General features: G+C 64.0%; 93 protein-coding genes, 2 tRNA genes, 2 rRNA genes and 4 pseudogenes (2 of these 101 only partly in view). 40 read left to right on the top strand and 61 right to left on the bottom strand.

The features are described 5' to 3' along the window. Nucleotides 1-13, top strand: the end of a protein-coding gene (locus tag ACYU03_RS23250; protein ID WP_461886953.1) for a chaperone modulator CbpM. The gene continues 293 nt to the left of window position 1, outside the view; only the last 13 of its 306 coding nucleotides appear in the window; its start codon lies off the left edge, out of view; it ends in the stop codon at nucleotides 11-13. Between the two features lie 59 nt (nucleotides 14-72). Here the strand turns inward: ACYU03_RS23250 and ACYU03_RS23245 are convergent, their stop codons facing one another. The 17 genes from ACYU03_RS23245 to cbiE form a co-directional block, all read right to left on the bottom strand. Then, nucleotides 73-591: a GNAT family N-acetyltransferase gene (locus ACYU03_RS23245; RefSeq protein WP_461886952.1), complete on the bottom strand. Its 519-nt coding sequence runs from the start codon at nucleotides 589-591 to the stop codon at nucleotides 73-75. A 31-nt stretch (nucleotides 592-622) separates the two neighbouring features. Continuing rightward, complete coding sequence (gene urtE / locus ACYU03_RS23240) at nucleotides 623-1,321, bottom strand: urea ABC transporter ATP-binding subunit UrtE (protein ID WP_461886951.1); 699 nt, start codon at nucleotides 1,319-1,321, stop codon at nucleotides 623-625. A gap of 33 nt (nucleotides 1,322-1,354) precedes the next feature. Then, complete coding sequence (urtD, locus tag ACYU03_RS23235; RefSeq protein ID WP_461886950.1) at nucleotides 1,355-2,227, bottom strand: urea ABC transporter ATP-binding protein UrtD; 873 nt, start codon at nucleotides 2,225-2,227, stop codon at nucleotides 1,355-1,357. After that, on the bottom strand, nucleotides 2,224-3,303 hold the full coding sequence (gene urtC / locus ACYU03_RS23230; protein WP_461886949.1) for an urea ABC transporter permease subunit UrtC: 1,080 nt from the start codon (nucleotides 3,301-3,303) through the stop codon (nucleotides 2,224-2,226). The genes urtD and urtC overlap by 4 nt, the downstream gene beginning before the upstream one ends. Next, entirely contained in the window at nucleotides 3,303-4,802 is a 1,500-nt protein-coding gene (gene urtB / locus ACYU03_RS23225; protein WP_461886948.1) for an urea ABC transporter permease subunit UrtB, read from the bottom strand. The genes urtC and urtB overlap by 1 nt, the downstream gene beginning before the upstream one ends. Nucleotides 4,803-4,939: 137 nt before the next feature. Then, nucleotides 4,940-6,205 carry an urea ABC transporter substrate-binding protein gene (gene urtA / locus ACYU03_RS23220; RefSeq protein ID WP_461886947.1) on the bottom strand — a complete coding sequence of 422 codons (1,266 nt, stop codon included), beginning with the start codon at nucleotides 6,203-6,205 and terminating at the stop codon, nucleotides 4,940-4,942. Nucleotides 6,206-6,384: 179 nt separating this feature from the next. Next, nucleotides 6,385-7,791 carry a D-serine/D-alanine/glycine transporter gene (gene cycA / locus ACYU03_RS23215; protein WP_461886946.1) on the bottom strand — a complete coding sequence of 469 codons (1,407 nt, stop codon included), beginning with the start codon at nucleotides 7,789-7,791 and terminating at the stop codon, nucleotides 6,385-6,387. A gap of 241 nt (nucleotides 7,792-8,032) precedes the next feature. Next, a complete protein-coding gene (locus ACYU03_RS23210) occupies nucleotides 8,033-9,397 on the bottom strand; it encodes a PepSY-associated TM helix domain-containing protein (RefSeq protein ID WP_461886945.1) in 1,365 nt (454 codons plus the stop codon). A 57-nt stretch (nucleotides 9,398-9,454) separates the two neighbouring features. Beyond that, nucleotides 9,455-11,521: a TonB-dependent copper receptor gene (locus tag ACYU03_RS23205; protein WP_461886944.1), complete on the bottom strand. Its 2,067-nt coding sequence runs from the start codon at nucleotides 11,519-11,521 to the stop codon at nucleotides 9,455-9,457. A gap of 65 nt (nucleotides 11,522-11,586) precedes the next feature. After that, nucleotides 11,587-12,012 carry a DUF2946 domain-containing protein gene (locus ACYU03_RS23200; protein WP_461886943.1) on the bottom strand — a complete coding sequence of 142 codons (426 nt, stop codon included), beginning with the start codon at nucleotides 12,010-12,012 and terminating at the stop codon, nucleotides 11,587-11,589. 20 nt (nucleotides 12,013-12,032) lie between these two features. Beyond that, nucleotides 12,033-12,515, bottom strand: coding sequence for a copper chaperone PCu(A)C (locus ACYU03_RS23195; RefSeq protein ID WP_461886942.1), 483 nt, complete (start codon nucleotides 12,513-12,515; stop codon nucleotides 12,033-12,035). A 48-nt stretch (nucleotides 12,516-12,563) separates the two neighbouring features. After that, on the bottom strand, nucleotides 12,564-12,953 hold the full coding sequence (locus ACYU03_RS23190; protein WP_461886941.1) for a DUF2946 domain-containing protein: 390 nt from the start codon (nucleotides 12,951-12,953) through the stop codon (nucleotides 12,564-12,566). Between the two features lie 140 nt (nucleotides 12,954-13,093). Continuing rightward, nucleotides 13,094-13,951 (bottom strand): SPFH domain-containing protein, encoded by an 858-nt coding sequence (locus ACYU03_RS23185; RefSeq protein WP_461886940.1) that lies wholly within the window; start codon nucleotides 13,949-13,951, stop codon nucleotides 13,094-13,096. 23 nt (nucleotides 13,952-13,974) lie between these two features. Beyond that, on the bottom strand, nucleotides 13,975-14,412 hold the full coding sequence (locus tag ACYU03_RS23180; protein ID WP_461886939.1) for an NfeD family protein: 438 nt from the start codon (nucleotides 14,410-14,412) through the stop codon (nucleotides 13,975-13,977). Between the two features lie 185 nt (nucleotides 14,413-14,597). Then, a complete protein-coding gene (locus ACYU03_RS23175; RefSeq protein ID WP_461886938.1) occupies nucleotides 14,598-15,317 on the bottom strand; it encodes a cobalt-precorrin-6A reductase in 720 nt (239 codons plus the stop codon). Beyond that, complete coding sequence (locus ACYU03_RS23170) at nucleotides 15,314-16,408, bottom strand: cobalt-precorrin-5B (C(1))-methyltransferase (RefSeq protein ID WP_461886937.1); 1,095 nt, start codon at nucleotides 16,406-16,408, stop codon at nucleotides 15,314-15,316. The genes ACYU03_RS23175 and ACYU03_RS23170 overlap by 4 nt, the downstream gene beginning before the upstream one ends. Then, nucleotides 16,401-17,612 carry a precorrin-6y C5,15-methyltransferase (decarboxylating) subunit CbiE gene (gene cbiE, locus ACYU03_RS23165; protein WP_461886936.1) on the bottom strand — a complete coding sequence of 404 codons (1,212 nt, stop codon included), beginning with the start codon at nucleotides 17,610-17,612 and terminating at the stop codon, nucleotides 16,401-16,403. Before cbiE ends, ACYU03_RS23170 begins: the two co-directional genes overlap by 8 nt. Before the next feature lie 140 nt (nucleotides 17,613-17,752). Between cbiE and cobG the strand changes: the two genes are divergently transcribed. The 7 genes from cobG (at nucleotide 17,753) to ACYU03_RS23130 (ending at nucleotide 24,306) form a co-directional block, all read left to right on the top strand. Continuing rightward, nucleotides 17,753-19,090, top strand: coding sequence for a precorrin-3B synthase (cobG, locus tag ACYU03_RS23160; protein WP_461886935.1), 1,338 nt, complete (start codon nucleotides 17,753-17,755; stop codon nucleotides 19,088-19,090). Then, nucleotides 19,083-19,709, top strand: a complete 627-nt coding sequence (locus ACYU03_RS23155; RefSeq protein WP_461886934.1) for a precorrin-8X methylmutase — start codon at nucleotides 19,083-19,085, stop codon at nucleotides 19,707-19,709. The genes cobG and ACYU03_RS23155 overlap by 8 nt, the downstream gene beginning before the upstream one ends. After that, the gene (locus ACYU03_RS23150) at nucleotides 19,709-20,440 is read left to right on the top strand and encodes a precorrin-2 C(20)-methyltransferase (RefSeq protein ID WP_461891533.1); all 732 of its coding nucleotides are present in this window, start codon (nucleotides 19,709-19,711) and stop codon (nucleotides 20,438-20,440) included. The genes ACYU03_RS23155 and ACYU03_RS23150 overlap by 1 nt, the downstream gene beginning before the upstream one ends. Beyond that, nucleotides 20,437-22,137, top strand: a complete 1,701-nt coding sequence (cobJ, locus tag ACYU03_RS23145) for a precorrin-3B C(17)-methyltransferase (RefSeq protein ID WP_461886933.1) — start codon at nucleotides 20,437-20,439, stop codon at nucleotides 22,135-22,137. The genes ACYU03_RS23150 and cobJ overlap by 4 nt, the downstream gene beginning before the upstream one ends. Before the next feature lie 101 nt (nucleotides 22,138-22,238). Continuing rightward, entirely contained in the window at nucleotides 22,239-22,928 is a 690-nt protein-coding gene (locus ACYU03_RS23140) for a hypothetical protein (protein ID WP_461886932.1), read from the top strand. Nucleotides 22,929-22,997: 69 nt separating this feature from the next. After that, the gene (locus ACYU03_RS23135; RefSeq protein WP_461886931.1) at nucleotides 22,998-23,690 is read left to right on the top strand and encodes a hypothetical protein; all 693 of its coding nucleotides are present in this window, start codon (nucleotides 22,998-23,000) and stop codon (nucleotides 23,688-23,690) included. Further along, the gene (locus ACYU03_RS23130; protein WP_461886930.1) at nucleotides 23,683-24,306 is read left to right on the top strand and encodes a hypothetical protein; all 624 of its coding nucleotides are present in this window, start codon (nucleotides 23,683-23,685) and stop codon (nucleotides 24,304-24,306) included. The genes ACYU03_RS23135 and ACYU03_RS23130 overlap by 8 nt, the downstream gene beginning before the upstream one ends. Here ACYU03_RS23130 and ACYU03_RS23125 read toward each other — a convergent pair. The 8 genes from ACYU03_RS23125 to prmA all read right to left on the bottom strand — a co-directional run bounded on the left by ACYU03_RS23125 (nucleotide 24,303) and on the right by prmA (nucleotide 34,818). Further along, entirely contained in the window at nucleotides 24,303-24,899 is a 597-nt protein-coding gene (locus ACYU03_RS23125; RefSeq protein ID WP_461886929.1) for a MarC family protein, read from the bottom strand. The genes ACYU03_RS23130 and ACYU03_RS23125 overlap by 4 nt on opposite strands. Before the next feature lie 105 nt (nucleotides 24,900-25,004). Beyond that, on the bottom strand, nucleotides 25,005-27,776 hold the full coding sequence (locus ACYU03_RS23120) for a hybrid sensor histidine kinase/response regulator (RefSeq protein ID WP_461886928.1): 2,772 nt from the start codon (nucleotides 27,774-27,776) through the stop codon (nucleotides 25,005-25,007). A 135-nt stretch (nucleotides 27,777-27,911) separates the two neighbouring features. After that, nucleotides 27,912-29,207, bottom strand: coding sequence for a phosphoribosylamine--glycine ligase (gene purD, locus ACYU03_RS23115; RefSeq protein WP_461886927.1), 1,296 nt, complete (start codon nucleotides 29,205-29,207; stop codon nucleotides 27,912-27,914). Between the two features lie 191 nt (nucleotides 29,208-29,398). Beyond that, entirely contained in the window at nucleotides 29,399-31,006 is a 1,608-nt protein-coding gene (purH, locus tag ACYU03_RS23110; protein ID WP_461886926.1) for a bifunctional phosphoribosylaminoimidazolecarboxamide formyltransferase/IMP cyclohydrolase, read from the bottom strand. 81 nt (nucleotides 31,007-31,087) lie between these two features. Then, a complete protein-coding gene (gene fis, locus ACYU03_RS23105) occupies nucleotides 31,088-31,408 on the bottom strand; it encodes a DNA-binding transcriptional regulator Fis (RefSeq protein ID WP_134692528.1) in 321 nt (106 codons plus the stop codon). Next, the gene (dusB, locus tag ACYU03_RS23100; protein WP_461886925.1) at nucleotides 31,405-32,418 is read right to left on the bottom strand and encodes a tRNA dihydrouridine synthase DusB; all 1,014 of its coding nucleotides are present in this window, start codon (nucleotides 32,416-32,418) and stop codon (nucleotides 31,405-31,407) included. Before dusB ends, fis begins: the two co-directional genes overlap by 4 nt. A 197-nt stretch (nucleotides 32,419-32,615) precedes the next feature. Continuing rightward, nucleotides 32,616-33,896: a DUF3426 domain-containing protein gene (locus ACYU03_RS23095; RefSeq protein WP_461886924.1), complete on the bottom strand. Its 1,281-nt coding sequence runs from the start codon at nucleotides 33,894-33,896 to the stop codon at nucleotides 32,616-32,618. A 28-nt stretch (nucleotides 33,897-33,924) separates the two neighbouring features. Then, nucleotides 33,925-34,818 (bottom strand): 50S ribosomal protein L11 methyltransferase, encoded by an 894-nt coding sequence (prmA, locus tag ACYU03_RS23090; RefSeq protein ID WP_461886923.1) that lies wholly within the window; start codon nucleotides 34,816-34,818, stop codon nucleotides 33,925-33,927. A gap of 142 nt (nucleotides 34,819-34,960) precedes the next feature. Here prmA and ACYU03_RS23085 point away from each other — a divergent pair, with 142 nt between their 5' ends. After that, nucleotides 34,961-38,941 (top strand): type III effector 1, encoded by a 3,981-nt coding sequence (locus tag ACYU03_RS23085; RefSeq protein ID WP_461886922.1) that lies wholly within the window; start codon nucleotides 34,961-34,963, stop codon nucleotides 38,939-38,941. 130 nt (nucleotides 38,942-39,071) lie between these two features. On the opposite strand, the gene ACYU03_RS23080 is transcribed toward ACYU03_RS23085, so the two are convergent. The 4 genes from ACYU03_RS23080 to ACYU03_RS23065 are packed head-to-tail and all read right to left on the bottom strand — an operon-like array spanning nucleotide 39,072 to nucleotide 43,285. Beyond that, nucleotides 39,072-40,178: an acetoin dehydrogenase dihydrolipoyllysine-residue acetyltransferase subunit gene (locus ACYU03_RS23080; RefSeq protein ID WP_461886921.1), complete on the bottom strand. Its 1,107-nt coding sequence runs from the start codon at nucleotides 40,176-40,178 to the stop codon at nucleotides 39,072-39,074. Then, nucleotides 40,175-41,194 carry an alpha-ketoacid dehydrogenase subunit beta gene (locus ACYU03_RS23075; RefSeq protein WP_461886920.1) on the bottom strand — a complete coding sequence of 340 codons (1,020 nt, stop codon included), beginning with the start codon at nucleotides 41,192-41,194 and terminating at the stop codon, nucleotides 40,175-40,177. The genes ACYU03_RS23080 and ACYU03_RS23075 overlap by 4 nt, the downstream gene beginning before the upstream one ends. Before the next feature lie 35 nt (nucleotides 41,195-41,229). Beyond that, nucleotides 41,230-42,207, bottom strand: a complete 978-nt coding sequence (locus tag ACYU03_RS23070) for a thiamine pyrophosphate-dependent dehydrogenase E1 component subunit alpha (protein ID WP_461886919.1) — start codon at nucleotides 42,205-42,207, stop codon at nucleotides 41,230-41,232. Nucleotides 42,208-42,229: 22 nt separating this feature from the next. Beyond that, nucleotides 42,230-43,285, bottom strand: a complete 1,056-nt coding sequence (locus tag ACYU03_RS23065) for an ATP-NAD kinase family protein (protein WP_461886918.1) — start codon at nucleotides 43,283-43,285, stop codon at nucleotides 42,230-42,232. Nucleotides 43,286-43,565: 280 nt separating this feature from the next. On the opposite strand from ACYU03_RS23065, the gene ACYU03_RS23060 reads away from it, so the two are divergent. Then, nucleotides 43,566-45,425, top strand: coding sequence for a sigma-54-dependent Fis family transcriptional regulator (locus tag ACYU03_RS23060; protein WP_461886917.1), 1,860 nt, complete (start codon nucleotides 43,566-43,568; stop codon nucleotides 45,423-45,425). 18 nt (nucleotides 45,426-45,443) lie between these two features. Here ACYU03_RS23060 and ACYU03_RS23055 read toward each other — a convergent pair. Continuing rightward, nucleotides 45,444-45,569, bottom strand: a pseudogene (locus ACYU03_RS23055) (hydrolase); the annotation flags it as partial. Between the two features lie 36 nt (nucleotides 45,570-45,605). Here ACYU03_RS23055 and ACYU03_RS23050 point away from each other — a divergent pair. Then, entirely contained in the window at nucleotides 45,606-46,508 is a 903-nt protein-coding gene (locus ACYU03_RS23050) for a LysR family transcriptional regulator (protein ID WP_461886916.1), read from the top strand. Nucleotides 46,509-46,766: 258 nt separating this feature from the next. Here ACYU03_RS23050 and accC read toward each other — a convergent pair whose 3' ends face one another. From accC to ACYU03_RS23025, 5 genes and pseudogenes are all read right to left on the bottom strand, one after another. Beyond that, nucleotides 46,767-48,122 (bottom strand): acetyl-CoA carboxylase biotin carboxylase subunit, encoded by a 1,356-nt coding sequence (accC, locus tag ACYU03_RS23045; protein WP_461886915.1) that lies wholly within the window; start codon nucleotides 48,120-48,122, stop codon nucleotides 46,767-46,769. Between the two features lie 17 nt (nucleotides 48,123-48,139). Beyond that, nucleotides 48,140-48,601, bottom strand: a complete 462-nt coding sequence (gene accB, locus ACYU03_RS23040) for an acetyl-CoA carboxylase biotin carboxyl carrier protein (protein ID WP_461886914.1) — start codon at nucleotides 48,599-48,601, stop codon at nucleotides 48,140-48,142. Nucleotides 48,602-48,698: 97 nt separating this feature from the next. Further along, nucleotides 48,699-49,151, bottom strand: coding sequence for a type II 3-dehydroquinate dehydratase (gene aroQ, locus ACYU03_RS23035; protein WP_461886913.1), 453 nt, complete (start codon nucleotides 49,149-49,151; stop codon nucleotides 48,699-48,701). Between the two features lie 177 nt (nucleotides 49,152-49,328). Continuing rightward, entirely contained in the window at nucleotides 49,329-51,110 is a 1,782-nt protein-coding gene (locus ACYU03_RS23030; protein WP_461886912.1) for a protein-disulfide reductase DsbD, read from the bottom strand. A 106-nt stretch (nucleotides 51,111-51,216) separates the two neighbouring features. After that, nucleotides 51,217-51,732: pseudogene (locus tag ACYU03_RS23025) on the bottom strand (methyl-accepting chemotaxis protein); the annotation flags it as partial. Nucleotides 51,733-53,558: 1,826 nt separating this feature from the next. Here ACYU03_RS23025 and ACYU03_RS23020 point away from each other — a divergent pair. From ACYU03_RS23020 to speA, 4 genes are all read left to right on the top strand, one after another. After that, nucleotides 53,559-54,629, top strand: a complete 1,071-nt coding sequence (locus ACYU03_RS23020; RefSeq protein ID WP_461886911.1) for a DUF2333 family protein — start codon at nucleotides 53,559-53,561, stop codon at nucleotides 54,627-54,629. Continuing rightward, nucleotides 54,629-55,174, top strand: a complete 546-nt coding sequence (locus ACYU03_RS23015) for an NUDIX hydrolase (protein WP_461886910.1) — start codon at nucleotides 54,629-54,631, stop codon at nucleotides 55,172-55,174. Before ACYU03_RS23020 ends, ACYU03_RS23015 begins: the two co-directional genes overlap by 1 nt. Nucleotides 55,175-55,345: 171 nt before the next feature. Next, nucleotides 55,346-55,717 (top strand): translation initiation factor Sui1, encoded by a 372-nt coding sequence (locus ACYU03_RS23010; protein ID WP_461886909.1) that lies wholly within the window; start codon nucleotides 55,346-55,348, stop codon nucleotides 55,715-55,717. Between the two features lie 152 nt (nucleotides 55,718-55,869). Continuing rightward, nucleotides 55,870-57,783, top strand: coding sequence for an arginine decarboxylase (gene speA / locus ACYU03_RS23005; protein WP_461886908.1), 1,914 nt, complete (start codon nucleotides 55,870-55,872; stop codon nucleotides 57,781-57,783). A gap of 133 nt (nucleotides 57,784-57,916) precedes the next feature. Here the strand turns inward: speA and ACYU03_RS23000 are convergent. Both ACYU03_RS23000 and ACYU03_RS22995 read right to left on the bottom strand, forming a co-directional pair. After that, nucleotides 57,917-58,084 (bottom strand): annotated as a pseudogene (locus tag ACYU03_RS23000) (MATE family efflux transporter); the annotation flags it as partial. An 863-nt stretch (nucleotides 58,085-58,947) separates the two neighbouring features. After that, complete coding sequence (locus tag ACYU03_RS22995; RefSeq protein WP_461886907.1) at nucleotides 58,948-60,285, bottom strand: MATE family efflux transporter; 1,338 nt, start codon at nucleotides 60,283-60,285, stop codon at nucleotides 58,948-58,950. Between the two features lie 149 nt (nucleotides 60,286-60,434). Here ACYU03_RS22995 and ACYU03_RS22990 point away from each other — a divergent pair, with 149 nt between their 5' ends. After that, entirely contained in the window at nucleotides 60,435-65,339 is a 4,905-nt protein-coding gene (locus ACYU03_RS22990) for an alpha-2-macroglobulin family protein (protein WP_461886906.1), read from the top strand. A gap of 72 nt (nucleotides 65,340-65,411) precedes the next feature. Here ACYU03_RS22990 and ACYU03_RS22985 read toward each other — a convergent pair whose 3' ends face one another. Further along, on the bottom strand, nucleotides 65,412-65,705 hold the full coding sequence (locus ACYU03_RS22985) for a hypothetical protein (RefSeq protein ID WP_461886905.1): 294 nt from the start codon (nucleotides 65,703-65,705) through the stop codon (nucleotides 65,412-65,414). A 104-nt stretch (nucleotides 65,706-65,809) separates the two neighbouring features. Between ACYU03_RS22985 and pbpC the strand changes: the two genes are divergently transcribed. Then, nucleotides 65,810-68,164, top strand: a complete 2,355-nt coding sequence (gene pbpC / locus ACYU03_RS22980) for a peptidoglycan glycosyltransferase PbpC (protein ID WP_461886904.1) — start codon at nucleotides 65,810-65,812, stop codon at nucleotides 68,162-68,164. 49 nt (nucleotides 68,165-68,213) lie between these two features. Here pbpC and ACYU03_RS22975 read toward each other — a convergent pair whose 3' ends face one another. Further along, nucleotides 68,214-68,624, bottom strand: a complete 411-nt coding sequence (locus ACYU03_RS22975) for a response regulator (protein WP_461886903.1) — start codon at nucleotides 68,622-68,624, stop codon at nucleotides 68,214-68,216. 39 nt (nucleotides 68,625-68,663) lie between these two features. Then, entirely contained in the window at nucleotides 68,664-68,861 is a 198-nt protein-coding gene (locus ACYU03_RS22970; protein ID WP_461886902.1) for a Flp family type IVb pilin, read from the bottom strand. Between the two features lie 285 nt (nucleotides 68,862-69,146). Between ACYU03_RS22970 and cpaB the strand changes: the two genes are divergently transcribed. From cpaB to ACYU03_RS22930, 8 genes are read left to right on the top strand one after another with little or no spacing between them, the layout of a single operon-like run. Further along, a complete protein-coding gene (cpaB, locus tag ACYU03_RS22965) occupies nucleotides 69,147-70,082 on the top strand; it encodes a Flp pilus assembly protein CpaB (RefSeq protein ID WP_461886901.1) in 936 nt (311 codons plus the stop codon). An 18-nt stretch (nucleotides 70,083-70,100) separates the two neighbouring features. Further along, nucleotides 70,101-71,351, top strand: coding sequence for a type II and III secretion system protein family protein (locus ACYU03_RS22960; protein WP_461886900.1), 1,251 nt, complete (start codon nucleotides 70,101-70,103; stop codon nucleotides 71,349-71,351). Continuing rightward, entirely contained in the window at nucleotides 71,348-72,538 is a 1,191-nt protein-coding gene (locus tag ACYU03_RS22955) for a pilus assembly protein (RefSeq protein WP_461886899.1), read from the top strand. The genes ACYU03_RS22960 and ACYU03_RS22955 overlap by 4 nt, the downstream gene beginning before the upstream one ends. Next, entirely contained in the window at nucleotides 72,535-73,803 is a 1,269-nt protein-coding gene (locus ACYU03_RS22950) for a CpaF family protein (protein WP_461886898.1), read from the top strand. Before ACYU03_RS22955 ends, ACYU03_RS22950 begins: the two co-directional genes overlap by 4 nt. Continuing rightward, nucleotides 73,800-74,681, top strand: coding sequence for a type II secretion system F family protein (locus tag ACYU03_RS22945; RefSeq protein WP_461886897.1), 882 nt, complete (start codon nucleotides 73,800-73,802; stop codon nucleotides 74,679-74,681). The genes ACYU03_RS22950 and ACYU03_RS22945 overlap by 4 nt, the downstream gene beginning before the upstream one ends. Nucleotides 74,682-74,683: 2 nt before the next feature. Beyond that, complete coding sequence (locus ACYU03_RS22940) at nucleotides 74,684-75,571, top strand: type II secretion system F family protein (RefSeq protein WP_461886896.1); 888 nt, start codon at nucleotides 74,684-74,686, stop codon at nucleotides 75,569-75,571. 13 nt (nucleotides 75,572-75,584) lie between these two features. Continuing rightward, a complete protein-coding gene (locus ACYU03_RS22935; protein ID WP_461886895.1) occupies nucleotides 75,585-76,283 on the top strand; it encodes a hypothetical protein in 699 nt (232 codons plus the stop codon). A 13-nt stretch (nucleotides 76,284-76,296) separates the two neighbouring features. Next, nucleotides 76,297-76,557: a DUF3613 domain-containing protein gene (locus ACYU03_RS22930; RefSeq protein ID WP_461886894.1), complete on the top strand. Its 261-nt coding sequence runs from the start codon at nucleotides 76,297-76,299 to the stop codon at nucleotides 76,555-76,557. 15 nt (nucleotides 76,558-76,572) lie between these two features. On the opposite strand, the gene ACYU03_RS22925 is transcribed toward ACYU03_RS22930, so the two are convergent. Together ACYU03_RS22925 and ACYU03_RS22920 are read right to left on the bottom strand one after the other, a co-directional pair. Next, nucleotides 76,573-77,355, bottom strand: coding sequence for a response regulator transcription factor (locus tag ACYU03_RS22925; RefSeq protein WP_461886893.1), 783 nt, complete (start codon nucleotides 77,353-77,355; stop codon nucleotides 76,573-76,575). A 120-nt stretch (nucleotides 77,356-77,475) separates the two neighbouring features. Next, nucleotides 77,476-77,946, bottom strand: a complete 471-nt coding sequence (locus ACYU03_RS22920) for an A24 family peptidase (protein WP_461886892.1) — start codon at nucleotides 77,944-77,946, stop codon at nucleotides 77,476-77,478. A 75-nt stretch (nucleotides 77,947-78,021) separates the two neighbouring features. On the opposite strand from ACYU03_RS22920, the gene ACYU03_RS22915 reads away from it, so the two are divergent. Together ACYU03_RS22915 and ACYU03_RS22910 are read left to right on the top strand one after the other, a co-directional pair. Next, nucleotides 78,022-78,465 (top strand): TadE/TadG family type IV pilus assembly protein, encoded by a 444-nt coding sequence (locus tag ACYU03_RS22915; RefSeq protein WP_461886891.1) that lies wholly within the window; start codon nucleotides 78,022-78,024, stop codon nucleotides 78,463-78,465. Then, nucleotides 78,462-81,119: an ATP-binding protein gene (locus ACYU03_RS22910; RefSeq protein ID WP_461886890.1), complete on the top strand. Its 2,658-nt coding sequence runs from the start codon at nucleotides 78,462-78,464 to the stop codon at nucleotides 81,117-81,119. Before ACYU03_RS22915 ends, ACYU03_RS22910 begins: the two co-directional genes overlap by 4 nt. Here ACYU03_RS22910 and ACYU03_RS22905 read toward each other — a convergent pair. From ACYU03_RS22905 to ACYU03_RS22875, 7 genes are all read right to left on the bottom strand, one after another. Next, entirely contained in the window at nucleotides 81,104-83,032 is a 1,929-nt protein-coding gene (locus ACYU03_RS22905; protein WP_461886889.1) for a pilus assembly protein TadG-related protein, read from the bottom strand. The two genes, ACYU03_RS22910 and ACYU03_RS22905, sit on opposite strands and share 16 nt — an antisense overlap. Before the next feature lie 151 nt (nucleotides 83,033-83,183). Continuing rightward, on the bottom strand, nucleotides 83,184-83,744 hold the full coding sequence (locus ACYU03_RS22900; protein WP_461886888.1) for a DUF4136 domain-containing protein: 561 nt from the start codon (nucleotides 83,742-83,744) through the stop codon (nucleotides 83,184-83,186). 19 nt (nucleotides 83,745-83,763) lie between these two features. Further along, nucleotides 83,764-84,396, bottom strand: coding sequence for a DUF4136 domain-containing protein (locus tag ACYU03_RS22895; RefSeq protein ID WP_461886887.1), 633 nt, complete (start codon nucleotides 84,394-84,396; stop codon nucleotides 83,764-83,766). Nucleotides 84,397-84,417: 21 nt separating this feature from the next. Then, the gene (locus ACYU03_RS22890) at nucleotides 84,418-85,167 is read right to left on the bottom strand and encodes a methyltransferase (protein ID WP_461886886.1); all 750 of its coding nucleotides are present in this window, start codon (nucleotides 85,165-85,167) and stop codon (nucleotides 84,418-84,420) included. Further along, on the bottom strand, nucleotides 85,164-85,469 hold the full coding sequence (locus ACYU03_RS22885) for a MazG-like family protein (RefSeq protein ID WP_461886885.1): 306 nt from the start codon (nucleotides 85,467-85,469) through the stop codon (nucleotides 85,164-85,166). The genes ACYU03_RS22890 and ACYU03_RS22885 overlap by 4 nt, the downstream gene beginning before the upstream one ends. Before the next feature lie 55 nt (nucleotides 85,470-85,524). After that, nucleotides 85,525-86,376 (bottom strand): MaoC family dehydratase, encoded by an 852-nt coding sequence (locus ACYU03_RS22880; protein ID WP_461886884.1) that lies wholly within the window; start codon nucleotides 86,374-86,376, stop codon nucleotides 85,525-85,527. 2 nt (nucleotides 86,377-86,378) lie between these two features. After that, nucleotides 86,379-87,731, bottom strand: coding sequence for a 3-oxoacyl-ACP reductase (locus ACYU03_RS22875; RefSeq protein WP_461886883.1), 1,353 nt, complete (start codon nucleotides 87,729-87,731; stop codon nucleotides 86,379-86,381). Nucleotides 87,732-88,027: 296 nt separating this feature from the next. Here ACYU03_RS22875 and ACYU03_RS22870 point away from each other — a divergent pair, with 296 nt between their 5' ends. Beyond that, a complete protein-coding gene (locus ACYU03_RS22870; RefSeq protein WP_461886882.1) occupies nucleotides 88,028-89,305 on the top strand; it encodes an acetyl-CoA C-acetyltransferase in 1,278 nt (425 codons plus the stop codon). Nucleotides 89,306-89,492: 187 nt separating this feature from the next. Further along, on the top strand, nucleotides 89,493-90,281 hold the full coding sequence (locus ACYU03_RS22865) for an AraC family transcriptional regulator (protein ID WP_461886880.1): 789 nt from the start codon (nucleotides 89,493-89,495) through the stop codon (nucleotides 90,279-90,281). Here the strand turns inward: ACYU03_RS22865 and ACYU03_RS22860 are convergent. The 5 genes and pseudogenes from ACYU03_RS22860 to ACYU03_RS22840 form a co-directional block, all read right to left on the bottom strand. Then, nucleotides 90,278-91,006, bottom strand: a complete 729-nt coding sequence (locus tag ACYU03_RS22860; protein ID WP_461891532.1) for a methyl-accepting chemotaxis protein — start codon at nucleotides 91,004-91,006, stop codon at nucleotides 90,278-90,280. The genes ACYU03_RS22865 and ACYU03_RS22860 overlap by 4 nt on opposite strands. 129 nt (nucleotides 91,007-91,135) lie before the next feature. Then, nucleotides 91,136-92,224 (bottom strand): annotated as a pseudogene (locus ACYU03_RS22855) (HAMP domain-containing protein); the annotation flags it as partial. A 161-nt stretch (nucleotides 92,225-92,385) separates the two neighbouring features. Then, nucleotides 92,386-92,790 carry a Cu(I)-responsive transcriptional regulator gene (gene cueR / locus ACYU03_RS22850; RefSeq protein WP_461886879.1) on the bottom strand — a complete coding sequence of 135 codons (405 nt, stop codon included), beginning with the start codon at nucleotides 92,788-92,790 and terminating at the stop codon, nucleotides 92,386-92,388. Continuing rightward, nucleotides 92,787-95,180, bottom strand: coding sequence for a heavy metal translocating P-type ATPase (locus tag ACYU03_RS22845; protein ID WP_461886878.1), 2,394 nt, complete (start codon nucleotides 95,178-95,180; stop codon nucleotides 92,787-92,789). The genes cueR and ACYU03_RS22845 overlap by 4 nt, the downstream gene beginning before the upstream one ends. A 52-nt stretch (nucleotides 95,181-95,232) precedes the next feature. Continuing rightward, on the bottom strand, nucleotides 95,233-95,619 hold the full coding sequence (locus ACYU03_RS22840) for a hypothetical protein (protein ID WP_461886877.1): 387 nt from the start codon (nucleotides 95,617-95,619) through the stop codon (nucleotides 95,233-95,235). A gap of 144 nt (nucleotides 95,620-95,763) precedes the next feature. Here ACYU03_RS22840 and ACYU03_RS22835 point away from each other — a divergent pair, with 144 nt between their 5' ends. Beyond that, the gene (locus ACYU03_RS22835) at nucleotides 95,764-95,961 is read left to right on the top strand and encodes a heavy-metal-associated domain-containing protein (RefSeq protein ID WP_461886876.1); all 198 of its coding nucleotides are present in this window, start codon (nucleotides 95,764-95,766) and stop codon (nucleotides 95,959-95,961) included. A gap of 157 nt (nucleotides 95,962-96,118) precedes the next feature. Continuing rightward, entirely contained in the window at nucleotides 96,119-97,300 is a 1,182-nt protein-coding gene (locus ACYU03_RS22830) for a multidrug effflux MFS transporter (RefSeq protein WP_461886875.1), read from the top strand. Here ACYU03_RS22830 and ACYU03_RS22825 read toward each other — a convergent pair. Next, on the bottom strand, nucleotides 97,284-97,448 hold the full coding sequence (locus tag ACYU03_RS22825) for a hypothetical protein (protein ID WP_461886874.1): 165 nt from the start codon (nucleotides 97,446-97,448) through the stop codon (nucleotides 97,284-97,286). The two genes, ACYU03_RS22830 and ACYU03_RS22825, sit on opposite strands and share 17 nt — an antisense overlap. Nucleotides 97,449-97,989: 541 nt before the next feature. Here ACYU03_RS22825 and ACYU03_RS22820 point away from each other — a divergent pair. Both ACYU03_RS22820 and ACYU03_RS22815 read left to right on the top strand, forming a co-directional pair. Beyond that, on the top strand, nucleotides 97,990-98,712 hold the full coding sequence (locus ACYU03_RS22820; RefSeq protein ID WP_461886873.1) for a transcriptional regulator: 723 nt from the start codon (nucleotides 97,990-97,992) through the stop codon (nucleotides 98,710-98,712). 94 nt (nucleotides 98,713-98,806) lie between these two features. Next, nucleotides 98,807-100,183 carry an MFS transporter gene (locus ACYU03_RS22815; protein ID WP_461886872.1) on the top strand — a complete coding sequence of 459 codons (1,377 nt, stop codon included), beginning with the start codon at nucleotides 98,807-98,809 and terminating at the stop codon, nucleotides 100,181-100,183. Nucleotides 100,184-100,300: 117 nt separating this feature from the next. Here ACYU03_RS22815 and ACYU03_RS22810 read toward each other — a convergent pair whose 3' ends face one another. Further along, nucleotides 100,301-101,251 (bottom strand): adenosine deaminase, encoded by a 951-nt coding sequence (locus ACYU03_RS22810; RefSeq protein WP_461886871.1) that lies wholly within the window; start codon nucleotides 101,249-101,251, stop codon nucleotides 100,301-100,303. Nucleotides 101,252-101,371: 120 nt separating this feature from the next. Here ACYU03_RS22810 and ACYU03_RS22805 point away from each other — a divergent pair, with 120 nt between their 5' ends. Next, on the top strand, nucleotides 101,372-102,457 hold the full coding sequence (locus ACYU03_RS22805; protein WP_461886870.1) for a calcium:cation antiporter: 1,086 nt from the start codon (nucleotides 101,372-101,374) through the stop codon (nucleotides 102,455-102,457). Nucleotides 102,458-102,461: 4 nt separating this feature from the next. Here the strand turns inward: ACYU03_RS22805 and ACYU03_RS22800 are convergent, their stop codons facing one another. The 5 genes from ACYU03_RS22800 to ACYU03_RS22780 all read right to left on the bottom strand — a co-directional run bounded on the left by ACYU03_RS22800 (nucleotide 102,462) and on the right by ACYU03_RS22780 (nucleotide 107,253). Further along, the gene (locus ACYU03_RS22800) at nucleotides 102,462-103,817 is read right to left on the bottom strand and encodes an 8-oxoguanine deaminase (RefSeq protein WP_461886869.1); all 1,356 of its coding nucleotides are present in this window, start codon (nucleotides 103,815-103,817) and stop codon (nucleotides 102,462-102,464) included. Nucleotides 103,818-103,936: 119 nt separating this feature from the next. Next, the gene (locus ACYU03_RS22795) at nucleotides 103,937-104,620 is read right to left on the bottom strand and encodes an SDR family oxidoreductase (RefSeq protein ID WP_461886868.1); all 684 of its coding nucleotides are present in this window, start codon (nucleotides 104,618-104,620) and stop codon (nucleotides 103,937-103,939) included. 387 nt (nucleotides 104,621-105,007) lie between these two features. Next, nucleotides 105,008-105,592 (bottom strand): IMPACT family protein, encoded by a 585-nt coding sequence (locus ACYU03_RS22790; RefSeq protein WP_461886867.1) that lies wholly within the window; start codon nucleotides 105,590-105,592, stop codon nucleotides 105,008-105,010. Nucleotides 105,593-105,601: 9 nt separating this feature from the next. Next, nucleotides 105,602-106,264 carry a TetR/AcrR family transcriptional regulator gene (locus ACYU03_RS22785; protein WP_461886866.1) on the bottom strand — a complete coding sequence of 221 codons (663 nt, stop codon included), beginning with the start codon at nucleotides 106,262-106,264 and terminating at the stop codon, nucleotides 105,602-105,604. Nucleotides 106,265-106,335: 71 nt separating this feature from the next. Next, entirely contained in the window at nucleotides 106,336-107,253 is a 918-nt protein-coding gene (locus ACYU03_RS22780) for a LysR family transcriptional regulator (protein WP_461886865.1), read from the bottom strand. A gap of 118 nt (nucleotides 107,254-107,371) precedes the next feature. Between ACYU03_RS22780 and aptA the strand changes: the two genes are divergently transcribed. The 6 genes from aptA to ACYU03_RS22750 form a co-directional block, all read left to right on the top strand. Further along, nucleotides 107,372-108,718 carry an omega-aminotransferase AptA gene (gene aptA / locus ACYU03_RS22775; protein ID WP_461886864.1) on the top strand — a complete coding sequence of 449 codons (1,347 nt, stop codon included), beginning with the start codon at nucleotides 107,372-107,374 and terminating at the stop codon, nucleotides 108,716-108,718. 66 nt (nucleotides 108,719-108,784) lie between these two features. Then, nucleotides 108,785-110,278 (top strand): CoA-acylating methylmalonate-semialdehyde dehydrogenase, encoded by a 1,494-nt coding sequence (locus ACYU03_RS22770; protein WP_461886863.1) that lies wholly within the window; start codon nucleotides 108,785-108,787, stop codon nucleotides 110,276-110,278. Nucleotides 110,279-110,839: 561 nt separating this feature from the next. Next, nucleotides 110,840-112,376, top strand: a 16S ribosomal RNA gene (locus tag ACYU03_RS22765). Between the two features lie 86 nt (nucleotides 112,377-112,462). Next, a tRNA-Ile gene (locus tag ACYU03_RS22760) sits at nucleotides 112,463-112,539 on the top strand. A 27-nt stretch (nucleotides 112,540-112,566) separates the two neighbouring features. Continuing rightward, nucleotides 112,567-112,642 (top strand) — tRNA-Ala (locus ACYU03_RS22755). 236 nt (nucleotides 112,643-112,878) lie between these two features. Further along, nucleotides 112,879-113,986, top strand: a 23S ribosomal RNA gene (locus ACYU03_RS22750) (it continues 1,782 nt past the right edge of the window). Together the 16S and 23S rRNA genes with 2 tRNA genes alongside form the textbook arrangement of a ribosomal RNA operon.

Below are 113,986 nucleotides of genomic sequence, written 5' to 3'. Positions count from 1 at the left end.
TACCCAGATGTAAGACTAGCGCCGGACCTGTAGGCGCGCCGAACCGTTGTTCCTACAGGATCTCGCAGGGCTTCAAGCCTTGGGCTCAGCCCCTGGGCTCAATACCAACTGCATGAAGGTCAGGTCCAGCCAGCGGCCGAACTTCACTCCTACCTGCGGCATCTGCCCGGTCACCACGAAGCCTTGGCGCTGGTGCAGACGGATCGATGCGACATTGCCGCTCTCGATGGCCGCGACCATCACATGCTTGCCTGCGGCCCGTGCCCGTTCGATCAGCGCCTGCATCAGCAACGGCCCCAGGCCCTTGCCGCGCTGGTCATTGCGGATGTACACCGAGTGCTCGACGCTGTAGCGGAAGCCCTCGAACGGCCGCCAGTCGCCGAATGAGGCATAGCCCAGCACGCCGCTTTCATCCGCCGCCACCAGGATCGGGTAGCCCTGCTGCTGGCGGGCGTCGAACCAGGCTTGGCGGTTGGCCAGGTCGACCGGTTGTTCGTTCCAGATCGCCGTGGTGTTGAGCACGGCGTCGTTATAGATGTCGAGGATGCCTGGCAGATCCTGGGGCAGGGCATCGCGGATCGAATGACTCATCACAGCTTCTCGCAAGGGGAATGCGTGCAGATTAAATGGTTACCAGGCCGCGCACACCCTCAGCTTGCATGTTTTCACCGCGGCCACGCTGGATGATCTCGCCACGGGCCATCACCAGGTACTGGTCGGCCAATTCGGCGGCGAAGTCATAGAACTGCTCCACCAGCAGGATGGCCATGTCGCCGCGGGCGGCGAGCTGGCGAATCACTGCGCCGATCTCCTTGATCACCGAGGGCTGGATGCCTTCGGTGGGTTCGTCGAGGATCAACAGGCGTGGCCGGCTGGCCAGGGCGCGGCCGATGGCCAATTGTTGCTGCTGGCCGCCGGACAGGTCGCCGCCACGGCGCTGTTTCATCTGCTCCAGCACCGGGAACAACTCGTAGATGAAGGCCGGCACCTCGCGGGCCTCACGGGCGCTGAAGCGCGACAGGCCCATCAGTAGGTTTTCTTCCACGGTCAAGCGCGGGAAGATTTCGCGACCTTGGGGCACGTAGGCGATGCCGGCTTGCACCCGTTGCTGCGGTTTGAGTGTGGTGATGGCCTTGCCTTCCCAGTGCACGCTGCCCTCGCGGGCGGGCAGCAGGCCCATCAGGCAGCGCAGCAGGGTGGTCTTGCCCACGCCGTTGCGGCCGAGCAGGCAGGTGACTTCGCCGACCTTGGCCTCGAAGGACAGGCCGCGCAGGATGTGGCTGCCACCGTAGTACTGGTGCAGGGTGTCGATTTTCAGCATATGAGTATCCGCTCCTACAGTGCGCGCGTCGTTCTAGCGGCCCAGATAAACTTCGATTACCCGCTCGTCTTCCTGCACCTGCTCCAGCGAACCTTCGGCTAGCACGCTGCCTTGGTGCAGCACGGTGACATGGTCGGCAATGCTGCCGACGAAGCCCATGTCGTGCTCGACCACCATCAGCGAGTGCTTGCCGGCCAGGCTCTTGAACAGCTCAGCGGTGAACTCGGTCTCGGCATCGGTCATGCCCGCTACCGGTTCGTCGAGCAACAACAGCTGCGGGTCCTGCATCAGCAGCATACCGATCTCCAGGAACTGCTTCTGGCCATGGGACAGCAAGCCAGCTTGATGCCGGGCCAAGGGTTGCAGGCGCAGGGTTTGCAGCACCTCATCGATGCGCTGGCGCTGTTCGTCGCTGAGCCGAGCGGCCAGGCTGGCCCACACCGACTTGTTGGTCTTCTGCGCCAACTCCAGGTTCTCGTAGACCGTCAGGGCCTCGAACACCGTGGGCTTCTGGAACTTGCGGCCGATTCCGGCCTGGGCGATCTGCACTTCGCTCATGCGGGTCAGGTCGAGGGTGTCGCCGAACCAGGCACTGCCGGTGTCGGGCCGGGTCTTGCCGGTGATGACGTCCATCAGCGTGGTCTTGCCGGCACCGTTGGGGCCGATGATGCAGCGCAGCTCGCCGACGCCGATGTACAGGTTCAGGCTGTTCAGCGCCTTGAAGCCATCGAAGCTGACGCTGATGTCCTCGAGGGTGAGAACCGTGCCGTGACGCACGTTCAGGCCGGGTTCGCGGCGCTGGCCGAGGCCGATCGCATCGCGGCCGGTGCCGTCGATGACGTCCTTGTCGAAGACCGGTTCGAGCATGAACTCAGGATGCACGGGCGGCAGGGGTAGGCATCTCATGCTTGGTTCCTTTTCTTCAGCAGACCCACCACGCCCTTGGGCAGGTACAGGGTCACTAGGATGAACAGCGCGCCGAGGAAGAACAGCCAGAACTCCGGGAACGCCACGGTGAACCAGCTCTTCATGCCATTGACCAGGCCGGCGCCGAGCAGCGGTCCGATCAGCGTGCCGCGCCCGCCGAGGGCGACCCACACGGCGGCTTCGATGGAGTTGGTCGGAGACATTTCGCTTGGGTTGATGATGCCGACCTGGGGCACGTACAGTGCGCCGGCCAGGCCGCACAGCACGGCGCTGAGCACCCAGACCAGCAGCTTGAAGCCGCGCGGGTCGTAGCCACAGAACATCAGGCGGTTCTCGGCATCGCGCAGGGCGGTGAGCACCCGGCCGAACTTGCTGCGGGCAAGGAACCAACCCAGGTAAAGGCTGGCCAGCAACAGCGCCACAGTGAGCAGGAACAGCACCGCGCGGGTGCCCGGCGCAGCGATATCGAAGCCCAGGATGCTGCGGAAGCTGGTGAAGCCGTTGTTGCCGCCGAAGCCCGTCTCGTTGCGGAAGAACAGCAGCATGCCGGCGAAGGTCAGGGCCTGGGTCATGATCGAGAAATACACGCCCTTGATCCGCGAGCGAAAGGCGAACCAGCCGAACACCAGGGCCAACAGTCCCGGCGCCAGGACCACCAGGCACAGGGCCCAGGCGAAGTGCTGGGTGCCGGCCCAGTACCAGGGCAACTCCGTCCATGACAGGAAGGCCATGAAAGCCGGCAGGCCATCGCCTGCGGCCTGGCGCATCAGGTACATGCCCATGGCGTAGCCGCCGAGGGCGAAGAACAGGCCATGGCCAAGAGAGAGCAGCCCGGCGTAGCCCCAGACCAGGTCCAGGGCCAGGGCAACGATGGCGTAGCAGAGGATCTTGCCGACCAGGGTCAGGGTGTAGGCCGAGACGTGCAGGCTGTGCTCGGCGGGCAGCAGTGACAACAGGGGCAGCGCCAGCAGCACCAGGACGACGGCGGCGCCCAAGGCCAGCGACAGGCGTGGCCCGGCTTTTTGCGTGGCAGTGACAAGCAGTGGCTGGTTCATCAGTCGATTACCCGTCCCTTGAGGGCGAACAGGCCTTGCGGACGCTTCTGGATGAACAGGATGATCAGCGCAAGGATGAGGATCTTGCCGAGCACGGCACCGATCTGCGGCTCCAGCAGTTTGTTGGCAATGCCCAGGCCGAAGGCGGCCCAGAGGCTGCCGGCGAGCTGTCCGACACCGCCGAGCACCACCACCAGGAACGAGTCGATGATGTAGCTCTGGCCGAGGTCCGGGCCGACATTGCCGACCTGGCTCAGGGCCACGCCGCCCAGGCCGGCGATGCCGGAGCCAAGGCCGAAGGCGAGCATGTCCACGCGGCCGGTGCTGACCCCGCAGCACGCCGCCATGTTGCGGTTCTGGGTGACGGCACGCACGTTCAGGCCCAGGCGGGTGCGGTTGAGCAGCAGCCAGGTGAGCAGCACCACGGCCAGGGCGAAGACGATGATCACTAGGCGGTTGTAGGGCAGTACCAGGTTAGGTAGCACTTGCACGCCGCCGGACAACCAGGCGGGGTTGCTCACTTCGACGTTCTGCGCGCCGAACAGCAAGCGGATGGCCTGGATCAGGATCAGGCTGATGCCCCAGGTCGCCAGCAGGGTTTCCAGTGGGCGGCCGTAGAGGTGGCGAATGATGGTGCGTTCGAGCAGCATGCCGACCCCGGCGCTGACGGCGAAGGCCACGGGCAGGGCGATCAGCGGGTAGAACTCGATGGCTCCCGGCGCCAGGCGTTGCACCAGCACCTGGACCATGTAGGTGGTGTAGGCGCCGAGCATGAGTATCTCGCCGTGGGCCATGTTGATCACCCCTAGCAAGCCGAAGGTGATTGCCAGGCCCAGCGCCGCTAGCAGCAGGATCGAGCCCAGCGATAGGCCACTGAAGGCCTGGCCGAGCAACTCGCCGACCAGCAGTTTGCGTTTGACCTGGGCGAGGCTGGTTTCGGCGGCGGTGCGCACGGCGGCATCGCTTTCCACTCCGGGTTCGAGCAGGGATTCCAGGCGGGTGCGGGCCAGTGGGTCGCCGGTTTCACCCAGCAGGCGCACAGCGGCCAGGCGTACCGCAGGCTCGCTGGCGGCCAGTTGCAGGTTGGCCAAGGCCAGGGCCAGGGCGGCTTGCACGGCGGCGTCGGATTCTCTGGCGAAGCGCCGGTCGAGGAAGGCCACCTGCGCCGGTTGCGCGCTCTTTTGCAATTGTTTGGCCGCCGCCAGCCGCACCTGGCTGTCATCGCTGAGCAACTGGTGGCTGGCCAGGGCGTTGTCGATCAGGCTGCGCAGGCGGTTGTTCAGGCGGACCTTGCGGGTGTCGTCCGAGGCGATGCGCCCTTGCTTGAGCGACATAAGCAGGGCGAGCCGGGTCGGATCGGGTTGCGCCGCCCAGTCCTGGAGCAGGCGAGCCTGCTCGTTGGGCTTGGCGGCGAGGAAGAATTCGCCTTCGCTAGCCTGGCCTGCCAGGGGCAGCAGCAGGACAAGAGCGAGGAGGAGACGGGAGAGTGCCTTGGGCATATCGGGATCTCGTCGGGGAGTTGAAACGGTGTCGCCTGGGCGGGCCAATCACGGGCAAGCCCGCTCCTACAGGTAAACGCGGTGTCGTTGTAAGAGCGGGCTTGCCCGCGACTGGGCCGCATAGCGGCCCCGCTGCCTCAGTTACCCTTCACTGCATAATCCGGACGCTTGTCGTTGCCCGGGATGAACGGGCTCCACGGCTGTGCCCGCAGCGGTTGCTCGGTCTCCCAGACCACGCTGAACTGGCCGTCGTCCTGGATCTCGCCGATCATCACCGGCTTGTGCAGGTGGTGATTGGTCTTGTCCATGGTCAGGGTGTAGCCCGACGGCGCGTTGAAGCTCTGGCCAGCCAAGGCTTCGCGGACCTTGTCGACATCGGTGGACTGGGCCTTCTCCACGGCCTGGGCCCACAGATGGATGCCGACGTAGGTGGCCTCCATCGGGTCGTTGGTCACGGCCTTGTCGGCGCCCGGCAGGTTCTTGGCCTTGGCGTAGGCTTTCCAGTCGGCGACGAATTGCTGGTTGACCGGGTTGTCCACCGACTCGAAGTAGTTCCACGCCGCCAGGTGGCCAACCAGGGGTTTGGTGTCGATGCCGCGCAGTTCCTCTTCACCCACGGAGAACGCCACTACCGGCACCTCCGTGGCCTTCAGGCCTTGGTTGGCCAGTTCCTTGTAGAAGGGCACGTTGGAGTCGCCATTGACGGTGGAGATGACCGCCGTCTTGCCGCCGGCGGAGAACTTCTTGATGTTGGCGACGATGGTTTGGTAGTCGCTGTGGCCGAACGGCGTGTACACCTCTTCGATGTCCTTGTCGGCCACGCCCTTGCTGTGCAGGAACGCGCGCAGGATTTTGTTGGTGGTGCGTGGGTAGACGTAATCGGTGCCGAGCAGGAAGTAGCGCTTGGCGCCGCCGCCTTCCTCGCTCATCAGGTATTCCACCGCCGGGATGGCCTGCTGGTTAGGCGCCGCACCGGTGTAGAACACATTCGGCGAAAGCTCTTCGCCTTCATATTGCACCGGGTAGAACAGCAGGCCATTGAGTTCTTCGAACACCGGTAGTACCGACTTGCGCGACACCGAGGTCCAGCAGCCGAACACCACCGCGACCTTGTCTTGGGTCAGCAGTTGGCGGCTCTTCTCGGCGAACAGCGGCCAGTTCGACGCTGGGTCCACGACCACCGGCTCCAGTAGCTTGCCATTGACCCCGCCCTTGGCATTGATCTGCTCGATGGTCATCAGCGCCATATCCTTGAGCGAGGTCTCGGAAATCGCCATGGTTCCGGACAGCGAATGCAGGATACCGACCTTGATGGTCTCGGCGGCCTGGATAGTCCAGCTCAGGCCCATGGCGGCCAGGCCTGCGCTGAGGGTAACGGCCTTGATCAGGCTGCGACGCTTCATGTGCTCTCTCCGTTGTTGTTCGAGTGGTGGCGACACGAAGAGAGGCTTGTGCAAGTGATGTGCCGACTTGCAGCACGCTCAAACCCGCGGTTTTGCGAGGTATGCCAAGGGGGCTTGCACCGTGCTGGGGTGGGGGAAGGTGCAGGCTGCGCCGTGTTGGTGCGCAGCCTGCCGCAGGCTCAGTCGGCCTGGGACGACAACGCCTGGTGACGGTTGCGCCGTACGAACTGGTAGGTGACGGCCAGTAGCACGAACCACAGCGGCGTGACGATCAGCGCCTGGCGGGTATCGTCTTCCAGGCTCAGCAGCACCAGGATGAAGGCGAAGAAGGTCAGGCACACATGGCACATGAAACGCCCGCCAGGCATCTTGTACTTAGAGGCCTGGTGCAACGCTGCGCGCTGTTTGCGGTAGTTCAGGTACGACAACAGGATCAGCGACCAGACGAACATGAACAGGATCGCCGAGACGGTGGTCACCAGGGTGAAGGCTTCGACCAGGTCGGGGATCACGTAGATCAATGCGGCGCCCAGTAGCAGGCAGGTGCAGGAGAAGTACAGGCCGTTTGCCGGGACATTGCGCCGCGACAGGGTCTCGAAGCTTTTTGGTGCATCGCCTTGTTGGGCCAGGCCGAACAGCATGCGGCTGGTGGAAAACACGCCGCTGTTGGCCGACGAAGCTGCGGAGGTCAGTACCACGAAGTTGATCACGCTGGCCGCTGCCGGCAGCCCGGCCAAGACGAACAGCTCGACGAACGGGCTCTTGCCGGGCACCACGTCACGCCAGGGAGTGACGGCCATGATGGCGATCAGCGCCAGCACGTAGAACATGATGATGCGGATCGGGATCGAGTTGATGGCCCGTGGCAGGGTGCGCTCGGGGTTCTTCGCCTCGGCGGCGGTGGTGCCTACCAGCTCGATGCCGACAAAGGCGAAGACGGCGATCTGGAAACCGGCGAAAAACCCCATCAGGCCATGGGGGAACATGCCTTCGTCATTCCACAGGTTGGCCAGGCTGGCGGTGCGCCCGGCCGGCGACTCGAAGCCGCTAAAGACCATGTACAGGCCGGTGGCGACCAAGGCGAGGATGGCGACGATCTTGATCATGGCGAACCAGAACTCGATCTCGCCGAACAGCTTCACGGTGATCAGGTTCAGCGACAGCAGTACGCCAACGCAGGCCAGCGCCGGTATCCATTGCGGCAGGTCGGGGAACCAGAACTGCGAATAGGCGGCGATTGCGATCACGTCGGCGATGCCGGTGATGACCCAGCAGAACCAGTAGGTCCAGCCGGTGAAGTAACCCGCCCAAGGACCGAGCAGGTCGGCGGAGAAGTCGATGAACGACTTGTATTCCAGATTCGACAGTAGCAACTCGCCCATGGCGCGCATGACGAAGAACAGCATGAAGCCGATGATCATGTAGACGAAGATGATCGACGGGCCCGCCAGGCTGATAGTCTTGCCCGAGCCCATGAACAGGCCGGTGCCGATGGCGCCACCGATGGCGATCAGTTGAATGTGGCGGTTGGTCAGGTTGCGTTGCAGATGCTGGTCATCTGTCGGTGTGGATGAGGTCCGTGTCATGGGCTTGTATTCCATCGAGGATCGATCTTGTCGTGAGAAAGCGAAGTAGGCTAACACGGGCGTTTCGATCGGGGGGGGCGCGGCCTAGCGACGTTGCTCTGCAATTCGGCGCTGTACCTGCGGCCTTGTGTCGCGACAGGGGCGCGAAGCGGCCCCAAGACTCATGAGGCACCACCTTAGCTGACTGGCATCAGGGCTTGCCCCGCGAACAACGGCGCAGCCCTTGCCAGGCAGCATTGGCTCAAGCCCTGGCGAGCACCTTGTGCCGCACCACCCGGCTATCGATCAACCACATCACCAGCATCGACACTCCGACCAGCGGGAAAGCGACGCCCAGCACCAGCATCACCCCCACGGCGGTCTTCCAGCGTGGCAGGTCATGCCGCAGTGGCGGCACCCCAAGCCCGCCAGTAGGCCGGCGCTTCCACCACATCACCAGGCCGCTGACCGAGCCCAGGAGAATCATCAGGCACACCAGTAGGATGATGATCTGGTTGAGCGGCCCGAACATCTTGCCCTCATGCAGCATCACCCCCAGCTCGGTGGCGCGGGCGACCGGGCTGTAGTCCTGCCAACGCACGTCGGCCAGGACCTTGCCGGTGTACTGGTCGACATGCAGGGTAGCGTCGTTGCGCGGGTCGTCGGCGAACACCGCGATGGTGTAGACGCCTTCGGCGGTGGTGGGCAGGGTGATGCTGTAGCCGGGCTCGACCTGGCGGGTGCTGGCGATGTCTTCGACCTGCTGCAGGCTGACCTGTGGCGCGGCAGGCGCGCTGGACATCATGTGATGCCCGGCATGTTCGGCATGGGCGCCGGACTGCGGCATCGGCGTGTTCTCCATGGCCCAGGGCACGGTCTGGCGGTGCGCGCTGTTGAGTTCTCGGGCCTGCTGGTCGGACTGCGGCACGTCGTTCCACATGGCCGCTGGAAAGCGGTTCCACAGGTCGGCGTACTGCTTGCCCCAGAAACCGGTCCAGGTCATGCCGCTGAGCAGCATCAACAGCAGCAGCGCCGCGCCCCAGAAGCCGCTGACCGCATGCAGGTCGCGCCACAGCAGGCGGCCGCGGGCATTCAGGCGTGGCCACAACACGCCGGCGCTGCTGCGTCCGCGCGGCCACCATAGATACAGGCCGGACACCACTAGGACGACGCCCCAGCCAGCGGCCAGTTCTACCAGGCGGTCGCCCAAGGTGCCGACCATCAACTCGCCGTGCAGGGCCCGGGCAACGGCCTGCAGATTGTACTTGCTGTCCTGCTCGCCCAGCAGTTTGCCGCTGTAGGGGTCGACGAAGACATTCAGCTCACGCCCGCCGTCGTGCACCACGAACTGCGCGCTGCGTCCGGCATCCAGCGGCGGCAGGTACTGGCCGACATGGCCTTGGGGATAGGCCTGGCGCACCTCGGCGAGCAGGACGTCGGCGCCCTGGCGCTGATGGCCGGCCTCGACCACCATCAGGTCGCGGTACAGCAGCGGGTCTAGCTGCGGCTTGAACAGGTAGATGATCCCGGTGACCGCCAGCAGGATCATGAAGGGGGCGACGAATAGCCCGGCGTAGAAATGCCAGCGCCAGGCCAGGTTGTAGAAGGAAATGCGTGGTTCGCTCATGGAACCTCCCATCAGGCAAGGTGTAGGGCGCGGTCATCGCCGCGCCCGTTGTGAGTGTCAGAAGCTGATATCGACCTTGGTCCAGAAGGTCCGGCCTGGCTCGTTCACCGGCTGCGGGTCCGTGGCCGGGTAGCCGAACCCGGCATTCCCGGCCAGGTTCAAGTGTTCGGCGTAGGCTTTGTCGAAGAGGTTGTCGACGCCCGCGCTGAGCTTGAGGTTGTTGTTCACCTTGTAGGCGCCATTGAGCGAGAACACGCCGAATCCGGCGCTCTTCTCGTAGTCCTTGCCCACCACGTTGCCGGAGTCCTGGGCGATGCGGTTTTGCGCCGCCACCACGCGCCACAGCGCACCAGCGCTCCAGTCGTCTTGGCTGTAGGTCAGGCCCAGGCGGCTTTCCAAGGGTGGCATCTGGGGTAGCGCCTTGCCATCACTGCTGTTCTTGCCCCAAGCGTAGGCGAGGGTGGCGTCGGCTTTCCAGTTTTCCGTCAGTTTGTAGGCGGCGCCGAGTTCGCCACCCAGGATCCGCGCATCGATGTTCTGCGCCCGCGAGCTGGGCATGCCCATCATGCCGCTGCGGTAGTCGAACAGGATGTAGTCGCGGATCTGCCCAGCATAGCCGGACGCCCAGGCGTCCAGGCGCTCGCCTTGGTACTGGATGCCGAAGTCGAGCTGGGTGGTCTTCTCCGGCTTGATGCTGTCGAAGGCGTTGACCGAACCGGCTGGGCCGGACTTGGGCGAGAACAGCTCCCAGTAGTCGGGAAAGCGCTGGGCATGGCCCAGGCCGATATAGGTGGTGGCAGGGATGGCCGTGAGGTCGTGCTCGTAACGCACGAAGCCGCTGGGCAAGGTGTCGGCGCGGGTGTTGCCGCTGGTGGCGCTGGCTTGGCGGAAGTCCTTGGCCGAGGCGCGGTCCAGGCGTGCGCCGGTGATCAGGCGATCTTGCTCGGTGCTGTACCAGGTCAATTCGCCGAATACCCCATAGTTGTGGAAGTCCGCGTCCTTGGTCCAGGACTGCCCCTTGTGCGCGTCGACGCCCATGCCGCCGCGCTGGCGGTGTTCGTTGGTCTGTGCGTCGATGCCGCTGACCAGTTGCACGTCGGCCCAGTGCCAGGTGGCCTTGATCCGCGCACCGAGGGTGCGACGATCGACATTGCTGACCATCGGCATGCCCATCATGCCGCTGCCGGAGGGCGTGCGCAGGCTGTAGTTGTCCATCACATGGTCGGCGTAGTTGTAGTAGACCTGGGCCTCGACCTTGTCCAGCACCTCGCCGAGGTTGGACTTCTCGAAGCGCAGGCCCAGGCTTTCACGCTTGAACTGCGAGCCGTCCATACCGCGCCCGGCATAGCGCGCCTCGCCATCGCCCTTGCCGGCGGTGAGCTCGAGCAGGGTGTCGGCGTCCGGCGTCCAGCCGAGGGTGACGTCACCGTTCCACTTGTCCCAGCGTGACGGCACGGTATCGCCGTTGCCGTCCTCATAGTCATCGGAACGCGACTGGTTGCCGACGAAGCGGGCATAGACCTGGCGGTTGCCGGCCGCGGCATCGAGGACCTTGTCGAAGCGGCCGTTGGAGCCAGCCAACAGGCTGGCGTTGACCCGGCTGCCGAGCTCACCGAATTTTTCCGGATCACGTTCGAAGAGGATGGTCCCAGCCGAGCCGCCGGGGCCCCAGACCACGCTTTGTGGACCCTTGATCACGGTCAGGCGGTCATAGGTCTCGGGCGAAATGTACGAGGTCGGGGCGTCCATGCGGTTGGGGCAGGCGCCGAGCATCACGCCGCCGTTGGTGAGGATGTTCAGGCGCGAGCCAAACATGCCACGCAGTACCGGGTCGCCGTTGGTGCCGCCGGAGCGGATCGCGGAAAAGCCGGGAATGGTCTTGAGGTAGTCGGCGCCGTCGCTGGCCGGCACCGGCTGGCGTGGGTCCTTGGGGTTGGTGACGATGGTCAGGGGCGAACTGGGGGCGATGGCGGTGATGACCGTTGGGCTCAGTTCCGCCAGGTCGTGTTCATGGCCTTCATGGCCGGTGTCGACCGCCATGGCCACGGGCGCGAGTAGCGAGCCGCAGAGCAGGGCGATGGTCCCGCGCAGGGACAAATGCAAAACAGGGGTGCAGCCGGACATAGTGATTCCAGTCGATCAGTCATGACGGTGCGCGGGGCTGCGGGCCCCGGGCGTGCAAGATGTGGTCAAGCGCTGATCGAGGCAGGCGGCGCGCGGCTGCGGGCACCGGGGAATACCGCCTGGAGGGCATGTCCCTGGCGGGGCTGGAGTGGGGTGAGGGTGGACGGGCATGCAGCATTCGCACTGAGCGGGCTGACAGCCTGCGGCAGCGCCGGGCAGTTGAACAGCAGACTGCAGTAGCCGCACTTCTCCCACAGGACATGCAATTGCCCATCGTTGCCGGGGGCGCGATGGCCGGACTCGGCATGGTGGTGCCCGGCAGACATGGACATGGACATGTCCATGCCGGCGTGATGCTCCATCGGCATCGACTGGGATACCAGCGGGCCGATGAAGATCATCCACATGGCGAACAGGCTCAGCCAGCCGCCACCGACGCGCCTGCGGGCAGGGCGGGTGGTCCGGGCGAACCGGTTGCGCAAGGTGCTCATGGCGAGCGTCGCTCAGGCGGTTAGTGCGTGTGGCTGTGTTCCTGCTGGTCGGCAGGGGCCTGCTTCTGCACGGCGACTTCGACGGTGATGTCGCCGGCCTTCTCGAAGTGCAGGGTCAGCGGGAAGCGCTTGCCGTCGCTGAGCAGGCTGCGGTCCTTGGGCTGCAGCAGCATCACATGGTAGGCGCTGGGGGCGAAGGTCAGGTCCTGGCCTGCGGGCACCGTCACGCTGGGCACCTGTTGCATTTTCATCAGGCCGGCGTCGGTCTTCACGTGCTCGTGCAATTGCGCGTCGTCAGTAATCGGGCTGTCGACGCTGATCAGGCGGTCATCCTCCTTACCGTTGTTGTGCACCACGAAATAGGCGGCGACGTTCGGTGCGTTCGGTGGTAGTTCCAGCGACCAGGGATGGGCGATGTGCAGGTCGCCCTGAGTGTATTCGTGGGCGTTGGCGAACGCGCCGGGCAACAGCAGGGCTGCCAGGATTAGAGCTTGCTTGAGCATGGGTTGGGTCTCCGATCTGTTCAGGTTCAGGCAGACAGCGTAGTGAACTCAGGCCAGAGGAGAGGCGCGGGGGTTGAGCGCCGGCCATAGTTGGCGTGGCGTCGGTTGGTCGCTGGCTAGCGGGGGCGTGTGGTCGATCGCAAGCAGCGGCGGGCTGTGCAACTGCGGCGCGTGGCCCGGCAAGGCCAGCAACGGCGGGGTGCCGGAGCAGCACCAGCAATGCTGCATGTTGGAGTGGTCATCGCCTTGCTGGCCCAAGTCGATCTTGGCCAGGGCCTGCACATCGACCTTTGCCTTGCCCGCGACGCTGGAACAGAAGGCTCCCCACAGCAACTGATCGGCCGAGCCCTTGGGCGCGGCCGATAACAGCGGCATGGCCAGCAGGTTGAACAGCACTGCCAAGCAGGCTATCCAGGCGATGTGCCGATGTGGGGGCATGGAGAGATCCGGTCAGGAATCAGTGGTGGCTATTGTAACGCCGAGTATAGGAAAAAATGCCGGGGGTGCGGTGAAGTGCCGCACTTCTGTCCTGGCTCCTACCTCAAGACGGCAACACCAGGGAAGCCCTCGCTCGGCAATCAGGCGGGCTTGCCACGTCCCAGCAGGCCCCGCACGGTCTCCTGCAAGTCGGCAGGCAATACGACGACCTTGGCGTTGTCGCTGCCGGCCAGGTTCTCCATGGCGCCGATATAGCGTTCGCCCAGCAGGTACATGGCCGGCGTGGTTTCATTGCCGACCGCTTCCTTGACCAGGGAAATGGCGCGGGCCGAGGCCTCGGCCAGGTTGATCTGCGCCTCGGCGTCCAGCTTGGCTGCCTGCAGGCGCGCCTCGGCTTCGAGGATCGCTGCCTGCTTGGCGCCTTCGGCTCGGGTCACGTCGGCCTTGCGCTCGCGTTCCGCGGCGGCTTGGCGCTCCATGGCGGTCTGCATGTTCTCCGATGGCTTGATGTCCTGGATCTCCACCGAGCGTACGGTCACGCCCCAGTCTTCTGTCTGCTCGGACATGGCCTCGCGCAGGCGCGCCTTGATCTGCTCGCGGCTCGACAGCGCTTCGTCCAGGTCCATGGCGCCAACGATGGCACGTAGCGAGGTCATGGTCAGGCTGGTCACGGCGAAGGAGAAATTCTGCACGCCGTAGGAGGCTTTCTGCGGGTCGACGACCTTGGCGAAGCACAGGGCGTTGGCGACGATCACCGCGTTGTCGCGGGTGATGATTTCCTGTTGTTGCACGTCGAGGATGATGTCTTTGGTCGGCAGGCGGTAGGCGACCACGTCCATGTAAGGGATGACGATGTTCAGGCCGGGCTTGAGGGTGCTGTGGTAGCGGCCCAGGCGTTCGACGATCCACTCCTCGCCCTGGGGCACGATGCGCACCCCCTTGAACAGGGTTATGAGGGCGAATACGGCAAGGGTGCCGGCGACGATGAGGCTGGTCATGAATCAATGCTTCCTTTTGCTGGTCAGGCCCGGGTGACCCGGACGGTATTGCCTTCGATGGCGCTGATGCGCACGCGCTCGCCGGAAGTGATCTCGGCATCGGCGACGCAGACCCACTCCTCGTTGCCGAGGATGGGTTTCTGGAACCGCACACGGCCTTTCTGGAATTCGGAGACCGTGGCGGTGAGCAGGCCGACCTCGCCGATGACGCTGTCGGCGGTCCAGCGGGTATCTGGCTTCTTCTTGCGAAACACCTTGAACCACAGGACCGTAGTGATGGACGAGAACGCCACCCACAGCAGCACCTGCATGTCCAGTTGCAGGCTGGGGGCCAGGTACGCGATGAGCGACACCAGCACGGCACCGATGCCGAACCAGAGAATGAAGAATGTGGGCAGGACAAGTTCAAGCAGGATCAGGCCGAAGCCGAATACCAGCCAGATCCACCATTGCATTTCCATATGAGCGAGGTCTTCCAGGGGAGAAGGTGGCTAGTGTAAGCCAGCGGGATGGCGATGGGCTATCCGAGTGCCTCGGACCCGTCGGTCAGTTATGCGAGAGATATCTCCATCGGTTGTAGGAGCGGTCAGCGGACAAGGCATCCGTACTGTTCCTGCCCTGACGAGTCTCCCTGGGTAGTGTGGCTCTATAACTCAAGTGCCGCGATGAGTTCGGCGGCAGCCAGGAACGTCCTATCGGCGTCTGGCAATTCTGGCCGCTTCAGCACCAGCACCGGCACGCCGCGCTCCCGGGCCACCTCAAGCTTGGGCTCGGTGGCGGTGCTGCCGCTGTTCTTGCTCACCAGCACGTCGATTTGCCGACGTTCGAACAAGACGCGCTCGTCTTCCAAGTGAAACGGTCCGCGGGCGCCAATCACTTCGCAACGCTCGTTGCCTGGGCAAGCCTCCAGGGCGCGCAGGGTCCAGAACTGGTGCGCGGGAATCTCGTGCAGATGTTGCAGGGGCTCGCGGCCCAAGGTGAACAGCGGGCGTTGGAAGGGACGCAGGGCTTCGCTCAGGGCATCCCAGTCCTCGACCTCATGCCAGTCATCCCCAGACTGTGCCTGCCAGGCCGGGCGGTGCAGGGCCCAGTAAGGAATCCCTGCCGCCTGTGCGGCTTGCGCGGCATTGCGGCTGATCTGCGCGGCATAGGGGTGGGTGGCGTCGACCAGCAGGCTGATGCCGGCCTCGCGTAGGAAGGCAGCCAACCCCTCGGCGCCGCCATAGCCGCCGACCCGTACCTGGCAGGCCAGGTCTTGCGGCACACGACCGATGCCGGCCAGGCTGTAGATGTGTTGCGGCTCTAGCCGCCGCGCCACGGCCAGGGCTTCGGTGACGCCGCCGAGTAGCAGGATGCGCTCCGTCATGAAACACCCGCCTGACCAACGATACCGCCCTGACGGTCGATGGCGAACACCTCCACCTGCACCTGTGCCGGCACCACGCTGCGGGCGAAGGCCAAGGCGTGGCTACACACTGCATCACCGAGAGCGATCCCTGCCGCATGAGCCAGGGCCAGCGCTTGCTGGCTGGTGTTGGCCGCGACGATGGCGGCTTGCAGTTCGCTGTCGGCGCCGATGTCCGCTGCCCAGGCGGCCAGTTGTGGCAGGTCGATGCTGGAGCTGCGGCTGTGCAGGTCCATGTGCCCGGCCGCCAGCTTGCTGATCTTGCCGAAGCCACCGCACAGGCTCAGCCGTGCCATTGGGACCTTGCGCAGGTGCTTGAGCACCGCGCCGACGAAGTCGCCCATCTCGATCAGGGCAATCTCGGGCAGGTTGTACACGTGGCGCATGGTGTCTTCACTGGCGTTGCCGGTGCAGGCTGCGATGTGCGTGTAGCCGTTGCTGTGGGCGACGTCGATGCCTTGCTGGATCGAGGCGATGTAGGCCGAGCAGGAGAAGGGCCGGACGATCCCACTGGTGCCGAGGATCGACAACCCGCCGAGGATGCCCAGGCGTGGGTTCATGGTCTTGAGGGCCAGTTGCTCGCCGCCGCGCACATTCACCGTGACTTCGAAGCCCCCCGGGTAGGCGCAGTCGCTGGCGAGCTGGTGCAGGTGCTCGCTGATCATCCGCCGTGGCACCGGGTTGATCGCCGGCTCACCGACCCCCAGCACCAGGCCGGGACGGGTCACGGTGCCGACGCCCTGGCCGGCGACGAAGCGGATGCCGGGCTCGTCGAGCAGGCGCACTTGGCTGTAGAGCAGGGCGCCATGGGTTACGTCCGGATCATCACCGGCATCCTTGAGCGTGCCGGCCTCGGCGCGGTCGCCATCGCGGCGGCAGAATTCCAGGCGCATCTGCACCTGCTTGCCCTTGGGCAAGGTGATTTGCACCGCGTCCTCGCTGTGGCCGGTGAGCAGCAGGCGCGCAGCTGCGAGGCTGGTGGCGGTGGCGCAGCTGCCGGTGGTCAGGCCGCTGCGCAAGGGCGCGGCCTGTTCGCGAGTTTCTTCACGCATCCAGGGGTTTGACCGCTTCGAGCAGGGTGATGGGCAAGGCCTGGCGCCAGGTGTCGAAGGCGCCAAGGGGCTGGGCATGGGCGATATGGATGCGAGTCAGCTCGCCGCCGTGGCGTTCGCGCCATTCGACCAGGGCCAGTTCGCTTTGCAAGGTCACGGCATTGGCTACCAGGCGCCCACCGGGGGGCAGTCGCTCCCAGCACAGGGACAGCACGCCTTCGCGGGTCACGCCGCCGCCGATGAAGACCGCGTCGGGGCGTTCCAGTGCTTGCAGGGCATCCGGGGCCCGTCCGCGAACCAGTTGCAGCCCGGGGACGCCGAGGGCATCGCGGTTGTGCTCGATGAATTGCTGGCGGCCTTCGTCAGACTCGATGGCCAGGGCGCGGCAACTGGGATGGGCGCGCATCCATTCGATGCCGATCGAGCCGCAGCCGGCACCGACATCCCAGAGCAGCTCGCCGGGTTGCGGCGCCAGGCGGGCTAGGGTGATGGCGCGCACATCGCGCTTGGTCAACTGGCCGTCATGCTCGAAGGCGCTGTCGGGCAGGCCGGCCAGCGGCGACAGGCGCGGCGCATCGGGCGCGGCCAGGCATTCGATGGCCACCAGGTTGAGGTCGGCGGTTCGGAGCGTCTCCCAGTTGTTCGCCGTGCCTTCGATGCGGCGTTCGGCCGCGCCGCCGAGGTGCTCGAACACCTGCAGCCGGCTCGGCCCGAAACCACGTTCGCGCAACAGAGCGGCGATCGCGGCCGGGCTGCCGCCATCATTGCTCAGCACCAGCAGGCGCACGCCGCTGTACAGGTGGGCGTTGAGCGCGGCCAGGGGGCGAGCGACGATCGACAGGGTATGCACGTCCTGCAGCGACCAGCCCAGGCGGGCGGCGGCCAGGGCGCAGGAAGAGGGCATGGGCAGGACCTGCATCTCTGTGGCCGGCACCTGCCGCGCCAGGCTTGCACCGACGCCGTAGTACATCGGGTCACCGCTGGCCAGCACGCATACCGGCTCGCCACGCAGGGCCAGCACCGGCGCTAAAGAAAAGGGACTGGGCCAGGCCAGGCGTTCGCCGGCGATGCAGCGAGGCAGCAGCGCCAGCTGGCGCGGGCTGCCGAACACACGCGCAGCACCGAGCAGCGAGCGCCGGGCGTTCTTGCCCAGGCCGCTGAAACCGTCTTCGCCAATACCCACTACTGTCAGCCAGGGTGCCATCCGCTTCCTCATCTACCCTTTGGGGGCGTCGTGCCCGTCGCGGCCCCTGATTCAACATCATCTTCGACCACCGGCTTTTCATGCCGTCGGACAAAGCAGGCATAATACCGCGCCTTCTACACTGAAGTGCTCTTTCACGATTGCCGGATACCCCTTTGAAGCAGGCTTTTACCCCTGATGTTGCGCCTCGCCCCTCGGCTTGCCCGGGGTTGTGGCGTATCGTCGCCGCCCGCGATGGCGGAATCTGCCGTATCAAGCTCCCGGGTGGCCTGCTGACCGCCGACCAGGCCGACGCGGTGGCCGTGGGTGCCGAGCGCTTTGCACGGGGCACCATCGAGGCCACCAACCGTGGCAACCTGCAGATCCGTGGCATCGGCAATGAGCAGCGGGGGCTGGTCGAGCACCTGCTCGCCGCTGGCCTGGGCCCGCGCGACGCGGCCGGCGACGATGTGCGCAACCTGATGCTCAGCCCCCTGGCCGGGCTCGACCGAAGCATGTTGTTCGATGCCTGGCCCCTGGCGCGGCAGATTCTGCGGATGCTCGAAGGCACCCCACGTTTTCATCAGTTGTCGGCCAAGTTCGCCGTGCAGTTGGATGCTGGTGAGTCCCTGGCGATGCTCGAACACCCTCATGACCTGTGGTTGTCGGCCCTGAGCCTGGATCAGCGGACCTGGCTGGCCTTTGGCCTGGCGGGGTGCCCGGCGGATGGCCAGGTGCTCGGCGCGGTGCCGCTGGCCGCGGGCGAGGCACTGGTGCGCGCGGTACTGGAGCGCTTTCTCGATCTGGCTCGCCCGGAGCAGCCGCGTATGCGCCAACTGCTCGAAGACTGTCCACCCGAGCAGTTCGTCGCCGGTCTGGGCCTGGATATCCGCCGCGATGCTGTGGTGACCGGCTGGCGCAGGCCGGCGGCTGCAACTCCTTATCTGGGTATCCTGGCGCAGCGGCAGACGCAGCATTTGGCGATCGGCGCCGCGCCACCCTTGGGCCGCCTGAGCGCCGCCATGTTGCGCGGCATTGCCCGCCTGGCGCGTGAATACGGTGACGGCAGCTTGCGCTTGAGCCCTTGGCAAAGCCTGGTGCTGGCGAACATTGCGCCGGACCAGACCGCCGTGGTGCAGCGATCACTGAGCGAACTGGGGCTGCTCTGCCAGGCCGAGCAGCCGTTGGCCCGGTTGGTTGCCTGTACCGGCTCCGATGGCTGCGCCAAGGCCCAGGCCGAGACCAAGGGTGATGCCTTGCTCCTGGCGCGGTTGTTACACCGAGGCGGCCCCGGCAGCGTCCACCTCAGCGGCTGCCCACGTTCCTGCGCCGTGGCCCATGTTGCCCCGGCCACCCTGCTGGCCCGTGCCCCGGGCCGCTATGACCTGTATCTGCGCGACGCACGCCAGCCCGGCTTCGGCGCCTTGCGCGCGCGCGACCTCACTTTGCAAGAAGCAGGCGCGATGCTCGACCTGCCCACGGAGCACCTTGATGATTGATTACATCCGCGATGGTCAGGAGATCTATCGCAATTCCTTCCGAATCATTCGTGAGGAAGCCCGGCTCGACCGCATTCCCGCAGACCTCGAGAAGCTGGCGGTGCGAGTGATCCACGCTTGCGGCATGGTCGATGCCATCGATGGCCTGCAGTTCTCGCCGGGCGCTGGCACGGCCGGGCGCGAAGCCCTGGCCAAGGGCGCGCCGATCCTCTGCGACGCGCACATGGTCGCCGAAGGCGTGACCCGTGCGCGCCTGCCGGCCAACAACGAAGTGATCTGTACCCTGCGCGACCCCAGCGTGCCCGCCTTGGCCGTAGAGTTGGGCAACACCCGTTCCGCCGTGGCCCTGGAGCTGTGGCGCCCGCACCTGGAAGGCAGCGTGGTGGTGATCGGCAATGCGCCGACGGCGTTGTTCTACCTGCTGGAGATGCTTGACGCCGGCGCGCCGAAACCGGCGCTGATCCTTGGCTTTCCGGTCGGCTTCGTTGGGGCCGCGGAGTCCAAGGCGATGCTCGCCGCCGACAGCCGTGGCGTGCCCTTCGTTATCATGCAGGGCCGCCTGGGTGGCAGCGCCATGGCCGCTGCCGCCGTCAACGCGCTGGCCACGGAGGTGGAATGATGCAGGTACGTGGACGTCTGCTCGGCCTGGGCGTGGGCCCCGGCGACCCGGAGCTGATCACGGTCAAGGCCCTGCGCCTGCTACGCGAAGCGCCGGTGGTGGCGTACTTCGTGGCCAAGGGCAAGCGCGGCAATGCCTTTGGCATCATCGAGGCGCACCTGCAGCCTGAACAGACCCTCTTGCCGCTGGTGTATCCGGTGACGACCGAGGTGCTGCCGGCTCCTTTGTCCTATGAGCAGGTAATCAGCGACTTCTACGATGGCGCCAGCCTGGAAGTGGCCGCGCACCTGGACGCTGGGCGTGACGTGGCGGTGATCTGCGAGGGCGATCCGTTCTTCTACGGTTCCTACATGTACCTGCACGACCGCCTGGCCCAGCGCTTCGATGCCCAGGTGATTCCGGGCGTGTGTTCCATGCTGGGTGGCGCATCGGTGCTGGGCGCGCCGCTGGTCTACCGCAACCAGAGCCTGTCGGTACTCTCCGGCGTGCTGCCCCACGAGGAGCTCAAGCGGCGCCTGGCCGATGCCGACGCGGCGGTGATCATGAAGCTGGGCCGCAACTTCCCCAAGGTGCGCCAGGTCCTGAGCGAACTGGGCCTGGACTCCCGTGCGTTGTACGTGGAGCGGGCGACCATGGCCAACCAGAAGATCGTCGCCCTGGATGAGGTCGACCCGCAGTCCTCACCTTACTTCTCGCTGATCATCGTTCCGGGCGAGAGGTGGCAGGGATGAGTGCGCGCAAGGCACCGGCCATCGTCGTTCTTGGCCCTGGCAGCCTGGCCACGGCCCGGCGGATCCAGCAGTTGTATCCGCAGGCGGTGATCCACGGATTGGCTGGGAGGGTCGATGAGGCCGGCAGCCACTACCAGGACTTCGGCCAAACCCTGCGTGACCTGTATCGGCAAGACACGCCGATCATCGCCCTGTGCGCGGCGGGCATCGTTATCCGCACCCTGGCCAGTCTGCTCACGGAGAAAGGCGCCGAGCCACCGGTGCTGGCGGTGGCCGAGGATGGCAGCGCGGTGGTGCCGCTGCTCGGTGGCCTGGGTGGGGTCAATGTTATCGCCCGGGAAATCGGTGCGGCGCTGGGTGTGGCGGCAGCGATCACCACCAGTGGTGAACTGCGTTTCGGTACCTGCCTGCTCAACCCGCCACCAGGCTACGCGCTGGCGGACCTGGAGCAGGGCAAGCGTTTCGTCTCCGATCTGCTGGCCGGCGAGACGGTGCGCATCGAGGGGGCCGCGCCTTGGCTGGAACAGGCTCAACTGCCCAGCAGCGAAACGGCACAGCGTGCCATTCACGTCGGCTGCGCGGCGCGCCCGGCCAGTCGCGATGAGCTTGTGATCTATTCGCGTTCGGTGCTGGTGGCCGTCAGCGCCCAGCTCCCGGATCTGGCCAGCAGCGTGCGTGGGGCATTGCGCAGTGCAGGCTTGGCCGAACAGTCCCTGGCCTGCCTGCTGGCCAGCGAGGAGGAGATGGCCGAGCCGGCGCTGCTGGTGGCGGCCCAAGCGTTGGGGGTGGCGCTACGTTTCGTGCCAGCGGCCAACGTCGAAGAGATGGCCTCCCTAGCTCTGCCGCAGGCGCAGCGCTCACCTGTAGCGCTGCCGGGACTGGCCATTGCCGTGGCGCCGGGGCCGATCGACCCGCAGCGCTTGGGCCGTGGCCGTGGGCGTCTGGCGGTGATCGGCCTGGGCCCCGGCGCGGCCGAACTGACGGTGCCGGCGGTCAAGGCCGAGCTGGCGCGGGCCGAGGATGTGCTCGGCTACGAGACCTATGTGCGCATGGCAGGGCCGTTCCGGGACGACCAGGTGCTGCATTGCACGGACAACCGTGAAGAAATGCAGCGGGCTCGCCATGCCTTCGAACTGGCCGCGCAAGGGCGTTCGGTCGTGGTGGTCTCGTCTGGTGACCCTGGTGTGTTCGCCATGGCCGCCGCTGTGCTGGAGGCCTTGCACGAATCCAGCGACCCGGCATGGCAGCGGGTCGATCTGGAGATACTGCCGGGCGTCTCCGCCTCGCTGGCGACCGCTGCCCAAGCCGGGGCGCCGCTGGGGCATGACTTCTGTGTGATGTCGCTTTCGGACAACCTCAAGCCTTGGTCGATCATCGAGCGGCGCCTGGACTTGGCGGCCCAGGCCGATCTGGTGTTGGCCTTCTACAACCCGATCTCGAAGGCGCGGCCATGGCAGCTTGGCGAGGCGCTGGACATCGTGCGCCAGCACCGCGACCCGACAACCCCTGTAGTCCTTGGACGTGACATCGGTAGGCCGGGGCAGACTCTGAGGACCGTCACCCTAGGTGAGCTGCTGCCGGAAATGGTCGACATGCGCACCATGGTGCTGGTGGGCTCCTCTACGACCTGTACCTTCCCCCGTGCCGGTGGCGGCGAATGGGTATACACGCCGCGCTGGTATCCGGCGGCAGGTTGACCCCTCAGGGAAGACTTTCGCGCCGGTCACGCCAGCGGCGTTTGGATAGTGTGGCGTCCCCTCCGATCGGCGAGGGGACTTCATGAAAAGGACTATTCAAGATGACCGACGATCAACAGATCCTGAGCAACAACACCGCAGCGGTGGTTGAGCAATCGCTGATGGCTTTTGGTGCGGGGATGTCCGCCAAGAGCCGTACCGATGTGAAGAACTCCTACCAGTTCGCCTCACTGGTCGCCAGCAAGAAGCATGACCAGGAAGGCGAAAGCGAAGCCTGGTTCCAGGAGTTCCTGAAGGTCATGCAGGACTGCGGCTGGGTCATGGCTCGTCGCAGTTATGAACGGGAACATGCCTCGTCTCAATCGCTCACGTTGGGCGCCATTGCCTTCAAGGCCATCAACGGTGTCGGTACCGTCTTCCTCGGTGGTCCGGTGGGTACCGCGCTGAACAAGCTGGCGGGCGATGCCCTAAACAAACTTGGGCTTGTCAACGAGGCCCAGGAGGTGTTCAAGCGCAACGTCAAGAGCAAGAGCAACGCGACGGTAGGGCTGGCCTCTTGCATCGAAACCCGCGAGGGCGAAGTGGTACTGGGCATGAGCGCGATCCACAGCGGCGTCGGGCAAAAGGACCTGGACGTGGTGGTCTTTGAGTGGAAAAGCACTGCTACGAGCTACTACACCGGCACTGCGGCCCTGTCCTTCAACAAAAGCCTCTACGAGCGTGTGCGCGCCACCATCGAGGACAAGCTGGGTGAGCGCAGTATCAGCAACGTGCTGGACTACGACATCTGACCCCATCCCGGGAGGGCTCGTCTGGCGAGTCGTCCCGGCCTTGCAGGTTCAACGGGATGAGGCAGGCTCATGAATAACCATGGTTACACCTTATGGCTCGATGGCGGCATCGCGCTGCTGATGGCCGACACTGTGTCGGCTGACCAGCGCCAAGCGGTGCTGGATACCTTGCTGTATGCGCAACTGCTGGCCGACAAGCGCTCGGCTTCACGTTTCGGGAATTATCAATCTTGGTACCGCGAGTACCGTATGGCCCTGTCCGCGCGCGGCTGGATCATGACCCAGATTTACCACGACACCCAAAGTGCGGGTGACTGCAGTGTGCTGGTTCCCGCGCAGCCGCTGCAGCTTTGGCTCGCCACCCGCCAGGCGGATGCCGACGATAATGTGGCGCGTGCCCTCCATGCCCTGGGGCATGACCTGGTCGCCAGCAAAGCCTTGCGGGATTTCACGTTGCGAGAAGATGAACGGGGCACGTACCTGACTCTTGAGGTTGGGCTGGTGCTGCCAGGGCCTGTCGTTCATCTGTGCAGCATCTCCGCATACACGACAGTGGCGGCTGATCAAGCCGCATTCGACAAGCCCTTGGACGGCAAGAGCCTGCTGGGCGATATTCGCCTCAAGGGGTTGTCCGCAACCTTGGACATGGAACTGTTCACCCCCCATCGCACTGAATTACGAAGGCTGGTCGAGCGCAAGCAACAGGAGCGCTGCTACCTGGTGGATCTTGGCGCTTTGCCGCAAGGAGTTGTCCATGGATAAGCAACAGGCAGCAGTGGTCGGTTACAGCCTGATGTCCTTTTTGCCTGGGCTGACGGCAGAGCAACGCAGTTCGGTGCAGTTGGCGACCCTCATGGCGGAGCGCGTCACGCGGACTAGCTACCAAGAGGGCCTTATCCAGGATTGGTACGCCAGCTACCGGAACCAGTTGAGGTTTCTGGGCTGGGACGCCGTGCCGCCTGAAGAGGCTCACTGGCCGGACGCCGAACGCCCGCAGATCGTCGACAGCGCGTTACGCCGAATTGGGGCGGTCGCAGGCTCGCAGTTCGTGGAGGGTATCGGTGTTGCACTGGCGGGGCTGAAGGGGAACCCAGGCGCGATGATGCAATTCGAGCAGCATTGCAGGTCATATGGGGCCTTTCAGCTGTTGCCCTGTGCTCCGGCACGCGGTGGACAGGTGGACATGGTGCTGTACCACGAGACCGCAGAGCGGTCGGTGTTCAGTTCAGGGTTTCTCTTCCGGGAGCGCCGCCATTCCAGCGTGCGTGCCGAACTGGTGCGTTTCAACACGCGCCTGTTCGATCAACAGCATCGCAGCAAGGTAATGCGCAGCCTGGAAAAGACCGCGCAGCAGGAAATCCTCGGCCTGGACATCTAGGGCACCAGGTAGCCCTTGATACCGGTGAAGATGATCTGTGCGGCCAGGGCGCAGACGAACAGCCCCATCAGGCGGCTGACGATCTGCAGCCCTTGGTCGCCAAGGATGCGTTCGATGCGGTTAGAGAGGTACAGCACCAGGCCTACGGTGAAACTGGCCAAGGCAATGCTGGTGATGGCCAGCAGCTTGTCGTCCCAGTGCGGCTGGCTGACGCCCATCACCAGTAGGGCGCCGATGGTTCCGGGGCCGACGGTCAGGGGGATGGTCAGCGGTACGATGGTCACGTCCTGCTGCACGTTGTCGGCCTGCACCGCCGATTTGCCCTGGGCCATGCCCAGCGCCGAGATGAACAGCACGCTGCCTGCGCCGATCCGGAAGGCGTCGACGGTGATGCCGAACACACCGAAGATCACCCGGCCGAACAGATAGAGCAGGACGCTGGCGATCAGCACCGCGCTGGCCACGCGCCAGGCCAGTTGCTTGCGCTCCTTGCTGGAGTGGCCGCGGGTCAGGCTGATGAAGCAGGACAGCACGAAGAACGGGCTGTAGAGCACGAGCATCTTCAGGTAAACGCTGAACAACTCATGGAGCATGGTCCTGGCCTGCTGCTGGAAAAGGTGGTGGCAAGTGTATCAGCCGCGATGTGGCCTGCCTCGAGAGAGCAAGCCCTGGTAGCCGCGTCTTGCCCAAGGCTGTTGTTATAGCGTGGGCAGTTGATCCGATTGTGCTTGGCGTTGAGTGGCCCAGTACTGGATCAGCTCGCGCAGTTGTGACAGCTCCACCGGCTTGGCCATGTGCCCATCCATCCCGGCCAGGCGCGCGCGTTCCTTGTGTTCGGCGAGGATATGCGCGGTCAGCGCCACCACAGGCGTACGCTGGCGCTGGTTGGCGGTCTCCCAGGCTCGCAGCTGCTGGGTAGCGGAAAACCCATCGAGGATCGGCATCTCGCAGTCCATCAACACCAGGTCGTAGTGTCGGCTTTTCATCGCCTGCAAGGCTTCTTCGCCGTTGCTGGCGGTATCTGGCTCCAGGTTGAGCTTGCCGAGCATACCGCGGATGACCTTGGTCGAAATGCTGTTGTCCTCGGCCACCAGGATGCGGAAGTCGGAGGGGAGGTCCAGCGGTACTGGCGTGCCAACCAACGGCGGCGGAGTGAATTGCCCCTTGCCACGTTGCGCCAGCTCTTCGGCCAGGGTGGTCTTGAGGGTGTAGCCGGCCACTGGTTTGGCCAGGATGCGCTTGACTCCGGCATTGCGTGCGATGACCTTGCTCGGCGCATTGCTGATGCCCGTGAGCATGACCACCAGGATGTCGTGGTTCAGGCTGGGGTCTTCCTTGATCTTGGCGGCCAGTTGCATGCCGGTCATGCCGGGCATGTTCTGGTCGAGCAGCACGGCGTCGAAATAGTCGCGCAGGTGCGCCTTGGTTCGCAGCAGCGCAAGCGCCTCCTTGCCCGATGGCACTGCACTGACGTTCATGCCCCAGGCGCTGCACTGCTGCACCAGGACCTTGCGGCAGGTGTCATTGTCGTCCACCACCAGCACCCGAGCATCGCGCAGCGGGCCATCGAGGTCGGCTGGCGGCTGTTCCAGGCGCTGGGGGTCGAGGGGCAGAGTCAGCCAGAGGGTGTTGCCCATGCTGTGGCTGGTCTTGATACCGAACTCGCCCTGCATCAGGCCGATCAACTGTTTGGCGATGACCAGGCCCAGGTGCCCGCCGAGCTTGTTGCTGGAGAAGAAATGCCGGCTGTGCAGTTCGGCCTGCAGCAGGGCTTCACGCTCGGCAGGTGGCATCGGTTCGCCGCTGTCCTGCACGGCGATGCGCAGGCGCGGAGTGTCGCCGCGCTGGTCCACTGCCACCACCAGCAGGATTTCCCCTTGCTCGGTGTTCTTCAGGGCGTTTTCCAGCAGGCTCGACAAGGCCTGGCGCAGGCGGGTCGGATCGCCACTGACGACGCGCGGCACCTGCGGCTGGGTGAAGCTGATCAATTCGATGTTCTGCTGTTCGGCCTTGGCCCGGAAGATGTTCAGGCAATCCTCGATCAGGGCATTGAGGTCGAACTGCACGTCATCGAGCTCGATCTGTCGGGATTCGAGCTTGGAGATGTCGAGGATCTCGTTGATCAGGGTGAGCAGCTCGTTGCCGGCGCTGTGGATGGTCTGCACATAATCACGCTGCTTGACCGACAGGGGAGTGCCGAGCAACAACTCGGTCATGCCCAGCACACCGTTCATGGGCGTGCGGATCTCGTGGCTGATCTTGGCCAGGAACTCGGCCTTGGCATTGACCTCGGCATCACTGGCCGCCAAGGCCCGGCTGGCGCTGAAGCGTTCCTCGTTGATCCTGCGCAGGCGCTCGCTGACGGCCAGGTTCAGCAACAGGCCGCTGACCACGGTCAGCCCCATCAGTATGCACAGCAACCATGGCGTGGGGGTGCGGGTCAGACCCAGCAAGGCCGGAAGCAGCACCAGGCCGCCGAGGTTGAACACCAGCATGGCGATGGCGAACAGGCGTGCTGGCGCATAGCCCTTGATCCAGTGGTAGCAGGCCACTAGCAGCATGCTCAGGCTGCCGAGGGCGAGCAGGGCATAGGTCATCAGGTTGAGCGGCAGGGTGTCGACGAACAGCAACAGCAAGCCGCTCAGGCCGGCCACCAGCATTTCCGCCTGCAGCAGGCGGTTCAGGCGCGGATGAACGCGGGGGGCGAAGAAGCGCTGGGTGAAGAACAGCCCCGACAGGCCGGCCAGCACCAGGGTCAGGTAGGCAGCCGGCGTCTGGGCAGTGTGCCAGAGGTGCCACCAGGGGCCGCTGAGGTTGAGTAGGATGAGGGCGCTGAGCAGCATCAGGCCGTGATACAGGGCCAGGACCAGGCTGGTGCTAGAGCGCGAGTAGAAGAAGCGGATCAGGTTGTGCAGGATCAGCATCACCAGACCGCCGAACAGCACGCCGAAGAGCAACGGCTGGCGTTGGTCGGCCGCTGCCTGGGCGGCTGGCTCCAGGCTGATGGCCGGGCGCAGTTGGTGTTCGGACACCAGCCGCAGGTAGACATCGACGGGCTGACTGCTATTGGGCAAGGGCAGCAGGTGATCGCTGCTGCGTAGAGTCGGGCTGCTGTTGTTTCTCTGGCGCCCATGGTGCATCTGGCGCAACAACTGGTCGCCGTCCAGGGCATAGAGGTCCAGGCGGGACAGGTCGGGGGCGAAGACGCGCAGCAGTTGTTCCTGCTGCCCGGACTCCAGGCGGTAATGCAGCCACAGCGCCTGGCCAGGCCTGGCAGCGTTGAGTTCGCTCAAGGGTTGGGGGCTGAACTGGTTGCGATAGCGCTCGGAGCGCACGTCACTCAGTTGCAGGTTGGCTTGCTCATCAAGCAATACAGTCCAACCGCTGCCATGGTCGGCCAAGGCCGGGGGTAGGCAGAGCAGAGTCAGCAAGCTGACGGTCAGGGCAATGGCAATCCGAAGCCGACGCACGACGAAATCCTTTCTTAGCTGAGTGCCGAGTGACAACTATGCGCGGCGCGCCAAGGCGAAGGCAAGGCCCCAGAGGGGCCCTGACGACGAGCCGGAAGCCGCACGCACCTGGCGCCACGGCAATCCGGTGCAGCATTACTGCTGGTGTTCACCGCGCTCGCGGGCGATGGCCCGGTAGCCGATGTCGGTACGATAGAAGCTGCCGTCCCAGCTGATCTGCGCGGCCAGGCGGTAGGCTTGCTGCTGGGCCGCCTCGACGGTTTCGCCCAGCGCAGTGGCGCAGAGCACGCGGCCACCGTTGGCGACCACCTGACCATCCTTCAGGGCGGTACCGGCGTGGAACACCTTGCCAGCCAGTTTGGCGGCGGCATCCAGGCCATTGATCGCGGCGCCCTTGCTGTAGTCGCCTGGGTAGCCGCCGGCGGCCAGGACCACGCCCAGGCTCGGTTGCGGGTTCCATTGTGCTTCGACCTTGTCCAGGGCCTTGGCGAATGCCGCTTCGACCAGCAGCACCAGGCTCGACTCCAGGCGCAGCATGACTGGCTGGGTTTCAGGGTCGCCGAAGCGGCAGTTGAACTCGATGACCTTGGGGTTGCCCGCCTTGTCGATCATCAGGCCGGCGTAGAGGAAGCCGGTGTAGACGTTGCCTTCCTCGGCCATGCCGCGTACGGTCGGCCAGATCACCTGGTCCATGACGCGCTGGTGCACTTCGGCGGTGACCACAGGTGCTGGCGAGTAGGCGCCCATGCCGCCGGTGTTCGGGCCGCTGTCGCCATTACCGACACGCTTGTGGTCCTGGCTGGTGGCCATTGGCAGGACGTTCTGGCCATCGACCATGACGATGAAGCTGGCCTCCTCGCCATCGAGGAACTCTTCGATCACCACGCGCGAGCCGGCGTCGCCGAAGGCATTGCCGGCGAGCATGTCACGCACGGCGTCTTCGGCCTCCTGCAGGGTCATGGCAACGATCACGCCCTTGCCCGCGGCCAGGCCATCGGCCTTGATCACGATGGGCGCGCCCTTTTCCTTCAGGTAGGCCAGGGCTGGCTCGATCTCGGTGAAGTTCTGGTAGTCGGCGGTCGGGATCTTGTGCCGTGCCAGGAAGTCTTTGGTGAAGGCCTTGGAGCCTTCCAGCTGGGCTGCGCCCTTGGTCGGGCCGAAGCAGTCCAGGTTGCGACTGCGGAACAGGTCGACGACACCGGCGACCAGCGGTGCTTCCGGGCCGACGATGGTCAGGTCGACGTTCTTTTCGGCGAAGTCGGCCAATTGCTCCAGGGCGGTGACCTGGATGTCGACGTTCTCGCACTTGGCTTCGGTGGCGGTGCCGGCGTTGCCGGGGGCCACGAAGACCTTCTCGACCCGAGGGTCCTGGGCGACTTTCCAGGCCAGGGCGTGCTCACGGCCGCCGTTGCCGATGATCAAAACTTTCATGTCAAAACCTCGATGGTTTTTCGAGCGGGAGGCAAAGCCTCCCGGACTGTATTCGCTGTAAGAGGTCGCAATGAAGCCGGTAGATGCAAGGTGGAGGCGGTTCCGATGAGCGCTGTTGCCTACTGGCAATGAGCATCAGCGAAACCGCCTCCAACGCAGCAGGTGCCTGCTTCAGTACGGCCGGTTGCCGGTCAGTGGCGGAAGTGGCGCATACCGGTGAATACCATGGCAATGCCAGCTTCATCGGCTGCGGCGATGACTTCGGCATCACGCATCGAGCCGCCTGGCTGGATCACTGCGGTGATACCCACTTTAGCCGCATTGTCGATACCGTCGCGGAACGGGAAGAATGCGTCCGAGGCCATGACCGCGCCCTGGACCTGCAAACCGGCGTGCTCGGCCTTGATCGCGGCGATGCGCGCGGAGTTCACGCGGCTCATCTGGCCCGCGCCGACACCGATGGTCTGGCGGTTCTTGGCATAGACGATGGCATTGGATTTGACGAACTTGGCCACTTTCCAGGCGAAGATCAGGTCGTGGATCTCCTGCTCGGTCGGGGCGCGCTTGGTCACCACCTTCAGGTCCTCGGCACTGATCATGCCGTTGTCGCGGCTCTGCACCAGCAAACCGCCGTTGACCCGCTTGTAGTCCCAGGCAGCAGCGCGCTCGCCCGACCACTGGCCACAGGCTAGCAGGCGTACGTTAGCCTTAGCTGCGACCACGGCGCGGGCCTCTTCACTGACGCTTGGGGCGATGATCACTTCGACGAACTGGCGCTCGACGATGGCCTTGGCGGTTTCAGCGTCCAGCTCGCGGTTGAACGCGATGATGCCGCCGAAAGCCGACTCGGTGTCGGTGGCATAGGCGAGGTCGTAGGCCTTGCGGATACCACCCTCGTCATCTGGGGAGACTGCCACGCCGCATGGGTTGGCGTGCTTGACGATGACGCAGGCCGGCTTGACGAAGCTCTTCACGCATTCCAGCGCGGCGTCGGTGTCGGCTACGTTGTTGTACGACAGTTCCTTGCCCTGCAACTGTACGGCGGTGGCGATGCCGGCTTCGGCCGGCTTGGCCTCGACGTAGAACGCCGCGCTCTGGTGCGGGTTCTCGCCGTAGCGCATTTCCTGGGCCTTGACGAACTGGCTGTTGAAGGTGCGCGGAAACCCGCTGCGACCTTCGGTGGTCAGGGTTTCGCTGGCCTGGTCGATAGTGCCCATGTAGTTGGCGATCATGCCGTCGTAGGCGGCGGTATGCTCGAACGCTTTGAGCATCAGGTCGAAGCGCTGGGCGTAGGTCAGGCCACCGGCCTTGAGGTTTTCCAGGACGCCGGCATAGTCGCTGGCGTTGACCACGATGGCTACGTCCTTGTGGTTCTTGGCCGCCGAGCGAACCATGGTCGGGCCGCCGATGTCGATGTTCTCGATGGCGGTCGGCAGGTCGCAGCCCGGTGTGGCGATGGTCGCCTCGAAGGGGTACAGGTTGACGGCGACCAGGTCGATTGGCTTGATGCCGTGCTCGTTCATGATGGCGTCGTCGGTGCCGCGGCGGCCCAGGATGCCACCATGGATCTTCGGATGCAGGGTCTTGACCCGGCCGTCCATCATTTCGGCGAAGCCGGTGTAGTCAGCCACTTCCACCGCGTTGACACCGTTGTCCTTGAGCAGCTTGTAGGTGCCGCCGGTGGACAGGATCTCGACACCGAGCTGCTGCAGCTCACGGGCGAATTCGAGGATCCCGGTCTTGTCGGAGACGCTGATCAGGGCGCGGCGGATCGGCAGGCGGGTAGTCTGGTCGGTCATTTCAGATTCCATAACGCGGTGGAGTCAGCAAAAAAGGCGACCTCATCGAATGGGAGCCGCCTTTTCTGGTTAGGGTTCTGCTTACAACAGGTCGTACTGCTTGAGCTTCTTGCGCAGGGTGCCTCGGTTGAGTCCGAGCATCTCGCTGGCCTTCGTCTGGTTGCCTTTGACGTAGTTCATCACGCTTTCGAGCAGGGGCGCTTCGACTTCCGAGAGCACCAGGTTGTACACGTCCGTGACGGTTGCACCTTCCAGGTGGGCGAAGTAGTTGTGCAGCGCTTTCTCCACGCTCCCGCGCAAGGTCTGGCCCTCTTCGCTCGGCGTATTGAGGTGCTGTTTGAGGTTGACATTGTCGCTCACGGGCGTTGTTCCACTCACTAAAGTCTCGGTCATCATCGTCATGCGGCCACCCCTTGTTCGTCCTCTGTCTCAAGGCTCTGTCGACGCTCGCGAAAGAATTCGCGGACGTTGGCGCACTGCGCTTGTGTATCGTCCAAAGCGTTGAACCGGGAGCGAAATTCCTTGCCGCCCGGTCGTGTTGCCAGGTACCAGCCAACGTGCTTGCGGGCGATACGTACACCCATCACATCGCCATAGAAGGCGTGCAGCGCGGCCAGATGCTCCAGCAGAATGCGTTCTACTTCATCCAGTCCCGGGGCTGGCAACTGCTGGCCAGTCCGCAGGTAATGCTCGACCTCGCGAAAGATCCAGGGCCGCCCCTGGGCGGCGCGGCCGATCAGCAGGCCGTCGGCGCCAGTGGCGTGCAGCACGGCCCGGGCCTTTTGTGGCGAGGTGATGTCGCCATTGGCGAAAACCGGGATCGACACCGCCTGCTTGATCGCCGCGATGGTGTCGTACTCGGCTTCGCCGGTATACAGGTCGGCGCGTGTGCGGCCATGGACCGCTAGCGCCTGGATGCCAGCCTGTTCGGCGATTTTCGCCACGTTCAGGCCGTTCTTGTTCGCCCGGTCCCAGCCGGTGCGGATCTTCAGGGTCACCGGGACCTCCACTGCGCCAACCACGGCATGGAGGATCTCACTGACCAATGCTTCATCTCTCAATAAAGCAGAGCCTGCAGCTTTGTTGCAGACTTTTTTTGCCGGGCAGCCCATGTTGATATCGATGATCTGGGCGCCAGCCTCGACGTTGGCCCGCGCCGCCGCCGCCAGCATCTGCGCATCACCGCCGGCGATCTGTACCGAGCGTGGCTCGGGATCACCTTCGTGGATGCGGCGCAGACGCGACTTGCGGCTGTTCCACAGACTCATGTCGCTGGTCACCATTTCCGAAACCACCATGCCCGCCCCCAGGCGTTGGCACAGCAGTCGGAAAGGTTGGTCCGTGACCCCGGCCATGGGCGCAAGGATCAGGTTGTTCTTCAGCGTGTAAGGGCCGATGCGTACCGCCGACATAGGAGTTCCCTGTTGTGGGGCCGGATCATTGGAGTTCGAAAAAGGGTTGGCATGATACCCGCTCTCGGTGACCGGATAAAGATGGATTTGGATAAAATCTGAACAACTGCGGACGGGAGCTGCACGCTGCAAGCTTCAAGCCGCAAGATGCAGTCAGCCGATGCACGGTCGGCTTTTTCTTGACGCTTGAAGCTGTTCTATTCCGGGGAGCGGAAGCTCAGGCTGTAGTTCACGGCCTTGGGGCCCGGGTCGAGGATGTCCAGGGCGATATGGATCGGGGTCTGGCTGGGCATTTCACCGCGCCCGGCCAGTTCGCCGCTGAGGTACTCGCTGGGCTTGAAGCGGCGGCTGGCGATCAGTTGGCCGTTGAGGTCGGCGAAGCGCAGCTCCAGCAAGGGGAAGGGTTGGGCGAACGGGGCGCGGTTATAGATGATCGCGTCGACGATCAGTGCACCCTTGAAGTCCGGGTGGCTGCGCACCACCAGGTTGCTGCTTCTGATTCGGTCGATGTCGACACGGGACGGTACGGTACAGCCGAGTGTCGGGCAGAACTGCTGGAACCAGGGGCGGAACTGATCCTGGCGGGCCATTTCGTCGAAGTGGTACCAGATGTACTGAACGGCCAGCAGACCGGCGGCCACCAGCACCAGGGCACCCCAGAGCAGGCGTCGGCGCCAGTTGGGCCGGGGCTTCTGCCACCCCAGTTGCAGCGGATCGTCGACCAGGTCGATGAGCGGCTCCTTGCGCGACGGGCGGCTGGCACTGGCTGCCAGGCCCGGCTCCAGGCGTTCTTCCGGCGCATCGATGAGATCGTCATCGTCGTGTGCCGACAGGCGTTCGTTCAGTCCGTTGGCGACTGGCGGTCGGGGTTCGTCCATTGTGCGTTTGGCAGGGCGTACCGGGGGTTCCGAGTCGTCATCCAGGTCCAGATCCAGCGTCGTCAGGGACGGTTCGGTACGCTCGTCCGGCTCGGTGTCGAGGTCCAGGGCCTCCTGCTCGATCAGCGGCGGCGAGGGCTCCAAGGGCTCGCCTGGTTCGGCGTGCTCCTCGGTTGCGGTGCCGAATGGCTCGTGGTCGTCGTGATGATCATCCGCGTCGGGCTCGTCACGCCGGGCGTGCAACTGCTCGTCACGTGGTTCGGCCTGCCGTTCGACAATATCTTCGCGACGTTCGAGGTGGGCCAGTGCCTGGTCCAGGTCAAGGTCATCCAGTTCTTGCTCGGTGACGGCCCACTCCTCCTGGCTGACAGGCGGGTGCTCGATGGCCGGCTCCGGCGCAGACGGCGTCGGCACGGGCTGGATGGCGGGAGTGGCTGGCGCAGCGTTTCCCGTGCTTTGTTCAAGCAATTGCCGGGCGGCATTGAACACCTGCAGGCAGGCGCCGCAGCGCACAACACCCCGGGCCACGCTCAACTGATGATGCGTGACGCGAAAGCTGGTCTGGCAATGCGGGCACTGGGTGACGAAACTGTCGGTCATGCGGCGGTCCGGGGAGCTGGGCAGGAGGTTATTCTAGGCTTGCCTGACGGCGGCGACCACTGATGCGGACCCAACCATCGCGCTCGGCGATAGGATCGAGCTCAAAGTCGGCAGCATAGGCGGCGGCCACTTCCTCGCCTTGTTCGGCGAGGATGCCCGACAGGGCCAGCAAGCCGCCTGGACGCACCAGGCTGGAGAGCTGCGGTGCCAGCGAGACCAGCGGTCCGGCGAGGATGTTGGCGACCAGCACATCGGCCTGCATGGCCGGCATCCGCTCAGGCAGGTAGAGGGCCAGGCGCTCATCGGCGATGCCATTGCGCCCGGCGTTGTCCCGGGAAGCCTCCAAGGCCTGCACATCGATGTCGGTGCCGACTGCCTCACGTGCGCCGAGCAGCAGCGCGGCGATGGCCAGGATGCCCGAGCCGCAGCCGAAGTCCAGCACCTGGGTACCTTCGAGCTGCTGGCCATCGAGCCACTCCAGGCACAGGGCCGTGGTCGGGTGGGTGCCGGTGCCGAAGGCCAGGCCCGGGTCGAGCAGCAGGTTGACCGCCTCGGCATCCGGCGCTTCGTGCCAGCTCGGTACGATCCACAGGCGGCGACCGAAGCGCATCGGCTGGAAGTTGTCCATCCAACTACGTTCCCAGTCCTGGTCCTCGATGACCTCGGCTTGGTGCTCGGGCAACTCGGCACCGGTGAGCAGGCGCAGGTGGGCGAACACCGCCTCGGGTTCGGCGTCGGCTTCGAACAGTGCCAGCAGGTGGGTGTGCGACCACAGTGGCGTGGTGTTGAGGTCCGGCTCGAAGATCGGCTGGTCTTCGGCGTCCATGAAAGTCACGGAAACGGCACCGACTTCGAGCAGAGCGTCTTCGTAGGTTTCGGCTTGTTCCGGGCTGATGGCCAGGCGTACTTGCAGCCAGGGCATGGCGGGCACCTTTGGTAAATCGACAGGGGCAGCCCGAGGCTGCGCGAAGGGCGCAGTTTACGCCAGGTAGGCGGCAAAGTGGACAGATCCCGCTGCCTGGCCTACTGCAAGCAATATGTATGGCTTCGCTGTAGGTGGAGTGTTGCAGGGTGCATCCCCCCTAAACATGAGGAGTGATGCAATGAACGATACTGTTGAACCGGCTTTCGAACCGAACGATGCCCTTGCCAGTGCTGGCTCCGATGCGACGCTATCGGCGACCCTTGAGCGGCTGAGTGAATGGAGTGACGCGTTCCGGGCTCGGCTGGACAAGCAGTCCACCTTCTTCGACGTGCTTGAGGAGCAGATGCTCGTCGAACTGCGAACCCATTACCACGATGATTTCGACCCGCGATTCATCCGGGACATGCTCGATGCTGCGTTGCAGCGGGTCATCAATCAGCAGCCGCTGGTCTATGACACGTTGCAGCACGCACCCTACCGTCCGGAGGGGCTCGTCACCCAGGAGATTCCTGAGACGCGCAGGGACGTCATGGCGCAGTTGGTGGAGAGCCTGGCGACCCGTATGCTCGACTACTACCGGGACTATCTGGACCGCCACTGGCGCGACAGGCCGGCGACATTGAGTGAGGGCGAGCGCTATGACGCGCAGGTACGCCAGCGGATCGAGGAGCACCATGGTGCGCTTGCGGCACTGTTCGCCCCACAGAGCCTCGAGGGCGTAACGGTCGAAACGCTCCGTGCCCGGATCGAAGATCATCAGGCTGCCTGGCATGCTCAGGTAGCCCTGTTCGCCGTCAGTTCAGAGCAGGAGCGCAGGACAGTCGGCAGGTTGGCGCGCACGCATTTACCGGACTGGCTCAAGGGGTTGGACCAGGAGTCCCGTGCGTCGCTCCAGGACAGTCACCTGGCCATGACTCAAGCCCGCCAGGAGCTGGATGCGTTGCTTGGCGATGTGCAATCGCTGCAGTCCTATGCCCGCCGTTGCGCCAAGGACTACCTGCGTGAGCATCTGGACCGCGAGATGGAGCCAGACCTCATTTTTGTTACGCGCCGCTTTCACAGTGACCCGGATGCCGCCCCGGAAAAACTTACCCTGAGCGAACTGGTGGCTGAGGGGCCAGTCGAGGCCGAGTTGCTGTACGCGCTGGTCGAGATCAGTGGTTCCGTGCAGCATTACCAGATGCCTGATGTGGCGATGATCAGCCAGTTGTTGAGGGATGTGGATGCCCCGGGGCGTTATCTGCATGCTCTGATCGACTGTCACCAGACTCCGGATGTCAAACTGGCTATGTTCGATGTCTACGAGGCCAGGCTGCGACACAGCGCTTTGCTGGCCCGCAGTGCCGGCCACCTGGCGCCGCAACGCTATGATTGGGTCCGCGCCCTGTGGGAGAGTGAACCGAGCGATCTCCAGGTCTGTGCCGTAGCTCCCGTCGACATGAGCATTTGCAGTGACATGCTGCTGTTTTACCGTGAAGATGCCGCTGGCACGCCCGAAGACCTGATGCTGTACGCGCCGGACAAGCCAGACGGTCAGGAGTGGATCGAGTTACCGTCGCTGCATGCCGTTAATGCGGAAATAGGGGGCTGGCTGAAAGAGGCATCAGGCCGCCAGTACCTGATACAGCAGTTTGCTGACGAGCGCCGCAAGTCGGCTCTGGAGCTATTTGCCAGGGCAGTGGAAAAACCTACCGAATGGAGCCTGGACCGGGATAGCAGGGGGGCGCTCAGAGGCTATGAAGCCTGCATCGAGCAGGGCGTGACCATGCGCCAGCTCGATCGGCAGGCACAGGTCGAGCAGGACTCTTCGCCGCGCTGGTACAGCCGGATGAGTATTGAAGAGCGACGGGTTCTTTGCCAGGTGACACAGCAGGCGAGAATCCACGAAAAGGCGTTCCAGGTGGCATTGGGGGCCTATGAGCCTTTCGTGGATTTCGCCAAGCGCACGGTCCGTGAAGCGATCACGCCATACCTGCTGGAGAAAGGCATAGAGGCGCCGGTGGACCCCGAGTCGATTCTTATCGAATACAGCCCGTCGCTAAGGGATGGCAGGTTGGAGGTCGTCAATCTGCTGGACCTGGTCTGCTATGGGTATGACGACAATTCTGGTGTCGACCATCCGGACAGGGGCGTCCGGTCCTCTGTCGGCCAGGATCTGAGCCAATTGCGCAGCGCGGACTTGGCGAACTATGCCCGCCGTGCCTATGTGGGCGAGCAATACATCAATGAAATTCGCGCAAGATTCCTTGACAGGGAATCCCCGGAGTACGCAAAGAGGCAAAGGTTGTTCGGCCAGGCGCTGCTGAGCGCCATGGACCGGGATCTGCGCATCGCTGTGGACAGTCAGCAGATCAGCCTCGATGTATACAACAGGCTGACCGATCAGTTGACGAATCTCTACCGCACGCTTGGCCGTGGCAGCGTCGAGTCGGACTCCGAGGCCGTTGCGCAGTGGGACGGTCTGTTCAGGTGCTCCGTCGATGACCAGCTTGTCTTGGGGGTATACGTATTTCGCTACATCGACAATGGCCTTGCGTATGACTGGCTGTATACCCCTCAGGCACCGGATGGTGTCTTGCTGCGCCGGTACGAGGCTCTCAACCAGGTGGCCGCCAGCGTGTTGCACGACTACGTGCTGGACCGCGTCGCGTTGGCTGCACGTGCGAGTGTACGCGAGCGGTTGCTCGCGTTGGCCGATGGCAGCATGCATCGCGATGCCGTTCGAGAGTTCAGGCAAGTCATCACGGTTGCAGGTGAGTTCAACGCTTACATCGGGCGTGTACTGACCGATGTCGACGATGCGACCCAGAGTCGGGTCGAGGTAATCGAGGGGCAGGTGTTCAAGGGCCTCGTCTTTGCGTTGCCGCTCACCTTGATGTATCCACCCTTCGCCTTGCTGCTGGGTAGCTACTTTTTCGTGGTGCCCTTCCGCGAGGCCATCATTGCCCACACCCGGGGAGAGACGGCCAAGGCCTTGCTGCGTTGGCTTGAGGCATCTTGGGGGGCGTTAGGCCTTGTACTCAGCGTGCCTGGGGTGAGCTTCAGGATGCTAAAGCCGCTGTTCGTCAGTTTGCGTGATTCGATTGTTCCAGTACGTGCCAGCGCCCAGCGTGCAACGGCGGCGGTGCGCTCGATGAAATTCAAGAAGGGGTGGGCCGTCAAAGCCCCAGAGAACCTCCAGGAAGTCACTGAAGAAGGCCTATGGAAGGGGACTTTGCGCAATGCGTCTTCTAGCGAGGCACCCGGTGTCGAGCACTTCGTCCGGGACCGTGGCAGGTACTACAAGGTGGTAAGGGATCTGGACCATGGCACCCTGCGCGTAGTGAAAGCGAACCGCCCGCACAGTTATTACCAAGAGCCCATCGCCCGTACCGCGGATGGACGATGGATCCCCAACAAGGTCGGGTTGCGAGGGGGCAATTCAGTGGAGGACCTTGGCCAGGTCACACAGTTGCGTCAGATCACTCGTGGCAGCGGCCAACCGTTGCCAGAGCGAGGAGCCTTCCAGGGCGAGGCGGTGGTGGCACGGTTCAATCCGGAAGGAGCCGACAACTACCTGTACTCGCTCAATGCACAGACCTGTGTAGTGGTCTCCTTGTACAACCCCACAACCAAGGTAGGTGCGGTCATCCATTTCGATCACAACATCAAGTCACTCATCGAACGCTCGGTGCGTGATGTGCTGGCACGTTTGCGCGGTGCCAATACTACTCAGGAGGTTCGTGCGGTCATGGCCGGCGGCGATTGGCTGACGGGTGCCGATATCGGTGGACCGGTCAGGTCGGTGTTACGGCGCAATGGCCTGCAGCCGAGCTGGGAGCATTGGTCATACTCCTCCTGCTTCGGCAATACCTACGGCCTGACCCTGGACCTGGGCACAGGGACCACCAGTGCCTACAAGACTTCGCAGGCGCTGGTGGCGAGGCTTTATGATCCGGTACTGGCCAGCGCTCGGTTCAATGCACCAGGAGTGGCGGGCAGGGCCCATGCCTTCAAGGCGCGGTTCCGGGCAGAAGTGCTGGTGGAGGGGCGCGGCGGTGTCGTGCTCGACTCGCTAGGGCAGCCGGCTGCGATGGCTGAGATCGAGCAACAGGCCATCAGGACCGTGGTCATCGGTTGACCAGAGCCTGCGATATCCCGCCATGCGCGCCGTGACGGGGTATCGCAGGCCAGACGATGATCTTCACAGTCTCCTCTTTGAGTCTCTAAAGGCTCACGAAAGCGCCGCCGACAGGGCGGCGCGGTTGCACTCAGTGACGGCGTAGGAAGGTCAGCCATTGCTGGTTGACCTGCTCCGCTGCCTCCATCTGCACCATGTGTCCCAGCCCCGGCAGCACTTGCACCTCGGCTTCCAGCCCCTCGGCATGGCTGGCCGGGATGATGGCGTCCTCGGCTCCCCAAATCACCAACGCCGGGTGCTGGCTGAGTACGGCGCGCAGATCATGACGCTGCCGGTCGCCATCGGCGAGGGTTGTAGCCAGTTGGCGCAGCGCGGTGTCGACGCCTTCCAGGCGCTTGAACTTGAGCATGTCTTCGAGCATTTGTCGGGTCACCAGCCCGGGGTCGGCGAACAGCTTCATCATCTGCGGCTTGAGGGCGTTGCGGTTGCCGGCTTCGACGAAGCCTTGCAGGTATCCACCGTTGATTTGCTCGCCCAGGCCGGCGCTGGCGATCAGGCTGAGGCTGGCGACTCGCTGCGGGGCCAGGCGGGCAAGGTTCAGCGACACGGCGCCCCCCATTGAATGGCCGGCCAGGTGCGCGCGGGGGATGTCTAGATGATCGAGCAGGGCCAGCACGGTCTCGCTCAGTTCATCCAGGTCGCCCCGCTGCAGGGCCTTGGCCGACTCGCCGTGACCAGGCAGGTCCAGGGCGACGACCCGGCGCTCAGCCGCCAGGGCCGGGTGGTTGAACAGCCAGTTGTTCAGGTCGCCGCCGAAGCCATGTACCAGCACTAGCGGTGTGCCGCCCTCACCCAGCTCGAAGTAGCGCAGCAAGCGGCCATTGACCTCGGCCTTCTGCGGCGTCGGGCCTTGCGCCTGCTCGTTGGCACCTTCGGCGACGAACTCGGCCTGGAAGCGTTGCACCACGGCATCGATCTCGGCTTCTTCGGCTTCGCCTTCCACCACTACGGCGAGCAAGGCACCTACTGGCAGGGTTTCGTCGGGCTGGGCGACCCGGCGGCGCAGCACTCCGCTGAAAGGTGCTTCGACGCTGCTGCTGATCTTGTCGGTCTCGACGTCCAGCACTTCGTCGCCTTTGTTGATCTGCTCGCCTTCTTCCTTAAGCCAGGTGTCGATACGCCCTTCGGTCATCGACAAGCCCCACTTGGGCATGGTCAGGGTATGGATCTGGCTCATGCGGCATCCCTCGCGCTCATCACTTTATGCACGGCAGCCTCGATCTTCGCCGCGTCGGGGATGTACAGGTCTTCCAGAGCGTCGGAGAAGGGCACCGGGGTATGTGGAGCGGTGACCATCTCGATCGGCCCCTTGAGCGCGGCGAAAGCCTTTTGCGCTACCAGCGCGCTGATGTCGGTGGCCATCGAACAGCGCGGGTTGGCTTCGTCGATCACCACCAGGCGACCGGTCTTCTCCACGCTTTCGAGGATGCTGTCCTCGTCCAGCGGGCTGGTGGTGCGCAGGTCCAGCACTTCGCAGTCGACGCCCTGGCGCGCCAGGTTGTTGGCCGCTTCCAGGGCCAGGTGGACCATGCGCCCGTAGGTCACCAGTGTGATGTCGTCGCCGTCGCGCAGGTAGTTGGCTTCGCCGAAAGGCACGGTATAGAGCTCTTCGGGCACTTCGCCCTGCATGCTGTAGAGCAGCTTGTGCTCGCAGAAGATCACAGGGTCGTTGTCACGGATCGCCTGGATCAGCAAGCCCTTGGCATCGTAGGGCGAAGAGGGGCAGACCACCTTGAGGCCGGGGATGTGCGTCCACAATGAAGTGAGCATTTGCGAGTGCTGGGCCGCCGCTCGCAGGCCGGCCCCGACCATGGTGCGCATGACCAGCGGCGTGACCGCCTTGCCGCCGAACATGTAGCGGAACTTGGCCGCCTGGTTGAGGATCTGGTCCAGGCAGCAGCCGGCGAAGTCGACGAACATCAGTTCACAGACCGGGCGCAGGCCCTGGGTGGCCGCGCCGACTGCGGCCCCCACATAGCCGATCTCCGACAGCGGCGCGTCAAGTACGCGGCCGGGAAACTGATGGTACAGGCCCTTGGTCACCCCAAGCACACCGCCCCAGGCATCGTCTTCACCAGGGGCGCCAGCGCCGCCGGCAACATCTTCACCGATGATGAACACGCTGCTGTCGCGGCGCATTTCCTGGGCCAGGGCTTCGTTGATGGCCTGCTGGTAGCTGATCTTTCTCGCCATGATGGTTCTCCACTTGTTCTTGTTGTGAGGGCGGCTCAGGGATAGCTCACGTAAACGTCGCTGAGCAGGTCGGCCGGTTGCGGCTTGGGATCGCTCTTGGCACGGCGCACGGCGTCTTCGATCAGGTCTTCGACGCGGGCATCGATCTGGTCGAGTTGTTCGGTGCTGAGCAGGCCGGCGCGGGTGGTCTGCTGGCGGAAGCGCAACAGACAGTCGCGAGTTTCTCGCAGGTTCTTGACCTCGTCCGGGGCGCGGTAGGTCTGGGCGTCACCTTCGAAGTGGCCGTAGTAGCGGGTCAGCTTGACCTCGATCAGCGACGGGCCCTGGCCGGCCCGGGCACGGGCGATGGCGGCGCCGGCGGCTTCGTGCACGGCGAAGAAATCGAAACCATCGATGGTCACCCCGGGCATGCCGAAACCGGCGGCACGGTCGGCGATATGGTCGCAAGCTACCGACCAGGTCGACGCAGTGGCTTCGGCATAACCGTTGTTTTCGGCGACGAAGATGCAGGGCAGGTTCATGATCGAGGCCAGGTTCATCGCTTCGAACACCGCGCCTTCGTTGGAGCCGCCGTCGCCGAAGAAGACCACGGACACGTCATCGCGCCCCTTGATCTTGGCCGCCAGTGCGGCGCCTGCGACCAGAGGCGCGCCAGCGCCGACGATACCGTTAGCGCCGAGCATGCCTTTTTCAAGATCGGCAATGTGCATCGAACCGCCCTTGCCGCCGCAGACGCCGGTCTTCTTGCCGTAGATCTCGGCCATCATGCCGTAGACATCCACGCCCTTGGCGATGCAGTGGCCGTGGCCACGGTGGTTGGAGGCGATGCAGTCGCTGTCGCGCAGGTGCGCCATGACCCCGGCGGCCGACGCTTCCTCGCCGGCATAGAGGTGGACGAAACCGGGGATCTCGCCCGTGGCGAACTCCACGTGCAGGCGTTCTTCGAAGGCTCGGATAGTGCGCATCACTTCATAGGCATGCAGCAACTGCTCATGGCTCAGGTGAGTGGACATCTTGTTGTTCTCCAGGGTTGTCTCAACACGGGTTTGCAGGGTGCTGCCGGTGGTCCTGGGGGACCGCCAACAGGTGGTGACGGGCGGCGTAGGCCAGCACGGCCTCGACGTCGATGCTCAGGGGGCCGTTGTGATCGAGGGTGATGGTCGGGGTGTCTTGCTCGGCGAAGGCGATCTCGCGTTCGCCGTCCAGGGCCAGGGTGCCGCTGGCCAGGCTCAGCGAGTAGGCGACGCCTGGCGTCAGCGGCCCGGCCGCAGTGATACCGCAACCTTGCAGCAGGCCTGGGGCCAGCGGCGCCAGTAACGCTTGTTCGGCCAGAGGATTGAGGCGAACCCAGGCACCCTCTGGAGCTTGGCGCGACACTGGGCACCACAGCCCGCAGAGGGCCGATAGGCCGATGGCGTGGGGCTCGGCGAAGCAGGCGAAGACTTCGGCCACGTCCTCGCTGTGGCTGATCGCCCGGGCACCGATGAAGCGTTGCGGAGACACCGCGACCTCCACCAGTGCCCATTCGCACAGGCCCTGCTCAGGCACGCGGACCAGCAAGCGCTTGTTGCGGCGCAGGCCAATGCTGGCGGGGATCCGCGCATTGGCGAACAGGCCGCCGGCGAGACCGGCGCTGGTGGCTTCGCGCAATTCCGGAAAGGCATTGTTAGTGCCGGTGGACAGGGTCAGCAGAGGAATGTCGCCAGCCTCGGCGGCTACTGCCTTGTGGGTGCCGTCGCCGCCGAGCACAGCGATCAGCGCCACGCCGCGTTCGACCATGTGCCGGGTCGCCAGGCGGGTGTCGGCGACGGTCTGGGTCAGCGGCAGATCGAGGACTTCCAGTGCGGGCCAGTACTGCTCACGGGCCTGTGGACCCTGGCTGGCCTTGAGGACGGCAGCAGCAATTCCGGTCATGTCGGCGGGTAGCAACACCTGCTCGATGCCGGTGGCGCCGAAGGCGGCGAGCAAACGCTGGATGGCTGAGGCCTTGTCGGTGCTCGAATAGAGGCCGGCGTTGGCAGTCAGTCGGCGCAGGTCGCGGCCGGAAGCCGGGTTGGCGATGATGCCGACGGTCAGGGCAGGTTGCGGCATGACGCACCTCGATTTTTTGTTTTGCCAAGTCTTGAGCAAGCCGGGTGCCAGGTCTGCCGTTATGCTCTGCAAGGCCCGTCCTAGAGGCTTTGGCAGAGGGAGAGGCCAGGTGCTTGCCAGGGCTGGACGAGACGCGCGGTGCCAGCCGTGGCCTTCCCGGGCCGAGACGCTGAGACGCTGCGTCTCACGTTGGCCGGGAGTCACTCAGTGCTTGTCCGGGCTTGTCGATAGGCGCTTAATGGGCCGCATAACGACAAGAACACGAGAACCGGAGGCCCCAATGCTTGCCGCGAACTCCCGAGCCCATGTCGACTGTGTCAGTCGTGTGCTGAAGAACGCCGATCGCCTGCCTCAGGCGCCAGTGCCGCCGCTGATCCTCGACTCCTGGCGCCGCTCCATGGAGTTGCACCGTCTCGACCCTGGTTCCCTCCAGGGGCCGCGCATCCTGTCCCAGAACCTGCTCAACGAATGCCGTGAACATGCCGACCTCTTCCTGCGTATCGCCGGCGACGCGGTGGCGCGCCTGCATGGCCGGGTGCGCGATGCGGACTACTGTGTATTGCTCACCGATGCCCAGGGTCGCACCATCGACTATCGCGTGGAGTCGCTGATCCGCAATGACTGCCGCAAGGCCGGGTTGTACCTGGGAACCTGCTGGTCGGAAGGCGAGGAGGGGACCTGCGGGGTGGCGGCGGTGCTGACCAGCAAAGCGCCGGCTACGGTGCACAAGCGCGATCACTTCCGCGCCGCCTTTATCGGCCTGACCTGCTCGGCGGCGCCAGTGTTCGACCCCCGGGGCGAGTTGCTGGGCGTGGTGGATGTCTCGGCGTTGCAGTCGCCCGACGACCGGCGCAGTCAACTGCTGATCCGGCAGATGGTCGAGCAGACTGCGCGGGAAATCGAGAACGCTTTTTTCATGCACAGTGCCCAAGGGCATTGGGTCATGCGTGCCCACCGCACCCCGGGTTATGTCGAAAGCCAGCCGGACTACCTGTTGGCCTGGGATGCCGACGGCCGCCTGCAGGCGCTCAACAGCCTGGCCCGCCAGCGCTTGCTCGAGCGCCATGGGCGACTGCCCGAGCATATCGGCGAACTGTTCGACCTGGACGCCCTGCGTGCTGCCAGCGATGCCTCGGCCCAGCGCCTGGACGGTTGGGGCGACCTGTATGGTCGCATCAGCGCACCACGCCGGCAGGGTCGCAAGCTGCAAGGCACGCAGGCACCGCTGGATGCCCGCATCAAACAGCACTTGCGCCTGGCCACCCGGGTCAAGGACTGCAACCTGGCGGTGCTGGTGCAGGGCGAGACCGGGGCGGGCAAGGAAGTATTCGCCCGCCAGTTGCATCAGCAGAGCCAGCGCCGTGACGGGCCTTTTGTCACCCTCAACTGTGCGGCTATTCCCGAAAGCCTGATCGAGAGCGAGTTGTTCGGCTATGTGGCCGGCGCCTTTACCGGTGCTTCGGCCAAGGGCATGCGTGGGTTGTTGCAACAGGCCGATGGTGGCACGTTGTTTCTCGATGAGATCGGCGACATGCCGCTGAGCTTGCAGACTCGTCTGCTGCGGGTCCTGTCCGAGGGCGAGGTGGCGCCGTTGGGCGCGGCCCGGCGCGAGCGCGTGGATATCCAGGTGATCTGCGCCACCCACCGCGACTTGGCGGCGATGGTGGCCGCGGGCAGTTTCCGCGAGGACTTGTACTTCCGCCTGGCCAACGCCCGCTTCGAACTGCCACCGCTGCGCGAGCGCGATGACCGCCTGGGGCTGATCAATCAGTTGCTGGCCGAGGAAGCCAGGGCCTGTGCGGTCGACGTTGCTCTGGCGGACGAAGCCCTAGAAGCCTTGTTGGCCTATCCCTGGCCGGGCAACCTGCGGCAGCTGCGCCAAGTGCTGCGCTATGCGTGCGCGGTGTGTGACGGGGGCGCCATCAGACTGGAGGATTTGCCTGGGGATATCCGTGCGAGCCGTGTTCAAGCTGAGCCGCCGGTGATCAGCAGTCCAGCGCGCCAAGCCCTGCTCGATGCACTGATCCGCCACCGCTGGAAGCCGGCCGAGGCGGCCAGGGCCCTGGGCATATCTCGGGCGACCCTGTATCGGCGGGTGCATGAGCACCGGATCGAGATGCCACGGATGAGCAAGCGCTGACAGGCATGGCCTATTGCGGGCATCTTCGCGGTTCCCGCTCTTCTGCACTTCAGAGCAGGCGACGGTATCCATCGGCACTACGCCAGCATGCACGGCCGCGATGCTCGAAAAGGCCATGCAGATGCTGGTGATGGTCGCTAATATCCGCTCTCACAGTCCTATCTGAAGAACGATGAAGCCATGCAGGACCTCAACGACCTCTACTACTACGTGCAGGTGGTGGACCATGGCGGCTTCGCCCCGGCAGGGCGAGCGTTGGGTATGCCCAAGTCCAGGCTCAGCCGGCGTATCGCCTTGCTCGAAGAGCGCCTGGGCACACGGCTGATCCAACGTTCCACGCGCAGTTTTGCTGTCACTGAGCTCGGTCAGACTTATTACGGCCATTGCAAGGCGATGCTGGTGGAGGCCGAGGCCGCCGACGAAGCCATCGCGCTGACCCATGCCGAACCGCGTGGCATCGTGCGCATGACCTGCCCGGTGGCGCTGCTCGATGCGCGCATCGCTGACATGGTGGCGGCCTTCATGGTCGAGTATCCGCGTGTCCAGATTCACCTGGAGGAAACCAACCGGCGTGTCGACGTGGTGGGCGAAGGCATCGATTTGGCCATTCGTGTGCGGCCGCCACCCCTGCAAGACAGCGACCTGGTAATGCGTGTACTCGCCGACCGGGGGCAATGCCTGGTGGCCTGTCCGCACCTGCTCGCCGGAGGTGTCCCGCAGGTGCCGGCCGACTTGTCGAGCCTGCCGAGCATGGACCTGGGTTTGCCGCAGCATGAGCATGCCTGGACGCTGATCGGCCCAGACGGTGAGCAGGCGGTCGTTCGCCATCAGCCGCGCTTGGTCACTCGCGGGATGCTCGCCTTGCGGGCTGCGGCAGTGGCTGGCGTGGGGGTGGTGCAATTGCCGACGATGATGGTGCGCGAGCAGATCGAGCGCGGCCAGCTCACCCATGTGTTGCCCGGTTGGGCGCCACGGCGCGAGATCATCCATGCCGTGTTCGCATCGCGCCGTGGGCTGCTGCCGTCGGTCCGGGCCTTGCTGGACTTCCTGGCGAGCCGCTTCCAGGCACTGGAAGAAGATTGACTGGCGCTTGAACCTGCCGACAGCTTGAAATGAAAAACCCCGGCACAGGGCCTAATGCTGTTCGCTTAAGCTGGAGTGTCTTCAGGTGGGGTGCTACACAGCCCATCGCGACACAAGGCCGCTCCCACAGAGAGCTTGCCTTGTGGGAGCGGCCTTGTGTCGCGATGGGGCGCGCAACGGCCCCGAACCATGCGACAGATGTCTTAAGTAGACAGCATTACGGCGCAGGGCCGGGGTTCTGGTCATCTCACGCCGAGATCACTCCTGGCTGGCCAGTTTGTGCTCGAGGTAGTGGATGTTGACGCCACCTTTGCAGAAACCATCATCACGCACCAGGTCGCGGTGCAGCGGGATGTTGGTCTTGATACCGTCGACGACGATTTCGTCCAGGGCGTTGCGCATGCGCGCCATGGCTTCGTCGCGGTCCTTACCGTAGGTGATCAGTTTGCCGATCAGCGAGTCGTAGTTCGGTGGAACCGCGTAACCGCTGTACAGGTGCGAGTCGACACGCACGCCATTGCCGCCTGGGGCGTGGAAGTGCTTGACGGTACCTGGGCTCGGGATGAACTTCTTCGGGTCTTCGGCGTTGATCCGGCACTCCAGCGAGTGGCCACGGATCACCACGTCTTCCTGGCGGAACGACAGCTTGTTGCCAGCGGCGATGCTGAGCATCTCCTTGACGATGTCGATGCCGGTGACCATCTCGGAAACCGGGTGCTCCACCTGAACACGGGTGTTCATCTCGATGAAGTAGAAACGGCCGTTCTCGTACAGGAACTCGAAGGTGCCGGCGCCACGGTAGCCGATCTCGATGCACGCCTTGACGCAGCGGGCGAAGACTTCCTGGCGGGCCTGTTCGTCGATGTCCGGGGCTGGCGCTTCTTCCAGCACCTTCTGGTGACGGCGCTGCAGCGAGCAGTCACGGTCGCCCAGGTGCACGGCATTGCCCTGGCCATCGGAAAGGACCTGGACTTCCACGTGGCGTGGGTTGGTCAGGAACTTCTCCAGGTAGACCATCGGGTTACCGAAGGCCGCGCCGGCTTCGTTGCGGGTCAGCTTGGCCGAGGCGATCAGGTCCTCTTCCTTGTGTACCACGCGCATGCCGCGACCACCGCCGCCGCCAGCGGCCTTGATGATCACCGGGTAGCCGACTTCACGGCCGATGCGCAGGGCTTCTTCCTCGTCTTCCGGCAGTGGGCCGTCGGAACCCGGCACGGTTGGAACGCCGGCCTTGATCATTGCGTCCTTGGCTGAAACCTTGTCGCCCATCAGGCGAATGGTGTCGGCACGGGGGCCAATGAAGACAAAACCGGACTTTTCGACCTGTTCGGCGAAATCGGCGTTTTCCGCGAGGAAACCGTAGCCTGGGTGAATGGCGGTGGCGCCGGTCACCTCGGCCGCGGCGATGATGGCCGGGATGTGCAGGTAGGACTGGCTGGCCGAAGCAGGACCGATGCAGACCGACTCGTCTGCCAGGCCCAGGTGCATCAGTTCGCGGTCAGCCGTGGAGTGCACGGCGACGGTCTTGATGCCCAGCTCTTTGCAGGCACGCAGGATCCGCAGGGCAATTTCCCCACGGTTGGCGATCAGGACTTTTTCCAGCTTCGCAGACATCGTTGGCTCTCCGCGGTTCAAACGATGGTGAACAGCGGCTGGTCGAACTCAACCGGCTGACCGTCTTCTACCAGGATGGACTCGATCACGCCGCTGGCTTCGGCCTCGATGTGGTTCATCATCTTCATGGCTTCGACGATGCACAGGGTGTCGCCCTTCTTCACGGTCTGACCGACTTCGGCGAAGTTGGCCGAGGTCGGCGAAGGCTTGCGGTAGAAGGTACCGACCATCGGCGATTTCACCACGGTGCCGTTCAGCTTCGGCGCTGCAGCGGCGGCTTCGGCGACGGGGGCAGCGGCCGGGGCTGGCGCGGCGACAGGAGCGGCGGCGACCGGCGCCGGCGCGAAGTACTGTTGGGCAGCCGGGGTCTTGCTGTGACGGCTGATACGTACCGACTCTTCGCCTTCCTTGATCTCCAGTTCGTCGATGCCAGACTCTTCCAGCAGTTCGATCAGTTTCTTGACTTTACGGATATCCATTAATCATCAACTCCCAAGGTTCGGTCAGGGGCGTAATTGAAAACGTATTGAAAAACGTTTCTCGTGAGCCCGGCCATTCAGGGCCGTGGTCTCGTCATCAGGGCTTTGCGTTGGCAGCCAAGTGTTCCAGGGCAGACTCCAGGGCCAGCCGGTAACCGCTGGCGCCCAGGCCGCAAATCACTCCTACAGCGACATCGGAAAAGTAGGAGTGATGACGAAAAGGTTCGCGTTTGTGCACGTTGGACAAATGCACTTCGATGAATGGGATGCTCACAGCCAGCAATGCGTCACGTAATGCGACGCTGGTGTGGGTGAAAGCAGCCGGGTTGATCAGAATGAAGTCGACGCCTTCGTTGCGCGCGGCATGGATGCGGTCGATCAATTCGTACTCGGCGTTGCTCTGCAGATACTGCAGATGGTGGCCAGCGGCGCGTGCGCGCTGCTCCAGGTCCTGGTTGATCTGGGCCAGGGTCACGGCGCCATAGACGCCCGGCTCGCGGGTGCCGAGCAGGTTCAGGTTGGGGCCGTGCAGGACCAGTAGGGTTGCCATCTGCGGTTTCCTTGGATTTGTAGGGCAATACGACATAGCGCGGCGACTATGCCGCAAGCTGTTGCAAGTGTCCAGTTCCCGGCAATAGCCAACACGATGAGCGAGATTCGCGCAAAGTATGTGACCAAATCGTTAAGTTCGGTCACTGTCCTCCGGTATTTGCGTGCCAAGGGAAAGTTATAGACCCAGATCGGCGCGCACGCGTGTGAGATGTTCGGCGAATTCTGCGGTTTTTATCTCTCCAACTACTCGATCAGCGGTCATTTCGCTGCCATTCGCGGCAAAGAACAGGAGGGCGGGAGGGCCGAACAGTTGATAGCGGTCGAGCAGGGCGCGCTGCTCGGCGTTGCTTTCGGTGATGTCGAAGCGCAGCAGCTTGAAGGCGCCGAGCTGCGCTTGAACCTGTGTAGCGTTGAGCACTTCGTGTTCGATCACCTTGCAACTGATGCACCAGTCGGCGTACCAGTCGAGCAGCACCGGCTGGCCGGCGGCCTTGGCTTCGGCCAGGGCCGCGTCGAGGGCGGCCGGGGTGGTGAGGGTCTGCCAAGCATCGGCCTGGGTCGCAGGCGTGGTGGCATTGCTGGCCATCGGTTGGGGAAGCGGGCGCAGTGGGTCGCCCTGGCCAGTCAAGGCGCCGTACCAGCAGGCCAGCGCATAGCTCAGCAAGGCCAGGCCGAGCAGTTGCGCCAGGCGCTGGCGCGGTGTCTTGACGACGAACTCCAGGGCCCCGAGGAACAACGCCACGCCCGCCGCCAGCAGGCCGATCAGCAGCAAAGTGACTGGCCCAGGCAGCACACGGCTGAGCAGACCGATGGCCAAGCCCAGCAGCAGCACACCAATGGCATTCTTCACCGTGGCCAGCCAAGGCCCGCTCTTCGGCAGCCAAGCCGCACCGCCTGTGGCGATCACCAGCAGCGGCGCGCCCATGCCCAAGCCCAGAGCGAAGAGCTTGAGGGCGCCGCCGAGGGCGTCGCCGCTGGCGCTGATATAAAGCAGGGCACCGGCCAATGGCGCTGACACGCAGGGTGAGACCAGCAGGCTGGAGAGCACACCAAGCACTGCCGCGCCGAGCAGCGAGCCACCCTTGGTCTGGCCGGCGACCCGTTCCAGACGGCTGCTCAACGCCTGCGGCAGCTTGAGTTCGAACAGGCCGAACATGGCCAGGGCGAACACTACGAAGAACAACGAGAACGGCACTAGCACCCAGGCCGATTGCAAGCGCGCCTGCAGGTTCAGGCTCGCGCCGAACATGCCCATCAGCGCGCCGAGCAGGGCGAAGCAGGCTGCCATCGGCAGCACATAGGCCAGCGACAGGCTGAAGCCGCGCCATCCCCCTACCTGGCCGCGCAGGACCACCCCCGAAAGGATCGGCAGCATGGGCAGCACGCACGGCGTGAATGTCAGGCCGAGTCCGGCGAGAAAGAACAGCGCCAGGGACTGCCAGCTCCAGCCAGCACTGGTGGCGCCGCCTGCTCCAGCCGCGGCGGCACCTTGGCCGTCGATGCTCAGGCGAGCTGTTTCCGGTGGGTAGCACAGACCCTTGTCGGCGCAGCCCTGGTAGGTCACCAGCAGGGTGAAGGGGCGTTGGTCGGAGGCTTGCCGTGGCACTTCGATGTCGAGGATGCCGTGATACACCTCGACATCACCGAAGAACTCATCGTGCTTGGCCTCGCCGGGAGGAATCTGCGCGGTGCCCAGGGCGATGTCCGCCGGTTCGCTGCGGAACTGGAAGCGGTGGCGGTAGAGGTAGTAGCCGTCGGCGGCGACGAAGCGCAGCTTGATGGTCTGGGCGTCGCCCTGCACCAGGCTGAGTTTGAAGGCTTCGTGCACTGGCAGGAAGTCGGCGCTGTTGTTCAGCGAGGCGGCGCCCAGGGTTGCGCTCGGGCGGTTGTCGAGCAGGCCGGCGGCGAAGGCGGGGCCGGCCATCAGCAGGAACAGCAGGAAAAACAGGCGGCGCATGGCGGTCTCGCGAGGTGAAACGTGGAGGCATGATAACGGACTTGCTACCGTTTGGGGCTGCTGCGCCGCCCATCGCTGGTTGACGCTGTCTCCTGCAGGTTCCGCCTCAAACGCGGAACGCTTGCACCGCCATGTTCAGTTCACCGCCCAGCCTGAGCAACTGCTCGCCCTGCTCACGCCCTTCGCCAATGCGCTGCAGGTTGTCCTCGCCCAGGCCGTGGATCCGCTCGCTGTGGTCGCGGATTTCGCTGACCGCGCCACTCTGCTGCGCGGTGACATCGGCAATGCGCACGGCGGTGTCGGAAATGGTGCGGATGGCGCTGACGATCTCGTCCAGCGCGCCGTCGGCGGCTTGGGCCTGGCTGGCGGTGGCTTCGGCATGTTCGAGCTGGGCGCGCATGCCGTCCACCGATTCCCGGGCGGCCTGTTGCAGGCGATCGATCAGGGCCTGGATCTCGCCGGTCGCGCCAGTGGTGCGCTGGGCCAGCGAGCGCACTTCATCGGCGACCACGGCGAAGCCGCGCCCCATGTCCCCGGCCCGGGCCGCTTCGATGGCGGCGTTGAGCGCCAGCAGGTTGGTCTGCTCGGCAATCGAGCGGATCACCGTGAGCACGCTGCCGATGGTGGCCGACTCCTCGGCCAGTTGTTCGATCATCTGGGCATTGCCCTGTACTTCGTCGACCAGTGCGCGCAGGCCGGACAGGCTCTGGCCGATGACAGCCTGGCCATGTTCCACCGCGCGCCCGGCATCCTGGCTGGCGTTGGCTGCGGAACTGGCATCGCCGGCCACCTGCTGAATGGTCGCTTCCAGTTCGCCAAGGGCATCGCGGATCTGCGCGGTGTCGCCGGCCTGGCGCTCGGCCCCGTCGTGCAGGGCGCTGCTCATGCCGGCCAGGGCATGGCTGCTGCCGGCCACCTGCTCGGCGTTGTGGCGGATGGTGCCGACCAGTTCCACCAGGTACTGGCGCAAACGGTTGAGCGATTCCTGGATGTCATGCAATTCGCGGTTGGTCCTGCCCAGGGCGATGGCCTGGCCGAAGTCTCCCTCGGCCCAACGCGAGAGAGCGGGAGCGAGGCCTGTGAGGGTGCGGGCCAGGCGGCGCTGCAAGGTGTCGATCAGCAGGGCGATGAGCAGGATCAGACCGATCATCAGGCCCTGGATGATCCGCACTTCACCCTGGATGCGCGCATGCTGGCTGCGTACCTCGGGTTCCAGCGCGGCGATGGCCTGTTGTACCGCGTCGAGGTGTTCGCCGGTGGTGGTGGCCAGGGCGGCGCGGCGCTGGATCTGTTCACGGGTGCGCTGCAGTTCGGCGGGGTAGCGGTTGAGCAGGCTCTGCAGTTCACGCTTGAGGCCCACCGCGGTATCTTCGTGGGCCTCGCTGGCCTGGGTTTCCAGGCCCATGAGCGAGGCGAAATCGTCGGCGTTGGATTCGGCGGCGCGGGTCACGCCGAGCAAGGGCAGTTCCTCGATGACCTGGGCTTGGGCCCGGATCAATTGCAGTTCCCGCTGGACCTCATCGGCCAGTTCGGCGCGGCCACTGCTGACCAGCTTGTCACGCGCCAGGGACAGGCGCCCCAGATGCACGGCGGCGTCGAGCAAGGGCGCGGAGTACTGGCCGGCATCGCTGCTGTCGCTGTCGCGGGCATAGGCTGCCAGCTGTTCGAGATTGGCACCCAGCTCCCGCTCGGCCTGTTGCAGCAGTGCCTGAGGGTCGCCGGCCAGCTTGCCGGCGGCCAGCAGCTCATCGCCAGTGAAGGCCTGTAGGTTGTCCAGGCTAGGGCGCAACTGGTTGGATAGGTCTTCTGGCCAGTCGCCGAGAGTCGCTTGCATGGATTCGTTGGCCTCGACTGCCGCCGCATGGCGCAGGGCATCGCCGCTGCCCAGGTACGCCTGGATGTTGCGTGCCGTTTCGTTCTGGAATTGCTGGGACAACCCCAGGTAGCGCTCCATCAATTGGTAGGGGCGCTCCAGGGCGTGTTGCGACCACACCAGGGTTGCGCCCAAGGCGATACACACGGTCACCAGCAACAAGGTGTTGAAATTGGTCAGCAGCTTCAGGCGCATATCCGCGGGCTTCCAGCGGCAAGGGACAAGGTAAGTGCCTGAACTTATTGCGGTTTTGTGACGAGGTTATGACGGAGTGGCCTGTAGGACGAAAAAAGTGGCACTTTGCCGTTATTGCCCGGTCCGTCCCACGTGGTTGGGCTGCGCATGACCAAGAGGGGCGGTGTGGGCGGCTTGCCAAGAACGTCCAGCTTTCCGGGCAATCGAGGGTCTTGTATCAACAGCGCCTTCAGGCCTGTTTATTCGCCTGTTGACCCATTGGTCGCTTATGAGAACGGTCGTCCTTGCTTTATAGTGCTGCGATGCGTGCTTGCCGCGGCACCCTGGCCAACGCCTGCGGTCCAAGCCCTTGAACCGACGTGACTGATAAGGACAATGCCATGCTGGACTGGAAAAACCGTACAGGCAAAGCCGAGGCGCGTGAGCGGGCCGATACCCGTGGTGCGGCCACCCGTAGTTACTTTGGCGGCTTGTTCAGCCGAGCGCTGGGCACATTGATTGGCCTGTACCTGCTGGTGTGCATTGGCCTGGGCTGGTACTGGAGCCAGGAGCCAGACCTATTCCCGGTGCAGCAGAACGCCCAGGCGGCAGCTGAGCGCAATGGTCAGCAGATGGTGGTCGGCTACACCACCATCGAAACCCTCAAGACCGTTGCCGGCACCCTGCTGCACAAGCCAGGTGGCTACATTTCCAACGACCGTTTCCCTCCTGGCCTGTGGCTGGACAACATGCCCAGTTGGGAATATGGCGTGCTGGTCCAGGTCCGCGACCTGAGCCGTGCCCTGCGCAAGGACTTCGCCCGTTCCCAGTCCCAGTCCACCGAAGACGCCGACCTGGCCAAGGCCGAGCCGCGCTTCAATTTCGACAACAAGAGCTGGATCCTGCCGTCGAGCGAATCGGAATTCCAGGAAGGCCTCAACTCCCTGACCCGCTACCAGAACCGCCTGGCGGCTGCCGACCAGCAGGGCGCGCTGTTCTATACCCGTGCCGACAACCTGAACAACTGGCTGGGCGACGTCGCCACTCGCCTGGGCTCGCTCTCCCAGCGGCTGTCGGCCAGTGTCGGCCGGGTCAAGCTCAACAGCACCCTGAAGACCGAGTCGGTGGTCGCCGGCCAGGCGCCGCAGCTTGACGAAGAGGTGGTCGAGACCCCATGGCTGCAGATCGACAACGTGTTCTACGAGGCTCGCGGCCAGGCTTGGGCCCTGTCGCACCTGTTGCGCGCCATCGAGGTGGACTTCGCCGACGTGCTGGCGAAGAAGAACGCCACGGTCAGCGTGCGGCAGATCATCCGTGAGCTGGAAGCCTCGCAGGAGGCTCTGTGGAGCCCAATGGTGCTGAACGGCAGTGGCTTCGGCATGTGGGCTAACCACTCGCTGGTGATGGCCAACTACATTTCCCGCGCCAACGCCGCAGTGATCGACCTGCGCCAATTGCTGTCGCAAGGCTGATGGCGATCAGTCCAGCGGAGGTCGCGCACCGCGCAGCCTCCGACGCCGAGCTGATCGCTTGGGTGGATGCCGGCGACCAACTGCTCGGCGCCTTGCCCCGGGCTGAACTGCGTGACCGTGCATTGATCGGGCGCGGCACCTACATCCTGCTGTTCAACAGCGCCGGCGAGCTGTGCGTGCACCGCCGTACCTTGAGCAAGGCTATCTACCCCGGCTACTGGGATGTCGCTGCCGGTGGCATGGTGGCGGCCGAGGAAAGCTATGCCGAGTCGGCTGCCCGTGAGCTGGAGGAGGAACTGGGTGTCAGCGGCGTCGAGCTGAGCTTCCACGAGAAGTTCTTCTTCGACCAGCCTGGTAACCGGCTCTGGTGCGCGGTGTTCTCGGCCGTCTGGGATGGCCCTTTGCGCCTGCAGCCGGAGGAAGTCAGCGAGGCGCGGTTCATCAGCCTGGAGGAGGCTGTGGCGGACAGCCAGCAACAACCCTATTGCCCGGATTCCCTGGCCGCTTTGCAGCGTTACATCGTGAAGTCGCGAAAGCTTCGATAAATGGCGCATTCCGGTACTTAGCATCCGGCGGATTTATCGTTACACTGCGCGGCCTTTTCGGGCTGTCGCAGGATTTGCGGCAGTAGCGCTGCCCCTGCCAGAGTGGGGCTTCGCGGTCGGCCCCCTCGCCCGAGGCGCCGACCAGTTTTTGTCCTCAACAGAGGATCAAAAGTGGCCAAGAAAGCCTCATCCTTCGCCGCCCTTGGCGGCCTCGTGTACTCCACCGATGCTGGCCGGCATTGCCCGGACTGCAGCAAGCCCGTGGATGCCTGCATCTGCAAGCAGACGCTCATTCCCGAAGGGGATGGCATCGCCCGTGTGCGCCGTGAAAGCAAAGGCCGTGGCGGCAAGACGGTGACCACCATCAGCGGCGTCCCGCTGCCCCCGGACCAACTCAAGGAACTGGCCAGCACGCTCAAGCGCCGCTGCGGCACCGGTGGCGCCTTGAAGGACGGGGTCATCGAGATTCAGGGTGATCATGTCGAGCTGCTGATCGGCGAGCTGATCAAGCAGGGTTTCAAAGCGAAAAAGTCCGGCGGCTGAGGCTGTACCGCGCTTTTTTGCCCATCGCTTTCTAAACTCGTTCCCGTAGGAAGGGTCTACCCCTGACCACGGATGTATCGTCATTTTCAGCTTCTACACTGCGCTTGCACCCAGCAGACCGGTGTTATCGACTTTCTACATAGGGGACTTGAATGTCCGTACGACGCACACGCAAAGACGATGGTAGCCAATGGACCGTGGCCGACAGCCGCAGTGTTTACGGGATCCGCCATTGGGGCGCCGGTTATTTCGCCATTAACGAGGCTGGGCGTGTCGAAGTCCGTCCCAACGGCCCGGACAGCGCGCCGATCGACCTCTTCGAACAGGTCGACGAACTGCGCCAGAGCGGCCTGTCGCTGCCGTTGCTGGTGCGTTTCCCCGATATCCTGCAGCACCGCGTGCGCCAGTTGACCGGTGCCTTCGACGCCAACATCGCGCGTATGGAGTACACGAGCCAGTACACCGCGCTGTATCCGATCAAGGTCAACCAGCAGGAAGCGGTGGTGGAAAACATCATCGCCACCCAGAACGTGTCCATCGGTCTGGAAGCGGGCTCCAAGCCTGAGCTGCTGGCCGTGCTGGCGCTGGCGCCGAAGGGCGGCACCATCGTCTGCAACGGCTACAAGGACCGGGAGTTCATCCGCCTGGCGCTCATGGGCCAGAAGCTCGGCCACAATGTGTTCATCGTCATCGAGAAGGAATCCGAGGTCGCCCTGGTGATCGAGGAGGCCGCCGAGCTCAAGGTCAAGCCACAGGTCGGCCTGCGCGTGCGCCTGTCGTCGCTGGCTTCGAGCAAGTGGGCCGACACCGGAGGCGAGAAGTCGAAGTTCGGCCTGTCCGCCGCCCAGCTGATCTCGGTGGTCCAGCGCTTCCGCGATGCTGGCCTGGACCAGGGCATCCGCCTGCTGCACTTCCACATGGGCTCGCAGATCGCCAACCTGGCTGACTACCAGCATGGCTTCAAGGAAGCCATCCGTTACTACGGCGAGCTGCGCGCTTTAGGCCTACCGGTGGACCACATCGACGTCGGCGGCGGTCTGGGCGTGGACTACGACGGTACCCACTCGCGCAATGCCAGCTCGATCAACTACGACATCGATGACTACGCCGCCGTGGTGGTGGGCATGCTCAAGGAGTTCTGCGACGCCCAGGGCTTGCCGCACCCGCACATCTTCTCGGAGAGTGGCCGCGCCCTGACCGCGCACCACGCCATGCTGGTGGTGCAAGTCACCGACGTGGAGAAGCACAACGACGAAGTACCGCGCATCGAGAACAAGGAAAGCCTGCCGGAGACCGTGCAGTGGCTGGTCGACCTGCTCGGGCCGACCGATATCGAGATGGTCACCGAGACCTACTGGCGTGCCACCCACTACATGGGCGACGTGGCCGCCCAGTATGCCGATGGCAAGGTCAGCCTGGCCGAGAAGGCCCTGGCTGAACAGTGCTACTTCGCTGTGTGCCGGCGCTTGCACAACTCGCTCAAGGCCCGTCAGCGTTCCCACCGCCAGGTGCTGGACGAGCTCAACGACAAGCTCGCCGACAAGTACATCTGCAACTTCTCGGTGTTCCAGAGCCTGCCTGACACTTGGGCCATCGGCCAGGTGCTGCCGATCCTGCCGCTGCACCGCCTCACCGAAGAGCCGCTGCGTCGCGCCGTGCTGCAGGACCTGACCTGCGACTCCGACGGCAAGATCAACCAGTACGTCGATGAGCAGAGCATCGAGACCAGCCTGCCGGTGCACTCGATCAACGAGGGCGAGGACTACCTGCTGGGCATCTTCTTGGTCGGTGCCTACCAGGAGATCCTCGGCGACATGCACAACCTGTTCGGCGACACCGACTCGGTGAACATCTACCAGAACGCCGATGGCCGTGTGTACCACGCCGGTATCGAGACCCACGACACCATCGAGGACATGCTGCGTTATGTGCACCTGTCGCCGGAGGAACTGATGACCCACTACCGCGACAAAGTGGCCAGCGCCAAGATCACTGCCCGTGAGCGGACACAGTTCCTCGATGCGTTGCGTTTGGGCCTGACCCGCTCGTCGTACCTGTCATCCTGAGACTGTCTTGATCGACGCTATCCGGTAGGAGCCAGCATCAGTTGGAGTGGCTCGCCTTCGGCAAGTCTGTGCCTTGCATCGCCAACTGACGCTGGCTCCTACCGGTACTGCGTCGATCATATGAAATGCGGTTTCAGCGTACCCATTCCCTTCGCTGCTGCAACCGCCAGCCCACCCACGCCAGGCTCACTGCCCGCAATCCCATGAACCCCAGGAAGGCCAGCCACAGCCCGTGGTTGCCCAAGGCCCTTGCTGCCCTGGCGAAGGGCAGAGCGATGAGCACGCTCAGAAGCATGGCGTGGGCTGCGGAGGTATGTTTGGGAAATGTGTTACAGGGATAAGGGAAAGTTGGAAGATTCCTGTCTGTGAGCTCGAATTATAGTTAGTCGCGGGCGCTGAGTCCTGTGATTGATATCGGCACTGTCGAGGTCAGTCGAATTGATATCAGGCCCCCGTACAATGCTGGTATGGATAGCAACACTTCCAGAGTTTATTTTGGCTAAATCACGCTTCGAGTTATTGGTCGTGTGACGAAAGAGGTTGGCATGTTTACGCGCTGGGATTGAAGCTTAATAAGCTCAGTCGTCTTTGGTTTATTAATTTCTTAACGTTGAGGTGAGCATGAGCTTGTCATCTTGGATGTGTCGATGTTTAGCACATGTTATGTGCGCGGTTGCAACTATTTTCTTCTTCATTGCGACAGCGGGAGTTATCGAAAATCCGAATGACCCTAATGATGTATCTGGGATTCCCGCTGTTTCGATGTATCTGGTAACGCTTGTTTTTTTGGTGCTTTCGTCATTTTTTTGTTTAGCGGTCGGCTTTGTTGTGGCTAGGTTCTTTGTTCGGGGGGGCAAGCTTTGGAGTCGATTGGGTTTCTGTTTGGAGTTTTTGCCGATTTCCTTTACGAGCATGATCGGTCTTCTAGTGTCGGCGTCTTACAATGGTGGAGAGTGGTCTGGGTGCTTTGCGATGGTGTGTTATGCACTGTCCATTATCCTGCTAATGATAGGAAGGTTACGGTCCGACTCAGGTTCTTGTGCATAACTAGATTCTTGTGTCTGGCGAGTCAAACATAGGGTGGCGCATTATGTTTTTATGCCTTTGATATTTATGCAGTAGATCCTGGAGTGGCCTTGCCGGGGCGTCGGACCGGCCTCTGTATCACTGAATCCACAGCGCTTGTCGCTGCAACCGCCACCCCATCCACGCCAGGCTCACCGCCCGCAATCCCATGAACCCCAGGAAGGCCAGCCACAGCCCGTGGTTGCCCAGGGCGCTTGCTGCCCAGGCGAAGGGCAGGGCGATTACCACGCTCAGAAGCATGGCGTTGCGCATCTCCCGTGCTCGGGTGGCGCCGATGAACAGGCCGTCGAGCAAATAACTCCACACGGCGATCAACGGCAGTACGGCGAGGTACGGCAGGAACGGATAGGCCGCGGCGCGCACGCTTTCGATGTCGGTCTGCAGGTTGATGAACAGGTGCCCGCCCAGCAGGAACAGCACGGCAAAGCCGAGGCTGATCAGCAATGACCAGGCGCAGGCGATTACCAGGGAGCGGCGCAGGGCCTGGCGGTCGCGGGCGCCGATGGCATGGCCGCACAGGGCTTCGACCGCATGGGCCAGGCCGTCGAGGGCGTAGGCGGTGAGCATCAGGCCGTTGAGCAGCAGGGCGTTGGCCGACACTGTCGCCTCGCCCAGGCGCGCGCCCTGGACGGTGACCAGCAGGAACACCAACTGTAGGGCCAGGCTGCGCAGGAAGATGTCACGGTTGACGCTGAGCAGCGGGCGCCAGGACTGCCAGTGCTTGAGCGCGGCCCAGGCGATCTTGCCGGGGTAGGCGTGCAGCGCCGGTCGGGTCAGGGCGAGGCCGAGCAGGGCGCCGCTCCATTCGGCGATCACCGATGCCCGCGCCGAGCCGAGCACGCCCCAGTCCAGTCCAAGGACGAACCACAGGTTCAGGACGATGTTCAGCAGGTTGGTGGCCAGCAGGATGGCCAGGGGCGCACGGGCGTTCTGGGTTCCGAGGAACCAGCCGACCAGGGCATAGCTGGCCAATGCCGCGGGCAGGCCGAGCAGGCGGGTGTGGAAGAAGTCTTCCGTTGATTGCTGCAGCGCCTCGCTAGGCTGCATCACCTGTAGCGCCAGTTGGCTGAAGGGCAGGGCGGTCAGGCCCAGCAGTAGGGCGAAGCCCAGCGCCAGCAGTAGGCTCTGGGCCAGCACCTGGCGTAGCGCCGCCCCGTCGGCACGCCCGGCGGCCTGGGCGGCGAAGCCGGTTGAGCCCATGCGCAGGAAGCCCATCAGGCCGACCGTGAAGGTGAACAGGGTGGCGCCCACGGCCACGGCGCCTAACTGATGGGCGTGGGGTAAATGGCCGATCACCGTGCTGTCGACCAGCGCCACCAGCGGTACGGAAATGTTGGAGAGAATCATCGGTGCGGCCAGGCCCCAAACCTTGCGGTGGGTGGCTCGATCGCTCCAGTCGTCGGACAGTCGGGACATGCGGGCTCCTTGCGAAGCGGGCATTGTAACGGCCCGTGGCACCAAACGGCGCGAACAGAGTCTCACTAGCCGCGCGGCGCAGGTTGTGCGGCGCGCCGTTGCGCTATAGTTGCTCCCCTTACGAACACGCTGCCGAAGAGTTTCCCCCCATGCTCAACAAAGGATTGTTGCTGGCCTGCGCGCTGGCCCTGCTCAGCGCCTGTGATTCTTCCTCGCCGGACAAACCGGCGCCTGCCGAAAAGCCCGTTGCTGAGACGCCTCAGGCTGAAGCCCGTGCGCCGAAGCGCGAAGACCCGGCAGTCCTGGCCGAGCGCTACGCCGACCGTGAACTGAGCGTGCTGGATGTCTCGGAAGTGCAGCTCGATGGCGCCAGTACCCTATCGATCAGCTTTTCCGCACCGCTCGATGCCGAGCAGAACTTCGCTGATAAGGTGCACCTGGTCGATACGGTCAAGGGCAAGGTCGATGGTGCCTGGGAGCTTGCAGGCAACCAGATGGAGCTACGCCTGCGCCACCTGGAGCCGCAGCGCAAGCTGGTGCTGACCATTGACGCCGGCCTGCTGGCAGTCAATGGCAAACGCTTGGCGAACGAGTCGGTCAGTCGCCTGGAGACTCGCGACATGCAGCCCACCGTGGGCTTCGCCAGCCGTGGTTCGCTGTTGCCCACACGGTTGGCCGAAGGCCTGCCGGTGATCGCCCTGAACGTCGACAAGGTCGATGTGGAGTTCTTCCGCGTCAAACCCGAATCCCTCTCGAGCTTTCTCGCCAACTGGGGTCGCAACAGCAGCCTGTATTACTACCAGTCCAAGGAAACCCTGGACATGGCCGAGCTGGTCTACAGTGGCCGCTTCGACCTGAACCCGGCGCGCAACACCCGCGAGACCGTGCTGTTGCCTATTGCCGGAATCAAGCCGCTGCAGGAACCCGGAGTCTACCTGGCGGTGATGCGAGCCTCGGGCACCTACGACTACTCGCAGCCGGCGACCCTGTTCACCCTGAGCGACATCGGCGTTTCGGCGCACCGCTACCGCGACCGGTTGGACGTCTTCGCCCAGGCCCTGGAGGGTGGCAAGGCCCTCAGTGGCGTCGACCTGGAGCTGCATGACGGCCAAGGCAAGCTACTGGCCCAGGCCAAGACCGACGGTGGCGGTCATGCGCAGCTGCCGATGCTGCCCAAGGCCGACGTGCTGATTGCCCACCAAGGCGTGCACACCACCTTGCTGCGCCTGAACACGGCGGCGCTCGACCTGGCCGAGTTCGACATTACCGGCCCCCAGGCCAACCCTCTGCAATTCTTCGTGTTCGGCCCGCGCGACCTGTACCGTCCGGGCGAAACGGTGCTGCTCAACGGCCTGTTGCGCGACCAAGATGGCAACCCGGTCAAGGCCCAGCCGGTAACCGTGGAGGTGCGTCGGCCTGATGAGCAGGTCAGTCGCAAGTTCGTCTGGGAGGCCGATGCCAATGGCCTGTACCAATATCAGCTGCAATTGGCGGGCGAAGCGCCGACCGGACGCTGGCAACTGCTGCTCGACCTGGGCGGTGGACGCAAGCAGATCCATGAATTCCTCGTCGAGGACTTCTTGCCCGAGCGCTTGGCCCTGGAGCTCAAGGGCAGCAACACACCGCTGCGCCCTGAACAGGACGCGCGCATTCAGGTCAATGGCCGCTACCTTTATGGCGCCCCGGCCGCAGGCAATCGTCTCAGTGGCCAGGCATACGTGCGTCCGTTGCGCGAAGCGGTGCCGGCATTGCCGGGATACCAGTTCGGCTCGATCACCGAGACCGAACTGAGCCAGGACCTGGAACTGGACGAAGTCACCCTCGACAATGCCGGCCAGGCCACCCTCGATATCGAGAGCCGCTGGTCCGAGGCCCGTTCGCCATTGCAACTGACCATCCAGGCCAGCTTGCAGGAATCCGGTGGCCGCCCGATCACCCGGCGCCTTGAACAGCCGATCTGGCCCGCTGAGCGTTTGCCGGGCCTACGTGGCCTGTTCGATGGCGAGGAAACCGACAGTGACGGCCCGGTGGAGTTCGAAGTGCTGGTGGCCGACCGCGAAGGTCGCAAGCTGGCCGCCAACGACCTCAAGGTGCGCCTGGTGCGCGAGCGCCGCGACTATTACTGGAACTACTCCCAGAGCGATGGCTGGAGCTACAACTTCAACGAGAAGTTCCTGACCCAGAGCGAAGAGACCGTCAGCGTCAAGGCCGGCTCCACCGCCAAGCTCAACTTCCAGGTCGAATGGGGACCGTACCGGGTCGAAGTGGAAGACCCTGAGACCGGTCTGGTCAGCAGCCAGCGCTTCTGGGCCGGCTATCGGGCTCAGGACAATGCCGAAGGCGGCGCGGTGCGCCCGGACCAGGTCAAGCTGGCGCTGGACAAGCCTTCCTATGCCGACGGCGCCACTGCCAAGGTCACCGTGACGCCACCCGCTGCGGGCAACGGATACCTGATGATCGAATCCAGCGACGGGCCGTTGTGGTGGCAGGAAGTCGACGTGCCCGCCGAGGGCAAGACCTTCGATGTGCAACTGGACAAGAAGTGGGCCCGTCATGACCTGTACATCAGCGCCCTGGTGATCCGCCCGGGCGAACGCAAGGTCAATGCCACGCCCAAGCGCGCCGTGGGCGTGTTGCACCTGCCGCTCGACCGTGCCGAACGCAAGCTGGCCCTGAGCCTGGAGGCGCCCGAGAAGATGCGGCCCAAGCAGCCGTTGACCGTCAGGTTCAAGGCGAGCAACGCCGATGGCAGCGTGCCCAAGCAGGTGCACGTGCTGTTGGCGGCCGTGGATGTGGGGATTCTCAACATCACCGACTTCAAGACCCCGGACCCCTTCGCCAGCCTGTTCGGGCGCAAGGCCTATGGTGCCGACCAGCTGGATATCTACGGCCAACTGATCGAAGCCGGGCAAGGCCGCTTGGCCAGCCTCGCCTTCGGTGGCGACGCAGCCATGGCCAAGGGCGGCAAGCGTCCCAACACCACGGTGACCATCGTCGCCCAGCAGAGCCAGCCCGTGACCCTGAACGAGCAGGGGGAAGGCGAAGCGAGCGTGGACATTCCTGACTTCAACGGTGAGCTGCGCCTGATGGCCCAGGCCTGGACCGATGAGCGCTTTGGCATGGCCGAGGGCAAGACGGTGGTGGCCGCACCGCTGATCGCCGAACTGTCTGCGCCGCGTTTCCTCGCCGGTGGTGACGTCACAGAGCTGGCCCTGGACCTCTCGAACCTGTCCGGCAAGGCCCAGCAACTGACGGTGCAACTGAGCAGCGAAGGCCAACTCAGCCTGGCCCAGGGCACTCAGCAGAACCTCAACCTGGCCGAGGGCCTGCGCACTACCCTGAAGATCCCGGTGCAGGCCGAAGGCGGTTTGGGCCAGGGTAAAGTTCGGGTGCGGGTGACTGGCCTGCAACTGCCGGGCGAGCCGGCGAGCGTATTCGAGCGCGAGTGGACCTTGGGTGTGCGCCCAGCCTACCCGGCAACGCTCAAGCACTACCGCGTGGCCCTCAAGGACCAGATGTGGAGCCTGCCGGAAGGCGACCTGGCGGCTTTCGAGCCGGCGGGCCTGGAGGCCAGCCTGGTGCTGTCGAGCCGTCCGCCGCTGAACCTGGCCGAGCAGATCCGCGCCCTGGAAGCCTACCCTTACGGTTGTCTGGAGCAGACCACCAGTGGCCTTTATCCCTCGCTCTACGCCGATGCCGAGAGCCTCAAGCGCCTGGGCATCAAGGGCGAGCCGGCGGACGTGCGCAAGCGCAAGATCGAGATGGGTATCGAGCATCTGCTGGGCATGCAGCGCTACAACGGCAGCTTTGGCCTGTGGAGTTCGGATGATGAGGAAGAATACTGGCTGACCGCCTATGTCACCGACTTCCTCCTGCGTGCCCGCGACCAGGGTTATGGCGTGCCGGCGGAGGTATTGAAGAAGGCCAGCGAACGTCTGTTGCGCTACTTGCAGGAGCGCAACCTGATCGAAGTGAACTACAGCCAGAACATCGAGCACACCCGCTTCGCCGTGCAGGCCTATGCCGCCCTGGTGCTCGCGCGCAGCCAGCAGGCACCACTGGGTGCCCTGCGCAGCCTGTTCGAACGGCGCAGCGATGCTCGCTCCGGTCTGCCGCTGGTGCAACTGGCGATCGCCCTCGACAAGATGGGCGACAAACCACGTGCCCAGCAGGCCCTGCAGGCTGGCCTGGCGGCGAGCCGCAACGATGGCTGGATGGCCGACTACGGCAGCGCGCTGCGTGACCAGGCGTTGATCCTGGCGTTGCTGCAGGAGAACAACCTGGCCAGTAACCAGGTCGACCAGCGTCTGTTTGCCCTGTCCGACGAGTTGGCCGCCAACCGCTGGCTGTCGACCCAGGAACGCAATGCACTGTTCCTCGCTGGCCGAGGACTGCTTGGCAAGCCAGAAGGTACCTGGCAGGCACGCCTGGACAGTGCTGGCGAAGTGCGAGAGCTGAACAATGCCGAGTCCGGCCTGAAGCTCGAAGGCCCGCTGCTGGCATCACCGCTGACCGTGCAAAACCAGGGCAGCGACACCCTGTACCAGCAACTGACCCTGTCCGGCTATCCACGCCAGGCACCGGTGGCCAGCGGCAATGGTATGGAGATCCGCCGCGAATACCTCGGCATGAACGGCCAGCCGCTGGATCTGCGCAACCTGCGCAGTGGCGACCTGGTATTGGTGCACCTGGCGCTCAAGGCCCAGACACAGGTGCCGGACGCCCTGGTAGTGGATCTGTTGCCGGCCGGCCTTGAGCTTGAAAACCAGAACCTGGCGCAGAGCGCCGCCAGCCTGGAGAACGCCAGCAGTGCGGTGAAGCAGTGGCGCGAGTCGATGCAGAACGCCAACGTGGTGCACCAAGAGTTCCGTGACGATCGCTACGTGGCGGCGCTGAAACTCGACAGCTACGGCACCACCCACCTCTTGTACCTGGCGCGCGCCGTAACGCCGGGCACCTACCGCGTGCCGCCGCCGCAGGTCGAGTCGATGTACAGGCCGAACCTGCAGGCAGTGGGGGATGGGCAAGGGGAGATGGTCGTTCGAGGGCGCTGATGCTCCAGCTGCAAGCTGCAAGGCAAAGCGGATCGGTGTAGATCATGCTTTTTCTTGCAGCTTGCAACTGTCTCAGTGGACCACCCAGCTCAGCACCCACAATCCCAGCAGCAACCAGATGATCCCCATGATGATCGAGGCGCGCATGAAGGCGCGGACCGCCGAGAACAGCAACAGCAATCCCACGATCAGGGCGAGGATGCTGAGTAGCGAGGTGTCCATGCCCAAGGTGCGGGCCAGGCCGTCGATGAAATTGCTGCCGGCGTTGGCCAGCCAGTTGAATACGCCGCCCAGGGCGTCGACGATGAAGCGGATCAATGAACCCAGTGCCTGGCCGAGCCACTCGAAAAAACCTTCTACATGCATAATCGCTTCCTGATGATCGAACCGGCGTTCGTGCCGTTTTCAAGGCTTTGGCCATCGCCTGGCTGGGTCGGTTCCCTGATCCCCGGCGAGCCGCTGGAGGGCCGATGCTCAGCTTAGTTCGTCCGCGCAGCCAACGGGGCAGGATTGTACGCGCCGTGTTGGCCGCCGGTTTGCTGGGTGTAGCCTTGCTGTGGTTGGCGGACCGCTTGTGGCCGCTGCCGATGCCCACCGACGACCTGGCGCGGGTGGTGCTGGCCGAGGATGGTACGCCCTTGTGGCGCTTTGCCGATGCTGATGGCGTGTGGCGTTATCCGGTCAGCCCGGAGCAGGTTTCGCCGCTCTACCTGGAGGCCTTGCTGACCTACGAGGACCGCTGGTTCTACCGCCACCCCGGGGTCAACCCGCTGGCGTTGGCACGCGCCGCCTGGCTGAACCTGCGGGGCGGGCGCGTGCTGTCCGGTGGCAGCACCCTGTCGATGCAGGTGGCGCGCCTGCTCGATCCACACCCGCGGACCTTGCCGGGCAAGCTCCGCCAGCTATGGCGCACGGGGCAACTGGAGTGGCACCTGTCCAAGCGCGAGATCCTCGCGATCTACCTCAACCGTGCGCCCTTCGGTGGCACTCTCCAAGGGGTGGCCGCGGCCAGTTGGGCCTACCTGGGCAAGTCCCCGCAACACCTGACTCCGGCCGAGGCGGCGTTGCTGGCCGTGCTACCTCAGGCCCCCAGCCGGTTGCGCCCGGACCGTCACCCGCAACGTGCCCAGCAGGCCCGCGACAAGGTTCTGCAACGTCTGGCCGAGTATCAGGTGTGGCCTGCGCAACGGGTCACCGAGGCCCGCGAAGAGCCGCTGCTGCTGGCGCCACGCCAGGAGCCGGCGTTGGCGCCCTTGCTGGCCCGCCGGCTGAACCGCTCCAACAGCCCGCCGCTGATCCGCACGACCCTCGACGCCGTCCTGCAACGCCGCCTGGAAGACCTGCTGCTAGGCTGGCGCGCGCGTTTACCGGAGCGCACCTCGGCAGCGATCCTGGTGGTGGAATCGCAGAGCATGGCGGTGCGTGCCTACCTGGGCTCCATCGAACTGGGTGACGAGCGCCGCTTCGGTCATGTCGACATGGTCAACGCCCTGCGCTCGCCCGGCTCGACCCTCAAGCCCTTTCTCTATGGCATGGCCCTGGATGATGGCCTGATCCATTCCGAATCGCTGCTGCAGGATGTGCCACGGCGCTATGGCGACTATCGCCCGGGCAACTTCTCCATGGGCTTCAGTGGCCCGGTGGCGGCCAGTTCGGCCCTGGCCCTGTCGCTGAACTTACCGGCGGTGCAGTTGCTGGAAGCCTACGGCCCCAAACGTTTCGCTGCGCAGATGCGCAGTGGCGGAGTACCGTTGGCCTTGCCGCCACTGGCCGAGCCGAACCTGTCGTTGATCCTTGGTGGCGCTGGCAGCCGCCTCGAGGACCTGGTCGGCGGCTATGCCGCCCTGGCCCGCGACGGTCGTAGCGCCAGGTTGCGCCTGCAGCCTCAGGACCCCTTGGTCGAGCGGCGCCTGCTGTCGCCCGGTGCCGCCTGGATCATCCGGCGCATCCTCAGTGGCCAGGCACGCCCGGACCGTGATCCGCACGCCGAGCTGGTACAGCGGCCGCAACTAGCCTGGAAGACCGGCACCAGCTACGGCTTCCGCGATGCCTGGTCGATTGGTGTTGGGCCGCGTTACTTGATCGGCGTGTGGATCGGCCGCCCCGACGGTACCCCCGTGCCGGGGCAGTTCGGCCTGGCCTCGGCGGCGCCCTTGATGCTGCAGGTGCATGACTTGCTGAGTAACCGAGACCGCCAGCGTGGGATTGCCGCGCCGGTGGCAGCGGTGCCGGCCAGCATCGGGGTGGCCGCGATCTGCTGGCCGTTGGGACAACCCCTGGATCGGCAAGACCCCAACTGCCGTCGCCAGCGTTTCGCCTGGACTCTGGAGGGCACCACACCGCCGACCTTGCAGGCCGCAGACCAACCCTTGGGGCTTGGTCTGCGCGAAACGGTTTGGGTCAACGAGCGTGGCTTGCGGGTCGATAGCGCTTGCCCGGGCGCCAAGGCGCGGACGGTGGCCTTGTGGCCTGCACCGCTGGAGCCCTGGTTGCCACGTTTGGAGCGGCGCGCCACCCGCCTGCCGGCCGTGGACCCGAGCTGCCCGCCCCAGGTACCGGCCACCGCGCCGCCGCTGTCGATTGTCGGCGTGCGTGCGGGTGACCAATTGCGGCGCCCGGCCACCAGTACCGAACCGTTGCAGCTGCACGTCTCGGCGTTGGGCGGGGGCGGTCGGCGTTGGTGGTTCCTCAATGGCCAGCCCTTGGGTGAAACCAATGGCCAGGAAAGCCTGGCGGTGCACTTCGAGCAGGTCGGTCGGATCGAGCTGAGTGCCCTGGACGAGAGCGGCGAGACGGCGCGGGTCGAGTTCCAGGTCAATGATTGACGGCCCCAACTCCGCTCGGCCTAGGTGGCCAAGCACAGGACCAACCCAGTCACTGCCCCGCCGCCTGTATCGATGTCTTGGGAAACAGGTTGTCCAGGGTCTCCAGCAGGCGTGCGTGGTAGATCGGCTTGCGGAACAGATCCAGCACTTGCAGGCGCAGCAGGTCGCTGACGTCGTCCATGTCGGCATGTCCGGAGGTGACGATCACCGGCAGGTGTTGGCGCGCGGTGTGCTCGCGCAAGCGTTTGATCAGCGAGATGCCGCTTTCCTCCGGCATGCGCAGGTCGGTGATGACCAGCGCCACATCCGGGTGCCGGCTCAGCTGTTGTAGCGCCAGCGTCACCGAGGTGGCGGTGTGGCAGCAAAAGCCTTCGTTCTCCAGAAGCTCGGCCAGCTCCTGCAACGCTTCGGCTTCATCGTCCACCAACAGGATCTGCTGACGCGAGGAGTAGGGCGGCATGACCGGCTCCTGGTCCAAAGGATCGATATGGCGCGTTGATCAGCCCTCGCTAGCACCCGTTTGGAGAGCCCCCTGGATGGTCGTCATGATGTCCGAGACGCTCTCCGAGATGCCCCCGACGAACCCGGCCAGGACCACCGCGACCATCGCCGCGATCACCGCGTATTCGATACCGGAAGCGCCGTCTTGGCGTTGGATGAAGTTCTTGCAGTGGATGAGGATCTGTTGCAGCAACATGGCACATCTCCTTGCGCCAATGGCGCGGGTGGTCAAGGGCTAAATGAATGATGCCCCTTTGCCATCATAGGATCGTCAAGTATTCCCAGGCTGCAAATGTAAGAAAGCATTAATCCAAAAGTTATAGGTGCGGATCTCCTGGCTAACGCCTTGTTTTTCAAGGCGGGCGTTTCATGGCTAAAAAAAACCAGCCGGCTGATGGCGATTCGTATTGGCTACGCTAACGTGCAATAACGAGATGGTTGCTTTTTGCCATCATTGCTGCCGAGCAGAAGGAGGGAGGAAATGGGGAGTCGCCTGACTATGATCCTGGCCGGCCTGTTTCTGCTCGCTGCCGTGCTGGCCGGCTACTGGGGGCTGGTGCTGAGCCGACCGCAACCTGTGGTGCCGGCGGCTGTTCCCGCACCGTTCGAGGCGCCGCCAATCGTGGCCGCTGAGGTAGCGCCAGAACCCGTGGGGCCGCTGCGTTCGCCGGTGGTGGTACTGCGCCGTGCGCTGCCTGCCAACACGCCCTTGTCCGCCGAGGACTTGCTGGTGGAACAGCTGCAGGTCGTGCCGCCCGGCAGCTTCCAGCGCATCGAACAGGTTGTCGGGCGCAGCAGCGTACGGCCCCTGGCGGCCGGCAGTTGGCTAGACGAAGAGAGCTTCCAGGCCGGCGGCCCGCTAGCGCGAATGATCCGCCGTCACGAGCGGGCGGTAGCCGTGGCTGTCGATGACGTGATTGGTGCCGCTGGCCATCTGCGGCCAGGGGACTATGTCGATGTGCTGCTGTTCTTGCGTGAAGAGAACAACAACCCGCAATCCTCCGCTCAGGTCGTATTGCCGGCGCTGCGTTTGCTCAGTGTCGGCGAGCAGTTGGGCTTGGCCAACGATGGCCGCCCGGTGCAGGCCGCTCAGGAGCAACTGGCGCGTCGTGAGCAGATGTCGGGCGCTACCCGCACCGTGGTGCTGGCCGTACCCGAGGCCCTGGCCAGCCGGCTGATGCTGGCGGCCCAGGCCGGAACCTTGCGCTTAGCCGTGCGCAGCGCCGACGAACAGTTGCTGGCCCGCTACTGGGCCGGTGCGCAGGGCGCGCCGCAGTTGGACAGCGCCAACCGCGACCTGTATCGCTTCAGCCAGCTGTCCCAGGTACCGCTGGCCAAGGCTGCCCCTTCTGGCCCTGCGCGTGGCATGGAGATCATCCGTGGTGCCCAGCGCAATCAATCATCCAGTACTCCCTGACCAAGCAAGGATGCTCTCATGTGCAGTCGTTCCGAGCGGATCATCAGACAGATAGGCGCTGGGCTCTGTGTGTGGGCCATGGCCCTGGCGCAAGCCGGGGCGGCAGAGAAGGGCTGCGCGGCGTTGGAGCAGTTGCCTTCGGTGATCGAGATGGATCAGGGGCTGCAGCAGGAGCTACGGCTGCCGGTACGCATCACCAAGGTGGCGATCGGCGAGCCGCAGGTCGCTGATGTCCATGCCAGTGGCGAGCGCGCGGTGCTGCTCACCGCTGTCGGGCCGGGCAGCACCAGCCTGACGCTGTGGACCGCCTGTGCCCCGGCGCCTCGCCACGCGATGCTGTTCGTCAAGGGCCGGGCCAGTGGCGATATGGCTGAAACGGCCTTGCCGCCCTCCCAGGTCCCCATGCTGCCGAGCCAGGTCCAGGCTGATATCCGCTTCGTCGAGGTGCGCCGCCACAAGTTGAAAGAGGCCGGGACGCGGCTGTTCTTCAAGGGGTCGAACAACAGCTTGATCGGATCGCCCGGCACGGTGCCCAACACCAGCGTCACACCTGGCGACGTGCCGATCGCTCGGCCGCTGATCCCCTTGAAGGACGAGGCCTTCAACATCGTATGGGGCGGTGGCAGCAGCCGTTTCCTCGCTGCGATCAACGCGCTGGAGAACAGCGGCTTCGCCTATACCCTGGCGCGTCCCAGTCTGACCGTGCTCAGCGGCCTGACCGCCAGTTTCCTGGCTGGCGGCGAGATCCCGATCCCGGTGCCGAGCAGTGGCAGCGACAACGTCTCGATCGAATACAAGGAATTTGGCGTGCGCCTGGCGCTGACACCCACGGTGGTCAGCCGCGACCGCATCATCTTGAAGGTGGCGCCGGAGGTCAGCGAGCTGGACTACAGCAAGGCCGTCAACATCGCCGGGACCCAGGTGCCCGGCCTCAGCGTGCGCCGGACCGACACCAGCATTTCCCTGGCCGACGGCGAGAGTTTCATCATCAGTGGCCTGATCAGCAACAACACGCGCTCGGCGGTGGACAAGTTCCCCGGCCTGGGCGACATCCCGATCCTGGGCGCCTTTTTCAGACAGTCGACCCTGGCTCGTGAAGAAACCGAACTGCTGATGATCGTCACCCCACACCTGGTCCAGCCCCTGGCGGCCAACGCCCGCCTGCCCGAGCTGCCGGGTGAGGGGCTGCGCAACTACGACCCCAGCTGGGGCCGCCTGTTTTTCCTGGAAAACGGCCATTTCGATGGCCGTAGCGGGTTGTCACAATGAGCGAGATCCTGAACCAGACCTTCCTGGCCATCACCCGTAACGACGAAGATCTGCAGTGGCTGCAAGGTGCCCTGACGCCGCAAGGCCAGGTGGTCGGCGCCAGTAGTGGCAGCCTCGACGAGTTGCTGGCGCTGGTCGACGTCACCTTCAGCAATCTGGTGTTCATCGGCCTGGACCGCGATCACCTGGTCAATCAGTGCGCGCTGATCGAAGGCGTGCTGGAAGCCAAGCCAATGCTGGCGGTCGTGGCCCTGGGCGATGGCATGGACAACCAGTTGGTGCTCAATGCCATGCGCGCCGGCGCCCGGGATTTCGTCGCCTATGGCTCGCGTGCCAGTGAAGTGGCGGGGCTGGTGCGGCGCTTGAGCAAGCGCCTGCCTGCGGTGACCAGCAATCCCAGCCTTGGCGGCCTGACCGTGCTCTGCGGCACCCAGAGTGGCGGTGACGGTGCGTTGCTGACGACTCACCTGGCGCGGGTGGTGCAGGAGAGCGGCCAGCAGACATTGCTGCTCGACCTCGGCCTGCCACGGGGCGACAGTCTGGCCCTGCTCGGGCTGGAGGCTTCGTTCTTCTTCGGCGACGCCCTGCGCCACCTGCGCCGGCTGGACACCACTTTGATCGATAGTGCCTTTACCCGCGACAAGTGCGGCTTGCGCCTGCTGGTCTATGCCGAGGGCGACGAGCCCTTGCAGCGCACCAGTGCCGCCGAGCTGTACCGGTTGCTCAACGCCTTGCGCCAGCACTTCCAGCACATCGTCGTGAACCTGACCGGGCACACCGACAGCGAAGCCTTGCGCACCATCGTCAGCCACTGCGAAAAACTGATCTGCTACACCGACCAGAACGTCCTCGATTGTCGGCGTAACCTGGAGATGCTCGCCCAGTGGCGCGACAAGGGCATGAAGCTGGACCACGGGAGCCTGCTGGTCGACCGCTACCTGCGCAATGTCGCGCCGGATGCCGACGCCCTGGCCAGACGCTATGGCCTGCCGTTGCTCAAAGTCATGCCCTACAACCCCGAGCTACGCTTGAGCGCCAAGAATCAGGGGTTGTCGCTGTTCGAGCTGGCCCCGCGTGAAGGCTTGACCCAGGCGCTGCGAAACCTCGGCGAACGCCTGGCGCGCCGCTCGGAGAGCCTCACGCCGGTACCCATCGCCTGGTTCCGACGCCTGTGGGGTAGACCATGAACGGCGACGAACCCTTCGGCGGCCCGCGCCATGTCGCGGGCACCGATGCCCAAGGCCTCAAGCGCGCCTTGCACCGCTTCATCATCGATGCCATCGAGGACAGCGGGCGTAACCTCCTGGACGGTGCCCGCCCGGCCCTGGCCCAGTTCGTCGTCGAACAGGTGGGCGATTATGTGGCGCGCCTGCACTTGGCCTTGTCGCGCTATGAGATGGAGCGACTGGCCGAGGAGGTTGTCGATGAGCTGACCGGGTTCGGCCCGCTGGAGGTGCTGCTGCGTGATGCCAGCGTGACTGAAATCCTAGTCAACGGCCCTTACCGGGTGTTCATCGAACGGGCCGGGATTCTGCAACAAACCGATCTGCGTTTCATCGATGCCCATCATGTGGAGCGGGTCATGCAACGCATCCTGGCGCCGCTCGGGCGGCGTCTGGATGAGTCGTCGCCGATGGTCGACGCGCGCATGCCCGATGGCAGCCGGGTCAACGCGATCATTGCGCCGGTGGCACTGGACGGGCCTTGCCTGTCGATCCGCAAGTTTCGCCAGGACATGCTCAAGAGTGCTGACCTGCTGGCCACCCGGGCAATCGACCAGGCCATCTTTGACTTCTTCGAACTGGCCGTCAGGCGGCGCTGCAACATCCTGGTCAGCGGCGGGACGGGCACCGGCAAGACCACCTTGCTGAACATTCTCAGCCAGATGATCGACCCTCATGAGCGCCTGGTGAGTATCGAGGACGTCGCTGAACTGCAGCTGCACCATCCCCATGTGGTGCGCCTGGAGACGCGCCCACCGAATGCCGAAGGCCATGGCGAGATCAAGGCTGGCGATTTGATCCGCAATGCCCTGCGCATGCGCCCGGACCGCATCCTGCTTGGCGAGATCCGTGGTCCGGAAGTGCTCGATGTGCTCACCGCGATGAACACCGGGCACGATGGCTCGATGAGCACGGTACACGCCAACACCGCGCAGGACGCCTTGTTGCGCCTGGAAACCCTGGTCGGCCTGAGCGGCCGGCAGATCGCTGAGAAAACCCTGCGTCAGATGGTCTGCGCGGCGCTGGACGTGGTGATCCAGTTGACGCGACTGGCCGATGGCAGGCGCTGTGTCAGCGAGGTCCTGGAAGTGGTCGGCGTGCGCGACGACGTGTATGTCACCAACACCTTGTTCCGCCTCGACCGCCGTGGCGACGCAAGCTTCCTGCGCGAGGCACCTAACCCAGCCGGCGACAAACTGCGCCACGAGCGCCTGGAGGCCGCGACATGATCGGGCAGGTGCTTTTGGTGCTGTCCCTGCTGCTCTTGGGCACTGCGCTGGTGCTGTTCCGGCTCGGCCTGCACAAGCGGGGCGAGGAACGTATCTTGCGCCGCCTGGGACAGGCCTACCAGGCTGTGCGTATAGGTGCCTCTCGGCGCGATTGGCTCGATCCCTTGCTGCAGCGCGCAGGCCTGGCCCGCCAAGACCTGCATTTGCAGGCATGGCTGCTGGGGTGGCTGCTATTGGTGGCATGTACGGTCGTGCTGGCGGGAGGGATGGCGGCACTGCTGGTGTTGGTGGGGGCGCCATTGCTATGGCGCTTGTACCTGAGCTGGCGTTATCGGCGGCGCCTGCGGCAGATCATCGAGCAGTTGCCGGGCCTGCTCGACTACAGCGTGCGCGCCCTCAAGGCTGGACGCACCCTCAGCGACGCGGTACTCGGTGGCGTGGACAGCGCCCGCGAGCCGTTGCAGGGCGCCCTGCAGCGGGTGCGGCGCAATGTCCAACTGGGTGTGCCGCTGGAGGATGCGGTGAGCGAAATGGCCGAGCTCTACGATCAGGACGAGTTGCGCCTGTTTGCCCTCGGCTTGCGTATCAACCAGCGTTATGGCGGCAACGCCAGCGAACTGCTGGAGAACCTTATCAAGCTGATCCGCGAGCGTGAGCAAGGGGCGCGGCAGTTGCGCGCGATGACCGGTGAGACGCGGGTCACCGCGTGGATCCTTGGGGCCTTGCCGCTAGCAATGGTCGGTTACTTCCTGCTCAGTAACCCCGGTTACCTGTTGTCCATGTGGCAAGACGCCCATGGCCAGTTGATGCTGATCTTTGCCTTCGCCTTGCAGGCCCTGGGCTGCCTGGTGCTGTGGCGCATGATGCGGAGTCTTTGACCATGGCCTTGTTGCTCAGTGCGCTGTTGCTGTTCGCGGGCTCCGTTCTGCTGATGCTGCAGTTTGCCCGTCAGCGCCGGGCTCAACGCTTGGTCGCCCGGCGCTTGCAGGGCCAACTGGCCGGTGACGAGCGCCTGAGCCATTGCTTGCAGTGGCTCGGTAGCAGCCGGCTGGGCCAACGTATGCTCAGCCTCGACAGCGAAAGCCAGGCGCTGCTTGACCGGGTCGGCTGGCGCCGCAGCCGCCAGCGCTCCTTGTACGCTGCGGTGCAACTGGGTTTGCCGCTGCTGGCCATGGGGGCAGCACTGCTGCTGCAACAAGGGCTGCAGCCAAGCGGGCCGGGACACTGGGCGGTCTTGCCATTGTGCGCCTTCGGTGCAGGTTACCTGTTGCCCAAGCGTTTGCTCGCGGTGGCGGCGGCGCGGCGCCAGCAGCGCATCGCCCAGGAGGTCAGTCTGTTGATTCCATTGTTGCGCATCCTGTTCGAGACCGGTCTGGCGGTGGAGCAGACGTTGCGGGTGCTGAGTGAGGAGGGGCGGGCGCTGTTGCCGCAGATCAGTGAAGAGCTGCGTTTGACGCTGCAACGGGTCGATTCCGGTCTGGCCCTCGGCCCGGAGCTGGAGAAAACGGCGCGCCTGCTGGCGGTGGACGAGTTCAGCGACACCTGTGTGATCCTCGAACAATTGCTGGTTCAGGGCACAGGGGCGATGAAGTCCCTGCAGGCGCTCAAGCAACTGCTCGATGACCGTCGCCTGACGCGCCAGCAGGAAAGGGTGTCGAAGGTCTCGGCGAAGATGTCGGCGGTGATGATGGTGTTCCTGTTTCCGGCCTTGCTCATCGTCCTGGCCGGACCGGGGTTTTCCGCCTTGGCGCGGGCATTGGGGTCTTGAGGGAGGGGAGCGGATGAGGACGTGCTTGTTGATCGCCAGCCTGGTATTGCTGGCAGGCTGTGCCGGCAATACGCCGGCGCCCCTGGCGCAGTTGCTGGGCGGGGAGCGTTGCGGCAAGCCAGACGCTGACCAGCAGTTGGCCCTGGGCATGGCCGACCAGATGTTCAATGAGGGGCGGCCCCATGCCAGCCTTGCCCATCTGGAGCAACTGCCGGCCGACCTGGCCCAGGTCCGGCTGCGCAAGGCCAAGGTCCTGCGTTTGCTCGGTCGCAGCGAGGCCGAGCCGTTGTACCGCAGCCTGCTCGGGGGCTGCCTGGCGGCCGAAGGCGAGCATGGCCTGGGGCAACTGGCGTCGGCGCGCGGCGACGATCGCCAGGCGCAGCATCATCTGCTGCGCGCGGTACGCCTGACACCCACTGACGAGAAGGTGCGCAACGACCTGGGTGTGGTCTACATGAACCTGGGCAACCTGGAGCAGGCTCGTTTCGAGTTCCTCACCGCCATCGAGCTGAAGGACGAAAACTCGCTGCCAGCGGTGAACCTGGTGACACTGCTGTTGATCCAGGACAACTGGCAGCAGGCCGCCGACTTGGTGGCCCGGCTACGGCTCAAGCCCGAGCAGTTCGCCGAGGCGCAGGCCCGTGCGCGACAACGGGCGGCGGCCAGTCGGGAGCGCGTGGGAAGCGACCAGGCCACGGTGGCGCTCAACTGAGCAGGAGATTGCCATGCCCAAGTATTTGTTGTTGCTGACCCTGGCCGGCGTGCCGCTGCTGGCCCTGGCCGAGGAGGCACAGCGCGTGCCCAGGCCGGAAACGGCGACCGAAGCCCTGTTGCGCATGCAGTCCAGCAACCAGCAGGCCTCGAAGACGCCCCAGGCGCAGACGCCCAAGGAGCGCGACCAGTCCATGCAACGCTGGCTGGATGCCTACAAGCATGAGATTCCGGAGTTCTACCACTGGTCCAAGGTCAACTCTTCGAACAACTGAGCCCGGCCACTGCGCTCAGTGGGCGGTGAAGCGCTGGTGCAGCGGTGAATTGCGTGGCGACAGAGCCAGCGCCAGTTGCGTGCGATTGTGCATGTGGGTCAGGCGCAGGATCTGCGACACATAGAGCTTGACGGTGTTCTCGGTGATACCCAGCTCACAGGCGATCTGGTAGTTGGTCTTGCCTTGGCTGACCCGCTGGGCGACTTCCAACTGGCGCGGCGACAGTTTCTCGAAGAGCGCGGGCAACGGCTCGCTGGTGGTGTCGCTTTCGACATCGCCGGCACGCCGGTGGACGCCCTGGCCACGAGCTTTTTCCAGGTCCTGGGAGAGGCATTCGATGGCCTCGGCCAGGTGCTGCAACCGCTGGTTCAGGCTGCCCAGCTCCTGGGCATTCCGGCGCCGCTCGAGCAACGCTGCTTCCTGGCGTTGCACGCCGGCAAGCAGTTCGGCCAGGTCCAGCGGCTTCTGGTAGTAGTCGGCGAAACCTTCGCGCAGGGCGCGGACCACATCCTGTTTTTCGGCATGGCCGGTGAGCATGATGGCTTCGAACAGGCGCTGTTGGCCGGCGATTACCTTGAGTGAGCGTATCAGCTCGATACCATCGCAGCCGGGCATGTGCAGGTCGCAGAGCACCAGGTCGATGGTCGGGTCGGCGCCATAGCGTTCGATGGCGTCGGTAGCGGTATGGGCTGGTACGCAAGGGTAGCCGCTGCTTTCGAGAAACTCGCAGAGCTCCCCGACGATTACGGGCTCGTCATCGACCACCAGTATCTTCACCTCACGGATGACCTGGCTCATTTGCACCTCCTTGTGTTTCTGGCGGCCCTGCTCCCAGGTCCGAATGGGCTGATGGCTGGAAAAGAGTAGCACCGTGCAACCGTGGAGCACGCCTGCACATCCGTTGCGCTGCGGGGGTGCTCAACTGATCCATATGGCTGTCAGCATGAAACCCACCAGGACATAGGGGGCGAAGGGTTGTTTGTTGGTAGTCTCTTCGGCCAGCTTCTCCAGGCGCTTCCTGACCTTCAGGTTGAGCAGCGACCAGAGCCAGCGCTTGCTCAGTAGCCAGGCCAGCACGGCGATGCCGGAGCCGATGAAGGTGCCCAGCACGTAGCGATGGTCGGTGGCCAGGGCCAGGGCACCGAGCAACTTCACGTCTGCGGCGCCGAAGCGACCGAGCATGTAGCCGGGAAGGGTGAGGAGCATGACGATGGCCAGGGCCCAGCCTGCATCGCTGGCTTCGGCGCCAATCCAGCTGTGCCCGGTGGCGAATAGCCAGGCCAGGGCACATGCCGCGGCCCCCAGCGTGAGGGTATTGGCAATCTGACGTTCACGTAGATCTTGTTGGGTGCACAAGGCAAGCCACAGCAGGAGAACAATGCTTTGCATTGGCAAATTGCCATCCCTGTTTGTTGAATGATTCTATGCTGTCAGTCAGGTGTCATAGTCAGGGTAGACGCGATCATGAAAGCAAGCCTGGCAGGACGGCAAAAAGGTGCGGCGGCCATCGAGTTCGTGGCGGTTTTCATGATCTTCTTCGCCGTGTTCTATGGGGTGGTCAGCTATGCCTTGCCCATGCTCATGCTGCAGTCGTTCAACCAGGCCAGCAGCGAGGCGGTGCGCCGTTGCGTGGCCTTGGACCCGGGCAGCGCAACGTACGAGGGCGATGTGCAGGCCTTGGCGGTCCAGGTACTCGACCAGCAGTTGGCCTGGATGCCCGGCGCACTGGGTTTCCAGGCCGCCAGCGATGCCCGCGTTACCCTTGAGGCGGGCAACCTGTTGAGGGTGCGCATCGACTATCCCAAGTCACGCCTGACCAACGTCCTGCCGGTGCTGGTCCTGCCGCTGATCGGCGAGGTGCCGCGCTTGCCCGAGTTCCTGCGGGCCGAAGCGAGCCTGCAGCTATGAGTGGGCTGTTCGACCGTTGGTGGGGCGCGGCGGCGCCTGAGCATGAGCCCCAGGCCCCGCTAGCGCTTGGCTTGCAAGTGTGGCTCGACGACCAGGCCCGGGTGCTGCGCCTGTCAGGGCCTTTGCGCACCTTGCTGGCCTTGCCTGGGCCGGGTAACGGGCGGGTGCATGACTACTTGGAACCACGCAGTTGGATGGTGCTCGAAGGCGAGCCCGGCGACTGGCAGGGGCAACCGCTGGACCTGGATTTCCGGACTGTCATGGGGCACGCCCTGCATACCCGGGGCTGGCTGCTGCGCCATGGCAGTGCTTGGCTGTTGCAACTGTTCGATATCGGTGACCTGCTGCGCGAACAGGACCAGGGCATGGAAAGCGAGTGCCAACAGCGCTTGGCTGCACAATGGGCCCAAGCGCTGCGTGATTGTGGTGAAGAGCGCTTGCCGCAGGTGATGGCCGAGCAGTTGCAATTCCTGGCCGAGCGCTGGCGCGCGCAGTCTGTGGGGTTGTGGCTGCTGGAGCCCCAAGGCTGGCGCAGCTATGCCAGCAGCGAGGCGCAATGGCCCTGGCCGGCTGACGAGCGCTTGCAGCCCTGGCTAGCGAGGCTGGCGCCGGAGGGCCCGATCGACGCCGCCAGCGAACCGGACTTGCTGGCCCTGTGCGGTGGCGTGTCGCTGTACCTGCTGCCCTATAGCCAAGGGCAACGGCCCCAGGCCTGGCTGTTGTGTGCCGGAGCAGAAGCGCTACCGCGTGCAAGCGCGGCCATGGGGTTGCTGCAGGCCCTGGTCGAGCCTCTGCTGAGCCGCCATCGCTATGCACAGTTGGCGCAACAGAACCGGCACCTGGATGAGCTGCAGCAACAGCTGGGCGCCGGCTGGTGGGAGTGGCCCTTGCACGGCCCCCTGCTCCTGGACCCGGCCTTGGCCGCGACCTTGAACCTGCCGCGCACACCCAGCCCGGAGCACTGGTTGGCGCGGCTGCACCCGGCCGACCGCGAACGGGCGCAGATAGCCCTGGAGCAGGCCCGCGAAGGACGAGAGTTGAGCCTGTGCCTGCGCCTGATCGATACCGATCCCCTGGCACCACCGCGCTGGCTCCAGTGGGTGGGGCAACTGCAAGGGCGCCAGGTGCGTGGCTTCATGCTCGACATCAGCGCGCTCAAGGCCCAGGAACAGCAGGCCGGTGCCGCCCGCGCGCGACTGGAGAACCTGATCGCCAGTTCGCCGGCGGTGATCTACATCCAGCGCTATGCCGAGGGGGCGTTGCACAGCGAGTTCTTCAGCGCCAGTCTGGGTCCCATGCTCGGTTGGGAGGCGGACAGCGAGCTGGCGCGGCATCCGGGGCTGGCGGTGCATCCCGATGACCGTGCGCTGTGGTTGGAGCGTACCCGTGGCTTGCTGCGCGATGGGCAGGTGCGCAGCCGTTACCGCCTGCGTGATCATCTGGGGGGCTTCCACTGGGTGCTCGACGAAGCCCGGTTGTTGCGCAATGACCTGGGTCAGCCCGTGGAAGTGGTCGGGCTCTGGCTGGATGTCAGCGAAGCCACCGAGGCCGGCGAACGCATGCGCCAGAGCGAGGAGCGCTACCGGGTGCTGGTCGAGGATTCGCCAGCGATGATCTGCCGCTACCGCCCTGACTTGAGTCTGGTGTTCGGCAACCGCCCGCTGGCGGATTACCTGGAGTGCACGCCGGAGCAACTGGTGGGCGTCAACCTGGGCCAGTGGATGGCCGACGGCCAGCGCGAGAGCTTCATCGAGCGGCTGAACGAGTTGACGCCAGAACAGCCCATGAGCAGCGCCGAGGTCTGCCTGCAGTTGCCCGGGCGCGAGCACGCTTGGTGGGTGTGGTCCGACCGTGGGTTGTTCGATGAGCAAGGACGGCTGCTGGAGGTCCAGGCGGTGGGCCGCGATAACACCCAGGTACGGCGCAGCCAGCAGCAATTGCTGCAGAGCGCCAAGATGGCCACCCTCGGCGAGTTGGCCACGGGATTGGCCCATGAGATCAACCAGCCGCTCAATGTGATGCGCATGGCCGTGGTCAATACGCTCAAGCGCCTGGAGAACGGCACGGCGGAGCCCGCATACCTGGAAGAAAAGCTCAAGCGCATCGATGCTCAGGTCCAGCGCGCTTCGCGGGTGGTCGAGCACATGCGTGTGTTCGGTCGGCGCTCGGAGGTCGAGCGCCAGAGCTTCGGTGCCTGGCAGGCCGTCGAGGGCGCGCTGTCGCTGGTGAGCGAAGGCCTGCAGGGTAAAGGTGTGGCGTTACGGGTCGAGGCGCCAGAGGACAGGCCACAGGTGCATGGTCATCAGGACCAGCTGGAACAGGTGCTGATCAACCTGATGGTCAACGCCCGCGACGCCTTGCTCGAACGGCGCCAGGCCGACCCGGCGCTCAAGCCCTGGATCAGCCTGTGCCAGGAGGTGCGCGCGGGGCAGTTGCGCCTGTTGGTGGAGGACAACGGCGGCGGCATCGAGCCGCGCCTGCTGGGGCGTATCTTCGAGCCCTTCTTCACCACCAAGCCGGCTGGCGTCGGCACCGGCCTGGGACTGTCGCTGAGCTATGGCATCATCGAAGCCATGGGCGGCTGCTTGAGCGTTGACAATGCGGCGCAGGGCGCGCGGTTCTGCATTCAGTTGCCGCTTCACTGCACCAGTTGAGCACGGCCGCCGGAGCAGGTCAGGTTGGCGCCGACTTCGGTATTGATCAAGTCGATGCCCAGGGTCTTGAGCAGGTCGTTGAGCAGTGGGTCTAGGAGCGGGCTCAGGACATGCCGGATCACAGGTTCGAGGATGTTCCTGACCCCGTCGAGCAGCCCGGCCGTCAACACCAGCAGATCACCCAGACCACCGCCGCTGGCGGGTTTGTAGGCTTCCAGATGAAGCCCGGCGACGGTGCTGTTGAGGCTGGCAACGATGTTGCTGGCAGGCGTATTGAGGTAGCTCGGTGACAGGTCGACGTTCGGCGGTGCCGAGTCGCCGGCGAACAGCAGTTGGGTGGTGCCGCTGGCCAGCACGGGGGCATTGACCTTCAAACCGATACCTCCCCCGGCGAACGGTGTGCGGGTGCCACAGGCGGGCGGCAGGATCAGCAGGCGGCTGCAGTAGTTGGTGCCGATGTCGATCAAGGGCAATGGCTTGACGGCGGCCACCCCCTGACTGAAGAAGGTTTCGGGGTTGTCGAACTTGCCAATGGCCAGCTCCACAGCGGCTGTCTCGGTGGCGGCGGTCAGGGTCTTTTCCGGGGTGCAACTGAAGGCGCTTATCCGGCTTCTGGCCTTGGCTACCTGCACGCCGATATCCAGGCTTACCTGCCCGGGCAGGATGATGATATCGCTGACCTTGCAGGGAATGCCGAGGGCGCAGGTCAGGGACTGCACCGTACCGAGCAGGTTGAGGTGGAGCAGGTTATTGAGCACGTTGGTCAGCGGTGCCGCCAGGTCGAGTACTGCGTTGAGCAGGCCGGCAATCCCTGTCAGTAGCGGCAGGTCCAGGGAGACCAGGGCCCGGACCTGGGCGGTGTGGACCTCGATCGTGTCTTTGCCCGGGTCCCCCACGGCGGAAATCTGCTGCGGTTCGATGATCTTCAGGCGGACCCGGCCATTGATGAGGCCAAGTGCGGCAATCGGCAACTCCACGTCTGCCGCATGCTCCTTGGTGGCGAGCTGGATGACGGCTTGCAGCAATTGCAGCAATTGCAAGTTCGCGTCCAGGCCCGCTCGGGTCGTGCCCGTCTGTATATCGAGAATATCTCCCAGGGTAAGCGGAAGCTGAGAAAGGCCAACTGACGCATCGGCGATCTTTCCGACATTTGCCACGACCTCCACAGCCGCTCCGCCGCGCTCCAGCACTTTGGCGGCAGCATGCAACAGTTCGGTCAGGGTGGTTTGGGTCTGTAACAGCTGTTGGTAACCGCCGATATCCGCGCCGACTTCTATGGCCAGTTGATCAAGGTACTGGAGCAGGTTGATCTGCGTAGTCGCAATGCCCTCCCAGCCGACAAGGCCGAGTTCGACACCGATTCCCAGTGCATCGAGCAGCGCATCGAGCAGCTTTGCGTTGACGGTTGTACTGCCTATGCGCAGTACCGCTTGTGGCGATAGGGCCGCCGCAGCCACGGCGCTGGCGCGCAAGGTCGTGGTGCGTGACAGCTCGCCGCGCTCGGCCAGGGCGAAGACGCCGGCGGCCACACTGGTCGTGACATCGTGGCTGACCTGGACCTGGATCGCCTCATGACGTGTGTTGTCGGAGGTGAAGATACGGGTGCTGTTGGTGCCGCTTTGCAGGTAACCGCAGCGGGTGGCCAGGGTTCGCCCAGCGTCGGGCGCAAAGCCGTTGCGCGTGGCGCTGGTGCGCGCCAGGGCGTCGGCCTGAGGGCCATTGCCGCCACACCCGCCCGATTGCCCGGCTGCCTCCAGCGCCGCCATATCGGCCACCCGCTGCAGTTTGCGTTGCTCCAGGTAGAGCCGGCCACTGTCGACCACCAGCAGCAGGAACAGCAGGGCCAAGCCTAGGGTCAGCGCGGCCGTCAGACCGATCGCGCCACGTTGGCGGGCAGCAGAACGAGGAACCACGAGCACTCCTTTGCCGGCCTTTGGCCACGCAGCGCACCGGTAGTGCAAGGAGTGTAGTCAAAATGATGGCTAGTGGCCTTCATGATTGATCCGCTTACTCGAATCGATCAGGCAGGCCAGCGGTTGTCTTGATCGACAACTGGCCAGGAGGTCAGTGTGGTGGGTATTGGGACATGACCTGGGCGACGGTCTTCTGGATAGCGGTGTTGCGTTCCTGCGGGCTGGGTGGGTAGTTGTTCATGATCTGTTCGGCACTGCCGCGCCAGACCAGCTTGCCATCCCGGCCATCGAACAGGTCGACCTGGATGGTCGCCACTTTGTAGTCGACGCTGCGGGTTTCGTTGTACATCGGCCCGCCCCAGTAGCCTCCCCAGTAACCGCCCCAGGCACCGCCGTAGTTGGTGGTGATCTGCTGCTGGCGTTGCTCGACGATCAGGTAGGTACGGACATTCACGTCGGCATGGGCATTGCCCTGCACCGGGCGCAGGCCGCGCTGGTCGAGTTGGTCGGACACGGCCTGGCGGATGCGCTGCTCGGTCAGGTCGCTCTTGATCCGTGGGTCGTCCGGCCGGTATTGCAGCGCCGGCTCCTGCCAGGCCCAACTGCGGTAGCCGGCGAAATCGCGGCTGGCATCGAAGTCCTGGGTGACGTTGTTGCTCTGGCAGGCGGCGAGCAGCAGCGCGAATGAAAGCAGAACGAGACGGCGCAACATGATGGTTCTCCGTTAGTCATCAGCTGGGAGGATAGCCGCTGAGGGCCTTCTGCACGGACTCGCGCAGGGCGCTTTCACGCTCGCGGGGCGAATCCTTGCTGCTGCCGCTTTCGGCGCTGGCGCTCCATACCGGTTGGCCATTGCGCGCGTCGAACAGGTCGATGCGCACCACCATGACCTCGACCTGATAGGTGCGCACGATCGGCACGCTGCCATAGGCACCGTAGCCATGGCGGTAGCGGCCATAGCCGAGGCTGCCGTAAGGGTAGGGGCCGTAGTAAGGGTCGTAGTCGTAATCGCGCACCTGTCGCAGGCGCCGCTCCAGCCTCACGTCGGCGCTGACCAACAGGTCGCCCGTGCCGCCTTTGGCTGGGCGCAGGCCTTGCTGGTCCAGGGCGCTACTGACCGCTTCGGCCAGTTGGGATGGGTCGGCACTGGCGGTACCGCGGGGCAGTTGGCCATTGCGCCAGCTCCAGCTGCGGTAGCGTCCATAATCTCGCGGCGCTGCAGGGTAGGCGCTGGCATCGAAGGTGTCGGCTGCCTGCGCAGGCGCTGGCGGCAGCGGCCGGGAACTGGCGACATAGGGATTGCTGCCCTGGCAACCGGCAAGGGCCAGGACGAACAGCGCCAGGGATAGCATTCGGTACGGCATGTGTTCCTCCCGGCAGGTGAGTCAACGCGGTCGGCAGATCCAGTGCAGGTAACGGCCAAGACCAGCAAAGCTGGGGTGGCGGCGGTGGGCCAGCTCCATTTCCAGCAGGTCGAGCAACTCGGCCTTGGCTTGGAACTCCTTAGGCATGTAGTCGTGGAAAACCCGCACGCCACTTTCACTTTCGACCAGCCACATGGGATCAAGTTGCGCCTTGAGTTCACGGGGATCAAGCGGTTTTTGCGGTGTCAGGCTTTGTCGCTCGCCCGCCAGATTGTTGCTGCGCAGTTTGCGGAAGTGGCCTTTGAGCAGGTTGCGGTAGACCAGTGCGTCGCGGTTGTAGAAGGCCAGCGACAGCCGGCCACCGGGACGGGTCAACTGGTGCAGCACCGGCAGGATGCTCTCCGGTTCTGCCAGCCACTCCAGCACTGCGTGGCACAGGACCAGATCGTAGGGTTCGGTGAGCTGGCCGAGCAACTCCTGCCAGGGGGCCTGGATGAAGGTCGCTTGTTGTCCGGCCTCGGCGAAGCGTGCCCGGGCACCCTCGAGCATGGGCGCGGCAGGCTCGGCCAGGGTCAACTGGTGGCCGCGTTCAGCCAGCCACAGTGACATGTGACCCAGGCCCGCACCGATGTCGAGGATGCGCAATGGCGTATCCGGCAGGGACTCGGCCAGGTCGGCCTGGAGCACGGCGAGGCGGATGGCGCCCTTGGCGCCGCCGTAGATCTTCTCGGCGAAGCGGCTGGCCAGCTCATCGAAGTGACGGTCGCTCATCGGGCAAAGCGCCTTTCGCTGTCGGCCAGTTTGGCCCGCACCACTTCCTCCATGTCCAGGCCTAGCTCGCTGCACAGCAATAGCAGGTACAGCACCACGTCGCCGACTTCCTGGCCGGCATGGGCCAGTTGCTCGGGAGGCAGTTGGCGCGATTGGTCTTCGCTGAGCCACTGGAAGATCTCCACCAACTCGGCCATTTCCACACTGGCGGCCATGGCCAGGTTTTTCGGGCTGTGGAAGCCGCGCCAGTCGTTGTTGTCGCGGATACGGTGCAGGCGTTCGGTCAGTTCTTGCAGGTTCATCGGTACCCTCCTCAAGCGCATAGCTTCAGGGGCGCACCGATGCAACGCAAGTGCTTTACAGCGTTCGCCAACTGCCCAGCATGTGCAGGAGGTCGCCGTGGCCATCCAGACGTAACTGCCCGCTGCTGGCCACTTCGCTGGCGCTGAGGATCACTTCGGCAGGTAAACGCACCGGTTTGTGGAAATCCACCTCGAAGGTGTAGCCGCTGTTTGGCAGGTGGCTGCGTAGGGCGGCCAGGGTCATGGCCTTGGTCCACATGCCATGGGCGATGGCCTGAGGAAAGCCGAACAGGCGGGCGCTGGCGGCGCTCAGGTGGATCGGGTTGTAGTCGCCGCAGACCTTGGCGTACTTGCGGCCGATATCGCTGTCGGCGTACCAGCGGGTCAGCTCTGCCAGCGTGCCAGGCTCGTCCTCCGACGCCTCGTCCGCCGAGCCTTCCAAGCGTAGGCCGCGCACCAGCATGCGGCTGGTTTCGCTCCAGATCAGCCCCAGGCCATCCTCGGCCTCGGTGACCAGGTCGAAGGTGCCGCCCTTGGCATGGGGTTGCAGATTGTCCGCATGGACCGAGAAGCGCAGGCCATCGATGCCGCCCAGTGGCCGCAGGACGCTGATGCTGTTGTGAAGGTGGACCAGGCCCAGCAATGGGAAGGGGAAGCCAGGGGCGGTCAGCAGTTGCAACTGCAGGGCGAAGGCCATGACATGCGGGTAGGTGCCCGGCAAGCGGCCGTCATCGGCGAAGTGGCAGAGCTTGCGATAGGCGGCCAGGTTGCCGGGCTGGACCCGTAGGAGGCAACGCAGGCCGGTATCCGGCAAGGTGTCGCCGCTTATCTTGCGTTTGCCAAGGGCGCGCAGGTAGAGGCTGGCGCGGGCGTCGGGGCTGTGCAGGTCGTGCCATTGCCGGTTCATGTTCAGGCTCCCATCAGCGCCTGGCCACAGATGCGTAGCACCTGGCCGTTGACCGCGCCGGAACCGGGCTGGCCCAGCCAGGCCACGGTCTCGGCGACATCCTGGGGCAGCCCGCCCTGCCCCAGCGAACTCAGGCGCCGGCCTGCTTCGCGCAGGGCCATGGGGATGGCGGCGGTCATGTGGGTTTCGATGAAGCCGGGGGCCACGGCATTGATACTGCCACCGCGTTCGGCAAGTTTCGGCGCCCAGGCCTGGGCTAGGCCAATCAGCCCGGCCTTGCTCGCCGCGTAGTTGGCCTGGCCGCGGTTGCCGCCGATACCGCTGACCGACGAGAGCAGGATGATGCGCGCACCGTCATGCAGCGCGTTGTTGTCGTACAGGGCTTGGGTCAGTACCTGTGGTGCCTTGAGGTTGACTGCCATGACCGCGTCCCAGTATTCCGGCGTCATGTTGGCCAGGGTCTTGTCGCGGGTGATACCGGCGTTGTGCACGACGATATCGATGCCGTCCGGCAGCGCCTCGAGCAACTGTGTTGGAGCGTCGGTGGCGCAGATGTCTAGGGCCAGGCTGCGTCCGCCGAGGCGCGCGGCCAAGGCGTCGAGATCCGACTTGGCCGCTGGCACGTCCAGCAGCACCACCTCGGCGCCGTCCCGCGCCAAGGTCTCGGCGATCGCCGCGCCGATGCCCCGGGCGGCACCGGTGACCAAGGCTCGGCGCCCGGCCAGCGGACGGGTCCAGTCTTCGACCTGGCTGTCACACCCTTCCAGGCGCAGCACCTGACCGGAGATGAAGGCGCTCTTGGGCGACAGGAAGAAGCGCAGCGAACCTTCGAGCTGGTCTTCGGCGACCGGGCTGACATACAGCAACTGGACCGTTGCGCCATTGCGCAGCTCCTTGCCGAGGGAGCGGCTGAAGCCTTCAAGGGCGCGCTGGGCCACGCTGGCCAGCGGGTCCTCGAGTTGTTCCGGGGCGCGCCCGAGGATGACCACATGGGCACTGGGTGCCAGGCTGCGCAGCAGCGGTTGGAAAAACTCGCGCAACTGACTGAGCTGGTCGCTGTCGGACAAGTGACTGGCATCGAATACCACGGCCTTGAGTTTCGGCCCCAGGCCCGCTACCCAAGGAGGGGATTGCAAGTCTTGGCCTGCGAAGCTGTAGAGTTCGTCGGTCAGACGTTGGGCGAAGCCTTCGACCTTGTTCGCCAGCGGACCGCCGCCGAGCAGCAGGGCGCCCTCGATGGGGCGCAGGCGGCCGGCCTGCCAGCGCTCGAGGTGAGCGGGGCGGGGCAGGCCAAGGGCATCGACCAGGCGCCGGCCGAGGTTGGAGTTGGCAAAGCCGATATAGCGGTCGCTCATGTACGGTTCTCCCTGAAGGCAAGCACTCAAGTGTGGACCATCTTTGCCCCAGGGTCGTTCGAATAGGGAAAAAACACCTAGGCTGTACGGTGATGCTGTTCACTTAAGACATCTGTCGTATGGTTTGGGGCCACTGCGCGCCCATCGCGACACAAGGCCGCTCCCACAAGGCAAGCCCTCTGTGGGAGCGGCCTTGTGTCGCGATGGGCTACGTAGCAGCCCCACCCGAAGGCACTCCGGCTTAAGTGAACAGCATTAGGCTATACGGACATCATCTGAATTGGAGGACATTGCGCATGCGTTCAACGCGCCGGGTCGCGATCATAGGCGGCAATCGAATTCCCTTTGCCCGTTCCAATGGCGCTTATGCCAATGCCAGCAACCAGGCGATGCTGACGGCTGCCCTCGAGGGTCTGGTCGAGCGTTACGGCCTGCATGGCCTGCGCCTAGGCGAGGTGGTGGCCGGGGCCGTGCTCAAGCATTCGCGCGACATGAACCTGACCCGCGAATGCGTGCTTGGCTCGCGCCTGTCGCCGCACCCCCCCGCCTACGATATCCAGCAGGCCTGTGGCACCGGTCTGGAGGCAGCACTGCTGGTGGCCAACAAGATCGCCCTAGGCCAGATCGACAGCGGCATCGCGGGTGGTGTGGACACCACCTCCGATGCGCCGATCGCGGTCAACGAAGGCTTGCGCCAACTGTTGCTGCAGGCCAATCGCGGCAAAAGCCTTGGCGAACGCCTCAAGCCCTTCCTCAAGCTGCGCCCGGGCCACCTCAAGCCGGAATTGCCGCGCAATGGCGAGCCGCGCACGGGGCTGTCCATGGGCGAGCACTGCGAACTTATGGCCCAGACTTGGCAGGTCGGCCGCGCCGAGCAGGATGAACTGGCCTTGCTCAGCCACCAGCACCTGGCGGCGGCTTATGCCGAAGGTTGGCAGGACGATTTGCTCACTCCCTACCTGGGACTTACCCGCGACAACAACCTGCGCCCAGACCTGACCCTGGAAAAGCTCGCCAACCTCAAGCCTGCATTCGAACGCAGCGACAAGGGCACCCTGACCCCAGGCAACTCGACCCCTCTGACCGATGGCGCTTCGCTGGTGCTGCTAGGTAGCGAGGACTGGGCGCGCGAGCGGGGCCTGCCGGTGCTGGCTTACCTGGTCGATGGCGAGACCGCCGCAGTGGACTTCGTCAAGGGCCAGGAGGGTTTGCTGATGGCCCCGGCCTATGCGGTGCCACGTCTGTTGGCGCGCAACGGCCTGAGCCTGCAGGACTTCGACTACTACGAGATCCATGAAGCCTTCGCCGCCCAGGTGCTGTGTACCCTCAAGGCTTGGGAAGACCCTGACTACTGTCGGACCCGTCTGGGACTGGACGCGCCGTTGGGCGCCATCGACCGCAGCAAGCTCAACGTCAAGGGCAGTTCGCTGGCGGCAGGGCACCCGTTCGCCGCCACCGGTGGGCGCATCCTGGCCAACCTGGCCAAGTTGTTGGACCGGGCCGGCAAAGGGCGTGGGTTGATCTCGATCTGTGCGGCGGGGGGGCAGGGGGTGACGGCGATTGTCGAGCGCTGAGGTATTGTGGGGGCAGTGCTATCGCTTCGCGGGCAAGCCCGCTCCTACAGGGGGCCTGCAGGCTTGGATTCTTGTGGTCGACGCAGGGTGAGACGGCACACCAGAAATATCTAGCGGCTTTCACAGGTCCTGCACAAGGTCCGCCATAGCGGTTACGCTGGGCCTGTCAGCAACATCAGGCCCAGCCATGCCGAGTAACGGACACCTTCCTGCCCCACGCACCATCCCTGCCTTGAGCTGCCTGCCCAGGCCGCTCTATGCCCGTGCCGAAAGCCTCGGCGCCGGCTCCTGGACACCACGCCACCGCCATGACTGGGTGCAGTTCTCCTACGCCATCAGTGGCGTGCTGGGGGTCTATACCAGTGATGGCAGCTACTTCGCGCCGCCCCAATGGGGGGTATGGATTCCGGCCGGCACCGAGCATGAGGTGGTGACCTCGATGCAGGCCGAGATGCGCAGCCTCTATGTGCGCCGCGACGCCTGCCCCTGGGCGCCGGCGCAGTGCCGGGTGCTGGAGGTCACGCCGCTGGCGCGCGAGTTGATCAAGCAGTTCTGCCTACTGCCTGTGGATTATCCGGAAGAGGACAGCGCCGAGGCGCGCCTGGTCGGTGTGCTGCTCGACCAGTTGCAGGCGCTGCCCGAGGTGGGTTTCTCACTGCCTCTGCCACGTCATCCAGGATTGCTGGCGCTGTGCAACCGCTTGATCGCCGAGCCGGACCAGGCGCAAACCCTGCAACAATGGGCCCAACACCTGGGGCGCTCGGAGAAGACGCTGATGCGCCTGTTCCAGCGTGAAACCGGCCTGAGCTTCCGCAGCTGGCGCCAGCGCATGCGCCTGTTGTCATCGCTGGCTCTGCTGGAGGCGGGGGAGAGTGTGACCGAGGCGGCGCTGGGTTGTGGCTATGACTCCACATCGGCCTATATCGCCGCCTTCAAGCAGCTCTTCGGGTTCACCCCCGGCGAGCTGCGCCTTTAGGTCCGGAAGCGCCGCACCAGAGTATCCAGTTCGTTGGACAGGCCGGCCAGGCTCTCCGAGTCCAGACGCGCGGCGTTGGCCAGTTCGGCCACCAGTTGGGCGTCGCCGTGGATCTGGCTGATGTGGCGGTTGATGTCCTCGGCCACTTGGTGTTGTTCTTCGGCGGCCGTGGCGATCTGGGTGTTCATGTCGCGGATGATGTCCACCGATTCGCGGATCTGACCAAAGCTGTCACGGGCCTGGCCAATGCGGCTGACCGACTGCTGCGAGACCTCCAGGCTGGCATGCATCTGCTCGGCCACTTCAGCGGTGCGTGAGGCCAGGTTGCCGAGCAGGCCGTCGATTTCGGCGGTGGAGTCAGCGGTGCGCTTGGCCAGCGCCCGGACTTCGTCGGCGACCACGGCGAAGCCACGGCCTTGCTCGCCGGCGCGGGCGGCTTCGATGGCGGCGTTGAGGGCCAGCAGGTTGGTCTGCTCGGCGATGGAGCGGATGGTGCCGAGGATCGACTGGATGGCATTGCTGTCACGTTCCAGTTGCTGGATAGACTGGGCCGACTGCTCGATTTCCTGGCTCAGGCGGTCGACGCTCTGCACGGCCGCATCGATCTGCTGCTGACCTTCGTGGGCCTGCTGCTGGCCGCTGTCGGCCGAGTCGGCGGCCTGACTGCAGGAGCGCGCGACTTCATTGGCGGTAGCGACCATTTCATGGAAGGCAGTGGACACCATGTCCACGGCTTCACGCTGGCGCCCGGCGGCTTCGGCCATGTCGCTGGAAACCCGGGTCGAGCTGCTGGAGGTGGCGAGGATCTGGCTGGCGGCCTGGCCGATGTGCTGGATCAGGCTGCGGATGGCGCCAAGGAATTGGTTGAACCAGTTGGCCAGTTGGGCGGTTTCATCACGGCCGCGCACTTCCAGGCTGCGGGTCAGGTCGCCTTCGCCCTGGGCGATGTCTTCCAGGCCGCTGGTGACGCTGTGGATCGGTCGCACGATGAGCTTGGCGAAGGTCGCGCCAACCGTGGCGAAGACCGCGGCCAGGACCAGGGCGATGATGCCGATCAACCAAGTCAGGCGGGTGGTGGTCTGCATGACTTCGTCGTGGCGGATCAGGCCGATGAAGGTCCAGCCCAATTGTTCGTCCGGGTAGATATTGGCCATGTAGCGTTCGCCGGCCAGCTCGACCTCGACCAGGCCCTTGCCGGCCTTGGCCAGCTCTGTATAACCCTTGCCGAGGCTGCCCAACTGCTTGAAGTTATGCGAAGCGTCGCGTGGGTCGACCAGCACGTTGCCATTGTTTTCCATCAGCATCAGGTAGCCGCTTTCGCCCAGCTTGATCTGCTTGACGATCTCGGTCAGACCCTTGAGCGACACGTCGATGTTGACCACGCCGCCGGGGTTGCCCAACTGGTTGGCCACCGCGCGCACGGTGCTGACCAGGACCGCGTCGTCCCCGGCCCAGTAGTAGGCAGCGGTGCGCAGGGTCTTGCCTGGGTTGGCCATGGCGGTCTGATACCAAGGGCGTTGGCGCGGGTCGTAGTTACTCATGTTCGGATCACCCGGCCAGAAGGCATAGCCGCCGTCGCTCAGGCCGTAGGACACGTAGGCGTAGTCCGGGTGGCTCTGGGCCAGGCGGGTGAAGAAGTCGAACAGTTGCTTGTCCTGTTCGCCGGGGGCGACCTGCGCGGCATCGGCGCCCATGTGCTTCTTCACATCGTTGCCACTGTTGGTGACCAGTGGCTGGGCGGCAAGAAAGTCGACGTTCTGGGAGATGCCCTGGAAGAACAGGTTCATCGCATTGCTGACCTGGCGGATTTCCCGGCTGCTGCCGTCGACGAAATCCTCGCGGGCTTCACCGCGCAGGTTGAGGACCACCAGGGTGGCGACGAGGACGATGGGCAGGCCGGCAATGACGGCGAAGGCCCAAGTCAGTTTTTGCTTGATGTTCATCCACGCTCCCAGAATTTTTCTTGTCAGCACAACGAGGCAGGTGAACAAGACATCGGCAGCGTCTGGGATTTTTGTAGGGAAAGTCCCGTATTTATTGGGTGAAACCTTTGGCGGGGGTTATTTGGTCGCAGGATGGCGTGAATGTCTTGTTGGCGCCAGCCTCAATGGCAGCATTCCCCGCCATTGGCCAGGTCCTTGAGAATCGGACAATCCGGCCGGTCGTCGCCCTGGCAGTGGGCGGCCAGTTCGCTCAGGGTGTCGCGCAGGCTGACCAGTTCCTCGATGCGTCGGTTCAGCTCATCGATGTGCTGCATGGCCAGGGCTTTGACATCGGCGCTGGCGCGCTGGCGGTCCTGCCATAGGGTCAGCAGGCGCGCGACTTCTTCCAGGGAGAAGCCCAAGTCGCGCGAACGTTTGATGAACGCGAGACGGTGCAGGTCATCCTGCTGGTACAGGCGGTAGCCACTGTCGCTGCGCTTGGCCGGCTGGAGCAGGCCGATGGACTCGTAGTAGCGGATCATCTTGGCGCTGAGCCCGCTGCGGCGGGCGGCTTGGCCGATGTTCATGGGGCCTCCTCGCGTGTCGGTGTCCAGGTTTTCAGCCAGAGGGCATTGCTCACCACGCTGACGCTGGACAGGGCCATGGCGGCGCCGGCCAGCACCGGGTTGAGCAGGCCGAAGGCAGCCAGGGGAATGCCGATCAGGTTGTAGATGAAGGCCCAGAACAGGTTCTGGCGGATCTTCGCATAGGTCTTGCGGCTGATCTCCAGGGCAGCGGGGACCAGGCGCGGATCACCGCGCATCAGGGTGATACCGGCGGCCTGCATGGCCACGTCGGTGCCACCGCCCATGGCGATGCCGATGTCGGCGGCAGCCAGGGCCGGGGCGTCATTGATGCCGTCGCCGACCATGGCCACCACCCCGGATTGCTTGAGCGCCGCGACCGTGGCGGCTTTGTCGGCGGGCAATACTTCGGCGTACACGTCGTCGATGCCCAGGGCGTCGGCCACTACCTTGGCGCTGCCGCGGTTGTCGCCGGTCAGCAGGTGACTGCTGATGCCCCGGTCGTGCAGTTGCCGCACCGCCTCTTCAGCGCCTGGCTTGAGGCTGTCACCGAAGGCGAACAGGCCAAGCACCTGTGGCTGTGGGCTACGCTCGATCAGCCAGGACAAGGTACGCCCCTCGGCTTCCCAGGCGTGGGCCTTGGCCGCCAGTTCGCCAGGCTGCAGCCCGCAGTCGTCGAGCAGGCGGCGGTTGCCCAGGGCCAGGTCACGTTGTTCCACGTGGCCGGCGATCCCGCGTCCGGTCAGCGATTGGCTGGCACTGACCGGCGGCACATCCAGGCCTTGTTCGGCGCAAGCGTCTAGCACCGCCTTGGCCAAAGGGTGCTCGCTGCCGCGTTGCAGGGCTCCGGCCATTTGCAACAATTGCGAAGGTTCACCGATAGCGACCTGGCTGTGAACGATGCGTGGGCTACCTGAGGTGAGGGTGCCGGTCTTGTCGAAGACCACGCGGTCGACCGCATGGGCGCGCTCCAGGGCTTCGGCGTCCTTGATCAGGATGCCGTGGCGGGCGGCCACGCCGGTGCCGGCCATGATCGCAGTCGGGGTAGCCAGGCCGAGGGCACAGGGGCAGGCGATCACCAGAACGGAGACGGCGTTGATCAGCGCCGTCTCCAGCGGCACGCCGGCCAGCCACCAGCCGATCAGCGTGAGCAGGGCCACGACCAGCACGGCCGGCACGAAGACCTGGCTGACCCGGTCGACCAGCTTCTGGATCGGGGCCTTGGCCGCTTGGGCGTCCTCGACCAGGCGGATGATACGAGCCAGCACGGTTTCCGTGCCCAAGGCCAGGGTGCGTACCACCAGTCGGCCCTCGCCGTTGATGGCGCCACCGGTGACCGTGTCGCCCGGTTGCTTGGGCACGGGCAGGCTTTCGCCACTGATCAGGGCTTCGTCGGCCTGGCTGTTGCCTTCGAGCACTTCGCCGTCTACCGGGAAGCGCTCGCCCGGCTTGACCAGCACCAGGTCGCCCAGGCGCAATTGGCTGATCGCCACGTCTTCTTCACGCCCTTCGATCACCCGCACGGCGCGTTCGGGGCGCAGTGCTTCAAGGGCACGGATGGCGCTGGCGGTCTGGCGCTTGGCGCGGCTCTCGAGGTACTTGCCCAGCAGTACCAGGGCGATCACCACAGCCGAGGCTTCGAAATACAGGTGGGGCTGGGTGTCGGCGCGGGCTACGGCCCATTCGTACAGGCTCAGGCCGTACCCGGCGCTGGTGCCCAAGGCGACTAGCAGGTCCATGTTGCCGGCACCGGCACGTACTGCTTTCCAGGCGGCGACATAAAACCGCGCGCCGAGGATGAACTGCACCGGCGTGGCCAGCAAGAACTGAGCCCAGGCCGGCAGCATCCAGTGCACGCCAAAGGGTTGCAGCAGCATGGGCAGGACCAGCGGCAGGGCCAGCAGCACGGCAGCGGCCACGGCCAGCCGTTCGCGGCGCAGGCGACGGTTCACGTCAGCCTGTTCGTCCACAGCGGCACGGGGCAGGCTGGCGCTGTAGCCGGCCTTTTCAACGGCGGCGATCAGGGCGTTGTCATCGACAGCGCCGAGCACCTCCAGGTGTGCGCGCTCATTGGCCAGGTTGACGCTGACCTGCCGCACTCCCGGTACTTTGCCGAGGGCGCGCTCGACGCGGCCAGCGCAGGAGGCGCAGGTCATGCCGCCGATCTGCAGCTCCAGGCTACGGCTCGGCACGCTGTAGCCGGCCTGTCGCACGGCATCGACCAGTGCCGGAAGGCTGTCGGCCGGGGCCTGGATACGGGCTTGTTCGGTGGCTAGGTTGACACTGACCTGTTCGGCGCCGACAACGGCACGCAGGGCGCGCTCGACCCGGCCAGCGCAGCTGGCGCAGGTCATACCGGCGATCGGCAGATCGAAAGTGGTGGATGCAGGCATGGCTCTCCTCCTTGTGCTGGCCTCCAGCATCAACCTTGCCACGCGGGTAAGGTCAATAGCCCAGGCCGGAGCGCTTCAGCGTGAGGCCAGTGTGATCCATGGCGATGCGGTAGTTGTTGATCTGGCCCGCCTGCAGGTCGAGCCGGGTGTTGTGCTGGTTCTCGATCCCGGCGCTGCACCCCGGCGCTTGCCCCGGCAAGAGGCGCAGGCGTACGTCCACAGGTCCAGGGGGCAGGTTGAAGGAGGCCGACTGCTCCTGGAACAACCGTCCGGCGAGTTGATCGTTCAAGTAGATGCCGATCTCGCAGGGCGTGGCCACTTCCAGGCGCTCGCGGGAAATGACCAGCACGCTGTAATCCGAGTTGCCCTCGGCACTGGCTGGAGGCGCCAGGGCCAGCGTACCCAGCAATCCGACAAGGCCCAATGCTGCCTTGAGCATGAAAAGTCTCCTGCTTGTGAGTCGTCGAAGGCGCAGCTTGGCCGACCCTCGCACGGATTTCCAGCCCGGCCGCTTGTTGAAGAACTTGACCTTGCCCCGGTGGCAAGCTTGAAACTTCTGAAAACCCTGTAGGAGGCAGACCTAATGCAAGTCTTCAATGTACAAGGCATGACCTGTGGCCATTGTGTGAAAGCGGTGACAAGGGCGGTGCAGGAGCAGGATGCGGCAGCGCAGGTCGAGGTGGACCTGGGCAACAAGCAGGTACGCGTGCAGAGCCAGCTGGCGGCGGAGCAGATCCTGACGGCGATCCGAGACGAGGGGTACCAGGCAGAGGCGGTGTAACGCGGTCGTGGGTGCAGGTTTGCGCTAATGCGGGTCAGTGAAGGCGCCATTGGCGCACGCCAGTTCCTCGACACGCTGTAAATGTTGCAAAGGTTTTCCGTTTGATCATGCAGGACAGGTAGACTAACGGGCTTGCTTAGCCTGCTATGGATTCCCGATGAACCTGCGAATGCTCCTGATCCTCGGCGCCTTGAGTGCGTTCGGGCCGTTGGCGATCGACTTCTACCTGCCCGCCTTTCCGGCCATGGCGCAGGCTTTCGCCACTGACGAGAAACATATCCAGACTACCCTGGCGGCCTACTTCCTGGGCCTGTCCATCGGCCAGTTGGCCTATGGCCCGGTCGCTGACCGCTTCGGTCGGCGCATTCCGTTGCTGTTCGGCGTCGTCCTATTCACCCTGGCTTCGCTGGCCTGCGCCTACGCGCCGAATCTGGACACGCTGATCCTGGCGCGTTTTGTCCAGGCCTTGGGTGGTTGCGCCGGTATGGTGCTGTCGCGGGCGATTGTCAGTGACAAGTGCGATGCGGTGGCTTCGGCCAAGGTCTTCTCGCAGTTGATGCTGGTCATGGGGTTGGCGCCGATCCTGGCGCCGATGCTGGGCGGCGTGCTGGTCAACCTGGCGGGTTGGCAGTCGATCTTTCTCGCGCTGAGTTTGTTCAGCGCGCTGTGCGTCCTGGCCGTGGCGCTCGGCCTGCCGGAGAGCCTGCCGCCGCATCAGCCCCGCCAGCCGTTGTCCGGTGCCTTGCGCCAGTATGGGCGGTTGATCGGCGACAAGGTCTATCTCGGCCATGCGCTGACCGGCGGCATCGCCATTGCCGGCATGTTCGCCTACATCGCCGGCTCACCTTTCGTGTTCATCAAGCTCTACGGTGTGCCTGCCGAGCATTACGGCTGGTTGTTCGGCACCAACGCTGCGGGATTCATCCTCATGGCCCAGGTCAATGCGCGCCTGCTGGCCAAGCGCGGACCGGCATTCCTGCTGGTGCGTGCTGTGTGGCTGTACCTGGGCGCGGGGGTGGTCCTGCTGGGCGTGGCGGCACTGCATCCAGCGCAGTTGTGGCCATTGCTGGTGCCGTTGTTCGTTTGCATTGCCAGCCTCGGCTGCATCATTCCAAACGCTTCGGCCTGCGCCATGAACGGGCAGGGCGCTCGGGCCGGGAGTGCTTCGGCATTGCTCGGTTGCCTGCAGTTCAGCGTCGCCGCTGGCGCGGCGGCGCTGGTAAGCGTATTGCACGATGGCAGCGCCGTGCCGATGACGCTGGTGATCTGCCTATGTGGCGCACTGGTGGTCGGAGTGGCACTGCTGACCCGGCGCCTGCAGTTTAGCCAGCCTGCTTGAGCGGGTGCGGCGCCTGCAGTCGGCTCTGCAGCGTGGCGACGAAGCGTCGCGCCTCGGCTTCGCTACGAAAGCTCACCACGTGCTGGTCGAGTTGAACTTGCCAGGAGCTCTTGGGATTAGGGCTCGACGCACTGACGACGATCTTCATCTCGGATACCTCCAGTGGGCGGACGCTGCTGAATTGTAGCGCTGCCCAGGATGCCCGGCACGATCGGCGCCCGTGTTCGGACTGACGGTCATGGCTGGGGCTGTCGAAGAATTATCGTTTTTCCTTGCCTCCTTTTTTCTTACTGGCTGTCGGCACTGTCTGAGCTCTTTTCCCATCAGCCGCTAGCCGAGCTGCTTTGGCTCTTTGCCGGACGGGCATGCAGGAAATGTTGGCGCCTGCCATGCCTGTCGCCATCTTGTTCCTGGCCTGCAGAGGTTGGCCGACCCTTGGACAGCCGTCGTCCAGCCTCGGCCGGAGGCCGGCTTATACTGCCGTCGGCAGCCAGTGCCAGCGAGAGATACTTCCATGCCAGGGATCGGCACATGAGGTCTCTGATACGAGTGCGGCCACAACTCGCCCAGGCTTCGTCCACCGGGCCGGAGACGCGGGGCGGCGGTCCTGGTAGTTGTGCCTCGCCGCATGTGCTGCCGAATACGCTTAGTCAATCGATATCGGACGTGATCTCGCAGGGAGTTGAGATATGAAAGCAGTCAGCAGTATCAGTCAGATCGCCGGCCTGATGGCCGACCCCAAGCGCAGTGCGATGCTCTGGGCCCTGATCGATGGCTCGGCGCGTCCAGCCGACGAACTGGCCGTCATGACCGGCCTTACAACCTCTTCGGCTTGCGCGCACCTCGCCCTGTTGTCGGCCGGGGGGCTACTCAGGCTCGAGGCGCGTGGGCGCAAGCGCTATTTCCGCTTGGCCAACCCAGCGGTCGGCGCGGCCGTGGAGGCCTTGGCCAGCGTGCAGGTGGAGGCACCTGGCCCCAGGCGCAAGGAGAGCGTGGTCACGTCCTTGCAGATCCCCTTGTCGATGCGTCGGGCACGCCTGTGCCGGGACCATCTGGGGGGTGAGGTCGCGGCGGATCTCTATCAACGGATGGTCGAGGCCGGCTGGCTGGAGGGCAGCGAGCGGCAGCAGGTCGTGAGTCTGGAGGGCCGTACGCAGTTGGCTGCCATCGGTCTCTATATCGATGCGCTGGCGCCAGGGCAGCAACGCAGTTGCGTGACCTGCAACTGTTGTTGTGAATGGCGCGATCAGCGGCCGCACCTGGGGGGCAGCCTGGGCAACGCGTTGTTGAAACTGTTCCTGCAGTCGGGATGGTTACGGGAGCAGGAAGGGTCACGTGCGCTGCAGATCACCGCCGCCGGCTTGCACCAGCTCAACCGCATCGCTCAGGTTCCGGTGTCCCAAGCCATTTAGCGTCGCTGCAACCTTCGCCGATGTCGTTGTTGGCACATTGTGGCCAAGGCCCAGCCATGAGACTCGAACCCAATTGCAATTGGGGGAATCATGCATGGCAGCTCAAGACTACAGTGCGGCGCAGCGTTTGGAGCGCCTGCCGCTCAGCGGTTATCACCGGCGAGTGTTCATCATCATCGCCTTGGCGTTTTTCTTCGACTCGATGGACCTGGCGATGATGACCTTCCTGCTCGGCTCGATCAAAGCCGAGTTCGACCTGAGCACGACCCAAGCGGGCTTGCTGGCCAGCGCCAGCTTTTTCGGGATGGTGCTCGGAGCCTCGTTGTCGGGAATGCTGGGTGACCGTTTCGGGCGCAAACCGGTGTTCCAATGGAGCATTGTCCTTTGGGGGCTGGCCAGCTATCTCTGTTCCACTGCTCAGGATGTCCAGAGCCTGACTCTCTACCGGGTGCTGCTGGGGATTGGCATGGGCATGGAGTTTCCCATCGCTCAGTCGATGCTCTCGGAGCTGATTCCGGCCGAGCGGCGAGGGCGCTACATTGCCCTGATGGATGGCTTCTGGCCGTTGGGCTTCGTGGCTGCCGGCGGCCTTTCCTATTTCCTCCTGCCGCTGATCGGTTGGCGTGACATCTTCCTCGTGCTGGCGGTACCGGCAGTGTTCGTCCTGATCATCCGCTTCTTTTTGCCGGAGTCACCGCGCTGGCTGGAACAGTCCGGTCGGCTGGTCGAGGCCGATCGGGTGCTCACGGGCATCGAGGCGCAGGTCATGGCGTCCTTGCGCCTCCAACAACTACCGGTACCCAGGCCGATGGCGCGAACAATGTTCCAGGCGCCGGGGTTCTTCTCGGCCTTCCTCGAACTCTGGACGCCGGCCTATCGACGCCGGACCTTGATGATTTGGAGCCTCTGGTTCTTTGCCCTGCTGGGCTTCTATGGCCTGACCTCCTGGCTCAGCGCCTTGCTGCAGCAGTCAGGCTTCGCCGTGACCCAATCGGTGTACTACACGGTGCTGATCTCCCTGGGCGGGATCCCGGGTTTTCTCGTCGCCGCCTGGCTGGTCGAGCGCTGGGGGCGCAAGCCTACTTGTGTGCTGACCTTGCTGGGCGGTGGGGCCATGGCCTACGTGTACGGGCAGAGCGCTGTGTTTGGTGGCCAGCTGGAGTTGCTGATCGGCAGTGGCCTGCTGATGCAGTTCTTCCTGTTCGGCATGTGGGCTGTGCTCTACACCTATACCCCAGAACTCTATCCCACGTCGGCCCGGGCGACCGGTTCGGGCTTCGCCTCGGCGGTCGGACGCATCGGTTCGTTGCTCGGGCCTACCGTCACTGGCCTGCTGTTCCCGCTGGCCGGCCAGGGTGGCGTGTTCGCGCTGGGGGCGCTGTGCTTTGTCGTTGCGGCGCTGGTGGTGGGAGTGTTTGGCGAGGAGACGCGGGGGCGGACATTGGAGGAGTTGAGCGAGGTGAGGGACTGAGATAGGCGTACTGGCCTTTTCGCTGGCAAGTCGGTTCGGCGCCCCGACTTGCCAGCGAATCGAGGGCGAAGCCCTCGTCTGGGTTGCTACTGGCTCCGGGCCGGCCGAATCCAGGCGCTACTTGACCAAGCGGGCATCCAGGCTGTTCTGCGCCAGGCGGCGGGCCTGGTCTTCGGTCATGCCCAGGTGGGTGTGCAGGGCGTGGAAGTTCTCGGTCACATAGCCACCGAAGTAGGCCGGGTCGTCCGAGTTCACGGTGACCTTCACTCCACGCTCGAGCATGTCGAGGATGTTGTGCTGACCCATATGCTCGAACACGCACAGCTTGGTGTTGGACAGCGGGCAGACGGTCAGTGGGATCTGCTCGTCGATGATGCGCTGCATCAGGCGTTCGTCCTCGATGGCGCGCACGCCATGGTCGATACGTTGGATCTTCAGCAGGTCGATGGCTTCCCAGATGTATTCGGGCGGGCCTTCCTCACCCGCGTGGGCCACGGTCAGGAAGCCTTCGCCCCGAGCGCGGTCGAACACGCGTTGGAACTTGCTTGGTGGGTGCCCCTTTTCCGAGCTGTCCAGGCCAACGGCGATGAAAGCGTCGCGGTATGGCAGGGCCTGGTCCAGAGTCTTGTGCGCTTCGTCTTCGCTCAAGTGGCGCAGGAAGCTGAGGATCAGGCCGCTGCTGATGCCCAGTTGTTCACGGCCATCCTTGAGCGCCTGGCTGATGCCGTTGAGCACCACTTCGAAGGGCACACCGCGGTCGGTATGGGTCTGCGGATCGAAGAAGGGCTCGGTGTGGATGACATTCTGTGCCTTGCAGCGTTGCAGGTAGGCCCAGGTCAGGTCGTAGAAGTCCTGTTCGGTGCGCAGGACATCGGCACCCTGGTAGTAGAGGTCGAGGAACTCCTGCAGGTTATTGAAGGCATAGGCGCCACGCAGGGCTTCGACATCGTCCCAGGGCAGGGCGATCTTGTTGCGCTCGGCCAGGGCGAACAGCAGCTCGGGCTCCAGTGATCCCTCCAGGTGCAGGTGCAGTTCGGCCTTGGGCAAGGCGTTGAGCCAGTCATACATGGTTTGGGAATCTCGATCAGGTACGGTTGCCATCATTCTACAAGAGGTTGTCCGGCCTGCGCGCTGAAACCTGGTGTTGTGGCTATAGTCCCTATCCTGGAGCCAGGAGGACTCGCCTTGATGCTCGAACTGCTGAAACAGGAGAAGTACCTGCTGCTGGCGATTGTCATGGCCACCCTGGCCTGGCCGCTCGAACCGCAGTTGATCGGGCATGGCCATGGCGTTGCGCTGGTCGCCGGCCTGGTGCTGGTCGCCGCCATCATCTGCGCTTCAATGCGGGTGGCGCATCATGCCGAGGTGTTGGCCGAGCAGGTAGGCGACCCGTACGGGACCATGATCCTGACGCTCTCGGCTGTCCTGGTGGAGGTGGTGGTCCTGGCCATCATGATGAGTAACCAGGCGTCGCCGACTCTGGTCCGTGACACCATCTATTCGGCTGTCATGCTCGACATCAACGGCATCCTTGGGCTGGCGGCGCTGATGGGCGGGCTCAAGCATGGCGAGCAATCCTATAACGACGACTCGGCGCGTACCTACAGCGTCATGATCATGACCGCCATGGGCGTGTCGATGGTCGTGCCGGAGTTCATCCCGGAGGACGACTGGAAGCTCTATTCAGCGTTCACCATTGCCGCGATGCTGATGTTCTATGCGGTGTTCCTGCGTATGCAGGTCGGCCCGCACAGCTACTTCTTTAGCTACAGCTACCCAGAGAAGAAACGCCGTGCGCCGGTGAGCGCGGCGCCGCCGGCAAACAAGGCGCGTTCGATTGCAATGCTGGTCTGTGGCGTGGTGGTGATCGGCCTGCTGGCGGAGGTGATGTCGCTGTCTCTCGATTACGGCCTGGAGGGCAGTGGCGCGCCTCCGGTGCTGATGGCGATCGTGGTAGCGGCGATATCCGCCGCTCCCGAGATACTCACCGCCTTGCGAGCGGCGCTGGCCAACCGCATGCAGTCGGTGGTCAACATCGCATTGGGCGCGTCACTGTCGACGGTCATCCTCACCGTTCCGCTGATGGAGGCGATGGCGCTCTACACCGGGCAGCCATTTCAGATGGCAATGACGCCGGTGCAGACGGTGATGGTCTTCATTACCTTGCTCGTCTGCGCCATCAACCTGAACGATGGCGAAACCAACGCCATCGAGGGCATGACCCACTTTGTGTTGTTCGCCACCTTCATCATGCTGGCCATGCTCGGCCTTTGAGGCGTCAGCCGGCGATCAACTGGGCCGCGGCCTGGCGATGGTCGGCAATCAGGGCCTGGACATCCAGCCCTTCGATCTGGCCGTCGATGACCCGCCACTGGCCGCCGACCATGACCCGGTCGGCACGGTCGGCACCGCACAGCAACAGGGCCGACAGCGGATCGTGGCTGCCGGAGAAGCGCAGTTCGTCGAGCTTGAACAGGGCCAGGTCGGCCTGCTTGCCCACCGCCAGTTCACCGATATCGCTGCGACCGAGCAAGCGTGCCGAGCCTCGGGTGGCCCAGCCCAACGCCCGCTCTGGCGTGATCTGTTGCGCCCCGTAGCGCAAGCGTTGCAGATACAGGGCCTGGCGGGCTTCCAGGATCATGTTCGAAGCGTCGTTGGAGGCCGAGCCGTCCACCCCCAGGCCGACTGGCGCGCCCGCTGCTTCCAGTTCAACGGTCGGGCAGATACCTGACGCCAGGCGCATGTTCGAGCTAGGGCAGTGGCAGATGCCGGTGCCCGCGGCGCCCAGGCGGGCTATCTCCTCAGGGTTGAAATGGATGCCGTGGGCCAGCCAGGTACGTGGGCCGAGCCATCCGACGCTGTCCAGGTAATCGACGGTGCGCAGGCCAAAACGCTGCAGGCAGAAATCCTCTTCGTCGAGGGTCTCGGCCAGGTGGGTGTGCAGGCGTACGTCCAGTTCTTCGGCCAGGGCAGCGCTGGCGCGCATGATTTCCGGAGTGACCGAGAAGGGTGAGCAGGGCGCCAGGGCAATCTGGATCCGGGCGCCGTCGCCGCGCTCGTGGTAGCTGTGGATAAGCCGCTGGCTATCGGCCAGGATGACTTCGCCTTGCTGCACCGTCTGCTGGGGAGGCAGGCCACCGTCGGCCTCGCCCAGGCTCATCGAGCCCCGGGTGAGCATGGCGCGCATGCCCAGCTTGCGCACACTCTCGACTTGTACGTCGATAGCGTGGTCGAGCCCCTCGGGAAAAAGGTAGTGATGGTCGGCGGCGGTGGTGCAGCCCGACAGTAACAGTTCGGCCAGGGCGACCTGGCTGGCCAGCTTCAGCTTGGCTGGGGTCAGGCGCGCCCAGACTGGGTAGAGGGTCTTGAGCCAGGGGAACAGGGGTTGGTTGACCACGGGCGCCCAGGCGCGGGTCAGGGTCTGGTAGAAGTGATGGTGGGTGTTGATCAGGCCGGGCAGCAGCACATGCTCGCGGGCGTCGAAGACCTGCCCACAGGGGGCGCTGGGGCTTGCGCCTGGGGCGAGGAGTTCAGTGATGCGGCCATCTTCGATGACCACGCCGCCACGGGCGTCGAGGCTGTTGGCGGTGAAGATGGCGAGAGGGTCTTTCAACCAGATACGGATCGCAGGCATGGTGCCGGCTCCTCTGAAAGTGGGTTCAGGTTAGCCAGCTCAGTGTTGCCCTGTCTGCTGATCCAGGTCCGCCGCGGGGCGAGGCATCGAGTCTACTGCCTCGCCGTGCGGCTTTCAATTCACCAGATCAGGGCTTCGCCTTTGTAGTTGATGAAGCGCAGGCCACCGTTGCCGCTCTGGGCCTTTACCTGCTCGAGCATGCCACGGGTGCTGGTGAGCACATCGATCTCGGCGTTCTCCCCGCCCATGTCGGTCTTCACCCATCCAGGGTGCATGGCCAGTACGCAGAGGTCGGGGCGTTGCAACTGCACCACGAAGCTGTTGATCATCGAGTTCAAGGCCGCCTTGCTGGCCTTGTACAGGCAGATCTCGACGCCATCGGGGATACTCACGCTGCCGAGGATCGAGCTCATGAATGCCAGGACACCACTGCCTTCGCGGACCTGGCCGACCAGGCGCTGGGCGACGCGGATCGGTGCCACGGCGTTGGTCATGAACAGTTCGCCCACGTCCTTGAGCTGGGCGCTTTCGGGGTCCTGCGGCTGGGGGCCCATGACCCCAGCATTGACGAACAGCAGATCGAAAACTTCACCTTGCAGGCTCTTCTGCAGGGCATCGAGTTGGGCGCTGTTGTTCATGTCCAGGGTCTCGATGCGTACACCCGGCTCTTGGCCGAGGGCGCCGGGATTCTGTTTGTCGCGGACCGTGGCGGTGACGTTCCAGCCGTCTTCACGCAGGCGTTGCACCAGGCCGAGGCCCAGTCCGCGGGATGCGCCGATGATCAGGGCATTTTTGGTCGACATGAGGACACTCCTTGAGCAGGTGGATGGCGGGGTGATGAGCATACTGTAGGGGCACAGCCGATACTTGCCTGATTATGTGGCTGGATGAAAAACGTACAAGCCTGCCGAATCCCGCTGCTGTCGGCCTCAGCCGCAAGGGCTCACGGGTTATCCACAAGCTGTTCCACAGTATCTGTGTGAAAGCGTGGAAGGCGGGAAACGCCCGTTGCAAGCGGGTTAAAGCGGCCTAGTCTGGGGATAAGTCGCCGCTATTCAGTCGCTTGACGCGTTGTCATTAAATTGTGATCAAAATATGATCATCAGGCTGGAGGCCAGGCGTTTCAAGGCTTGTGGCGGAATGCCCCAAGCTTATCCACAGGCAGGCCCACAGTAGTTGTGGGCAACGGCTCAGCGAGGTTCCAGGCGGATGCGGCCGCGGCTGAGGTCGGCCAATTGCTGTTGCAGGGTCGGCAAGTGGCTTTCGCCCACGGCCAGCAGGAGGTCCACGCCATTGGCGGTGAACTGCTCGTCCAGCACCAGACCGTCGACTTCGGCCAGCCGCAGCTTGAGCAGCGCCAGTTCACTGAAGGTACAGCTGCAGTTGAATTCACTGCGATTGACCAACAGGCGCTTGGGGGCCTGCTGCAGGCATTTGTTGGCGCCGCCGCCATAGGCCCGGGCCAGGCCGCCGGTGCCCAGCTGGATGCCGCCGTACCAGCGGATCACCAGCACCACGACCTGGTCGCAGTCTTGGGCCTCGATGGCGGCGAGGATCGGTCGCCCGGCCGTGCCGCCTGGTTCGCCGTCGTCGCTGCTGCGGTACTGGGCGCCGAGTTTCCAGGCCCAGCAGTTATGGGTGGCGGCCAGGTCGCTGTGGCGCTCGATGAAGCTCATGGCATCCGCGGCGCTGCTGATGGGGCCGGCCAGGGTGATGAAACGGCTCTTGCGAATCTCTTCGCGGTATTCGCAGAGGTCTAGCAGGGTAGAAGGCATAGGTCCGGGTCAGGCTGGTGGTGTCAGGCCACAGCCTTTGAGAATGATGTGGATAAGGTTGTTGCTGGCGTCTTCCATGTCCTGCTTGGTCAGGCGGCTGCGGCCAGTGACCTGGCAGATCTGCGTGGCGAAGTCGGCATAGTGCTGGGTGCTGCCCCAGAGCAGGAAGATCAGGTGCACCGGGTCGACCGGGTCCATCTTGCCCGCGTCGATCCAGGCCTGGAATACCGCCGCACGTCCCCGGAACCAATCACGGTAGTCGGCGCTGAAGTACTCGGTCAGGCATTGGCCGCCGCTGATCACCTCCATGGCGAAGATCCGCGAGGCTTGCGGGTTGCGCCGGGAGAACTCCATCTTGGTGCGGATGTACTGGCTCAGCGCCTGGGCTGGATCGTCGTCGACGCTCAAGGCGTTGAAGGTGCTGTCCCACAGCTCGATGATATTGCTCAGCACGGCGATGTACAGGCCGAGCTTGTTGGTGAAGTAGTAATGCAGGTTTGCCTTCGGCAGCCCGGCCTTCAGCGCGATGGTGTTCATGCTGGTGCCCTTGAAACCGTGGCGGGCGAACTCGTCTTCGGCGGCCTGGATGATGGCCTGTTCGTTCTTCTGTCGGATGCGGCCAGCGGGCTTGCCCGAGGCTGGGATGCGATGCGCAGGGACTTCAAGGGTCATGGACGGATTCCGGACGGGTCGGTGGCAACGGGTGCCGAACAGATTACCTGCCTGTGGCGAAGTGACAAGCATTAGCGTGTGGCGGCCAGGCTTTCAAGGAAACTCTCCAGCACCAGGTTCGGTCGGCGGCCTTTGCGTGTCACCCAGCTCAGGCTGAGATCGTAGAAGCGCTGGGCCGGTTTCAGGGCCCGCAGGCGGCCTTGCTGCACCCAGAAGGTGGCGTAGTGATCGGGCAGGTAGCCGATGTAGCGTCCGGTGAGGATGAGGAAAGCCATGCCTTCCCGGTCAGATGCACTGGCGGTGCAGCGTAGGGCCTGGTAGTGGGCCTGGATATCGGCCGGTAGGCGGAAGGTCGGGGCAATGGCCTCCTGGCTGTTCAGGCGTTCGTCGTCGATCTGCTGGTCGTCGGCATAGAACAGCGGATGGCCGACCGCGCAGTAGAGCAGTGAGCGCTCGCTATACAGCGGCTGATACTCGAGTCCGGACAGCGGGCTGGTCTGCGGCACTACGCCAACGTGCAGGCTGCCGTCGAGCACGCCCTGTTCGACCTGGCTCGGCGCGATCATGCGGATCTGGATGCGCACGTCGGGGCCCCGGTCCTTGAGCTCGGCCAGGGCATGGGTGATGCGCATGTGCGGCAGGGTCACCAGGTTGTCGGTGAGGCCAATGTTCAGTTCGCCGCGCAGGTGCTGGTGCAGGCCATTGACCTCGGTGCGGAAGGTTTCCAGGGCGCTGAGCAGTTGCAGTGCCGAGTGGTAGACCTCGCGGCCTTCCTCGGTCAGCGAGAAACCGGCGCGGCCACGCTGACACAGGCGCAGGCCTAGGCGTTGCTCCAAGTCGCTCATCTGCTGGCTGATGGCCGAGCGGCCGATGCCCAGGACATTCTCCGCTGCCGAGAAGCCACCGCATTCGACTACGCTGCGGTAGATCTTCAAGAGTCGGATGTCGAAATCGCTGACTTGGGCGAGGGGGGCGGGACGCCGGCTCATAGTTTAGTCCGCAGCTAACTGAAGATTAGAAAAGTAGGCTTTTTCAGACTTTATCGCCATGACAACGTAGCTGCAACAACACCCATCGTTGCCTAATCGTCTTGCGAGGAACCGCCCGATGAACATGCCCGAACCCGCCCACTCCGGTCTGGCCAGCCAGCTCAAGCTGGACGCCCACTGGATGCCCTACACCGCCAACCGCAATTTCCAGCGCGACCCGCGGCTGATCGTGGCGGCCGAGGGCAGCTACCTGGTCGATGACAAGGGGCGCAAGATCTATGATGCCCTGTCCGGCCTGTGGACCTGTGGCGCCGGGCACACCCGCAAGGAAATCCAGGAAGCCGCTGCCCGTCAGTTGGGCGTACTGGATTACTCGCCAGCGTTCCAGTTCGGCCACCCGCTGTCGTTCCAGCTGGCCGAGAAGATCACCGAGCTGACCCCGGGCAACCTCAACCACGTATTCTTTACCAACTCCGGCTCCGAGTGCTGCGACACGGCGGTGAAGATGGTGCGTGCCTACTGGCGCCTGAAAGGCCAGGCCACCAAGACCAAGCTGATCGGCCGTGCCCGTGGCTACCACGGCGTGAACATCGCCGGTACCAGCCTCGGTGGCGTCAACGGCAACCGCAAGCTGTTCGGCCAGTTGCTGGACGTCGACCATCTGCCGCACACCGTGCTGCCGGGCAACGCCTTCACCAAGGGCATGCCGGAGGAGGGCGGTATCGCCCTGGCCGATGAGATGCTCAAGCTCATCGAGCTGCACGATGCGTCCAACATCGCTGCGCTGATCGTCGAGCCGCTGGCCGGTTCCGCAGGCGTGCTGCCGCCACCGAAGGGCTACCTCAAGCGCCTGCGCGAGATCTGCGACCAGCACAACATCCTGCTGATCTTCGACGAAGTGATCACCGGCTTCGGTCGCATGGGGGCCATGACCGGCGCCGAGGCTTTCGGCGTGACGCCGGACCTGATGTGCATCGCCAAGCAAGTGACCAACGGCGCCATCCCGATGGGCGCGGTGATCGCCAGCACCGAGATCTATCAGACGTTCATGAATCAGCCGACGCCTGAGTACGCCGTGGAGTTCCCGCACGGCTATACCTACTCGGCCCACCCTGTGGCCTGTGCGGCCGGCATTGCCGCGCTGGATCTGCTGCAAAAGGAAAGACTGGTGCAGTCGGCCGCCGAGTTGGCGCCTCACTTCGAAAAAGTGTTGCACGGCATCAAGGGCACCAAGAACGTCATCGATATCCGCAACTACGGCCTGGCGGGCGCGATCCAGATCGCCGCGCGCGACGGTGATGCCATCGTGCGTCCTTATGAGGTAGCGATGAAGCTGTGGAAAGCCGGCTTCTATGTACGGTTCGGCGGCGACACCCTGCAGTTCGGGCCAACCTTCAACAGCCAGCCGCAGGAACTGGATCGCCTGTTCGATGCAGTCGGCGAAGCCCTGAACCAGATCGACTGATTTACCTGACTTTGTCTACAGGCGCGTATTGGCGCGCCTGTTCACCCCTCTTTTCTGGAGTTATGCATGAGCATTGTTCAGCACCTGATCAACGGCGAACTGGTTTCCTCGGGCGAGCGCAGCGCCGATGTCTTCAACCCCTCCACTGGCCAGGCCATCCACAAGGTCGAACTGGCCAGTCGCGCTACGGTGCAACTGGCTATCGACTCCGCCAAGGCGGCGTTCCCGGCTTGGCGCAACACCCCACCGGCCAAGCGTGCTCAGGTGATGTTCCGTTTCAAGCAGTTGCTGGAGCAGAACGAAGCGCGCATCTCGCAGATGATCAGCGAAGAGCATGGCAAGACCCTGGAAGACGCTGCCGGTGAACTCAAGCGCGGTATTGAGAACGTCGAGTTTGCTTGCGCCGCCCCTGAGGTCCTGAAGGGCGAGTACAGCCGCAACGTCGGTCCGAACATCGATGCCTGGTCCGACTTCCAGCCACTGGGCGTGGTCGCCGGTATCACCCCTTTCAACTTCCCGGCCATGGTGCCGCTGTGGATGTATCCACTGGCCATCGCCTGTGGCAACTGCTTCATTCTCAAGCCTTCGGAGCGCGACCCGAGCTCGACCCTGTTCATCGCCCAACTGCTCCAGGAGGCCGGCCTGCCCAAGGGCGTGCTGAACGTGGTGCATGGTGACAAGGAAGCGGTGGATGCGCTGATCGAGGCGCCAGAAGTGAAGGCGCTGAGTTTTGTCGGTTCGACCCCGATCGCCGAGTACATCTATGCCGAAGGTACCAAGCGCGGCAAGCGTGTCCAGGCTCTGGGCGGCGCGAAGAACCACGCGGTGCTGATGCCTGATGCCGACTTGGACAATGCCGTCAGCGCGCTGATGGGCGCGGCGTACGGTTCCTGCGGCGAGCGCTGCATGGCCATCTCCGTGGCCGTATGCGTCGGTGACCAGGTCGCCGATGCGCTGATCGCCAAGCTGGAACCACAGATCAAGGCGCTGAAGATCGGTGCCGGCACTTCCTGTGGCCTGGACATGGGGCCGCTGGTGACGGCGGCTGCGCGTGACAAGGTGGTCGGTTATATCGACGACGGCGTGGCAGCCGGCGCCAAACTGGTGGTGGATGGCCGTGGTTATCGCGTGGCCGGCAATGAAGACGGCTACTTCGTCGGCGGCACCCTGTTCGACCGCGTGACCCCGGAGATGCGTATCTATAAGGAAGAGATCTTCGGCCCAGTGCTGTGCGTGGTGCGGGTCGATAGCCTGGAAGAAGCCATGCGCCTGATCAACGAGCATGAATACGGCAACGGCACCTGCATCTTCACCCGTGACGGTGAAGCGGCGCGACTGTTCTGCGATGAGATCGAGGTGGGCATGGTCGGTGTCAACGTGCCGCTGCCGGTCCCTGTGGCCTACCACAGCTTCGGTGGCTGGAAACGTTCGCTGTTCGGCGACCTGCATGCCTATGGCCCGGATGGTGTGCGTTTCTATACCCGCCGTAAGGCCATTACCCAGCGTTGGCCGCAACGTGCCAGCCATGAGGCTTCGCAGTTCGCGTTCCCAAGCCTGTAATAACGGCGAGTGGAAAGCGGGGAGGCCGATAGGCCTCCCCGCTTTGTTTTAAAGGAATACGAAGGTTTCTTGAAATTAAGGGTTGACGGGCTTTCGAATCCCCTTATAATGCGCCCCACTTCCGACGCAGTCGAAACGGAAAACTCCTTGAGATTCATAGAGTTAGAAGTTTCAGGTAGTATCGGAAGGGCTTCGATCGAGAGGTTGGCAGCGGTGAAAAAGGCAGTTGACAGCAGGTTTTAACGCTGTATGATTCGCCTCCCGCTACGAGCGATCGCAGCGAGTCAAGTGGTTGAAGTTGAACGGCTTTTTAGCAAAAGACTTCGAAATAAACGCTTGACAGGTTTTGAGGAAAGCGTAGAATGCGCGCCTCGGTTGAGCTGAAAGGCTCCTGACCAAACGCTCTTTAACAATTGAATCAAGCAATTCGTGTGGGTGCTTGTGAGTACGGACTGATAGTCAAAAAGATTATCAGCATCGCAAGTGGCCATATGAGAAATCACATAGTCATTTGAGATTGCTGAGCCAAGTTTAGGGTTTCTTAAAAACCCAAGCAGTATTGAACTGAAGAGTTTGATCATGGCTCAGATTGAACGCTGGCGGCAGGCCTAACACATGCAAGTCGAGCGGATGAAGTGAGCTTGCTCATGGATTCAGCGGCGGACGGGTGAGTAATGCCTAGGAATCTGCCTGGTAGTGGGGGACAACGTTTCGAAAGGAACGCTAATACCGCATACGTCCTACGGGAGAAAGCAGGGGACCTTCGGGCCTTGCGCTATCAGATGAGCCTAGGTCGGATTAGCTAGTTGGTGGGGTAATGGCTCACCAAGGCGACGATCCGTAACTGGTCTGAGAGGATGATCAGTCACACTGGAACTGAGACACGGTCCAGACTCCTACGGGAGGCAGCAGTGGGGAATATTGGACAATGGGCGAAAGCCTGATCCAGCCATGCCGCGTGTGTGAAGAAGGTCTTCGGATTGTAAAGCACTTTAAGTTGGGAGGAAGGGCAGTAAGCGAATACCTTGCTGTTTTGACGTTACCGACAGAATAAGCACCGGCTAACTCTGTGCCAGCAGCCGCGGTAATACAGAGGGTGCAAGCGTTAATCGGAATTACTGGGCGTAAAGCGCGCGTAGGTGGTTCGTTAAGTTGGATGTGAAAGCCCCGGGCTCAACCTGGGAACTGCATCCAAAACTGGCGAGCTAGAGTATGGTAGAGGGTGGTGGAATTTCCTGTGTAGCGGTGAAATGCGTAGATATAGGAAGGAACACCAGTGGCGAAGGCGACCACCTGGACCGATACTGACACTGAGGTGCGAAAGCGTGGGGAGCAAACAGGATTAGATACCCTGGTAGTCCACGCCGTAAACGATGTCAACTAGCCGTTGGGGTCCTTGAGACTTTAGTGGCGCAGCTAACGCATTAAGTTGACCGCCTGGGGAGTACGGCCGCAAGGTTAAAACTCAAATGAATTGACGGGGGCCCGCACAAGCGGTGGAGCATGTGGTTTAATTCGAAGCAACGCGAAGAACCTTACCAGGCCTTGACATGCAGAGAACTTTCCAGAGATGGATTGGTGCCTTCGGGAACTCTGACACAGGTGCTGCATGGCTGTCGTCAGCTCGTGTCGTGAGATGTTGGGTTAAGTCCCGTAACGAGCGCAACCCTTGTCCTTAGTTACCAGCACGTAATGGTGGGCACTCTAAGGAGACTGCCGGTGACAAACCGGAGGAAGGTGGGGATGACGTCAAGTCATCATGGCCCTTACGGCCTGGGCTACACACGTGCTACAATGGTCGGTACAGAGGGTTGCCAAGCCGCGAGGTGGAGCTAATCTCACAAAACCGATCGTAGTCCGGATCGCAGTCTGCAACTCGACTGCGTGAAGTCGGAATCGCTAGTAATCGCGAATCAGAATGTCGCGGTGAATACGTTCCCGGGCCTTGTACACACCGCCCGTCACACCATGGGAGTGGGTTGCACCAGAAGTAGCTAGTCTAACCTTCGGGAGGACGGTTACCACGGTGTGATTCATGACTGGGGTGAAGTCGTAACAAGGTAGCCGTAGGGGAACCTGCGGCTGGATCACCTCCTTAATCGACGACATCAGCCGGCTGATGAGCACCCACACGAATTGCTTGATTCATTGAACGAAGACGATGTAGTAACGCGACCCTGTTATAGGTCTGTAGCTCAGTTGGTTAGAGCGCACCCCTGATAAGGGTGAGGTCGGCAGTTCAAATCTGCCCAGACCTACCAATTGCTTGTGGTGCAACCTGTATATACGGGGCCATAGCTCAGCTGGGAGAGCGCCTGCCTTGCACGCAGGAGGTCAGCGGTTCGATCCCGCTTGGCTCCACCACTCTTGCAGTTACCCTGCAGAACTTAGAAATGAGCATTCGTGCTGAATGTTGATTTCTGACTTTTGTCAGATCGTTCTTTAAAAATTCGGATATGTGATAGAAAGATAGACTGTGAACCACTTTCACTGGTGGTGAACAGGCTAAGGTAAAATTTGTGAGTTGCTCTCATGAGCAAGCATGCGAATTTTCGGCGAATGTCGTCTTCACAGTATAACCAGATTGCTTGGGGTTATATGGTCAAGTGAAGAAGCGCATACGGTGGATGCCTTGGCAGTCAGAGGCGATGAAAGACGTGGTAGCCTGCGATAAGCTTCGGGGAGTCGGCAAACAGACTTTGATCCGGAGATCTCTGAATGGGGGAACCCACTCAGCACAAGCTGAGTATCTTGTACTGAATACATAGGTGCAAGAGGCGAACCAGGGGAACTGAAACATCTAAGTACCCTGAGGAAAAGAAATCAACCGAGATTCCCTTAGTAGTGGCGAGCGAACGGGGATTAGCCCTTAAGTGGCTTTGAGATTAGCGGAACGCTCTGGAAAGTGCGGCCATAGTGGGTGATAGCCCTGTACGCGAAAATCTCTTAGTCATGAAATCGAGTAGGACGGAGCACGAGAAACTTTGTCTGAACATGGGGGGACCATCCTCCAAGGCTAAATACTACTGACTGACCGATAGTGAACCAGTACCGTGAGGGAAAGGCGAAAAGAACCCCGGAGAGGGGAGTGAAATAGAACCTGAAACCGTATGCGTACAAGCAGTGGGAGCCTACTTGTTAGGTGACTGCGTACCTTTTGTATAATGGGTCAGCGACTTATATTCAGTGGCGAGCTTAACCGAATAGGGGAGGCGTAGCGAAAGCGAGTCTTAATAGGGCGTTTAGTCGCTGGGTATAGACCCGAAACCGGGCGATCTATCCATGGGCAGGTTGAAGGTTAGGTAACACTGACTGGAGGACCGAACCGACTACCGTTGAAAAGTTAGCGGATGACCTGTGGATCGGAGTGAAAGGCTAATCAAGCTCGGAGATAGCTGGTTCTCCTCGAAAGCTATTTAGGTAGCGCCTCATGTATCACTCCAGGGGGTAGAGCACTGTTTCGGCTAGGGGGTCATCCCGACTTACCAAACCGATGCAAACTCCGAATACCTGGAAGTGCCGAGCATGGGAGACACACGGCGGGTGCTAACGTCCGTCGTGAAAAGGGAAACAACCCAGACCGTCAGCTAAGGTCCCAAAGTCATGGTTAAGTGGGAAACGATGTGGGAAGGCTTAGACAGCTAGGAGGTTGGCTTAGAAGCAGCCATCCTTTAAAGAAAGCGTAATAGCTCACTAGTCGAGTCGGCC

The organism is Pseudomonas sp. X10 (assembly GCF_054889225.1).
Note: the sequence above shows the minus strand (reverse complement) of the source record. Positions and strands in the feature narration are given on the sequence as shown.

Bases quoted from the DNA above. Each gene is read 5' to 3' on its own strand.
- ACYU03_RS23050 (WP_461886916.1), top strand. From the start codon at position 45,606: ATGCAGGACCTCAACGACCTCTACTACTACGTGCAGGTGGTGGACCAT.
- aroQ (WP_461886913.1), bottom strand. From the start codon at position 49,151: ATGGCAACCCTACTGGTCCTGCACGGCCCCAACCTGAACCTGCTCGGC.
- ACYU03_RS22830 (WP_461886875.1), top strand. From the start codon at position 96,119: ATGAACCTGCGAATGCTCCTGATCCTCGGCGCCTTGAGTGCGTTCGGG.
- urtA (WP_461886947.1), bottom strand. From the start codon at position 6,205: ATGAAGCGTCGCAGCCTGATCAAGGCCGTTACCCTCAGCGCAGGCCTG.
- ACYU03_RS22805 (WP_461886870.1), top strand. From the start codon at position 101,372: ATGCTCGAACTGCTGAAACAGGAGAAGTACCTGCTGCTGGCGATTGTC.
- pbpC (WP_461886904.1), top strand. From the start codon at position 65,810: ATGCTCAGCTTAGTTCGTCCGCGCAGCCAACGGGGCAGGATTGTACGC.
- ACYU03_RS22795 (WP_461886868.1), bottom strand. From the start codon at position 104,620: ATGTCGACCAAAAATGCCCTGATCATCGGCGCATCCCGCGGACTGGGC.
- cbiE (WP_461886936.1), bottom strand. From the start codon at position 17,612: ATGGCACCCTGGCTGACAGTAGTGGGTATTGGCGAAGACGGTTTCAGC.
- ACYU03_RS22790 (WP_461886867.1), bottom strand. From the start codon at position 105,592: ATGCCTTCTACCCTGCTAGACCTCTGCGAATACCGCGAAGAGATTCGC.
- ACYU03_RS22940 (WP_461886896.1), top strand. From the start codon at position 74,684: ATGGCCTTGTTGCTCAGTGCGCTGTTGCTGTTCGCGGGCTCCGTTCTG.
- ACYU03_RS23150 (WP_461891533.1), top strand. From the start codon at position 19,709: ATGCAGGTACGTGGACGTCTGCTCGGCCTGGGCGTGGGCCCCGGCGAC.
- cycA (WP_461886946.1), bottom strand. From the start codon at position 7,791: ATGACACGGACCTCATCCACACCGACAGATGACCAGCATCTGCAACGC.
- ACYU03_RS22985 (WP_461886905.1), bottom strand. From the start codon at position 65,705: ATGCATGTAGAAGGTTTTTTCGAGTGGCTCGGCCAGGCACTGGGTTCA.
- cueR (WP_461886879.1), bottom strand. From the start codon at position 92,790: ATGAACATCGGCCAAGCCGCCCGCCGCAGCGGGCTCAGCGCCAAGATG.
- ACYU03_RS23080 (WP_461886921.1), bottom strand. From the start codon at position 40,178: ATGAGCCAGATCCATACCCTGACCATGCCCAAGTGGGGCTTGTCGATG.
- ACYU03_RS23130 (WP_461886930.1), top strand. From the start codon at position 23,683: ATGGATAAGCAACAGGCAGCAGTGGTCGGTTACAGCCTGATGTCCTTT.
- ACYU03_RS22870 (WP_461886882.1), top strand. From the start codon at position 88,028: ATGCGTTCAACGCGCCGGGTCGCGATCATAGGCGGCAATCGAATTCCC.
- prmA (WP_461886923.1), bottom strand. From the start codon at position 34,818: ATGCCCTGGCTGCAAGTACGCCTGGCCATCAGCCCGGAACAAGCCGAA.
- ACYU03_RS23185 (WP_461886940.1), bottom strand. From the start codon at position 13,951: ATGACCAGCCTCATCGTCGCCGGCACCCTTGCCGTATTCGCCCTCATA.
- urtE (WP_461886951.1), bottom strand. From the start codon at position 1,321: ATGCTGAAAATCGACACCCTGCACCAGTACTACGGTGGCAGCCACATC.
- ACYU03_RS22900 (WP_461886888.1), bottom strand. From the start codon at position 83,744: ATGTTGCGCCGTCTCGTTCTGCTTTCATTCGCGCTGCTGCTCGCCGCC.
- ACYU03_RS22800 (WP_461886869.1), bottom strand. From the start codon at position 103,817: ATGCCTGCGATCCGTATCTGGTTGAAAGACCCTCTCGCCATCTTCACC.
- ACYU03_RS22865 (WP_461886880.1), top strand. From the start codon at position 89,493: ATGCCGAGTAACGGACACCTTCCTGCCCCACGCACCATCCCTGCCTTG.
- ACYU03_RS23065 (WP_461886918.1), bottom strand. From the start codon at position 43,285: ATGCCGCAACCTGCCCTGACCGTCGGCATCATCGCCAACCCGGCTTCC.
- ACYU03_RS22890 (WP_461886886.1), bottom strand. From the start codon at position 85,167: ATGAGCGACCGTCACTTCGATGAGCTGGCCAGCCGCTTCGCCGAGAAG.
- ACYU03_RS23170 (WP_461886937.1), bottom strand. From the start codon at position 16,408: ATGCGTGAAGAAACTCGCGAACAGGCCGCGCCCTTGCGCAGCGGCCTG.
- ACYU03_RS23125 (WP_461886929.1), bottom strand. From the start codon at position 24,899: ATGCTCCATGAGTTGTTCAGCGTTTACCTGAAGATGCTCGTGCTCTAC.
- ACYU03_RS23205 (WP_461886944.1), bottom strand. From the start codon at position 11,521: ATGTCCGGCTGCACCCCTGTTTTGCATTTGTCCCTGCGCGGGACCATC.
- urtB (WP_461886948.1), bottom strand. From the start codon at position 4,802: ATGCCCAAGGCACTCTCCCGTCTCCTCCTCGCTCTTGTCCTGCTGCTG.
- ACYU03_RS22910 (WP_461886890.1), top strand. From the start codon at position 78,462: ATGAGTGGGCTGTTCGACCGTTGGTGGGGCGCGGCGGCGCCTGAGCAT.
- cpaB (WP_461886901.1), top strand. From the start codon at position 69,147: ATGGGGAGTCGCCTGACTATGATCCTGGCCGGCCTGTTTCTGCTCGCT.
- cobJ (WP_461886933.1), top strand. From the start codon at position 20,437: ATGAGTGCGCGCAAGGCACCGGCCATCGTCGTTCTTGGCCCTGGCAGC.
- ACYU03_RS22960 (WP_461886900.1), top strand. From the start codon at position 70,101: ATGTGCAGTCGTTCCGAGCGGATCATCAGACAGATAGGCGCTGGGCTC.
- ACYU03_RS22825 (WP_461886874.1), bottom strand. From the start codon at position 97,448: ATGAAGATCGTCGTCAGTGCGTCGAGCCCTAATCCCAAGAGCTCCTGG.
- ACYU03_RS22945 (WP_461886897.1), top strand. From the start codon at position 73,800: ATGATCGGGCAGGTGCTTTTGGTGCTGTCCCTGCTGCTCTTGGGCACT.
- ACYU03_RS22950 (WP_461886898.1), top strand. From the start codon at position 72,535: ATGAACGGCGACGAACCCTTCGGCGGCCCGCGCCATGTCGCGGGCACC.
- ACYU03_RS23175 (WP_461886938.1), bottom strand. From the start codon at position 15,317: ATGACGGAGCGCATCCTGCTACTCGGCGGCGTCACCGAAGCCCTGGCC.
- ACYU03_RS22930 (WP_461886894.1), top strand. From the start codon at position 76,297: ATGCCCAAGTATTTGTTGTTGCTGACCCTGGCCGGCGTGCCGCTGCTG.
- ACYU03_RS22920 (WP_461886892.1), bottom strand. From the start codon at position 77,946: ATGCAAAGCATTGTTCTCCTGCTGTGGCTTGCCTTGTGCACCCAACAA.
- ACYU03_RS22845 (WP_461886878.1), bottom strand. From the start codon at position 95,180: ATGCCTGCATCCACCACTTTCGATCTGCCGATCGCCGGTATGACCTGC.
- ACYU03_RS23070 (WP_461886919.1), bottom strand. From the start codon at position 42,207: ATGTCCACTCACCTGAGCCATGAGCAGTTGCTGCATGCCTATGAAGTG.
- ACYU03_RS22925 (WP_461886893.1), bottom strand. From the start codon at position 77,355: ATGAGCCAGGTCATCCGTGAGGTGAAGATACTGGTGGTCGATGACGAG.
- fis (WP_134692528.1), bottom strand. From the start codon at position 31,408: ATGACGATGATGACCGAGACTTTAGTGAGTGGAACAACGCCCGTGAGC.
- ACYU03_RS23155 (WP_461886934.1), top strand. From the start codon at position 19,083: ATGATTGATTACATCCGCGATGGTCAGGAGATCTATCGCAATTCCTTC.
- urtC (WP_461886949.1), bottom strand. From the start codon at position 3,303: ATGAACCAGCCACTGCTTGTCACTGCCACGCAAAAAGCCGGGCCACGC.
- ACYU03_RS23095 (WP_461886924.1), bottom strand. From the start codon at position 33,896: ATGACCGACAGTTTCGTCACCCAGTGCCCGCATTGCCAGACCAGCTTT.
- accB (WP_461886914.1), bottom strand. From the start codon at position 48,601: ATGGATATCCGTAAAGTCAAGAAACTGATCGAACTGCTGGAAGAGTCT.
- ACYU03_RS22880 (WP_461886884.1), bottom strand. From the start codon at position 86,376: ATGAACCGGCAATGGCACGACCTGCACAGCCCCGACGCCCGCGCCAGC.
- ACYU03_RS22780 (WP_461886865.1), bottom strand. From the start codon at position 107,253: ATGAGCCGGCGTCCCGCCCCCCTCGCCCAAGTCAGCGATTTCGACATC.
- purD (WP_461886927.1), bottom strand. From the start codon at position 29,207: ATGAAAGTTTTGATCATCGGCAACGGCGGCCGTGAGCACGCCCTGGCC.
- ACYU03_RS23075 (WP_461886920.1), bottom strand. From the start codon at position 41,194: ATGGCGAGAAAGATCAGCTACCAGCAGGCCATCAACGAAGCCCTGGCC.
- ACYU03_RS22955 (WP_461886899.1), top strand. From the start codon at position 71,348: ATGAGCGAGATCCTGAACCAGACCTTCCTGGCCATCACCCGTAACGAC.
- ACYU03_RS22815 (WP_461886872.1), top strand. From the start codon at position 98,807: ATGGCAGCTCAAGACTACAGTGCGGCGCAGCGTTTGGAGCGCCTGCCG.
- ACYU03_RS22915 (WP_461886891.1), top strand. From the start codon at position 78,022: ATGAAAGCAAGCCTGGCAGGACGGCAAAAAGGTGCGGCGGCCATCGAG.
- ACYU03_RS23135 (WP_461886931.1), top strand. From the start codon at position 22,998: ATGAATAACCATGGTTACACCTTATGGCTCGATGGCGGCATCGCGCTG.
- aptA (WP_461886864.1), top strand. From the start codon at position 107,372: ATGAACATGCCCGAACCCGCCCACTCCGGTCTGGCCAGCCAGCTCAAG.
- ACYU03_RS22885 (WP_461886885.1), bottom strand. From the start codon at position 85,469: ATGAACCTGCAAGAACTGACCGAACGCCTGCACCGTATCCGCGACAAC.
- ACYU03_RS23140 (WP_461886932.1), top strand. From the start codon at position 22,239: ATGACCGACGATCAACAGATCCTGAGCAACAACACCGCAGCGGTGGTT.
- dusB (WP_461886925.1), bottom strand. From the start codon at position 32,418: ATGTCGGCGGTACGCATCGGCCCTTACACGCTGAAGAACAACCTGATC.
- accC (WP_461886915.1), bottom strand. From the start codon at position 48,122: ATGTCTGCGAAGCTGGAAAAAGTCCTGATCGCCAACCGTGGGGAAATT.
- ACYU03_RS22875 (WP_461886883.1), bottom strand. From the start codon at position 87,731: ATGAGCGACCGCTATATCGGCTTTGCCAACTCCAACCTCGGCCGGCGC.
- ACYU03_RS23195 (WP_461886942.1), bottom strand. From the start codon at position 12,515: ATGCTCAAGCAAGCTCTAATCCTGGCAGCCCTGCTGTTGCCCGGCGCG.
- ACYU03_RS22935 (WP_461886895.1), top strand. From the start codon at position 75,585: ATGAGGACGTGCTTGTTGATCGCCAGCCTGGTATTGCTGGCAGGCTGT.
- ACYU03_RS22995 (WP_461886907.1), bottom strand. From the start codon at position 60,285: ATGTCCCGACTGTCCGACGACTGGAGCGATCGAGCCACCCACCGCAAG.
- purH (WP_461886926.1), bottom strand. From the start codon at position 31,006: ATGACCGACCAGACTACCCGCCTGCCGATCCGCCGCGCCCTGATCAGC.
- urtD (WP_461886950.1), bottom strand. From the start codon at position 2,227: ATGAGATGCCTACCCCTGCCGCCCGTGCATCCTGAGTTCATGCTCGAA.
- ACYU03_RS22895 (WP_461886887.1), bottom strand. From the start codon at position 84,396: ATGCCGTACCGAATGCTATCCCTGGCGCTGTTCGTCCTGGCCCTTGCC.
- ACYU03_RS23210 (WP_461886945.1), bottom strand. From the start codon at position 9,397: ATGAGCGAACCACGCATTTCCTTCTACAACCTGGCCTGGCGCTGGCAT.
- ACYU03_RS22990 (WP_461886906.1), top strand. From the start codon at position 60,435: ATGCTCAACAAAGGATTGTTGCTGGCCTGCGCGCTGGCCCTGCTCAGC.
- ACYU03_RS23180 (WP_461886939.1), bottom strand. From the start codon at position 14,412: ATGGAAATGCAATGGTGGATCTGGCTGGTATTCGGCTTCGGCCTGATC.
- ACYU03_RS22770 (WP_461886863.1), top strand. From the start codon at position 108,785: ATGAGCATTGTTCAGCACCTGATCAACGGCGAACTGGTTTCCTCGGGC.
- ACYU03_RS23015 (WP_461886910.1), top strand. From the start codon at position 54,629: ATGGCGATCAGTCCAGCGGAGGTCGCGCACCGCGCAGCCTCCGACGCC.
- ACYU03_RS22970 (WP_461886902.1), bottom strand. From the start codon at position 68,861: ATGTTGCTGCAACAGATCCTCATCCACTGCAAGAACTTCATCCAACGC.
- ACYU03_RS23020 (WP_461886911.1), top strand. From the start codon at position 53,559: ATGCTGGACTGGAAAAACCGTACAGGCAAAGCCGAGGCGCGTGAGCGG.
- ACYU03_RS23200 (WP_461886943.1), bottom strand. From the start codon at position 12,012: ATGAGCACCTTGCGCAACCGGTTCGCCCGGACCACCCGCCCTGCCCGC.
- ACYU03_RS22785 (WP_461886866.1), bottom strand. From the start codon at position 106,264: ATGACCCTTGAAGTCCCTGCGCATCGCATCCCAGCCTCGGGCAAGCCC.
- ACYU03_RS22835 (WP_461886876.1), top strand. From the start codon at position 95,764: ATGCAAGTCTTCAATGTACAAGGCATGACCTGTGGCCATTGTGTGAAA.
- ACYU03_RS22860 (WP_461891532.1), bottom strand. From the start codon at position 91,006: ATGGTGTCCACTGCCTTCCATGAAATGGTCGCTACCGCCAATGAAGTC.
- ACYU03_RS22820 (WP_461886873.1), top strand. From the start codon at position 97,990: ATGAAAGCAGTCAGCAGTATCAGTCAGATCGCCGGCCTGATGGCCGAC.
- ACYU03_RS22840 (WP_461886877.1), bottom strand. From the start codon at position 95,619: ATGCTCAAGGCAGCATTGGGCCTTGTCGGATTGCTGGGTACGCTGGCC.
- speA (WP_461886908.1), top strand. From the start codon at position 55,870: ATGTCCGTACGACGCACACGCAAAGACGATGGTAGCCAATGGACCGTG.
- ACYU03_RS23245 (WP_461886952.1), bottom strand. From the start codon at position 591: ATGAGTCATTCGATCCGCGATGCCCTGCCCCAGGATCTGCCAGGCATC.
- ACYU03_RS23190 (WP_461886941.1), bottom strand. From the start codon at position 12,953: ATGCCCCCACATCGGCACATCGCCTGGATAGCCTGCTTGGCAGTGCTG.
- ACYU03_RS22810 (WP_461886871.1), bottom strand. From the start codon at position 101,251: ATGTATGACTGGCTCAACGCCTTGCCCAAGGCCGAACTGCACCTGCAC.
- ACYU03_RS23030 (WP_461886912.1), bottom strand. From the start codon at position 51,110: ATGCGCCGCCTGTTTTTCCTGCTGTTCCTGCTGATGGCCGGCCCCGCC.
- ACYU03_RS22975 (WP_461886903.1), bottom strand. From the start codon at position 68,624: ATGCCGCCCTACTCCTCGCGTCAGCAGATCCTGTTGGTGGACGATGAA.
- ACYU03_RS23060 (WP_461886917.1), top strand. From the start codon at position 43,566: ATGCTTGCCGCGAACTCCCGAGCCCATGTCGACTGTGTCAGTCGTGTG.